97 protein-coding genes and 1 pseudogene (1 of these 98 running past the window's edge) are annotated in these 115,343 nt (G+C 70.1%); 37 read left to right on the top strand and 61 right to left on the bottom strand.

The window, feature by feature from the left end:
* Together ACWDOP_RS03935 and metX are read left to right on the top strand one after the other, a co-directional pair.
* A partial coding sequence (locus ACWDOP_RS03935) for a bifunctional o-acetylhomoserine/o-acetylserine sulfhydrylase (protein ID WP_456343838.1) occupies positions 1 to 1,154 on the top strand: 1,154 nt, incomplete at its 5' end.
* Positions 1,155 to 1,156: 2 nt separating this feature from the next.
* Positions 1,157 to 2,305 (top strand): homoserine O-acetyltransferase MetX, encoded by a 1,149-nt coding sequence (metX, locus tag ACWDOP_RS03940; protein WP_456343839.1) that lies wholly within the window; start codon positions 1,157 to 1,159, stop codon positions 2,303 to 2,305.
* A gap of 70 nt (positions 2,306 to 2,375) precedes the next feature.
* Here metX and ACWDOP_RS03945 read toward each other — a convergent pair whose 3' ends face one another.
* Positions 2,376 to 2,537 carry a hypothetical protein gene (locus ACWDOP_RS03945; RefSeq protein ID WP_454202409.1) on the bottom strand — a complete coding sequence of 54 codons (162 nt, stop codon included), beginning with the start codon at positions 2,535 to 2,537 and terminating at the stop codon, positions 2,376 to 2,378.
* A gap of 134 nt (positions 2,538 to 2,671) precedes the next feature.
* Positions 2,672 to 2,917 (bottom strand): DUF3017 domain-containing protein, encoded by a 246-nt coding sequence (locus ACWDOP_RS03950; protein ID WP_454202569.1) that lies wholly within the window; start codon positions 2,915 to 2,917, stop codon positions 2,672 to 2,674.
* A gap of 175 nt (positions 2,918 to 3,092) precedes the next feature.
* On the opposite strand from ACWDOP_RS03950, the gene ACWDOP_RS03955 reads away from it, so the two are divergent.
* From ACWDOP_RS03955 to ACWDOP_RS03965, 3 genes are all read left to right on the top strand, one after another.
* Entirely contained in the window at positions 3,093 to 3,557 is a 465-nt protein-coding gene (locus tag ACWDOP_RS03955; RefSeq protein ID WP_456343840.1) for a tRNA (cytidine(34)-2'-O)-methyltransferase, read from the top strand.
* A 23-nt stretch (positions 3,558 to 3,580) separates the two neighbouring features.
* Positions 3,581 to 4,231, top strand: a complete 651-nt coding sequence (locus tag ACWDOP_RS03960) for a Uma2 family endonuclease (protein WP_456343841.1) — start codon at positions 3,581 to 3,583, stop codon at positions 4,229 to 4,231.
* A gap of 133 nt (positions 4,232 to 4,364) precedes the next feature.
* Complete coding sequence (locus ACWDOP_RS03965; RefSeq protein WP_456343842.1) at positions 4,365 to 5,321, top strand: SDR family oxidoreductase; 957 nt, start codon at positions 4,365 to 4,367, stop codon at positions 5,319 to 5,321.
* A gap of 45 nt (positions 5,322 to 5,366) precedes the next feature.
* On the opposite strand, the gene ACWDOP_RS03970 is transcribed toward ACWDOP_RS03965, so the two are convergent.
* From ACWDOP_RS03970 to ACWDOP_RS03980, 3 genes are all read right to left on the bottom strand, one after another.
* Positions 5,367 to 5,597, bottom strand: coding sequence for a DUF167 domain-containing protein (locus ACWDOP_RS03970; RefSeq protein WP_456343843.1), 231 nt, complete (start codon positions 5,595 to 5,597; stop codon positions 5,367 to 5,369).
* A 73-nt stretch (positions 5,598 to 5,670) separates the two neighbouring features.
* Positions 5,671 to 6,066, bottom strand: coding sequence for a RidA family protein (locus tag ACWDOP_RS03975; protein ID WP_456343844.1), 396 nt, complete (start codon positions 6,064 to 6,066; stop codon positions 5,671 to 5,673).
* 81 nt (positions 6,067 to 6,147) lie between these two features.
* On the bottom strand, positions 6,148 to 9,504 hold the full coding sequence (locus ACWDOP_RS03980; RefSeq protein WP_456343845.1) for an error-prone DNA polymerase: 3,357 nt from the start codon (positions 9,502 to 9,504) through the stop codon (positions 6,148 to 6,150).
* Positions 9,505 to 9,716: 212 nt separating this feature from the next.
* Between ACWDOP_RS03980 and ACWDOP_RS03985 the strand changes: the two genes are divergently transcribed.
* On the top strand, positions 9,717 to 10,703 hold the full coding sequence (locus tag ACWDOP_RS03985) for an SDR family NAD(P)-dependent oxidoreductase (protein WP_456343846.1): 987 nt from the start codon (positions 9,717 to 9,719) through the stop codon (positions 10,701 to 10,703).
* Between the two features lie 205 nt (positions 10,704 to 10,908).
* Here the strand turns inward: ACWDOP_RS03985 and ACWDOP_RS03990 are convergent, their stop codons facing one another.
* Positions 10,909 to 13,593, bottom strand: coding sequence for an AAA family ATPase (locus ACWDOP_RS03990; protein ID WP_456343847.1), 2,685 nt, complete (start codon positions 13,591 to 13,593; stop codon positions 10,909 to 10,911).
* Between the two features lie 200 nt (positions 13,594 to 13,793).
* Between ACWDOP_RS03990 and ACWDOP_RS03995 the strand changes: the two genes are divergently transcribed.
* Together ACWDOP_RS03995 and ACWDOP_RS04000 are read left to right on the top strand one after the other, a co-directional pair.
* Positions 13,794 to 14,150: a nuclear transport factor 2 family protein gene (locus tag ACWDOP_RS03995; protein WP_456343848.1), complete on the top strand. Its 357-nt coding sequence runs from the start codon at positions 13,794 to 13,796 to the stop codon at positions 14,148 to 14,150.
* A 47-nt stretch (positions 14,151 to 14,197) separates the two neighbouring features.
* A complete protein-coding gene (locus tag ACWDOP_RS04000) occupies positions 14,198 to 14,620 on the top strand; it encodes a hypothetical protein (protein ID WP_456343849.1) in 423 nt (140 codons plus the stop codon).
* Positions 14,621 to 14,730: 110 nt separating this feature from the next.
* On the opposite strand, the gene ACWDOP_RS04005 is transcribed toward ACWDOP_RS04000, so the two are convergent.
* The 6 genes from ACWDOP_RS04005 to ACWDOP_RS04030 form a co-directional block, all read right to left on the bottom strand.
* The gene (locus tag ACWDOP_RS04005; protein WP_456343850.1) at positions 14,731 to 16,569 is read right to left on the bottom strand and encodes a hypothetical protein; all 1,839 of its coding nucleotides are present in this window, start codon (positions 16,567 to 16,569) and stop codon (positions 14,731 to 14,733) included.
* Between the two features lie 41 nt (positions 16,570 to 16,610).
* Positions 16,611 to 18,410, bottom strand: a complete 1,800-nt coding sequence (locus tag ACWDOP_RS04010; RefSeq protein WP_456343851.1) for a hypothetical protein — start codon at positions 18,408 to 18,410, stop codon at positions 16,611 to 16,613.
* Positions 18,411 to 18,805: 395 nt separating this feature from the next.
* Complete coding sequence (locus ACWDOP_RS04015; protein ID WP_456343852.1) at positions 18,806 to 19,870, bottom strand: sucrase ferredoxin; 1,065 nt, start codon at positions 19,868 to 19,870, stop codon at positions 18,806 to 18,808.
* Positions 19,867 to 20,436, bottom strand: a complete 570-nt coding sequence (locus tag ACWDOP_RS04020; RefSeq protein ID WP_456343853.1) for a YdeI/OmpD-associated family protein — start codon at positions 20,434 to 20,436, stop codon at positions 19,867 to 19,869. Before ACWDOP_RS04020 ends, ACWDOP_RS04015 begins: the two co-directional genes overlap by 4 nt.
* A gap of 106 nt (positions 20,437 to 20,542) precedes the next feature.
* Positions 20,543 to 21,295 (bottom strand): alpha/beta fold hydrolase, encoded by a 753-nt coding sequence (locus ACWDOP_RS04025; protein WP_456343854.1) that lies wholly within the window; start codon positions 21,293 to 21,295, stop codon positions 20,543 to 20,545.
* Between the two features lie 318 nt (positions 21,296 to 21,613).
* Positions 21,614 to 22,558 carry an NADP-dependent oxidoreductase gene (locus ACWDOP_RS04030; RefSeq protein WP_456343855.1) on the bottom strand — a complete coding sequence of 315 codons (945 nt, stop codon included), beginning with the start codon at positions 22,556 to 22,558 and terminating at the stop codon, positions 21,614 to 21,616.
* Between the two features lie 78 nt (positions 22,559 to 22,636).
* Between ACWDOP_RS04030 and ACWDOP_RS04035 the strand changes: the two genes are divergently transcribed.
* On the top strand, positions 22,637 to 23,044 hold the full coding sequence (locus ACWDOP_RS04035; protein WP_456343856.1) for a winged helix-turn-helix transcriptional regulator: 408 nt from the start codon (positions 22,637 to 22,639) through the stop codon (positions 23,042 to 23,044).
* A gap of 28 nt (positions 23,045 to 23,072) precedes the next feature.
* Here the strand turns inward: ACWDOP_RS04035 and ACWDOP_RS04040 are convergent, their stop codons facing one another.
* Positions 23,073 to 24,701, bottom strand: a complete 1,629-nt coding sequence (locus ACWDOP_RS04040) for a DNA polymerase Y family protein (RefSeq protein WP_456343857.1) — start codon at positions 24,699 to 24,701, stop codon at positions 23,073 to 23,075.
* A gap of 130 nt (positions 24,702 to 24,831) precedes the next feature.
* Positions 24,832 to 25,719 (bottom strand): hypothetical protein, encoded by an 888-nt coding sequence (locus ACWDOP_RS04045; RefSeq protein WP_456343858.1) that lies wholly within the window; start codon positions 25,717 to 25,719, stop codon positions 24,832 to 24,834.
* Positions 25,720 to 25,965: 246 nt separating this feature from the next.
* Between ACWDOP_RS04045 and ACWDOP_RS04050 the strand changes: the two genes are divergently transcribed.
* Positions 25,966 to 27,120, top strand: a complete 1,155-nt coding sequence (locus ACWDOP_RS04050) for a serine/threonine-protein kinase (RefSeq protein ID WP_454202391.1) — start codon at positions 25,966 to 25,968, stop codon at positions 27,118 to 27,120.
* A gap of 6 nt (positions 27,121 to 27,126) precedes the next feature.
* Here ACWDOP_RS04050 and ACWDOP_RS04055 read toward each other — a convergent pair whose 3' ends face one another.
* The 3 genes from ACWDOP_RS04055 to ACWDOP_RS04065 all read right to left on the bottom strand — a co-directional run bounded on the left by ACWDOP_RS04055 (position 27,127) and on the right by ACWDOP_RS04065 (position 30,012).
* Complete coding sequence (locus ACWDOP_RS04055; RefSeq protein WP_454202390.1) at positions 27,127 to 27,774, bottom strand: response regulator; 648 nt, start codon at positions 27,772 to 27,774, stop codon at positions 27,127 to 27,129.
* Between the two features lie 51 nt (positions 27,775 to 27,825).
* On the bottom strand, positions 27,826 to 29,118 hold the full coding sequence (locus ACWDOP_RS04060) for an ATP-binding protein (RefSeq protein WP_456344048.1): 1,293 nt from the start codon (positions 29,116 to 29,118) through the stop codon (positions 27,826 to 27,828).
* 141 nt (positions 29,119 to 29,259) lie between these two features.
* Positions 29,260 to 30,012: a DJ-1/PfpI family protein gene (locus tag ACWDOP_RS04065; protein WP_456343859.1), complete on the bottom strand. Its 753-nt coding sequence runs from the start codon at positions 30,010 to 30,012 to the stop codon at positions 29,260 to 29,262.
* 180 nt (positions 30,013 to 30,192) lie between these two features.
* On the opposite strand from ACWDOP_RS04065, the gene ACWDOP_RS04070 reads away from it, so the two are divergent.
* From ACWDOP_RS04070 to ACWDOP_RS04090, 5 genes are all read left to right on the top strand, one after another.
* Positions 30,193 to 31,197 carry a GlxA family transcriptional regulator gene (locus ACWDOP_RS04070; RefSeq protein WP_454202388.1) on the top strand — a complete coding sequence of 335 codons (1,005 nt, stop codon included), beginning with the start codon at positions 30,193 to 30,195 and terminating at the stop codon, positions 31,195 to 31,197.
* Between the two features lie 363 nt (positions 31,198 to 31,560).
* The gene (locus tag ACWDOP_RS04075; RefSeq protein ID WP_456343860.1) at positions 31,561 to 32,202 is read left to right on the top strand and encodes an MspA family porin; all 642 of its coding nucleotides are present in this window, start codon (positions 31,561 to 31,563) and stop codon (positions 32,200 to 32,202) included.
* 56 nt (positions 32,203 to 32,258) lie between these two features.
* Positions 32,259 to 36,227: a WD40 repeat domain-containing protein gene (locus ACWDOP_RS04080; RefSeq protein ID WP_456343861.1), complete on the top strand. Its 3,969-nt coding sequence runs from the start codon at positions 32,259 to 32,261 to the stop codon at positions 36,225 to 36,227.
* 153 nt (positions 36,228 to 36,380) lie between these two features.
* Entirely contained in the window at positions 36,381 to 38,225 is a 1,845-nt protein-coding gene (locus ACWDOP_RS04085) for a PspC domain-containing protein (RefSeq protein ID WP_456343862.1), read from the top strand.
* Entirely contained in the window at positions 38,218 to 38,421 is a 204-nt protein-coding gene (locus ACWDOP_RS04090; RefSeq protein WP_454202383.1) for a hypothetical protein, read from the top strand. The genes ACWDOP_RS04085 and ACWDOP_RS04090 overlap by 8 nt, the downstream gene beginning before the upstream one ends.
* Positions 38,422 to 38,486: 65 nt before the next feature.
* On the opposite strand, the gene guaA is transcribed toward ACWDOP_RS04090, so the two are convergent.
* Positions 38,487 to 40,046 carry a glutamine-hydrolyzing GMP synthase gene (gene guaA, locus ACWDOP_RS04095; protein ID WP_454202382.1) on the bottom strand — a complete coding sequence of 520 codons (1,560 nt, stop codon included), beginning with the start codon at positions 40,044 to 40,046 and terminating at the stop codon, positions 38,487 to 38,489.
* Positions 40,047 to 40,214: 168 nt separating this feature from the next.
* On the opposite strand from guaA, the gene ACWDOP_RS04100 reads away from it, so the two are divergent.
* Positions 40,215 to 41,054: an alpha/beta fold hydrolase gene (locus ACWDOP_RS04100; RefSeq protein WP_456343863.1), complete on the top strand. Its 840-nt coding sequence runs from the start codon at positions 40,215 to 40,217 to the stop codon at positions 41,052 to 41,054.
* A gap of 176 nt (positions 41,055 to 41,230) precedes the next feature.
* Here ACWDOP_RS04100 and ACWDOP_RS04105 read toward each other — a convergent pair whose 3' ends face one another.
* Entirely contained in the window at positions 41,231 to 42,364 is a 1,134-nt protein-coding gene (locus ACWDOP_RS04105) for a GuaB3 family IMP dehydrogenase-related protein (protein ID WP_454202380.1), read from the bottom strand.
* A gap of 235 nt (positions 42,365 to 42,599) precedes the next feature.
* A complete protein-coding gene (guaB, locus tag ACWDOP_RS04110; protein WP_454202379.1) occupies positions 42,600 to 44,144 on the bottom strand; it encodes an IMP dehydrogenase in 1,545 nt (514 codons plus the stop codon).
* 385 nt (positions 44,145 to 44,529) lie between these two features.
* Between guaB and ACWDOP_RS04115 the strand changes: the two genes are divergently transcribed.
* Positions 44,530 to 44,943: a DUF5319 domain-containing protein gene (locus ACWDOP_RS04115; protein ID WP_029923780.1), complete on the top strand. Its 414-nt coding sequence runs from the start codon at positions 44,530 to 44,532 to the stop codon at positions 44,941 to 44,943.
* A 175-nt stretch (positions 44,944 to 45,118) separates the two neighbouring features.
* On the opposite strand, the gene ACWDOP_RS04120 is transcribed toward ACWDOP_RS04115, so the two are convergent.
* From ACWDOP_RS04120 to ACWDOP_RS04130, 3 genes are all read right to left on the bottom strand, one after another.
* Complete coding sequence (locus tag ACWDOP_RS04120; protein WP_456343864.1) at positions 45,119 to 46,258, bottom strand: anti-sigma-D factor RsdA; 1,140 nt, start codon at positions 46,256 to 46,258, stop codon at positions 45,119 to 45,121.
* The gene (locus tag ACWDOP_RS04125; RefSeq protein WP_354990162.1) at positions 46,251 to 46,832 is read right to left on the bottom strand and encodes a sigma-70 family RNA polymerase sigma factor; all 582 of its coding nucleotides are present in this window, start codon (positions 46,830 to 46,832) and stop codon (positions 46,251 to 46,253) included. Before ACWDOP_RS04125 ends, ACWDOP_RS04120 begins: the two co-directional genes overlap by 8 nt.
* A gap of 156 nt (positions 46,833 to 46,988) precedes the next feature.
* Positions 46,989 to 47,936, bottom strand: coding sequence for a hypothetical protein (locus ACWDOP_RS04130; protein WP_456343865.1), 948 nt, complete (start codon positions 47,934 to 47,936; stop codon positions 46,989 to 46,991).
* Positions 47,937 to 48,545: 609 nt separating this feature from the next.
* On the opposite strand from ACWDOP_RS04130, the gene ACWDOP_RS04135 reads away from it, so the two are divergent.
* The 3 genes from ACWDOP_RS04135 (at position 48,546) to ACWDOP_RS04145 (ending at position 50,173) form a co-directional block, all read left to right on the top strand.
* The gene (locus ACWDOP_RS04135; protein WP_153805677.1) at positions 48,546 to 48,839 is read left to right on the top strand and encodes a WhiB family transcriptional regulator; all 294 of its coding nucleotides are present in this window, start codon (positions 48,546 to 48,548) and stop codon (positions 48,837 to 48,839) included.
* Between the two features lie 457 nt (positions 48,840 to 49,296).
* Positions 49,297 to 49,860: a sigma-70 family RNA polymerase sigma factor gene (locus tag ACWDOP_RS04140; protein ID WP_454202565.1), complete on the top strand. Its 564-nt coding sequence runs from the start codon at positions 49,297 to 49,299 to the stop codon at positions 49,858 to 49,860.
* A gap of 1 nt (position 49,861) precedes the next feature.
* Complete coding sequence (locus ACWDOP_RS04145; protein WP_454202376.1) at positions 49,862 to 50,173, top strand: RskA family anti-sigma factor; 312 nt, start codon at positions 49,862 to 49,864, stop codon at positions 50,171 to 50,173.
* Between the two features lie 356 nt (positions 50,174 to 50,529).
* Here ACWDOP_RS04145 and groL read toward each other — a convergent pair whose 3' ends face one another.
* Both groL and groES read right to left on the bottom strand, forming a co-directional pair.
* Complete coding sequence (gene groL, locus ACWDOP_RS04150) at positions 50,530 to 52,137, bottom strand: chaperonin GroEL (protein WP_454202375.1); 1,608 nt, start codon at positions 52,135 to 52,137, stop codon at positions 50,530 to 50,532.
* A 208-nt stretch (positions 52,138 to 52,345) separates the two neighbouring features.
* Positions 52,346 to 52,648, bottom strand: a complete 303-nt coding sequence (gene groES / locus ACWDOP_RS04155) for a co-chaperone GroES (protein ID WP_354990166.1) — start codon at positions 52,646 to 52,648, stop codon at positions 52,346 to 52,348.
* A 616-nt stretch (positions 52,649 to 53,264) separates the two neighbouring features.
* Between groES and ACWDOP_RS04160 the strand changes: the two genes are divergently transcribed.
* Entirely contained in the window at positions 53,265 to 54,731 is a 1,467-nt protein-coding gene (locus ACWDOP_RS04160; RefSeq protein ID WP_456343866.1) for an Hsp70 family protein, read from the top strand.
* Positions 54,732 to 55,270: 539 nt separating this feature from the next.
* Positions 55,271 to 55,441: a hypothetical protein gene (locus tag ACWDOP_RS04165; RefSeq protein WP_454202373.1), complete on the top strand. Its 171-nt coding sequence runs from the start codon at positions 55,271 to 55,273 to the stop codon at positions 55,439 to 55,441.
* A gap of 24 nt (positions 55,442 to 55,465) precedes the next feature.
* Here ACWDOP_RS04165 and tsaD read toward each other — a convergent pair whose 3' ends face one another.
* From tsaD to ACWDOP_RS04195, 6 genes are all read right to left on the bottom strand, one after another.
* A complete protein-coding gene (gene tsaD / locus ACWDOP_RS04170; RefSeq protein WP_454202372.1) occupies positions 55,466 to 56,497 on the bottom strand; it encodes a tRNA (adenosine(37)-N6)-threonylcarbamoyltransferase complex transferase subunit TsaD in 1,032 nt (343 codons plus the stop codon).
* Positions 56,494 to 57,042: a ribosomal protein S18-alanine N-acetyltransferase gene (gene rimI / locus ACWDOP_RS04175; protein WP_454202371.1), complete on the bottom strand. Its 549-nt coding sequence runs from the start codon at positions 57,040 to 57,042 to the stop codon at positions 56,494 to 56,496. Before rimI ends, tsaD begins: the two co-directional genes overlap by 4 nt.
* A complete protein-coding gene (gene tsaB, locus ACWDOP_RS04180) occupies positions 57,039 to 57,731 on the bottom strand; it encodes a tRNA (adenosine(37)-N6)-threonylcarbamoyltransferase complex dimerization subunit type 1 TsaB (protein WP_456343867.1) in 693 nt (230 codons plus the stop codon). Before tsaB ends, rimI begins: the two co-directional genes overlap by 4 nt.
* A gap of 211 nt (positions 57,732 to 57,942) precedes the next feature.
* Complete coding sequence (tsaE, locus tag ACWDOP_RS04185) at positions 57,943 to 58,398, bottom strand: tRNA (adenosine(37)-N6)-threonylcarbamoyltransferase complex ATPase subunit type 1 TsaE (RefSeq protein ID WP_454202369.1); 456 nt, start codon at positions 58,396 to 58,398, stop codon at positions 57,943 to 57,945.
* Entirely contained in the window at positions 58,395 to 59,531 is a 1,137-nt protein-coding gene (alr, locus tag ACWDOP_RS04190; RefSeq protein ID WP_454202368.1) for an alanine racemase, read from the bottom strand. Before alr ends, tsaE begins: the two co-directional genes overlap by 4 nt.
* Positions 59,532 to 59,665: 134 nt before the next feature.
* Complete coding sequence (locus ACWDOP_RS04195) at positions 59,666 to 61,111, bottom strand: NAD(P)H-hydrate dehydratase (protein ID WP_456343868.1); 1,446 nt, start codon at positions 61,109 to 61,111, stop codon at positions 59,666 to 59,668.
* Between the two features lie 427 nt (positions 61,112 to 61,538).
* On the opposite strand from ACWDOP_RS04195, the gene ACWDOP_RS04200 reads away from it, so the two are divergent.
* A complete protein-coding gene (locus ACWDOP_RS04200) occupies positions 61,539 to 61,964 on the top strand; it encodes a cupredoxin domain-containing protein (protein WP_454202366.1) in 426 nt (141 codons plus the stop codon).
* 80 nt (positions 61,965 to 62,044) lie between these two features.
* Here the strand turns inward: ACWDOP_RS04200 and glmS are convergent, their stop codons facing one another.
* The gene (gene glmS, locus ACWDOP_RS04205) at positions 62,045 to 63,913 is read right to left on the bottom strand and encodes a glutamine--fructose-6-phosphate transaminase (isomerizing) (protein WP_456343869.1); all 1,869 of its coding nucleotides are present in this window, start codon (positions 63,911 to 63,913) and stop codon (positions 62,045 to 62,047) included.
* Positions 63,914 to 64,014: 101 nt separating this feature from the next.
* On the opposite strand from glmS, the gene ACWDOP_RS04210 reads away from it, so the two are divergent.
* Entirely contained in the window at positions 64,015 to 64,881 is an 867-nt protein-coding gene (locus ACWDOP_RS04210) for a dienelactone hydrolase family protein (protein WP_456343870.1), read from the top strand.
* 420 nt (positions 64,882 to 65,301) lie between these two features.
* Here ACWDOP_RS04210 and ACWDOP_RS04215 read toward each other — a convergent pair whose 3' ends face one another.
* The 4 genes from ACWDOP_RS04215 to ACWDOP_RS04230 all read right to left on the bottom strand — a co-directional run bounded on the left by ACWDOP_RS04215 (position 65,302) and on the right by ACWDOP_RS04230 (position 68,478).
* Positions 65,302 to 67,338, bottom strand: a complete 2,037-nt coding sequence (locus tag ACWDOP_RS04215) for a hypothetical protein (RefSeq protein WP_456343871.1) — start codon at positions 67,336 to 67,338, stop codon at positions 65,302 to 65,304.
* Positions 67,335 to 67,655: a hypothetical protein gene (locus tag ACWDOP_RS04220; RefSeq protein WP_456343872.1), complete on the bottom strand. Its 321-nt coding sequence runs from the start codon at positions 67,653 to 67,655 to the stop codon at positions 67,335 to 67,337. The genes ACWDOP_RS04215 and ACWDOP_RS04220 overlap by 4 nt, the downstream gene beginning before the upstream one ends.
* A 209-nt stretch (positions 67,656 to 67,864) precedes the next feature.
* On the bottom strand, positions 67,865 to 68,176 hold the full coding sequence (locus ACWDOP_RS04225; RefSeq protein WP_454202361.1) for a DUF6802 family protein: 312 nt from the start codon (positions 68,174 to 68,176) through the stop codon (positions 67,865 to 67,867).
* Between the two features lie 101 nt (positions 68,177 to 68,277).
* Positions 68,278 to 68,478, bottom strand: a complete 201-nt coding sequence (locus ACWDOP_RS04230) for a PspC domain-containing protein (protein ID WP_454202360.1) — start codon at positions 68,476 to 68,478, stop codon at positions 68,278 to 68,280.
* Between the two features lie 116 nt (positions 68,479 to 68,594).
* On the opposite strand from ACWDOP_RS04230, the gene ACWDOP_RS04235 reads away from it, so the two are divergent.
* A complete protein-coding gene (locus tag ACWDOP_RS04235; protein WP_456343873.1) occupies positions 68,595 to 70,238 on the top strand; it encodes an ABC-F family ATP-binding cassette domain-containing protein in 1,644 nt (547 codons plus the stop codon).
* Positions 70,239 to 70,314: 76 nt separating this feature from the next.
* On the opposite strand, the gene glmM is transcribed toward ACWDOP_RS04235, so the two are convergent.
* From glmM to ACWDOP_RS04260, 5 genes are all read right to left on the bottom strand, one after another.
* Positions 70,315 to 71,682 carry a phosphoglucosamine mutase gene (gene glmM / locus ACWDOP_RS04240; protein ID WP_456343874.1) on the bottom strand — a complete coding sequence of 456 codons (1,368 nt, stop codon included), beginning with the start codon at positions 71,680 to 71,682 and terminating at the stop codon, positions 70,315 to 70,317.
* 271 nt (positions 71,683 to 71,953) lie between these two features.
* Positions 71,954 to 72,466, bottom strand: a complete 513-nt coding sequence (rpsI, locus tag ACWDOP_RS04245) for a 30S ribosomal protein S9 (RefSeq protein ID WP_454202357.1) — start codon at positions 72,464 to 72,466, stop codon at positions 71,954 to 71,956.
* The gene (rplM, locus tag ACWDOP_RS04250) at positions 72,463 to 72,906 is read right to left on the bottom strand and encodes a 50S ribosomal protein L13 (protein WP_354990186.1); all 444 of its coding nucleotides are present in this window, start codon (positions 72,904 to 72,906) and stop codon (positions 72,463 to 72,465) included. The genes rpsI and rplM overlap by 4 nt, the downstream gene beginning before the upstream one ends.
* 313 nt (positions 72,907 to 73,219) lie before the next feature.
* On the bottom strand, positions 73,220 to 75,457 hold the full coding sequence (locus ACWDOP_RS04255; protein ID WP_456343875.1) for a hypothetical protein: 2,238 nt from the start codon (positions 75,455 to 75,457) through the stop codon (positions 73,220 to 73,222).
* 55 nt (positions 75,458 to 75,512) lie between these two features.
* Positions 75,513 to 78,113, bottom strand: a complete 2,601-nt coding sequence (locus tag ACWDOP_RS04260) for an FHA domain-containing protein (protein WP_454202355.1) — start codon at positions 78,111 to 78,113, stop codon at positions 75,513 to 75,515.
* Positions 78,114 to 78,369: 256 nt separating this feature from the next.
* On the opposite strand from ACWDOP_RS04260, the gene ACWDOP_RS04265 reads away from it, so the two are divergent.
* Positions 78,370 to 79,809 carry a metallopeptidase gene (locus ACWDOP_RS04265; protein WP_456344049.1) on the top strand — a complete coding sequence of 480 codons (1,440 nt, stop codon included), beginning with the start codon at positions 78,370 to 78,372 and terminating at the stop codon, positions 79,807 to 79,809.
* A 6-nt stretch (positions 79,810 to 79,815) separates the two neighbouring features.
* Here ACWDOP_RS04265 and ACWDOP_RS04270 read toward each other — a convergent pair whose 3' ends face one another.
* Complete coding sequence (locus ACWDOP_RS04270) at positions 79,816 to 81,243, bottom strand: FHA domain-containing protein (protein ID WP_456343876.1); 1,428 nt, start codon at positions 81,241 to 81,243, stop codon at positions 79,816 to 79,818.
* 195 nt (positions 81,244 to 81,438) lie between these two features.
* Between ACWDOP_RS04270 and ACWDOP_RS04275 the strand changes: the two genes are divergently transcribed.
* The 6 genes from ACWDOP_RS04275 (at position 81,439) to ACWDOP_RS04300 (ending at position 87,869) form a co-directional block, all read left to right on the top strand.
* The gene (locus tag ACWDOP_RS04275) at positions 81,439 to 82,650 is read left to right on the top strand and encodes a DUF7373 family lipoprotein (protein WP_456343877.1); all 1,212 of its coding nucleotides are present in this window, start codon (positions 81,439 to 81,441) and stop codon (positions 82,648 to 82,650) included.
* A 63-nt stretch (positions 82,651 to 82,713) separates the two neighbouring features.
* Positions 82,714 to 84,525: a protein kinase domain-containing protein gene (locus tag ACWDOP_RS04280; RefSeq protein ID WP_456343878.1), complete on the top strand. Its 1,812-nt coding sequence runs from the start codon at positions 82,714 to 82,716 to the stop codon at positions 84,523 to 84,525.
* 53 nt (positions 84,526 to 84,578) lie between these two features.
* Positions 84,579 to 85,778: a DUF7373 family lipoprotein gene (locus ACWDOP_RS04285; protein ID WP_456343879.1), complete on the top strand. Its 1,200-nt coding sequence runs from the start codon at positions 84,579 to 84,581 to the stop codon at positions 85,776 to 85,778.
* 21 nt (positions 85,779 to 85,799) lie between these two features.
* On the top strand, positions 85,800 to 87,011 hold the full coding sequence (locus tag ACWDOP_RS04290) for a DUF7373 family lipoprotein (protein ID WP_456343880.1): 1,212 nt from the start codon (positions 85,800 to 85,802) through the stop codon (positions 87,009 to 87,011).
* Positions 87,012 to 87,191: 180 nt separating this feature from the next.
* A complete protein-coding gene (locus ACWDOP_RS04295) occupies positions 87,192 to 87,521 on the top strand; it encodes a WXG100 family type VII secretion target (protein ID WP_454202349.1) in 330 nt (109 codons plus the stop codon).
* Positions 87,522 to 87,563: 42 nt separating this feature from the next.
* On the top strand, positions 87,564 to 87,869 hold the full coding sequence (locus ACWDOP_RS04300; RefSeq protein WP_454202348.1) for a WXG100 family type VII secretion target: 306 nt from the start codon (positions 87,564 to 87,566) through the stop codon (positions 87,867 to 87,869).
* Positions 87,870 to 88,077: 208 nt separating this feature from the next.
* On the opposite strand, the gene eccCa is transcribed toward ACWDOP_RS04300, so the two are convergent.
* Positions 88,078 to 92,067 (bottom strand): type VII secretion protein EccCa, encoded by a 3,990-nt coding sequence (eccCa, locus tag ACWDOP_RS04305; protein ID WP_456343881.1) that lies wholly within the window; start codon positions 92,065 to 92,067, stop codon positions 88,078 to 88,080.
* A gap of 259 nt (positions 92,068 to 92,326) precedes the next feature.
* On the opposite strand from eccCa, the gene eccD reads away from it, so the two are divergent.
* The gene (gene eccD, locus ACWDOP_RS04310; protein ID WP_456343882.1) at positions 92,327 to 93,787 is read left to right on the top strand and encodes a type VII secretion integral membrane protein EccD; all 1,461 of its coding nucleotides are present in this window, start codon (positions 92,327 to 92,329) and stop codon (positions 93,785 to 93,787) included.
* 7 nt (positions 93,788 to 93,794) lie between these two features.
* Positions 93,795 to 95,222 carry a type VII secretion-associated serine protease mycosin gene (gene mycP / locus ACWDOP_RS04315; protein WP_456343883.1) on the top strand — a complete coding sequence of 476 codons (1,428 nt, stop codon included), beginning with the start codon at positions 93,795 to 93,797 and terminating at the stop codon, positions 95,220 to 95,222.
* Positions 95,223 to 95,264: 42 nt separating this feature from the next.
* Here mycP and eccB read toward each other — a convergent pair whose 3' ends face one another.
* The gene (gene eccB / locus ACWDOP_RS04320) at positions 95,265 to 96,743 is read right to left on the bottom strand and encodes a type VII secretion protein EccB (RefSeq protein WP_456343884.1); all 1,479 of its coding nucleotides are present in this window, start codon (positions 96,741 to 96,743) and stop codon (positions 95,265 to 95,267) included.
* A 132-nt stretch (positions 96,744 to 96,875) separates the two neighbouring features.
* On the opposite strand from eccB, the gene eccE reads away from it, so the two are divergent.
* Complete coding sequence (eccE, locus tag ACWDOP_RS04325) at positions 96,876 to 98,468, top strand: type VII secretion protein EccE (RefSeq protein ID WP_456344050.1); 1,593 nt, start codon at positions 96,876 to 96,878, stop codon at positions 98,466 to 98,468.
* A gap of 244 nt (positions 98,469 to 98,712) precedes the next feature.
* Here the strand turns inward: eccE and ACWDOP_RS04330 are convergent, their stop codons facing one another.
* From ACWDOP_RS04330 to ACWDOP_RS04345, 4 genes and pseudogenes are all read right to left on the bottom strand, one after another.
* Positions 98,713 to 99,273 carry an NADPH-dependent FMN reductase gene (locus ACWDOP_RS04330; RefSeq protein WP_456343885.1) on the bottom strand — a complete coding sequence of 187 codons (561 nt, stop codon included), beginning with the start codon at positions 99,271 to 99,273 and terminating at the stop codon, positions 98,713 to 98,715.
* A gap of 9 nt (positions 99,274 to 99,282) precedes the next feature.
* Positions 99,283 to 100,167: an NAD-dependent epimerase/dehydratase family protein gene (locus ACWDOP_RS04335; protein WP_456343886.1), complete on the bottom strand. Its 885-nt coding sequence runs from the start codon at positions 100,165 to 100,167 to the stop codon at positions 99,283 to 99,285.
* A 455-nt stretch (positions 100,168 to 100,622) separates the two neighbouring features.
* Positions 100,623 to 100,883 (bottom strand): annotated as a pseudogene (locus ACWDOP_RS04340) (NAD-dependent epimerase/dehydratase family protein); the annotation flags it as partial.
* A 56-nt stretch (positions 100,884 to 100,939) separates the two neighbouring features.
* On the bottom strand, positions 100,940 to 101,755 hold the full coding sequence (locus ACWDOP_RS04345) for an S-methyl-5'-thioadenosine phosphorylase (protein WP_454202342.1): 816 nt from the start codon (positions 101,753 to 101,755) through the stop codon (positions 100,940 to 100,942).
* Positions 101,756 to 101,901: 146 nt separating this feature from the next.
* On the opposite strand from ACWDOP_RS04345, the gene ACWDOP_RS04350 reads away from it, so the two are divergent.
* Positions 101,902 to 102,240 carry a metal-sensitive transcriptional regulator gene (locus tag ACWDOP_RS04350; protein ID WP_456344051.1) on the top strand — a complete coding sequence of 113 codons (339 nt, stop codon included), beginning with the start codon at positions 101,902 to 101,904 and terminating at the stop codon, positions 102,238 to 102,240.
* Between the two features lie 3 nt (positions 102,241 to 102,243).
* On the opposite strand, the gene ACWDOP_RS04355 is transcribed toward ACWDOP_RS04350, so the two are convergent.
* The 13 genes from ACWDOP_RS04355 to ACWDOP_RS04415 form a co-directional block, all read right to left on the bottom strand.
* The gene (locus ACWDOP_RS04355; RefSeq protein WP_456343887.1) at positions 102,244 to 103,203 is read right to left on the bottom strand and encodes a nitrilase-related carbon-nitrogen hydrolase; all 960 of its coding nucleotides are present in this window, start codon (positions 103,201 to 103,203) and stop codon (positions 102,244 to 102,246) included.
* Positions 103,204 to 103,316: 113 nt separating this feature from the next.
* Entirely contained in the window at positions 103,317 to 104,198 is an 882-nt protein-coding gene (locus ACWDOP_RS04360) for an AraC-like ligand-binding domain-containing protein (RefSeq protein WP_456343888.1), read from the bottom strand.
* A gap of 184 nt (positions 104,199 to 104,382) precedes the next feature.
* Complete coding sequence (locus tag ACWDOP_RS04365; RefSeq protein ID WP_454202339.1) at positions 104,383 to 105,258, bottom strand: nitrilase-related carbon-nitrogen hydrolase; 876 nt, start codon at positions 105,256 to 105,258, stop codon at positions 104,383 to 104,385.
* Positions 105,259 to 105,723: 465 nt separating this feature from the next.
* On the bottom strand, positions 105,724 to 106,689 hold the full coding sequence (locus ACWDOP_RS04370; protein ID WP_456343889.1) for a helix-turn-helix domain-containing protein: 966 nt from the start codon (positions 106,687 to 106,689) through the stop codon (positions 105,724 to 105,726).
* A 362-nt stretch (positions 106,690 to 107,051) separates the two neighbouring features.
* Positions 107,052 to 107,993 carry a tRNA pseudouridine(38-40) synthase TruA gene (truA, locus tag ACWDOP_RS04375; protein ID WP_456343890.1) on the bottom strand — a complete coding sequence of 314 codons (942 nt, stop codon included), beginning with the start codon at positions 107,991 to 107,993 and terminating at the stop codon, positions 107,052 to 107,054.
* Positions 107,994 to 108,009: 16 nt separating this feature from the next.
* On the bottom strand, positions 108,010 to 108,519 hold the full coding sequence (gene rplQ / locus ACWDOP_RS04380; RefSeq protein WP_456343891.1) for a 50S ribosomal protein L17: 510 nt from the start codon (positions 108,517 to 108,519) through the stop codon (positions 108,010 to 108,012).
* 48 nt (positions 108,520 to 108,567) lie between these two features.
* Positions 108,568 to 109,626: a DNA-directed RNA polymerase subunit alpha gene (locus ACWDOP_RS04385; protein WP_354986070.1), complete on the bottom strand. Its 1,059-nt coding sequence runs from the start codon at positions 109,624 to 109,626 to the stop codon at positions 108,568 to 108,570.
* Positions 109,627 to 109,731: 105 nt separating this feature from the next.
* Positions 109,732 to 110,337, bottom strand: coding sequence for a 30S ribosomal protein S4 (gene rpsD, locus ACWDOP_RS04390; protein ID WP_375963197.1), 606 nt, complete (start codon positions 110,335 to 110,337; stop codon positions 109,732 to 109,734).
* A 24-nt stretch (positions 110,338 to 110,361) separates the two neighbouring features.
* The gene (rpsK, locus tag ACWDOP_RS04395) at positions 110,362 to 110,775 is read right to left on the bottom strand and encodes a 30S ribosomal protein S11 (protein ID WP_454202335.1); all 414 of its coding nucleotides are present in this window, start codon (positions 110,773 to 110,775) and stop codon (positions 110,362 to 110,364) included.
* 9 nt (positions 110,776 to 110,784) lie between these two features.
* The gene (rpsM, locus tag ACWDOP_RS04400) at positions 110,785 to 111,156 is read right to left on the bottom strand and encodes a 30S ribosomal protein S13 (RefSeq protein WP_454202334.1); all 372 of its coding nucleotides are present in this window, start codon (positions 111,154 to 111,156) and stop codon (positions 110,785 to 110,787) included.
* A gap of 222 nt (positions 111,157 to 111,378) precedes the next feature.
* Positions 111,379 to 111,492, bottom strand: coding sequence for a 50S ribosomal protein L36 (gene rpmJ, locus ACWDOP_RS04405; protein WP_067561702.1), 114 nt, complete (start codon positions 111,490 to 111,492; stop codon positions 111,379 to 111,381).
* A gap of 121 nt (positions 111,493 to 111,613) precedes the next feature.
* On the bottom strand, positions 111,614 to 111,835 hold the full coding sequence (gene infA, locus ACWDOP_RS04410) for a translation initiation factor IF-1 (protein ID WP_040804562.1): 222 nt from the start codon (positions 111,833 to 111,835) through the stop codon (positions 111,614 to 111,616).
* A gap of 744 nt (positions 111,836 to 112,579) precedes the next feature.
* On the bottom strand, positions 112,580 to 112,879 hold the full coding sequence (locus ACWDOP_RS04415; RefSeq protein WP_456343892.1) for a hypothetical protein: 300 nt from the start codon (positions 112,877 to 112,879) through the stop codon (positions 112,580 to 112,582).
* Between the two features lie 2,247 nt (positions 112,880 to 115,126).
* Between ACWDOP_RS04415 and ACWDOP_RS04420 the strand changes: the two genes are divergently transcribed.
* Positions 115,127 to 115,343, top strand: the beginning of a protein-coding gene (locus ACWDOP_RS04420; protein ID WP_456344052.1) for a nucleotide-binding protein. 1,217 nt of this gene lie beyond the right edge of the window; 217 of the gene's 1,434 nt are visible here — the first part of the coding sequence; its start codon is at positions 115,127 to 115,129; the stop codon falls past the right edge of the window.

Consider the following 115,343-nt stretch of genomic DNA (forward strand, 5'->3'; position numbering starts at 1 on the left):
CCGAGCCGGGCAACATCTACACCCGCATCATGAACCCCACCCAGGACGCGGTGGAGCAGCGCGTGGCCGCCCTCGAGGGCGGCGTGGCGGCGCTGCTGGTGTCGTCGGGCCAGGCCGCGGAGACCTACGCGATCCTGAACGTCGCCGAGGCCGGCGACCACATCGTGTCCAGCCCGCACCTGTACGGCGGCACGTACAACCTCTTCCACTACTCGCTGCCCAAGCTCGGCATCGAGGTCAGCTTCGTCGAGGATCCGGACGATCTGGCCCAGTGGGAAGCGGCCGTCCGCCCCAACACCAAGGCTTTCTACGGTGAGACCGTCGCCAACCCGAGCAGCTCGATCTTCGACATCGAGGGCATCGCGGGCGTGGCGCACGCGGCCGGCGTTCCGCTGATCGTGGACAACACCGTCGCCACCCCATACCTGATCCAGCCGCTGAAGCACGGCGCGGACATCGTCGTGCACTCGGCGACCAAGTACCTGGGCGGGCACGGCTCCGCGGTCGCGGGCGTGATCGTGGACGGCGGCACCTTCGACTGGACCGTGACCGACGCCAACGGCAAGCCGCGGTTCCCGGGCTTCACCACCGCGGACCCCAGCTACCACGGCGTGGTCTTCGCCGACCTGGGCGCACCGGCGTACGCGCTCAAGGCGCGCGTGCAGCTGCTGCGCGACCTCGGCGCGGCGGTATCGCCGTTCAACGCCTTCCTGATCAGCCAGGGCATCGAGACGCTGAGCCTGCGGGTGGAGCGGCACGTGGCCAACGCCCAGGCGGTCGCGGAATTCCTGAGTGGGCAGGACGCGGTGGAGTCGGTGTACTACGCCGGTCTGCCCAACTCCCCCTGGTTCGAGCGTGGCAAACAGCTGGCACCGAAGGGCGTCGGCGCGATCGTCTCGTTCGAGCTGGCCGGTGGTGTCGATGCGGGCAAGAAGTTCGTGGACGCGCTGGTGCTGCACAGCCATGTCGCTAACATCGGGGATGTGCGCTCGCTCGTGATTCATCCGGCTTCGACCACCCACTCCCAGCTGACTCCCGAGGAGCAGCTCGCGTCCGGCGTCACCCCTGGTCTGGTGCGTTTGGCCGTGGGTATCGAAGGTATCGACGACATCCTGGCGGATTTGCGCGCGGGACTGATTGCGGCAGCGAGCTGATAGTGAGCATTGAATCGAGCACCTCTCGTCCAGCGGCGGATCTCTTGCTGCCGCCGCCCGACGGGACGCTCTGCACCATTGCGATCGGGGAGGTCCGGCTCGAGAACGGCGCCGTCATCCCCGACGTGAGCCTGGCGGTGCAGCGGTGGGGCGAACTCTCGGCGAACGCGGATAACGTCATCCTCGTCGAGCACGCCCTCACCGGCGATTCACATGTGGTCGGCCCCGCCGACGTGCAGCACGCCCAGCCCGGCTGGTGGGACGGCATCGTCGGCGAGGGCGCGGCGGTGGACACCCGCGAATGGTGTGTCATCGCCACCAACGTCCTGGGCGGCTGCAAGGGCAGCACCGGCCCGGCGTCCCTCGCCGCGGACGGAAAGCCGTGGGGCGCACGCTTTCCCGAGATCAGCATTCGCGATCAGGTGACCGCGGAGGCGCAGCTGCTCGATCTGCTCGGCATCTACCGGCTGGCGTCGGTGGTCGGCGGGTCGATGGGCGGCATGCGCGTGCTGGAGTGGATGGCCGGCTATCCCGAGCGGGTCGGGTCGGCCCTGGTGCTGGCGGTGGGCGCGCGTGCCACCGCCGATCAGATCGGCACCCAGACCACCCAGATCGCGGCCATCCGGTCCGATCCGAACTGGCAGGGCGGGGCGTATCACGGCACCGGGACCGCGCCGATGTCCGGCATGGGCATCGCGCGCCGGATCGCGCACCTGACCTACCGGACCGAGGCCGAGCTCGACCACCGCTTCGAGAACCATGCCCAGGGCGACGAGAACCCCTGGGACGGTGGGCGTTACGCGGTGCAGAGCTACCTGGAGTACCAGGCGGACAAGCTCATCTCGCGGTTCGATCCCGCCACCTACGTCCTGCTGACCGAGGCCATGAACCGGCACGACATCGGCCGTGGCCGCGGCGGCATCGAGGCGGCGCTGGGCGCGATCACGGTGCCGTGCGTGGTCGGCGGCGTGGACTCGGATCGGTTGTATCCGTTGCGGACCCAGCAGGAACTGGCGGATCTCCTACCCGGCTGCAAGGGGCTGGAGATCGTGCGTTCCCGGGACGGGCACGACGGATTCCTCACCGAGACCGAAGCGGTGGGCAAACTCATGGTGCAGACCATGGAGCTGGCCCGGGCCGCACGCCGTTAGTTGCGGTACCGAAGCTCAAAACAAATGATCCCCCGGGAGCGCTGCTGCCGGGGGATTGCTGTGTCGAGGCTCAGACCTCGGTGAGGCGGCGGCCGAGTTCTCGGCGCAGTACTTCTTGGGCGGGCAAACGGTGCAGGACGCGGAGTACCGCGGGACGTAGTTCGCGCTGTTCCTCGAGCGAGAGCAGGCCGACCAGATCCCGCAGATCCATGTCATCGAAGGTCGCTGTCATGCCTATACATTACGTGGACGACGCGACTTCGTCCCGTAATTGGCACCGGGGTTACGGAGCCGTCACCCTAACGAAACCGACAGTGCGTCAGGATAATTCGTACGAAACAGACATGACTCGTGGTACCCGCAAGGCTAGGTGACACCGAGGCTGTTGATGGTCGCCGCCAGCACGATGATGGCGCAGCCGAGCACCGCCAGCCACGTCACGTCGAAAGGTTTGCTGCGCACCGCCAGCAGCCCCACGCGCTCGGTCGGCAGCAGTAGCCGGAAGGCCGCCGCGAGCAGTGTCGCGCCGCCGAAGAAGAAGGTTCCGCGGCGCCACCGGTCCCAGGCCAGGAAGACCACGGCCACCACCAGCACCAGTGCGATCAGCACCATGGGCAGGTTGTCCCGCAGCGCCTGTCCGATACGGCTGCTGCGGCTCTCCGGGGCGGCATGGGCTGCACTCACGCCCGGAAGCTTAACCGGACCGCTCGCATCGGGCTCCCCCGCCGCCACGCGCACGCACCGGCCGCGAACAGTACGGTTCTCTTGCTCTGCGATGCTGGTGGGCGTGTTCCATCTTGTGTTCTTCTCCCCGCGCATCCCGCCCAACACCGGCAACGCCATCCGGCTCGCCGCCGGGACGGGCTGCCAGTTGCACCTGATCGAACCCCTGGGCTTCGACCTATCCGAGCCCAAGCTACGCCGGGCGGGCCTGGACTACCACGACCTCGCCTCGGTGACCGTGCACCAGAACCTGGCCGCCGCATGGGATTCCATAGCCCCCGCCCGCGTCTTCGCCTTCACGGCCGCCGCCACGACCCGCAACACCGACATCACCTACGCCGACGGCGACGCCCTCCTGTTCGGCCCCGAGCCGACCGGCCTCCCCCCGGAGGTCCTGTCCGACCCCCGGGTGACCGACCGACTCCGGATCCCGATGCTCCCCGGCCGCCGCTCGATGAACCTCTCGAACGCCGCCGCCGTCGCGGTGTACGAGGCCTGGCGCCAACAGGGCTTCCCGGGCGCGGTGTAGCGGCGCCGACCTACCCTGGTGACGTGCCCATCCCGCGTACGCACCCGGAACTGTCCGAATACATGACCTGGGAAGAACTCGCGCGGCTCCCGAAGGAGATCGCCGGGGAGATCGAACTGTGGGAGGGTCGTGTGGTCTGGCTACCGCGCGAACCGCCGGAGCATCAGACGTTCACGAGTCTGTTCTTCACCGGAATGGACAGGTGCCTACGGGAATTCATGCCCGTGGGCTCGACGCGACTGCGCCGCGCGGCGATCGAATCCACCGTTTTTCTGGGCGAGAGCGGGAGGTCCGACTTCCTGACACCGGACTTCCTGGTTCATCGTCGTCTCGAAGCTCCCTACCAAGACATTCGCGCCGCCGATGTGTTCCTGGTCGGCGAGGTGCTGTCGCCCTTCGGTTCCAGGTCGACGGTGGAGTCCAAGAAGTATCGCTACGCGAGCGCGGGAATCCCCTGGTACTGGGAAGTCCAGCTGGCCACGGAGGCCAGCGCCGTCGCGAGGGTCCGTGCCTTCGGCCTGCAGACCGCGCCGGCGGTACTCCCGGAGGGCGTGCGCCCCCTGCACACGAGCAACTACATCCTCGCCGCCGAATGGTTCCCCGCCGACACCGACGGCATCGACTTCGACTTCCCCTTCCCGATCCACATCCCCTGGTCCGAACTGGAGTACTAGCTCCGGCGCCCGCACTTCGGTTCCGCTCGGGGCATCGCCGTGGAACGCGGTGGCGCGGTAGGGTGGCGGGAGTTCGGATCCGCAACCTCGTCGCAGGCGCAAGATCTCCGTTGATGTAGCCGGAGGAATTGTCGTGCGCGGAATTACATTGGTAACCGTCGGAGCCGGGGACAAGAGCGCGGGGTGCAGCCCCACCGGGATCGTGGGGCGGTGGCTGGCCCGGGAGCTGCTCGACGCCGGGGTGCGGGTGCGGGTCGTGGCCGAGGCGGGGCAGCTCGGGGAGTGGCCGGACGCGGTGGAAGTGGTCGAGGGGTCGATCACGCGGCCGGAGCCGGCGCCGGGGATATTCGACGGGGTCGACGCCGTTTTTCTCGCCGGGGCGCGGGCCGCGACCGTGGGGCGGGTGCTCGCCGGGGCGCGGGAGGCGGGGGTCGGGCGAATCGTGCTGCTGTCCTCGCACGGGGCCGAGCACGAGGCGGCGTATCCGCCCGAGACGTGGTTCTGGCTCGCCATCGAGCGGGCGGTCGAGGCGTCGGGCATGGCGTGGACCCACATCCGGCCGTCGGCGGTGATGGGGTCGGTGCTCGAAGGAACCTATCCGGCAACGGGTTCGGACTGGGCGGAGACCATCGCGGCCGAGAACACCGTGCGGGAAGCGTTTCTCGGGACGGGGCACTACCCCTTCATCCACGAACGGGATCTGGCGGCGGTGGCGGCTGCGGCGCTGTGCCGCGACGGGTACGCGGGAATGCTGTTGGAGGCGGTGGGATTTCCGGTGAGTACACGATCCCGGGTGCGGGACATCGCCGAGGTGCTCGGGCGGGAAATCACCGCCGTGGAGCTGACCCCGCGGGAGAGCCGCGCCGCCTGGCGCGCACGCGGGTGGCCGGACGACGGTATCGACGTGACCCTGTTCGCACTCCAGGAGTACGGCGTTCACTTCGACGAGCTCACCCGCTGGACCGCCGAGCAGCGCCCCACGGTCCCGGAGCTGATCGGCCGGCCGATGCGCACCTACCGGGACTGGGTCGCCGAGCACGCCGCGCTGTTCGACCCGGTTCCGGATCGAGCGCGGCGCCACCGTGCGTAGGCGGCGCCGCACATCGAAGTCCCGCTCGTGCGCCGAGTTCGCCGCTCAGTCGTCGACTTCGAACCGTTTGAAGCGGGAGGTGGCCCCGGCAGCCAGGCGGACGGCGGTCTTGGGGACGCCGTAGTGGGCGGCCAGCAGCTCGATGGCCGCCCTGTTCGCCTTGCCCTCGACGGCGGGGGCCCGGACGTAGAGCCGGAGCGTCCCGGCGGGGAGGGCTTCGACCAGGGGACCCTTCTTGCTGTTGGGTTTGATGACGGCCCGGACCACGGTGGGCATGGCGGCGCTCCTTTGCGGGATCCGAGGGAACCGCTCGATTCTCGCGGGTGGTCCGGGGCGGCGGGCGCGCGGGTCAGGAACGGACGGCGGTGGCGTCCACCTCGAACTTCATCCCCGGCAGGGCCAGGGCGGCCACGCCCGCGAGGGTCTGCGCGGGCGGGCGGTCACCCCAGATCTCGGCGATCTTCTTCCCGAGTACGGTCAGCTTGTCCAGGTCGTGGTCGACGATGAAGGTGCGCAGTTGCGCCACGTCGGCGTAGTCGAGACCTACCGCGCGCAAAGCCTTTCCGAGATTGGCGAAGGCATTGCTCACCTGGGTGGCGAAATCGGCGTCGCCGGTGTGCCCCTGCGCGTCGGAGTCGTACTGACCCGCGATGAACACCAATTCACCACTCACGCGGGCGATATGGCTGTAGCCGAAGCCGGTCGGGTCGTGCAGTTCGGCGGGGTTGACGAATTCGATGCTCACGATGTGCTCCTCGATGCGGTGGTACGGATGCCAACACCGGGATGACGACGAGCCCATCCGCACCGTGACACGCGTTCGCTGTCAGCGGAAGTCGCGCGAGCGCGCCTCGATGCGCAGATCCATCCGCTGCACGTGATCGGCCACCACCGTGACCGCGCCCTCGGCGTTCTGCACCCGCCCCCGCACGAGCAGCGCGGGCGCGGTCTGCACGAGCCGGCGATAGCGCGCCCACAACCCCACCGAGCAGACCACGTTCACCATCCCGGTCTCGTCCTCCAGATTCAGGAAGGTGACACCGGCCGCGGTGGCGGGCCGCTGCCGGTGCGTGACCGCGCCGCCGACCAGCACCCGGGTGCCGTCCCGCACCCCGAGCAGCTGATCGGCGGGCACCACCCCGAGCGCGTCGAGCCGCTCGCGCAGGAACTCGGTGGGATAGCTGCCGGGCGAGACCCCGGTGGCCCACACATCGGCCGCCGCCAGTTCCAGCGCGCTCATCCCGGGCAGCGCGGGCGCGTCCACCGCCGCGCCCATGCCCGGCAGCCGATCGGGCCGCTCCCCCGCCGCCGCGCCCGCCGCCCACAGCGCCGCGCGCCGGGTGCCGCCGAGACTGCCGAGCGCCCCCGCCGTGGCGAGCGCCTCGGCCTGCGGAACGGTCAATTCCACTCGCCCGGTGAGGTTTCGGAACGAGGTGTACGGCCCGAGCTCGCGAGCGGCCACGATCTGCTCGGCGAGTTCGGTCCCGATCGTGCGCACCGCGCCCAGCCCGAGCCGCACCTGCGTACCGCCCGCCGCCAGGGTCGCCTCGGCGAGCGAGTGATTGATATCGGGCCCGTGCACCACCACCCCGTGCCGGCGCGCGTCGGCCACCAGCGACTGCGGCGAGTAGAACCCCATGGGCTGCGCCCGCAGCAGTCCCGCGCAGAACGCCGCCGGATGATGCAGCTTGAACCACGAGGAATAGAACACCAGCGAGGCGAAACTCTGCGAATGACTCTCCGGGAAGCCGAAATTCGCGAACGCGTACACCTTCTCGTAGATGCGGTCCGCGATCTCCCCGGTGATCCCGTGCAGTTCGCGCATCCCCGTGTAGAAACGCTCGCGCAGCCGTTCCATCTTCTCCGGGGACCGTTTGGACCCCATGGCCCGGCGCAACTGATCGGCTTCGGCCGCGGTGAATCCGGCGATGTCGACGGCCATCTGCATGAGCTGCTCCTGGAACAGCGGAATGCCGAGCGTGCGCTCGAGCGAATTCTCCAGTGCCGGATGGTCGTAGACGACCTTCTCCCTGCCGTTGCGCCGCCGGATGTAGGGATGCACCGAACCGCCCTGGATCGGCCCGGGCCGGATCAGCGCCACCTCCACCACCAGGTCGTAGAAGTTGCGCGGCTTCAAACGCGGCAGGGTCGCCATCTGCGCCCGCGATTCCACCTGGAAGACCCCGACCGAGTCGGCGCGGCACAGCATGTCGTAGACGGCGGCTTCGGTGAGATCGAGTTGATGCAGCTCCACCGTCTCGCCCTTGTGCTCGCGCACCAGGTCGATCATGTAGTGCAGCGCGGAGAGCATGCCGAGCCCGAGCAGATCGAATTTCACCAAACCCGCTGCCGCGCAATCGTCCTTGTCCCACTGCAGCACGCTGCGCCCCGGCATACGCGCCCATTCGGTCGGGCACACGTCGGCGATGGGCCGATCACAGATCACCATGCCGCCGGAGTGAATACCCAGATGCCGTGGCAAACCCTCCAATTCACCGGCCAGCCCGAGCACGTCCGCCGGAATATCGGTGTGCTCTTCCTTTGCCACCCCGGTCCACCGGCTCACCTGTTTGCTCCAGGCGTCCTGCTGTCCGGGCGAGAACCCCAGCGCGCGTGCGGCATCGCGCACCGCCGACCGCCCGCGATAGGTGATCACATTGGCCACCTGCGCGGCGTACTCGCGCCCGTATTTGGTGTAGACGTGCTGAATCGCCTCTTCCCGGCGATCGGATTCGATGTCGACGTCGATATCGGGCGGCCCGTCGCGCTCGGGCGCGAGGAAGCGTTCGAAGAGCAGTTTGTTGGCGACCGGATCGACATTGGTGATACCGATGGCGTAGCAGACCGCGGAATTGGCCGCCGAACCCCGGCCCTGACACAGGATGTCATTGGTGTGGCAGAAGTCCACGATGTCGTGCACCACCAGGAAGTACCCCGGGAACTTCAGGTCGGCGATCACCCGGAGTTCGTGTTCGAGCTGGTCGTACGCCTGCGGATTGCCCGCGCGCGGACCGTAGCGCCGGGCCGCGCCCATCATGGTGAGCTCGCGCAGCCACGAGTCCTCGTCGTGCCCGGGCGGTACGTCGAACGGCGGCAGCTGCGGCGCGATCAGTCTCAGGTCGAAGGTGCATTCCCGCGCCAGCGCAACGGCATTGGCGACCGCGCGCGGGCATTCGGCGAACAGCCGCGTCATCTCCGTGCCCGAGCGCAGGTGCGCGCCGCCGGTGGGCGCGAGCCAGCCCGCCATCTCGTCCAGGCTGGACCGCGCGCGAATGGCGGCCAGCGCCATGGCCCGGCGGCGATGCGGCGGTGCGGCGAAATGCGCTCCGGTGGTGGCGAGTACGGGCAGCCCGAGCAGATCGGCGAGGGCGATCAGCCGGGCATTGCGTTCGTCGTCCTCGGGAATGCCGTGGTGGGTGAGCTCCACGCTGACGTGCTCGTGACCGAATCGTTCGACCAGTTCCCGCAATTCGGCCTCGGCGGCGGCATCGCTCTGCTGCAGCGCCTGGCGCACCGTGCCTTTGCGGCAGCCGGTGAGAATGTGCCAGTGCCCGCCCGCCGCGGCGGTGAGCCGGTCCAGGTCGTAGCGCAGGATGCCCTTCTCCCCCGCCGCCATGTGCGCGGCCGCCATCTCCCGGGACAGCCGGCGGTAGCCCTCCTGCCCGCGCGCCAGCACCAGCAGGTGCGGTCCGGCCGGATCGGGCGCGCCGGTGCGCGGCGCGGAGTCCCCGGTCTCCTCGCCGGCGCGGTCCCGGCCGCGGCGGCCACCGCGCGGGGCGAGGTGCGCGCCCGCGCGGGCGGCGGTGCCCAGGGACAGTTCCGCGCCGAAGACGGTCGGCATCCCCCATTCGCGGGCGGCCTCGGCGAAACGCACCACCCCGTAGAACCCGTCGTGATCGGTGAGCGCGAGCGCTTCCAGGCCCAGGCGCACCGCCTCCTCGACCAGTTCCTCGGGCTGGCTGGCCCCGTCCAGGAAGCTGTAGGCGGAGTGGGTGTGCAGTTCGGCGTACGGCACACCGGGCCCGGCCGCGCGGGCCAGTGCGCCCGCTTCGTACTTCTCGCGTTTGCGGGACCAGGCCGGGCTGTCGCCGCCGTCGCCCTCGATCTCGCGGGCGGGTGCGGGCCTGCCGGAGAGCACGCGTTCGAGTTCCGACCAGGTCGGCGGACCGTTGTGCCAGCCCACGGTCTCTCCTCTGTCTCGATCGTGCTCGAGTGTCGAACATACATTCGATCTTCCGAAGCATTACAGGAGACCCAACCGAACGGTCTGTAAATGCCGAATCCGGCGTGTCCGCCACCCGTCCCGGACAGTTGCGAATCTCCTGCCCCGCCACCCTGGTCACGGAACTTACTTTGGAGTAAGTTCTAGGCAAATCGAATCCCGAGGGAGCAGCGATGAGCGATACCTCCGCCGCCAACGGCAACGGCTACCTGTCCCGCCGGCGCGCCGGTCGCGATCTGACCGGCAAGCACGTCGTGATCACCGGCGCCTCGTCCGGCATCGGGCGCTCGGCCGCCCTCGCGGTCGCCGAGAAGGGCGCGGTGGTGCTGCTGCTGGCCCGCCGCGAGGACGAACTGGACGCCGTGGTCGCGGAGATCCGCGCGGCGGGCGGGCAGGCGCACGGCTACCAGTGCGATGTCACCGATCCGGAATCGGTGGACCGGGCCGTCACCTTGCTGCTGGCCGCGCACGATCACGTGGACATGCTGGTCAACAACGCCGGGCGCTCGATTCGCCGCGCGGTGCACCGCTCCACCGATCGCATGCACGATTTCGAGCGAACCATGGCGGTGAACTACTTCGGCGCGGTCCGCATGACCCTGGCCCTGCTGCCGCAGATGCGCGAACGCAAGTTCGGGCACATCGTGAACATCTCCAGCGCGGGCGTGCAGGTCGCGTCCCCGCGCTTCGCCGCCTACCTGGCCAGCAAGGCCGCCCTGGACAAGTTCGCCGAGGTGACGGCGATCGAAATGCTCTCGGACAACGTCACTTTCACCACCATCCACATGCCCCTGGTGCGCACCCCCATGATCGCGCCGAGCGGCGACCAGGGCTCACCCGTCCAGTCCCCCGAGTGGGCCGCCGCCCTCATCGTGCGCGCCCTGAGCGAGCGCCCGCGCCGCATCGACGTCCCCCTGGGCACCCTGGCCGAGTACGGCCAGATGTTCGCCCCGGGCATCAAGGAGCGCGTCCTGCACCGCTACTACCGCTCGATCGGCGACTCCCCCGCCGCCAAGGGCGAGGCGGTGCCCGACGCCGAGACCGAGGACGCGAACATCGAAGAGCCGCAACGGCATCGCCGCACCACCCCGACGGTCGTCCGAGTCACCGGCACCGCCCTGCGCAAGGCCGCGCGGCTGGTGCCCGGCACCTACTGGTGAACCGTGTACCCCCGTACTGCCTCCGACATATTCTCGCCACCCGCTGACCCGGCGCGCTCCGGCCGGGATCCACGCCGCACACGGTGGATTTCGCCCCGGGGCGTGCGACGGGACGGCTGCGGTGGCTCAGTCTTGTTCCAGCGCGAGCGATTTCAGCTCACCGCGAGATCCGACCCGAGGTGCGCGACGGGACGGCTGGCGTGGCTCAGTCCTGTTCCAGTGCCAGCGATTTCAGCTCACCGCGGGAGACGACGCCGAGTTTCGGGTACGCCTTGTACAGGTGATGGCCGACCGTACGCGGGCTCAGGAACAGCTGGGCGGCGATGTCGCGGTTGCTCATGCCCTGGGCGGCGAGCCGCACGATCTGGAGTTCCTGCGGGGTGAGGGCGGCGAGCACCCCGGTCGCGGCGCGGGTGGCGGCGCCGACGCCGAGTGCGCCGAGTTCGGTGCTCGCCCGGGCCGCCCACGGTGCGGCGCCGAGGCGTTCGAAGGTCTCGAGTGCCGCGGCCAGCGGCGTTCTGGCGTCGGCCTTGCGGCGGTTGCGGCGCAACCACTCCCCGTAGAGCAGGTGGGTGCGGGCCTGCTCGAACGGGCGCCCACCCAGCTCCAGGGCGGTCCGGTAGTACCGCTCGGCCTCCGCGTCCGGGCTCAGCAGCGCGTGCGCGCGGGCGGCGAGCGCGGCCACCCACGGCTGCCCCGACAGCTCGGCCCACCGGTCCAGACGTTCGAGCGCGTCACCCGCGCGGCCCGGATCACCCAGTCGCACCGCCGATTCGATGAGATCGGGCAGCGAGCGCAGGCCGATCACCATGTGCCGGGCGGGTTCCCGGGTCAGGATCTCGAATCTGGCCAGCGCGCTGTCCACCCGGCCGTACCCGAGGTCGAGCAGCGCCAGCGCGGCGTGGGCCCAGCTCGCGCCGGGAGCGTCCGCGCCGCCGAAGCGCTCGGACACCGATTCCGCGGCGGCCGAACGGCATTCGTCCTCGCGACCGGCGAGCGCGGCCAGGTAGGCGAGCATGGCCGTGTGCTGGCCGACCCAGTGCTCCTGCCCGATGTCGCGGGCGATCCGGGCGCCTTCGGTCGCGATGACCAGGGCCTCGCGCGGCCGGCCGAGGAACGTTTCGGCCTCGGACCGGAAGAACAGGAGGGTGGGCAGCGGGCCGATCCGGCCCTCGTCACGGCAGGCGGTGATCAGTTCGCCGACCAGATCGGCCACCTGGTCGTCCTGCCCGACCACCAGGCCGACACCGGACAGCTGCACCAGGTCGCTCACCTCGGCCCCGGTGGCGCGAGCCCGGTCGGCGGTCTCGCGCAGCGGTGCGCTGTACCGGCCGTGCACCCCGGCCAGGACGTAGGCGGTGCTGTGGGCCAGCGAGTTGTCCACGGGCAGTGCCAGTGCCGAGAGCCGGTCGGTGACCTCGCGAAGTTCCGCCGCGCCCAGATACCAGGCCGTGTGCACCGCGACCAGCAGGATTCGGGCCGCGAGCAGCGGTTCCGCCCGTGCCGCGTCGGCCGCCGCGACCAGTCGCCGGTGCGCCGGAAGCTGTTTGCCCGCACCGAATTCCGCGCGTCCGCGAATCAGGTCGAGGCGGGCGGCCAGGGCGGGCTCGGCGGTCTGGGCCGCGGCGCGCCCGGCCAGCCGGTCCGCCACGTCGTACAGGCCCGCCTCACCGGCGGTTTCGGCGGCGCGCACCAGCCGGTGCACCTTCGCCGCGTGGTCCACGCTGAGCGCGGCCGCGCGTTCGTACGCGGCGACCGCACCGTGAAAACCGTTGCGGGCCCGGGCCCGATCGGCGGTGGCGGCCAGCTCGGCGGCGATGTCCTCGTCCGGTCCGGTGGCCGCCGACGCCCGGTGCCAGGCCCGCAGATCCGCGTCCTCGGGCCGGTCCAGGGCGGCGGCCAGGGCGTCGTGCGCGGCGAGCCGCTGGGCCAGCGGGGCGCCCCGGTAGACCGCCGAGCGCAGCAGCGGATGCCGGAAGGCGAGCGTCCGGCCGTCGGTGTGCACGAGACCGTCCTCCTCGGCCGGTTGCAGATCACCGATCCCCGCGCCGAGGGTCGTCGCGGCGCGCAACAGCGGATCGAGCTCGCTCGCCCCGGCCGCGGCCGCGACCAGCAGCAGGGTGCGGGTGGGCGCGGGCAGTCGGCTGACGCGCCCGTGAAAGGCGACCTGCAGCCGCTGACTCAGCGGCAGCGGATTCGGCCCCGCGTCGGCCGGTTCCACGGCCAGCACCGCGGGCAGTTCCCGCAGCGCGAGCGGATTGCCGCCCGCCTCGGACAGCAGCCGATAGCGCAGCGCCGGGGTCAGATCCGGGGTGGCGGCATCGACCATGGCGGCCGCGGCGTCCTGCCGCAGCGCCGGCACCTCGAGTTCGGGCAGCCCCGGAGCCGGGAAATCGGCTGCCCCGGTACGGGTCGCGAAGATCAGCACGATACCCTCGGCCTCGACGCGGCGGGCGACGAAGAGCAGGGTGTCCGCGGTCGCACGGTCCAGCCAGTGCGCGTCGTCGATCAGGACCAGTAGCGGCCCGTCGGCGGCCTGTTCGGCGAGCAGCGAGAGCACCGCCAGGCCGATCAGCAGTTGATCGCCGGCATGGTGCTCGCCGAGACCGAACGCACCGAGCAGGGCCGCGCGCTGCCGCTCGGGCAGCGCGTCCACCAGCGGCAGCGCCGAGCGCAGCAGCAGATGCAGTCCGGCGAAAGGCAATTCGGCCTCGGATTCGACGCCCGCGCCGCGCACGCACGGAACACCCCGCGCGGCGGCGTGGTCGAGCAGCGCGGTCTTGCCGATGCCGGCTTCGCCACGCAGCACCAGGGCCCCGCTGCGCCCGGCCCGCGCCGCGTCGAGCAGTGCGTCGATGCGGAGCTGTTCTGCCTGGCGTCCGTAGAGCATTCGCCCACCGTATCCGGGCCCCGCGCACCGCCCCGGAAAGGCCGGACCGATCGGACATCCGGGGGTACCGGCGGAGCCCGGATCGACCTACGTCATCGGTCGCGAAAAGTACTTATGGATGACTGATTCGGGCACCCCCGCCCCCGTCATAACTTTGTTCCAGAGCGCGACACAGCGCCGAGAAAACAAGGGAGACGGCAATGAACGACCTGGTCGCGCAGTACCTGGAGATCTGGAACACCACCGACGCCGCCGCCCGCGCGGCCGCCATCGACGGACTGTTCACCGACGAGGTGCGCTACGTCGATCCGCTCATGGACGTCACCGGCCGCCGCGCCCTGGACGCCGGAATCGCCGCCGTGCAGGCCCAGTTCCCCGGCATGGTGTTCCGCCTGGCGGGCCCGGTGGACGGCCACCACGAGCAGGTGCGCTTCACCTGGGAGCTCGGCCCGGCCGAGGGACCCGCCCTGGTCGTCGGCTTCGATGTCGCCACCCTCGAGCACGGCCGGATCGCCGGTGTGTACGGCTTCCTCGACAAGGTTCCCGCCGCCGTCTAGCTCCACCCACCCCTTTCCAAAACCCGGATTCAGAAGGAAGTTTCGCCATGACCACCACCACCGCCCCCACCTACCTGTCCACCCTGCTCGCTCGCGGCGACAAGCTGCTGCGCACCTCGCTCCGCCTGGACGCCGTGGTCACCGGCGCCAACGGCCTGGCCTACCTGGCCCTGGCGGTGCCGCTGGAATCGCTGCTGGGCCTGGACCGCACGTACGGCCTCGCCATCGGCGCCTTCCTCACCCTGTTCGCCCTCGCGGTCACCGCGACCGGCGCGACGAAGTCCATCAATATGGCCGCCGCCCGCACCGTCATGGCCCTGAACGCGATCTGGGTCGTGGTCAGCGTCGCCACCGCCGTCGAGGGCACCCTGGATCTCAATGTCGCGGGCACCGTCTGGACCCTCATGCAGGCCGTGACGGTCGGCGCCTTCGCCGCCCTGCAGTACCTGGGTCTGCGCAAAGCCCGGTGATCGGACGCCACGGAGCCCGGCAGCGCGGAGATCCGAAACTCCTTGCACGACAACGAGAACGGTCCCGGCCCAGTGGGCCGGGACCGTTCGGTCGTTCCCGAACCGGACGGCTACGGATTGATCATGAAGTTGACGATGAGCGAACTCACCATCTCCGGCATGCCGTTGTTCTGTCGCTCCGCCGCGGTCACCACGTCGTAGTGCCGATAACCGGGCACGATCTTCGTGTTGGCCGGGAGGATGCCGCCGTACCCCGCGTTCTGCAACGGCGAATCACCGGCCAGGACGGTGAGATTGCGCGAACGCGCGGGTGTGCTCTGCCAGCGATCCCCGTGCAGCAGGAAGTTCAGGATGCCGCCCGTACGGTTCTGCAGCTGCTCCAGCTCGCCGCTGCGCCCCACGCCGAGCGCAAAGACCATATCGGTGATCAGGCGCAGCGGGGTGTACAGCTCGAACGAATCCGCTGGCTGCCAGCCAGGATTCATCGCGTGCGCCATCTCGCGGATGTCGGTGACCTCGTGATCGCGATCGGTGAAGTTGCCGCGCACCGGATCGAGGCCGTCGATGGTCGACGCGCCCACCTGGTCGTAGTTCTTCCACCCGCACAGCTGATTCCGGTCCGCCGGGGTGTAGTTCTGACCGAAGCCCAGGCGCAGCGGGATGATGAACAGGTTCGGTCCCAGAATCGGCACCGAGGCCAGCCCGTTGGGCGCCGGATAGGTCTTGCCCGTCGTCGCGCAGTCGTAGAACCCGACTCCGGCCTGCAGCACCCACTGCGAGGAGTTCTGGTCGAAGAGCATGCCGAAGGCCGTGGTGTTGGTGGTCCGGAAGTCACGCGGCAGGTTCGCGCCGGTGAACAGATCCAGGTAGTCCTTGGCGTAGAAGATGCGCATCCACGGCTCGGTGCGCAGATCCGTCGGCGCGAGCGTCCGCAGATCGCTTTCCTCATCGGGCCTCTGGTCCGCGGCCATCGCCGCCAGCTGATAGGTGTTCAGCACCTCGCTGGCCGCGATCACCGGCAGCTGCCCGACGCCGAGACCGTTCTTGGCCAGCAAATCGATGCCGGTCTTGAGCACACCGCCGACCGTGGACAACAGCGCGTCCAGCGGCGGCACGCCCGATATTCCCGCCGGGTCGCTCATGGCGAACCCGTCCAGCGACACCCCGCCGCCGCCGCACAGGCTGTAGCCGGCGTCCTGCACGGTGGCGGGATTCTTGTCGAAGTCCCAGGCCAGCATCGGACCGACCAGGAACGCGCCGAGCGAATGCCCGCCGCAGTGGCTCTTACCGCGCGAAGCCGGGTCGGGCAGCAGGAATTCGATCGCCACCCGCCAGTCGTCCATGGTCAGTGCCAGGCCGTACTCGCCGATGTAGTCGAGCGCCAGGGAATCCTGATAGCGGTAGGTCTTCCCGCCGATCGCCTTGCCGCCGAAGTAGTAGTCCGCCGCGACCCGGTAGTCCCCGGCTTTGTCCGCCGCCTCCCAGCCGGTGCGGTCCTCGGCGCAGTTGGAGCGCCGGTCCAGCGAGATGTACTCGACGAACTTCCCGGCCGCGGCCGCCTTGCGAACGACCTGCGGGCCTTGCGAATTCAGGTTGCCCGCGCCGGAGAACAGGCCGGGCTGCATGCTCAGCACGGCATCTGCGTCGACGGTGTGCTCCGGGCCCTGCTTGGACCGGTACCGCACGAACGAGATCCAGTCGCACGCCTCGGGATGCGCCATGGTGGAGTACGGGCTCGGGTAGTGCAACCGGACATAGGTCGCCTCGACATCGTCGCCGAGGTAGGGATCTCCGGTGATGGGCGTGACCGTCGAGGAATCCGCGCCACCCGGAACCACCGGGTCGGCAACCGATTTCGGAATGGTCAGGCCGGTAACTATCAGTACCGCACTGACCGCCAAGGGAATTCCCATGGACAGCCCGAGTCTGATCCGCCTGGTGAGCGACATCGCCCCCCGCTTTCGGTTCGCAGTGATGGTGGGTTCGCCCGTCATCGCAGGCTCTTCACGAATTCGGCCAGGGTCTGCGCGCTGGCGTCGGGCCTACCGTCGTTCTGCACGCGGGCCGCGCCGATGGTGTCCACGTGGCTGTAGCCGGGCAGGGTGACCACCTGGGCGGTGGGCGGCGGCGGGACCACCATGCCGGCGCCCTGCTGCACGAAACCGTCACCGGCGTAGGCGATGTACATGGGCTTGGTGCGCGCCATGTTCGCGTAACGCAGGCCGGTCATGTCGCCGCTGCGCGCGCCGCCGTAACCCGCGCCGATATCGATGAAGATCCGGGACGGGAAGTAGGTCTCCCAGTACGCGTAGGGTCCGCCGGTGCCGAGTTGCCGTGCCGCGTCCCGGATATCGGAGGACTCGTGGTTCGGGGCCGTGTAGGGGATCCCGCGCACGTCGTCGTAGTTCCGCCAGGTGTAGAGCGCGGTGCGATCGGTCGGCCGCACCCTCGTCTGCGGGCCGGCGACCGCGCGCAGGAAGCCGCCCATGAGCGGAATCTGGGTGACCGAACCCGGAATCGGGAAGACCTTCTCGGTGACCGGCCCACCGCCGAACGCGCCGACACCCTGGTGGAAGAGCGCGAAATTGCCCGAGTTGTTGTCGATGAACAGCCCGAGCAGGGCCTCGTTGGTGAATCGGAAGTCGCGAATGTTCCCCGAGCCGTCCGCGCCGTTGGTGGCGAAGCCCGCCACCGATCCGGAGAACATGTAGTCGAGGCTGATTTCGAGGTCCAGATCGCGCGGAAGGTGCGCCAGCAGTTGGCTTTCCGCCGTCGGATCCAGGTGCGCGGCCAGCCCGGCCAGGCGGTAGATCATGAAGGTGCGCGCGCCGATGACCGGCACCGAGGTCAGCGAACGCGGCAGCACCCCGACGTTGGCGACGGCCTTCACCACGTCGTTCGTCGGTCCGACAATGGCATTGGTGACATCGCTGAAGAACGGGGTGTTCTGGATGGCCACCGGATCGGAGGTGATCATCGTGTCCTGCGCGGCGAAGGCGGCGCACTGGTTGTAGCCCGCGTCGGCGGTGGTCGCCGGATTGCCGTCGAAATCCCAGTCCGAGAAGAATCCGGTGACCAGGCCGCCCAGCGAGATTCCCGTGCACACGTACTTCTGCTGTCGCACAGCCTGATCCGGGATCTCGAACAGCATCATCTCGTACTGGTCGCGGATGATGCGTTCCATGCCCATGGCGTCGAGCACCGCGAGATCGTGCGACTCCTCGAAGCCGCCGAACACCTGACCGTCGAGCGGCTTGCGATTGAAGTAGTAGTCGACCGCGTCCAGGTAGTTCCCGCTGCGCAGGGCGTAGTCGAAGCCGAAGGTCTCGTCGAGGCAGGAACTGCGCCGCGCCAGCGCCCAGAACTCGACGTGCTGCCCCAGCGCTCGCGCGGCGGCCACGGTATTGGCCGCGACGCTGTCGTTGTTGACCGCGCCGCCGATGGCGCCCGGCTGCTGGACGATCACGTTGTCGGCGTCGCGAGAGTCGGCGGGCCCGTCCACCGCGCGGTAGCGCAGATACCCGGCGCGATCGCAGGCCGCCGGGTGCGGGGCGGCGTTCGCGGGCAGCGGCAGCGCGTAGGTGACCTGGGAGACGACGACCCCGTCGCGGGTTTCGAGCACGCGCTCCTGGCGGTCGGCGGCACCGCTGACCGGGATCGGCTCCTGCGCCGTGGCGACGAACGCGGGCGACACCGCGCTCACCACCGCCGCGGCGACGGCCAGCACGGCCGCGCGCCGCGCGTTCCCCCGGGCCGGGCGACCCCGGCGGGTACTGACAACCGATGCCACGACCGGCCTCCTTCACATGTGTCCCAGATGGAATGACCGAGGCGCGGTGTGACCGCTGACCTCGACGTCCGGCCCAGCACACCACCCGCGTTACCGAAGTCACCATTGGCATATGCGAGAAATTTTCGATTGGTAGCAGTGCAAGTGCTCAACCGTCTGAGACATGACCTGGTCAGACCGTTGATCCGGTTGCCGGGGGCACCTCACCCGTCCCCCATCCGGGCTCGAAACGGAAGCACCCGCCGGCCGGAGGTTCGCCGCGAAGCCGCGCCCGGTTTCGAACGCGCCCGGCGGTGGCGATCACACTCGACGGCAGCAATAGATCACTCGATGCGCATATTTTCATTTGGCAGATTGTCGGATTTGCCCGAAAATCCCACGGCCGCAACCCGAAATCAGTCGAGTGCGCGGATCTCGTTCACGACCAGCGCCGTCACCGGCTTGGGTGCGGCGCCGCAGCTGGCCTGACGCGGGGCGTAGCTCACCGACCGCGTGGTGACGAGCCAGGTGCGGTCGCCGGGGTGGCGCACCAGGGCCGCGCCGGCGAAAGTGGCCGGGTCGGCGGCGATATCGGCGTACTCGGGCGCCGGGGTGACCGTCAGCTCGACGCCGCTCACACTCGGCACGGGATCGATGCTCGCGGGATCGGCATGCGGCGCAACGGGATCGGCGCGCAGTTCGGCGGACGGCGTACCGGAGGCGGTTCCGCCGCGGCCTTCCGCGGCGAGATACCGGCGGACGGCGACTTCCGCGATCTGCTCGACCGGCGAATAGCAACTGCGGCCGCGCAGCCCGGTCAGCGAGATCTCGCCCCGGTCGGCGGCGTCGAGCATGGCGCGGGCCGACGCCTCGTCCAGGCGGCCGTAGGTCAGGCCGGTGGGGAGCAACACCACGGCGGGCGCGAAGCGATGGCCGCCGGTGTGCGAGCACTCCCAGACCCGGCCGGGATGCGCCGCGGCCAGCCCGGCGGCGATGGGGCGGCCCAGGCGCGCACAGCACTGATCGCGTTTTCCGTGCGCGCAGACCAGAACCAGCGGATCGGTCACGGCCGCACCGATTCCCGGCGGCGGACCGTTCACCAGACTCAGATCCAGGTCGAAGAGCTGGGTCAGGTCGGTGATCTCGAGCCGCTCGCACCAGGAGCCCTCGGGCCGGGAACTCGCGAGCAGAACCGTTCGCGCACCGGTGAATTCGTTGCGGCCCGGCCGCCGGATGAGCGTCGGCCGCACCCGCGCGGCCTTGGTGCGCACGGCGAGTTCGGCGGTGATCTCCGGGCCGAGCACCTCGTCGCCGATGACATCGCGGCCCCACGCCCCGGGTTGTTCGACGCACAGCCAGCCGGTGACGCGGGTGGCGCTGCCCGGCAACGGAACCTCCAGGGCCGCGGTCGAGCACGGCAGCCCCTCGAACGACACCGGCCCGACACCGGGCGGACTCGATAGGTCCCCGGGTGAGCTCATAGCGGTTGCCCGGCGGCGAGTTTGCCGATGAGCTGCTCGAGCCGGCGGGCGCGGGTCTCCGGGCGCACGGCGCTGCCGAGGTGATAGCCGACGGTGACGCGAGCCTGGGCGGGCAGGGTGTCGAAGAAGGCCGCGGCCTCGGGGTTGGCGTCCAGGGCGGCCTGGAAGTCCTCCGGCAGATCGCGGTCGCGGCCGTAGGCGGTGTCCCAGCGCCCGTCCTCCTTGGCGCGGTCGATCTCGGCCTGCCCGGCGGGGTGCATGAGACCCTGCTCGATCAGTTCCCCGGCAATGCCCACGTTGCGCTGTGACCAGGGACTGCGCCGGCGGCGCGGGGTGAAGCCGCGCAGGTGGAAGTCCGCGTCGTCGGCGCGCCGGGCCTGCCCGTCGATCCAGCCGAAACACAGGGCCTGCCGCAGGGCGCCGTCGTAGTCGAGGGAGAGGTGACCCGTCCCCTTCTTGGCGAATTTCACCCAGATGCCGTCGACCGCGGCGTGGTTGGCCGTCAGCCACTCCCGGAACGACTGCTCATCGGCAAAGAACAGCGTAGGGCGCTCGAGTGCGGACACCGGTTCACTGTAGATACCGGTCGGCGCGGTCCGTCGGGTACCCGACGGTACGACCGGCGCGGACGGGGCCGGGCGGGGGCGAGAACGGGGAGAACGCTCGGTTTCCTCAGTGCCCGAGGAACGGCAGCACCGCCGACTCGAATTCGTGGTACCGATCGCGATGGATGCTGTGCCCGCAGGCCACGGCCCGCACCGTGAACTCGGGCACCGCGGCCCGCATGAGCTCGAGTTTCGCCGGATCGACCATGCCGCCGGGCCCGCCCCGCAGGAACAGGGTCGGCGCGCTGATCTCCGCCAGGCCCTCCCACCACTCCGGATAGGGCTTGCGGAACTGTTCCAGGGCGGTGCCCGTCATCGACCGGTCGAAGGCCAGCACCGCGCGCGGATGCCGAATCGCGCTGCTGGTGGCGTGCCACAGCTCCGGCAGCGAGGGCAGCCTGCGCGTGAACGTCACCTGCTCGTCGCCCGACCGCAGGGGCAACGGCTGTTCCTCGATCACCAACCGCCGCACCAACTCCGGCCGTTCCATGGCGACCCACGACGCCGCGTACCCGCCCAGCGAATGCCCCACCAGATCGACCCGCTCCACCCCCAGCCGCTCGCACAGCCGCAGGACGTCCGCGCCGAACTCCGGAAACAGATACGACCCCGCGTGCGCGCTGCGCCCGTGCCCGCGCAGGTCCGGGATGATCACCCGCCGCCCGAGCTTCCCGAGCCGCCCCGCGAACCGGTCCCAGGTGTGCCCGTCCCCGCCCATCCCGTGCACCAGCACGACCGGCACGGCGTCGTCCCCCGCGGCCCCCGAATCCCGATAGGCGATCGACACGTCACCCACGATGACCCTGCTGACCGTATCCACGAGGATCCAGCGTACGGACCGCCCGACCCCCGCGCCGCCGCTTGTGTGCCGAATTACCTGGTTGGGTGGATTCGGTTAGGCACCGCCCGCTCACCACCGCACCGTGGCCCTGACGATGTCCCGGTCGATACCGGAGTCCCGGCGTCGCCCCTCCCCACCAGGTCGCAACCCGCGCCGGGGATGCGCCGACGCTCGCGTCGAGACGGCACCGCGCTCCCCTGCGGCGATGGCGAAAGGGCGTAGCCGATCCCCAGGTCGCGCGCTCCCCTCGCCACCGGTTGTGGCGGGAATCCCCCTGGTCGCCGGAGACGCCGATGGTTACGGCGTAAGCACGAGGCGACCGCGCAGTCCACCCGCGGCCAGGCGGTGGTGCGCTTCGGCCGCGCGGTCCAGCGGAAGGGTTCCGGCCACCCGGAGGGTGAGGTTCGCGGCGGCGAGGGTCGCGAGGGCGGGGCCATCCGCGCTGATCCACTGCCGATGAACAGTGATGCCGCGCAAGGGGATCGGGGGCGGTCCACCCATCACGGTGACGAAAGAACCGCGGGTGCGGACCGCGGCGAGGGCGTGGACGCCCGCGCCCGCGGTGTCCAGCGCGGCGTCGACGCCGCCGGGGATCAGGCGCCGGATACAGGCGGGCAGATCGGGAGTGGTGCGGTCGATGATCCATTCGGCGCCCAGGTCGCGCAGGAACGGTGCGTCGGCGGCGCCGGCGGTCGCGGCGACGCGCAGGCCGCGGCGGACCGCGAGTTCCACGGCGAAGCCGCCGACCGCGCCCGCACCGCCGGTGACCAGCAGCGTGCTACCGGGAACCGGGTCGAGCAGGGTCAGCGCCTGCGCGGCGGTCAGGCCGTTCAGCGGGAGGGTGGCCGCCGCGGTGGCCGGGACGCCGGGCGGGGCCGCGGTCACCGCGCTCGCGTCCAGGACGAGGTAGTCGGCGTACGCGCCGGAGGAGGAGTCGAGCAGATCGCGCAGGCCGATCACCGATCCGCCCGGTGCGAACCCGCGCACCCCGGGACCGAGACGCTCGATGACCCCGGCGACATCCCAGCCGAGGCCGGTGACCGGGCGGGGCGCCATCAGCCCGGCGTCGGTCAGGGCGCCCGAGCGGGTGGCCAGGTCGACGGGATTGACCGTGGCCGCCTCGACGCGAATCAGGACCTGCCCCGGACCCGGCTCGGGAACCGGAACCTCGATCGTCTCGAGCACCTCGGCGCCCCCGTAACCGCGCGCGACCACCGCGCGCATCATCGTGTTCGTCGTCATGCGCACCAGTTTCAGAGTGCTACTCTCCGAAAGGAAGTGGGCACTTTCGGGTGCGTAGGGAACCTCGAGGAGTGGCCTGTGCCGACTCGCACCGCCGAGCAGCAGCGCGCCGCGGCCGGGGCCGCCTACGACGCGTATCTCGCCGAATGCCCGGCCCGCCACCTGCTGGATCGCATCGCCGACAAATGGGTGAGCCTGGCCGTCACCGCGCTCGCCGACGGCCCGCAGCGCTACGGCGAGCTGCGGCGCCGCCTGGCCAGCGTCAGTCAGAAGATGCTCACCCAGACCCTGCGCAACCTCGAACGCGACGGCCTGGTCACCCGCACGGTCACCCCGTCGGTGCCGGTGCGCGTCGACTACGAACTGACCACCCTCGGCCACTCGCTGCTGCCGGTCATGCGGACCATCAAGGCCTGGGCCGAAGACCACATGGACGAGGTCCACGCCGCGCGCACCCGGTACGACGCGGACGACCGGAGACCTTGACCGGCAACGGCACCGGCGGCGCGCCCGTTCACTCGTACAGACCCTCCACATGCCAGATCCCGTCGTAGCCCAGCAGGAGCAGGGCGCGTTCGTCCTCGTCCAGGAGCACCTGGGCGCGGGCCGCGGGCGGGTGCTCGGGGTGGTGAACCCACCAGCGGTCGTCCAGGGGCCACGGCCCGGCCCAGCCGATGAGGGCCCAGGTGCGCGAGCCCCAGTGCAGGACTGCGGGATCGGCGGTGAACAGGCCGCGGTCGGTCACCCAGACGGGCTCGCCGCCGGCGGTTTCCAGGCGGACCTCGGGGCGGGTGGCCCAGACCACGGTCGGAGCCGGTTCCGGGAGGCGACCGGGCCAGGGCTGCGCCGGGTCGGCGGCGGGCACGGGCTCGTCCCCCAGGTTGACCATGGTGATGCGCTCGCCGGGGCCGCGACCGCCGCTGAGCACGCCCAGGCGAACGGCGTCCCCGCCGAGCAGACCCTGCACGCGCACCAGGGCGCGGCGGGCCCGCTCCTCGTCCTCGCCGACCCCGCCCCACAGCCCGAGCTGCAACGCTCCGGCGGCGACCACCTCGATGGGCTCCAGGCGCAGCAGCACGATGGGATCGGGTGTCTCATCCCAGATCTCGTCTTCCGGTACATCCTGCCGCTCGGCGCGCAGCCGCCGGGCGCGATCCAGGGTGCGGCGGGTGAGCCAGCCGTCCAGCTGCCAGCGCACGCGGTCGGCCGTGCTGTCGGGGGTGAGGGGTTCGGCGCAGCGCCAGATGCGGGAAAGCTGTTCGCCGGACTCGGTTTCCGCGTAGATGGACAGGCGGGTGCAGGCCGAGGAGGCCGCGGCCAGCGCCTCGTGCAGGCGGGTCGCGAGCAGGCGGCCCGCGAAGGCGGCGGCGTCGACGCGTTCGATCGGCGGTTCGCAGCGGTGCTCCACGGTGAGATCCGGGGCGGGGGTCTGCGCCGACGGCGGGCGCTCGGGTTCCGCACGCGCGCAACGATGCGCCGTGATGGCGTCGCGCCCGAAGCGGGAGGACACCTCCACCGGGGTGAGCGCGGCGAAGTCGCCGATCCGTCGTAAACCCAAGCGGTGCAGCAGATCCACCAGCTCCGCCCGCTCCGGCGCGGCCAGCGCCGGTTCCACCGACAGTTCCGAGACCGAGAGCGGCGCAAGGAATTCCGCACCGCGGTCCACGGGCACGATGACGCCCCGGCGCGCGGCGAGCACCGCCGTGGAGAGCTCGTCGGCGATGCCGATCTGACACTCCACACCGGCCGCCGCCACCGCGTCCACCAGCCGCTCGGCCGCCGCCTCCTCCGAGCCGAAGAACCGCGCCGCGCCGCGCGCCGCCAGGATCAGCAGTCCGGGCCGCAGCACCTCCACGCCCGGCACCGTCGCGTCGACCGCCGCCACCACCGCCTCGAACAGCCGCGCGTCCCGATCCGGATCGTCCTGTGCCACCAGCAGATCCGGGCACCGTCCCTGCGCCTCCCGCCGGCGCAGCCCGCGCCGGATGCCCTCCGACCGCGCCACCGCCGAACACGCGACAACCCTGTTCGCGGAGAACACCGCCACCGCCCGCGTCACCGGCGCACCGGCCTCGGCCGCCGCCGCGACGGCGGGCCAGTCCTGGCACCACACCGCCAGCACCCGTGATCGCCGCGCCGTCACGGCCGGCTCCGCTCGGGCGAGACGGATCCGCCGCCGAACCGAAAAGCCGCGCGCCGCAGCACGATCGGGACCGACCGGTCCGGCCGGGCCGCGTCGAGGCCGCTATACCGCGGCACGACCCACGCCACCGTCAGGAAACGGCATGCCGGACCACGCTCGGGATCGCGGCGTCCGGCGCGCCGGACGCCGTATCGCTCACCGGATTCGTATCCACCCACTCCACGCGGCCGTTGCTCGGGCACAGGGCCAGATACCCCTGCCTGGCCTGCGCCGACCGCCCGTGCACCGAGACGTTCAGCCGCACCGTGCGCAGCCGCCCGCACCCGCGCCCCAACCCGCTGTATCCGGCGACATGGGTGTCGATCCGCAGCACCGGCCCCGCCCACGAACCACCCGTCACCACCAGCGTCGACCCCTTGCTGCGCGCCCGCGCGGTGAGCACCCGGGTGCGCGACATCGGCACCGAAGCGCCGTTCAACCCGAGTACCACCAAATCGAGGCCATCCAGCAAAACAGAGGCAACCTCCAGCGGGTCGGATCCGGGGTCGGTGACGACGGCCAATCGATCCAGCCGCGCGCCCATTTCGGCCGCCGCGAGCAAGCCCAGCCGCGGCAACCCGACCACCGCGGCATGACCGCCGGCCCCGGTGACAGCGGCCAGCAAACCGGAAAGCAGCGAACTCGCGCCCGTATAGGCGACCACCGAGCCCTTGGCCAAACCGCCTTCGGGCAAAAGACTTTCGAGCGCGGACGGCACCGGCAACGCCTCCCGCCGCACCTGTTCGGCGAGCCGTCGCGCGCCCTCGCTCCCGCCGCTCGCGGGCGTCGCCCCCGGCGCCGCCATCGCCGCGACCGTGCGGCCGTTGCCCACCGCCGCCGAGAAACCCACCGCCACCTGCGGCGCGTCACCCCGCATCGGCATCCGCGCGGCCGCACCCGCACCGCGCGCCGGAACAGCCGCCATCCGCCGTCGCAGCTCCGCCAGCTGCGCCTGCTTCGCGTCCTCCGCCGAATCCATCTAACGACCACCTCTCCCAACGCTGGGGGACCCACAACTCCCGGGAGCTCGCACGAAACCGCGCCCCCGAACCACCACGGGCCCGAGCCGGATAGTCAGCACCGATTCAGCAACCAAGAATACTCGAACATACGTTCTATTCATGCACAGTAGAACTCGAGCCCCGACGCGCGTCAAGAGGACAGTGGCGCAAACCTCGAGCGCGAGGGTGCCGCAAACCACGAGTTTCGAACCAGGCCAGTCAGGATGGTTTTCCGCTACCCTGCACCCGTGACCGAACGCCCCCGTCCCATCGTCGGCCCCGACTACCTGGTCGCCGGCCGCTACCGTCTCCAGTCGAAGCTCGGCGGCGGTGGTATGGGCGCCGTGTGGCTGGCGACCGACCGCCTGCTGCACCGCGATGTGGCCATCAAACAGGTGCTGACGACCTCCGGCCTCGACGAGGAAGAGGCCCGCGAGGTACGCCAGCGCATCATGCACGAGGGCCGGGTGGCCGCCAAGCTCTCGCACGAGCACGCCATCGCGGTGTACGACGTGGTCCTCGAGGCCGGTGAACCCTGGCTGATCATGGAATACCTGCCCTCGCGCAGCGTGGCCAAGGCGCTCTCGCTCGCGGACACCCTCTCCCCCATAGAGGTCGCGCAGATCGGCGCGCAGGTCGCCGACGCACTGGCCGCCGCACACGCCGCGGGCATCGTGCACCGCGACATCAAGCCGGGCAACATCCTGGTCGCCGATCGCGGCGACGAGGTCGGCATGGTCAAGCTCAGCGACTTCGGCATCTCCAGCGGCGCGGGCGACGCCGACGACGTGAGTGACGTCATCACCGGCACCCCCGCCTACCTGCCGCCGGAGGTGGCGCGCGGCATCCAGCCCAGCGCCGCCAGCGACGTATTCTCGCTCGGCGCAACGCTGTACACCGCGATCGAGGGTCAGCCGCCCTACGGATTCGACGACGACAGCGGCGTGATCGTGGAGCGCGCGGCCATGGCGCAGATCATTCCGCCCACCCGCAGCGGCCCGCTCACCAACGTCCTGCTGCACATGATGGAGCCCGCGCCGCAGCGCCGCCCCACCATGACCGAGGCCCGCAACGAAATCCTCACCGCCGCATTCGGTCCCGGCACCGCGCCCTACATCCTCGGCGCGCCCGTACGCACCGAGGACGGCACCATTCCGGCCTGGGCCGCCCGCAACTCCGCCGCCGGCCTGCGCAGCCCGAACTCCACCCCGCTGCCGCGCCCGCAACGCCAGCAGGCGGCGGCGCCCGCCGCCGCTCCGCAGCAGCAGTCGACGGGCTTCGACCTGGCCAAGTTCGGCCCGAACGCGGGCCCGCTCGCGGTGGCGGTCGGCCTGCTGATCGGCCTGCTGATCATCATCGTGATCCTGGTGGCGCTGTAGTAGCGATCAATCGATGCGGCGGCGGTGTGCCCAGCGGGTCAGGGCATTCCGGTTGGACTGCTGGGTCTTTCGCAGCACGTTCGAGGCGTGGGTCTCCACCGTCTTCACCGAGATGAACAACGACTCGGCGATCTCGCGGTAGGTGTAGCCGCGCGCGAGCAGGCGCAGCACCTCGAGCTCGCGCGGGGTCAGCGAATCGAGCTCGGGATCCAGCGGGGGTTCGGGCACCGGGGACTTACCGGTGAACGAATCCAGGACGAACCCGGCCAGGCGCGGGCTGAACACCGCGTCCCCGCCCGCCACCCTTCGAATGCCGTCGGCCAGCTCCGGCCCCGAAATCGTCTTGGTGACATAGCCGCGCGCGCCCGCGCGGATCACCGCGATCACATCCTCGGCCGCGTCGGAAACGCTGAGCGCCAAGCACACCGGGCCCGCCTCGACACCCTGCAGCACCGCGACGCCACCACCGTCGGGCATGTGCACGTCGAGCAGCACCACATCGGGCGTGGTCGCCTTGATCCCGGTGATGGCCTCGGCCACCCCGCCGGCCTCGCCGACCACCTCCATATCGGATTCCCGGCTCAGCTCGGCCCGCACCCCGGACCGGAACACGGCGTGATCATCGACCAAGAAAACCCGGACACTCACCGACATCTCCTCTGTAATTTCTGCCTCCGCTGCGCCGCGGTTACATCCTTCACCAGATCACGCACTTCCAGCGGATCCATCATCATTTTCTCCGGCCGGACTCTCGGCCGGTTGCACCACCACGATCCGATCGTCCGCACCGTCCTTGCGCGGCATGATGATTCGCACCTCGGTCCCGCGCCCCGGCGCGGACACGATCTCCACATGCCCACCGCGCCTTTCGATCCGGGCACGAATGGAGCGGGTCAGCCCGTGCCGATCGGACTCGACCGCGTCCACGTCGAACCCCCTACCGCGATCGCGCACGAACACGCTCACCTGGTGCGGCTCGGCCTCGGCGAACAGGTCGATGGCCGGCACCTCGGCGTGCTTGGCGGCGTTCACCAGCGCTTCGCGCGCGGCGCCGAGCACGGCGGTGAAGTTCTCCTTGGGCAGGCCGACCCCGCTGTCGTCCACGTCCATGGACACATCGCCGACGGTCACCGGCGTGACCTTCACCCCGTGCTGATCCTCCACCTCGCCCGCGATGGTGCGCAGCGCCGCGGCCAGACTCGACTGCGCCGGGCCGGTGTCGTCGAACAGCCACTTGCGCAGTTCGCGTTCCTGGCTGCGCGCCAGCCGCACCACCTCCTGCGGATCCCCGGCCTGCCGCTGGATCAGGGCCAGGGTCTGCAGTACCGAATCGTGCAGGTGCGAGGCGATCTCCTCGCGCTCCTCGTTGCGAATGCGTGCCGCGCGTTCATCATTGAGCGCCCGCACCATGCGCAGCCACAGCGGCACCGTGAGCAGTCCGGCCCCGATCAGGGTGACCGCCACCGCCAGCAACGCCGACCCCAGCGAACTCAGATCGATGCGGGCCAGCACCACCACGCCGAGCCCGACCACGATGAGCGTCGCACCGCCCACGATGCGCGCCCAGGTCACCACCGTCGGCGACGCGGGCAGGCCGATGACCGACCGCGGGCCCTCGGCGTCGAATTCGCGCCACACCAGCGCAGCGCCGATGGCCACCGCCAGAATCGGGCCGATCACCTGGGCTGCGGTGCCGTTGAGCACCCAGGCCATGGCCACCGCGAGCGAGAGTCCCAGCAGCGCGAGCCCGACAGCCTGCCGCCGCTCCGCGGGCGAGGGCGGCGTCTCGTCCTCGCCGCCCGGGGTGAAGATCCACAGCAGCCCGTAGACGACCACCCCGGCCCCGGCCAGCGCGGACAGCAGCACGAATGCCATCCGCACCTTGAACACGTCGACCCCGAGATGATCGGCGAGCCCGCCCGCCACCCCGCCGATGACCCGCCCCCCGGACCGCCGCAGCAGCCGCGGCGCGTACACCCCCGGACGCGGCGGCTCCATCACCCCGCGGGCAGGGTCGAACAGAGGTGCGGACGGATACATGCTTCGATCCTGGCACGGCGCGCCGACGCCCGGCATCGGGAAACACCCCGATTCCATCCCTGAGGATGATCATCCGCGGGTCGGAGCGAGGTCACGGGCCTACACCCCCGCGGTGGCGCGCCCCCGCATCCCCTTGCCCGCGCGCACGCGCCGAAGAGTGTTGCGCCAGGCCACCTTCGTCGCGGCGACCGCCTCCGAGCCGATGTCCCGGGGCGCGAGCATGCGCTGGCCGACCGTGGCGACCCGCGCCTTGGTCTTGCCGGAAGCCTTCTCGAAGTGCCCCGAGTCGAAGGGCGGCTGCGGGTCGTACTCGATGGCGAGCTGAATCGCCTCGGCGGTCTCGCGGCCGTCGATCTCCGCGGCCAGCCACAGCGCGAAGTCGATGCCCGCCGACACACCCGCGGCGGTGACGACCTTGCCCTCCCGCACGATCCGATCGCTGCCGCGCGGGGTGACGCCCAGGGTGCGCAGCATCGGCAGCACCGACCAGTGGCTGGTCGCGGACAGGCCGTCCAGCACCCCGGCGGCGGCCAGGATCACCGAGCCGCTGCACACCGAGGTGGTCCAGGTGCTGGTGGCGTGCACCTGCCGGAGCCAGGCCAGCAGCTTCTCGTCGGCGGCGGTGTTCATGGTGGCCGCGGCCGAGCCGCCGATCAGCACCACGTCGGGCGCGGGCGTCTCCTCGAACGAGTGCGTCGCGCCCAGCACCAGCACGCCGCTGTCGGTGACGATCGGTCCGGGTTCGTGCCAGACGAACCGAATCTCGGTGTCGCTCAACGCACGCAGGATTTCGTACGGCCCGACCACATCCAGGGCGGTCATCCCCGGGTAGAGCACGATGGCGATCTGCACGGTGCTTCCTCACTCTCTCTCGCCGACGTCTTCATCGTGTGCCGACCGGGGAGTTGGCGTCCAGGACACGACCATTGCGAATCCGGCCATCGGCGCGCCGGGAGCGGCCTCGTCGGCATGGCTGGATCTGCAATGTCCGTGTCATTGACGCCACAGCGCGGCACGGGAACGATGAACCCCATGCCCGCCGAACCGCGACTCGTCCAGTTGGCGGTGTTCGACGGCTTCCAGCTGCTCGACCTCGCCGGACCCGCCGACGTCTTCCACGCCGCCGCCCTGCTCGGCGGCGGCGAACCGCGCTACCGCGTCGAAGTGGTGTCCGCCGCGCCCGGCCCGGTGCGCGCGTTCAACGGCATCGACGTGCAGGCCGTCCGCGCGATCGGCGACGGTCCCGAACCGGTGGACACCCTGCTCGTCGCGGGCGGCCTGACCTTCGGCGAGGCCGGCCGGAACCAGGACCTGATCGAAGGCATCCGACAGGCCGCGCCCCGAGCCCGCCGCATCGGAGCCATCTGCACCGGCGCGTTCCTGCTCGCCGAAGCGGGCCTGCTGCGTGGGCGGACGGTGACCACCCACTGGTCGAGCAGCATCGGCCTGATCGAGCGCTACCCCGAGATCCGGGTCGACCCGGACCGGATCTATGTACGCGACGGCAAGATCTGGACCTCGGCCGGGGTGACCGCGGGCATCGACCTGGCCATCGCCCTGGTCGCCGAGGACTACGGCCCCGATCTCGCCCGCGAGGTCTCCCGCTGGCTGGTGGTCTATCTGCACCGCCCGGGCGGGCAGAGCCAGTTCAGCGCCCCGGTCGCCGCCGGACCGCCGCGCCTGCAACCGCTGCGCGCACTGCAGGGCTGGATCGAGGAGAACCTGGCCGCGGATCTGTCCCTGGAAGCCCTTGCCCGCCAGACCGATATGAGCACCCGTAACTTCTCCCGGGTCTTCGCCGCCGAGTTCGGCACCACACCCGCCCGCTACGTGGAGACCGCCCGGGTGACCGCGGCCCGGCGACTGCTGGAAACCAGCGACCAACCCCTCGACCGGGTCGCGCTCGCGGTCGGGCTGCGCCGGCCCGAGACCCTCTACCGCAGCTTCCAGCGCGTGCTCGGGGTGGCGCCGGGCGAGTACCGCGAACGCTTCGCCCGCCCGCGCCCGGCGACGGTCCCGGCGCTCGGCCCCGTCTGATCGCGGCTGCCGCACAGCGAGATTCGAGCCGCCGTACCGCACGCCCGATCGCCGTCCCCTGGACCGCATTCTGTCCGGTCCGGACAGCCGAACCACCCCGCCGATCCGATCCCCTGCCCGGACCGGATAACCGGTTCCACCCCTCCTGAACTGCGGTTTCCTTTATCCCGCAACGCTATCCGGCTCGTCCGGACACCTCCCCGCTCCCTACCTTGAGAACAGGACACGAGCTAGACGGGATCCACTCCCGGAGAGCCGCAGTCCCGCACCGGGTCCGGTCCGAAGGGGGGTCCGGACCCGGTGCGCAGCACCACACCGCGACCGTCAATCCGACGGCGCGACAGGTTCGGGGAGGAACCAGACATGATCATCAAGACCACTGCCGCCGCCGTCGCCGCGATCGGACTCGCCCTCGGGGGGCCGGAAGCCGCCATCGCCAACGCCGGCGCGATGGCCTCGCACGAGAAGGTGCTCGAATCGCCGGGGGGGATGGTCACCACCGTCGGCTACATGAACACCGCCTTCCGGCCGGTGGCGCCGATGAACGGGATGCCGACCGATCGGGAGGTGTACCTGGACAACACCGCCTACGGCAGCATCGCGGGCGGCACCGGCAAGATCAGCACGGGGTTCTTCGTCGGCTGCGCGGTCGACCTGGATGTGCAGTTCACGATCGGCGCGGACGTCGGCATCGACGTGACCGCTTCGGCGGGAGTGAGCGTCGGCTCGCTCGGGGTCACCCCCTCGGCCGGGGTCGACATCACCCCGAGTATCGGCGGGCAGTTCGGCTTCGATCTCGGCATCACCGCGGGCAAGATCCAGAAGATCGACACCGGCACGAAGGACCTGTCCGGCGCCACCGGCTACATCGTCAACCGGGACTACCGGCTGGCGGTCACCGGCTGCGGCGGGCAGCTGACGATCAAGCCGTTCACCGTCATCGAGGCGAAGTCGCCGGCCACCGACGCGGCCGACTGGGTTATCGGCGATCCGATCATCCTGTGAGGCGGGTAAATTGGCGGCATGCTCGGGGGAACGCATCGACTACCGGATCGACAGTGGTGACGGGGGAACCGGTCATCGAGGAACAGATCCGTTCCCCGCGAGCGCTTTTCGCTCGCCGATTCACCGAACTGTATGAAGCTGCGGGCAATCCGACGCTGCGCCGGGTCGCCGCCGCCGCGGAGACCCGGATGCGCGCCGCCGCGGGCGCCCGCCCCGGCGGCGCGTCCGCCCAGCGCATCAGCGATTGGAAAGCGGGCCGCAACGTCCCGGCCCGCTTCGAATCGCTGCTCCCGGTGGTGCTCACCCTCACCGATCTGGCCCGCAAGGCCGGCGCTCCACTCACCCGTGAACTCGCCGAACCCCGCGAATGGCAACGACTCTGGCAGTCCGCCACCACCTGGAATCCGGAAGCCGACACCGAGGCCGCCTGCCCGTACCCGGGCCTGACGTCCTACGGGCGCGACAACAGCGCCCTGTTCTTCGGCCGCACCCGCGCCACCGCCGAACTCGCGGACCTGGTGCGGACGGCCACCGGCCTCGTGGCCGTCGTCGGCGCCTCCGGTGCGGGCAAGTCCTCGCTACTGGCCGCCGGGCTCGCCCCGGCTCTAGGCGACTGGGCGACAACGATTTTCACGCCGGGCGGGCATCCGATGGCGCAGTTGGCGGATATCGCGCTGACGCCGCGCACCGCCGGCCCGCGCCGGCTGCTGATCGTCGACCAGTTCGAGGAACTCTTCACCACCTGCGCCGACGAGCACGAACGCGAGGACTTCCTGGCGCGCCTGCACGAGTGCGCCACCCGCGCCGACGATCCCATCGCCGTGGTGGTCGCCCTGCGCGCCGACTTCTACGCGCATTGCCTCAACCACCTGATCCTGCAGGACGCCCTCGAACACCGCAGCTACCTGCTGGGCCCCATGCGCCTGGACGAACTCTCCCAGGCGATCTCGGGCCCCGCCCGCGCGGTCGGCCTCGAACTCGAACCCGGCCTCGAAGAGCTGGTGATCACCGAACTCTGCGGCGCGGGCGACCATCACGGCCGCCGCACCTACGACCCCGGCGCCCTGCCGCTGCTGTCCCACGTCATGGCCGCGACGTGGCAGCATCGAGAAGGCAGGCGCCTCACCAGCTCCGGCTATCGCACCGCGGGCGGTGTGGTCGGCTCGGTCACCGAGACCGCCGAACAGGCCTGGACCGAGCTCTCCGACACCCAGCGGAGCGCGGCACACGACATCCTGCTCGGCCTGGTCGCGGTAGGTCAGGATGCCCGCGACACCCGCCGCCCCGCCCAGCGCACCGACCTCCTGCGCCGCGTACCCGACACCGAAGCCGCCACCGCCGCACTGGAACTCCTGTCCCGCACCCGCCTGATCACCCTCGACGCCGAGGCCGTGACCCTGACCCACGAGATAGTCCTGACCGCCTGGCCCCGCCTGCGCGAATGGATCAACGAGGACCGAGTCGGCTACCTGGTCCGCCAGCGCCTGGAGACCGACGCCGCCGAATGGGCTGCGCAGGAAAGAGATCCGTCGCTGCTGTATCGGGGGACGCGGCTGCAGAACGCGGTGGACAATGTGGATCCGCCCCCGGTCGGCCCACTGGCCCGCGAGTTCCTCACCGCCGCGACAGCGGCCCGCGACCACACCCGCCGCCGCTCCACCCGCTCCAAGGCGATTCTCGCGATACTCGGCGTGGCCCTGCTGGTCCTGGGCTTCGCCGCCTACACCCAAACTCGCCTGGTCGACCAGCAGCGCGCGGACAAGAACTTCGCCGACATCCTGGCGGCGGCCGATCGGGTTCGCACGACCGACCCCTCCGTGGCAGCACAACTGGACCTGATCGCCTGGCGAACGCGTCCCGGAGACCAGCGGGTGCTGTCGCGGCTGCTGCAATCCCAGAACATCCCCCTGGTCACCGAGATCGCCGCGCACGAGCTGGGTATCTCGAAAGTTCGCTACAGACAGGGTGGGGGCGTGCTCGCCTCGCTGGCGCTCGAGGGTGTTCTCCGGCTCTGGAACACCACCGATCCGCAGCATCCGAAAGCGCTGAGCCCGCGGTTCGACGCAATCGCCGACATGGAGTTCAGCCCGAACGGTGAACTGCTTGCCACCGTCAGTGAGCTGATCAGCACCGGCACCGGCAGCGCTCCGAAGTTCACCATCACGCTGTGGAACGTGTCGACGCCGGAAGAGCCGCGGCTGCTCACGACCCTGCCGCAGCCGCCCGGATCCGAAAGTCATGTCGCGCATGTGGTGTTCGCTCCGGACGGTCGAACGCTCGTGGTCAACGACACGTCGTCACTGGCGCTGTGGAACATCGGCAACCCGTCGAGCCCGGCATTGCTTTCCACCACCGGATTGCACGATCCCGACACGATCTCGGGACTGGGTGAGATCACAATCAGCCCCGATGGCCGGCTACTGGCCCTCGTCCACAAAGAGATGCGGGCGAATTCCAAAGTCGTACAGCTCTGGAACATCAGCGACCCCGTCGAACCCGCCCTGTTGACGACCACACCCGGTGGCCCCGACGACACGGTGACCGAACTCGAATTCGGTCCCGACAACCGCATACTGGCCATCGGCAAGGGCATCGGCTCGATCAAACCGGTCGGCAACAACAACGCGACCGTAACCCTGTGGGATATAACCGATCCCGGCCACGCCCGCTCGTACGCCGTCATACCGACCGATCTGACCACCCTGTATGCCTTGGACTTCGCTCCGGACGGCCGGATGCTCGCCATCGGAGGCGCCGGAAACACCACGCTGTGGAGCGTTTCCGATCCCGCGAATCCGGTGCGCCTGACGGACTACCCCGCACCGAGCGCGGCGGTCTGCCGCTACGAAGCACAGTCCTTCCCGTGCCAAGGGGGCTCCAGCACAATCGCATTCGCACCCGACGGGCGCACCATGGCCACCGGCACCTGGGGCGGTGCGTTACGTCTGTGGTCACTGCCGCCCGCGGTCCTCACCGGCCACTCCGGCGCAGTAGCGGCCCCCGCCTTCGACGCCACCGGATCACGCATGGTGACCAGCTCCGGTGATGGTCTGATCGTAGTCTGGGATCTTCGAAATCGAGGGGCGCCCAGGCGGATTGGCGAATACCGCCTACCCCCTGACTTCCGGCAGGTCACCATGTCCCCGGATGGCGCCACGGTGCTGGTCACAGCGAGAACACACGACACCGCGCCGCTCGTCCTGGACACGTCCGATCCCGCGCGCATTCGACCCCTGGGCGAATGGCGGCTACCGCTCGAGCGACTCGGCGGCTTGGCCATCAGCGCGGATTGGACAATGCTCGCCACCGCGAACGACGATGACTCCCTGCAGTTGTGGGACCTCTCCGATCGCAGCCGGCCGATCGCCATCGGCACCGGCTGGCCTATCCGGGCCAGCCTCAGCACACTGCGCTTCAGCGCCGACAACAAGACCGTGCTCACTCGGGAGTGGGTCTCCCGATACCCCCTGCCACCCGAGGTCGTCTACACCCTGTGGAACATCGCCGATCCGGCCCACCCGGTCGGAGTCGCGGAGCTCCTCCGGCGAACCGGCACCCCGGAGGAGCTGCATCTCACCCCCGACTGGCAGATCATGGTCGTTTCCAACGACGCGACAATGCAGAGCTGGGACGTCAGCGACCCGACGCGCCCCGTAAAACTCGGTGCCCCGTTCACCCTCGGCAACCTGACGTCCCGGGGCCTCGTGTTCACCGGGAAGAACTCCGAAACCATGCTCGCCACCGGCGACGACGGCACAGCGCAACTGTGGGACTTCTCCGACCCCGCACACCCCGTGCGCGGCGGAACCCTTGCCGAAGCCGGCGCCCACCCGTGGAAAGCCACGGTCCACCCCGATGGGAGTCATATCGCGGCAGGATCCGACGACAGCGGAATTCGCCTCTGGGATCTCGACGAAGAGCACGCCATCGACCGCATCTGCGCCGCGACCGGCGACATGTGGACCGAAGAACTCTGGCAGCGCTACCTGCCCGCCGACCGGCCCTTCGATCCGCCCTGCGACTGACCGCGCGAGCGAATCTGCCGCCGGCCGCCGCGGACACGCCCCGTGCCCACCCACTCGAAATCCCCGTCCGACCGGCCCCCACCCCCATTTCAGGTGCTCTTTCAGGGTCATCCCCGATGCGCCCGCACCGCCCGCGCACCCACCATGGACCCCATGACGAGAACGAGCGACTGGTCCGAAAGCGCCGGGCGTACCGGCCTGGGGGACCAGCTTCACGACATGTGGCGGACCCGGCCGGTGCGGCTGCCGCAGCAGGGACACGTCGCGGGCGTCGCCGCCGGATTCGGGGTGCGATACAACATCGACCCGGTCGTGGTGCGGGTCGCGTTCGTGGTGTCGGCACTGTTCGGCGGAGCCGGCATCGTGCTGTACCTGCTGGCGTGGCTGCTGCTGAGCCAGCGGGGTGACCGCAACTCGGCGGCCGAGTCGCTCTTCGGGAAGGGGCAGAGCTCGCAGGGCTCGTCCAAGACCGTGGTGCTCATGGTGGCCCTGGGCATCGCCATCACCACCGTCGGACCGGTCGGGGTCGGCCTCGGCGGCTCGGGCGCCATCAGCTTCGTGCTCATGCTCGCCGGGTGGTGGCTGCTGCATCAGCGGCAACCGCAACCGCCGACGGGGCTGCTCGAGTACCCCGGATCGGAGCTGCTCGGCGGGTACCCGGGCGCCAATTCCCCGTACTGGACCGGATATCCCGGCACCAACGGCCCGTTCGACACCTACGGTCCGTACACCAAGCTTCCCGACAGCTACGAAGCGGACCCGAATCGCGTACAGCCCCTGGCGAATTCGGCCGCAGCGCCCGCCGCGCAGCAGACCGGCGCGGGCGCGAACCCGGCCGTCGCGCCCGAGGCCCGGAACTCGGAGACCGGCGCGGCTCCGGTCACCGGCTTCCCGCCCGCCGACGCCGGAGCCGAGCAGCCCACCGAAGTACTGCGCAAGCCGGATGTCTCCGCGAACCCGGAGTCCGCGCCCAACCGTGATACCGAGGTTCTCGCCGCGAACCCCGCTACCGCACAGGATGTTCCGGCCCCGGACGTCGATCCGGAGATCACCGCGGAGACCGTCGTCCTACGCAAGCCCGGCACAGAGGACCCGAAACAGTCTGCAAAGAAGGATGATTCGGAGAAGCCCGCGGTGAACAACGAGAGCGACGGCACAACCGACACCGGCGACAGCGCGGATCCTTCGGACAACGGAAGCAACACGCCTCCCGGCACCCCCCAATCCCCCGTTCTGCGGAAAACCCCGGCCCTGCACCCCATCCCGCCGGCGAACGACCGTCCCTACGCCCCGGCCGGCCCGGCCCCCATCTCCCCCGACTTCGGCCCGACCCCGCCCGGCTGGGACCCGCTCGGCGTCGCCCCCCTCGCCTGGGACCTACCCGAACCCGCTCCCGCACACCGGCATCCGGTGCAGGCCCCGCCGCGCGCCCCGCGCTCGCGCCTCACCCCGGTGATCATCGGCCTCAGCCTGCTCGCCGCCGCGGCCGCGGGATCGGCGGCCGCCGCGGGCGTCGACTGGATGACCCCGGGCCGGGTCGGCGCGGCCGCGCTGGCGGTACTGTCACTCGGCCTCATCGTCGGCGCGTTCCTGCGCCGCGGCTTCGGCCTCATGGTGCTGCTCGCCCCGCTGGCCGGCTTCGTCATCCTGGCCTCGCTCATCGGCCCGATCCAGTTCGACCAGGGCGCCATGGGCGACCGCAGCTGGGCCGCCACCAGCGCCGTCGATCTCCAGCCGGAATATCACGTCTCCATGGGCTCGGCGACCTTGGACCTGACCGGCCTGGCCCTCACCGAGGACCGCGCCACCACCGTCTCGGTGCGCATGGGCGACGCCCGCGTGCTGATCCCCGAGAACCTGCGCGTGCACACCACGTGCAACGTGCGCATGGGTGACACCGAGGGCTGCGTGGGCGGCATCTCCGGCCCGGCGACCGGACCGACATTGAACCTGACCATCGACGTACAGATGGGATCCGCGGAGGTGAAGCGTGGCTGACATCAAGAACCGACGCCCGTCGTTCTCACTGCTGGTGGCCGGTGTCCTCGGCCTGGCGGTCAGTATCTGGGCCTTCATCGGCCCCCACTCCTGGCCCATCTCGGGCGGACTGTCCCTCGGCTGGATCGTGGTGATCGTCGCCATCGTGGCCGGCGTGGTCCTGGTCCTGTCCCCGAAGAAACGCGGCGACGAATAACCTTCAGAACGCAAAGGCCCCGCGATCCAGGATCGCGGGGCCTTGCACGTGTCAGAGCGACCTCGTCACTCCCATTCGATGGTGCCCGGCGGCTTGCTCGTCACGTCGAGCACGACGCGGTTCACATCCGGCACCTCGTTGGTGATGCGGGTCGAGATCCGCTCGAGCGCCTCGTACGGCAGGCGGGTCCAGTCCGCGGTCATGGCGTCCTCGGACGAGACCGGGCGCAGCACGATCGGGTGACCGTAGGTCCGCCCGTCGCCCTGCACGCCGACGCTGCGCACATCGGCCAGCAGCACGACCGGGCACTGCCAGATCTGCTTGTCCAGACCGGCGGCGGTCAGCTCCTCGCGCGCGATCGCGTCGGCCTGCCGCAGCAGCTCCAGCCGCTCGAACGTCACCTCGCCGATGATGCGAATCGCCAGACCCGGGCCCGGGAAGGGCTGGCGGGCAACGATTTCCTCGGGCAGCCCGAGTTCACGGCCGACCGCGCGCACCTCGTCCTTGAACAGCAGGCGCAGCGGCTCGACGAGCGAGAACTCCAGATCGTCGGGCAGCCCGCCGACATTGTGGTGGCTCTTGATGTTCGCGGTGCCGGTGCCGCCACCGGACTCGACCACGTCCGGGTACAGCGTGCCCTGCACCAGGTACTCGACCTTGGTCTCACCCTGCTCGCCGACGACCTCGCCGACCGCGTCCTCGAACGACCGGATGAACTCCCGGCCGATGATCTTGCGCTTCTCCTCGGGGTCGGTGACGCCCTTGAGCTCGCTCTGGAACTTCTCCACCGCGTCCACGGTCACCAGGCGCGCGCCGGTCGCGGCGACGAAATCGCGCTGCACCTGCTCCCGCTCCCCCGCGCGCAGCAGCCCGTGATCGACGAACACACAGGTCAGCCGATCGCCGATGGCACGCTGCACCAGCGCGGCCGCGACCGCGGAATCCACGCCGCCGGACAGACCGCAGATGGCGTGCCCGTCCCCGACCTGCTCGCGCACCTGCGCGATGAGGGCCTCGGCGATGTTCGACGCCGTCCACGCCGCCGGAATCCCGGCGATCTCGTGCAGGAACCGGCTCAGCACCTGCTGCCCGTGCGGCGAGTGCAGCACCTCGGGGTGGTACTGCACACCCGCGAGCCTGCGCTCCAGATTCTCGAACGCCGCGACCGGCGCACCCGCGGAGGTACCGGTGACCTCGAACCCGGCCGGGGCATCGGTGACCGCGTCACCGTGGCTCATCCACACCGGCTGGCGCGCGGGCAGTCCGCCGTGCAGCACACCGCCGTCGATGCTCAGCTCGGTGCGCCCGTATTCGCGAGTGCCGGTGTGCGCCACGGTGCCGCCCAGCGCCTGCGCCATGGCCTGGAAGCCGTAGCAGATGCCGAACACCGGAACGTCGAGGTCGAACAGCCGCGGATCGAGCTGCGGCGCGCCCTCGGCGTACACGCTCGACGGTCCGCCGGAGAGAATCACCGCCAGCGGCTTGCGCTCCGCGATCTCCTCGACGGTGGCCGTATGCGGGACCACCTCGGAGTAGACGCTGGCCTCGCGCACCCGGCGCGCGATCAGCTGCGCGTACTGCGCGCCGAAGTCGACAACAAGGACTGGTCGCTGCGTTTCTGCCACCTGAGCAGTCTACGGAGAGACATACACCACAGCGGTTCCGCCTCCCCTTGAACCAAGTGTCGCGTTCGCGTCAATCGTCTGTGTCCTACCTGGCACACCCGATTTGGCGGATGCTGCCGTGCGAGAAAGCATCGCCACTTGTCGGCGGTGCTGGCTATCCTCTACCTCGTGCCATTCGCCCGTGCGATCGATGCAGAGATCCACTACGAGGACAGCGGGGGCGGGGGTCCGGTACTGCTGCTGGGGCACGAATTCCTCATGGACCGAACGATGTTCGCGTCGCAGATCGCGGCGCTGACGCCGGAGTTCCGGCTGGTGTCCTGGGATGCCCGCGGCCACGGTCGAACTCGTGACGAGGGCCTGCCCTTCACCTACTGGACCTGCGCCCGCGACGCGCTCACCGTGCTGGATCACCTCGGCGTGGAAAGAGCCGTGGTGGGCGGCATTTCCCAGGGCGGCATCATCGCGCTGCGCACCGCGCTCCTCGCCCCCGAACGTGTGACGGCCCTGGTACTGCTGACCACCGAGGCGCACGAACCGCTGCCCGCCGAACTCGCCAATGCCCGTAGGTTCCTCGACAAGTGGTACGATGACGGCCCCCGCCCGGCCCTGGCCGAACACCTCGCCCGCTGGCTCATCGGCGATGACGACTGGTACCGCGCCGTCTGGGTCAAACGCTGGCTCACCCGCGACCCCAACGCCACCGAGGTCGCCGCGAGCGCCATGCTCGGCCGCGACGCCGTCCTGGACCGACTAGCCGAGATCGCCTGTCCCACACTGATCGTGCACCCCACGCACAGCGGCGTCCCGCTCGCCCACGCCCGCGAACTCGCCGCCCGCCTGCCCGACGCGCGCTACCTCGAGATCGAGGGCGCCCGCCAGACGGTCAACATGACCCATCCCGTGGCGGTCAACAACGCCATTCGCCAATTCCTGCGCGAGCCCGCGGTTTCCCGCGTCACGAGCCGACCCAGAACGGGTGAGATCCCCCTGCGCCGCGAACCCTGAACGGCGCCCGGGGCTTTCCGCACGAACACCGGGGCCACCGTAATCGAGCGGACACGAGCGTCCCGGCGCTATTGGGCGTATCCGCAAGTCACCGGCTCACGAAACCCGTTGCCGCCATTGCCGACATCGCCCCCGCTCCGCGGATCCGGAACGGGGGCGATGCGAGCGCGCGGAACCTACGCGCGAATGTTCAATCCGACCTTCTGGAATTCCTTCAGATCGCTGTACCCGGTCTTGGCCATCGCACGGCGCAGGCCGCCAACGAGATTCAGCGAACCGTACGGATCGTTGGAGGGCCCGTTGAGCACCTGCTCGAGCGGCACCTGCTCCTCGTCGATGGCGTACGGCAGCACCGCACCGCGCGGCACCGACGGATGCGCGGCCGCCGACGGCCAGTACAGGCCCTTACCCGGGGTCTCCTTCGCGACCGACAGCGGCACGCCCAGCATGACCGCGTCCGCGCCACACGCGATGGCCTTGGCGATATGCCCGGAGGTCAGCGTCTCGCCGTCGGCGATGACGTGCACGTACCGGCCACCGGTCTCGTCCAGGTAATCCCGGCGCGCGGCGGCGGCGTCCGCGATGGCGGTCGCCATCGGAACCCGAATGCCCAGCACCTCATTGGTGGTCGTCGCGCCCTGCTGCGAGCCGTAACCCACGATCACGCCGGCCGCGCCGGTGCGCATCAGGTGCAGCGCGGTGCGGTGATCGCTCACGCCGCCCGCCACCACCGGCACATCCAGCTCGGAGATGAAGGTCTTGAGGTTCAGCGGCTCACCGTCGCCGACGTGCTCGGCGGAGATGATCGTGCCGTGCACGACCAGCAGATCGAGCCCGGCCTTCACCAGGCCCGGGGTCAGCGCCCGCGCGTTCTGCGGGCTGACCCGCACCGCGACCGTGACGCCGGCGGCGCGCACCTCGGCCACCGCGGTGGCCAGCAGCTCGGGCTGCATCGGCGCGGCGTGCAGTTCCTGCAGCAGCGCGATGGCGGCCTCGACGCCTTCCTTCTCCGCGACGTCGGACAGCTGCTGGATCTTGGCCTCGACGTCGGCGTGGCGCGCCCACAGGCCCTCGCCGTTGATGACGCCCAGCCCGCCGGCCTTACCCAGCTCGATCGCGAACTTCGGCGACACCAGCGCATCGGTGGGATGCGCCAGGAACGGGATCTCGAAGCGATAGGCATCGAGCTGCCACGCCACCGAGACCTGCTTGGACGAGCGGGTCCGGCGCGAGGGCACGATGTCCACATCATCCAGCTCGTAAGTGCGACGGGCAGTTCGCCCCATGCCGATCTCAACGAGGTCGCGCACGCCTGTGTGTCCTTTCTGTGGTGATTGCCTGCGCCGGACAGCGGTGCTCGCGACCCGGTGGTCGCGACCTACTCGCCCTCGGCTCGATCACTTCACGGTCCAGAACAAGACGGGCGGACCTTCGAGGTGGGGCAATCGGTTTCGGGTTGTGAAGTTGTCCGGTGACCGGCGCCCCAGCGCGCGGCCCGCCCGGTCCGGAGACCGAACGGGCCGCGCGACAACGGATGCGCCTGTCTCAGCCGCGAGTGGTGTAGTTCGGGGCCTCGACGGTCATCGTGATGTCGTGCGGGTGCGACTCCTTCAGACCCGCCGCCGTGATCTGCACGAACTGCGCGGACTGCAGACCCTCGATGTTCTGCGCGCCGGTGTAGCCCATGGCCGCGCGCACGCCACCCACCAGCTGGTGGATCACCTGGTCCAGCGGACCGCGGAACGGCACTCGGCCCTCGATGCCCTCGGGCACCAGCTTCTTCTCCGAGAGGACGTCGTCCTGGAAGTAGCGGTCCTTGGAGTAGGACTTGGCCTCGCCGCGCGACTGCATCGCACCCAGCGAACCCATGCCGCGGTAGCTCTTGAACTGCTTGCCGCCCACCAGGATCAGCTCACCCGGCGATTCGGCGGTGCCCGCCAGCAGCGAACCCAGCATCACGGTCGAGGCGCCCGCGGCGATCGCCTTGGCGATATCGCCGGAGTACTGCACGCCGCCGTCGGCGATGACCGGAACACCCAGCGGCGCGCACGCCGCGTTGGCCTCGAGGATCGCGGTGATCTGCGGCGCGCCGACACCGGCGACCACGCGGGTGGTGCAGATGGAGCCGGGCCCGACGCCCACCTTCACCGCGTCCACGCCCGCCTCGACCAGCGCCAGGGCGCCCGCGCGGGTGGCGACGTTGCCGCCGATGATCTGCACCCGGTCGCCGACCTCGGCCTTGACCTTGGACACCATCTGCAGCACGCCGGCCTGGTGACCGTGCGCGGTGTCGACCACCAGCACATCGACGCCGACGTCGGCCAGGGTCATGGCCCGCGACCAGGCGTCCTCGCCCACACCCACGGCCGCGCCGACCAGCAGGCGGCCGTCGCGGTCTTTGGTGGCGTTCGGGTACTGCTCGGTCTTGACGAAGTCCTTGACGGTGATCAGACCGCGCAGCTTGCCGTTGCCGTCGACGATCGGCAGCTTCTCGATCTTGTGCCGGCGCAGCAGCCCCAGCGCGGCCTGGGCGGTGACGCCCTCCTGCGCGGTGATCAGCGGCGCCTTGGTCATGATGTCGGCGACCCGGCTGTTCTGATCGACCTCGAAGCGCATATCGCGATTGGTGATGATGCCCACCAGCTGGCCCGCCTCGTCCACCACCGGCAAACCGGAGATGCGGTAGCGCGCGCACATGGCGTCGACCTCGGCGAGGGTGTCGGTCGGGCGACAGGTCACCGGATCGGTCACCATGCCCGCCTCGGACCGCTTCACCGTCTCGGCCTGCGCGGCCTGATCGGCCACCGACAGATTGCGGTGCAGGACGCCCATACCGCCCGCACGCGCCATGGCGATGGCCATGCGCGCCTCGGTGACGGTGTCCATGGCCGAACTCACCAGCGGCGTGCGCAGCGTGATCTCACGAGTCAGACGGCTGGACGTGTCGACCGAGCTGGGAATCAGATCCGAGGCGGCGGGCAACAGCAATACGTCGTCGAAGGTGAGGCCGAGCATGGCGATCTTGTTCGGATCGTCTCCACCCGTATGGGGGCGGCCGGCGTTTCGTTCGCCCGTTACGGGACTGCTCATCGGATCGACCCCTCCTGGAGCTCGGCACAGTCCCCCGAACCGAGATCGGCGCGGGCGACCGGATGAATGACAATGCCGGCGTTTGCTACCCGGCCTTTGGTCAACCATGGTATCCGCCCGCCGAATCGCGTTTGATTCGCCTCCGCTCCGCTTCGGCGGGTTCGGGTCCCCGTTTCCCGCTTCCGGCCTCCCGCTCTGCCCCGCTCCGCGCCCCCGCACGGGCCGCTCCGGAACCGCACGGACGCCGAACCGATAGCTCGAGGTGGCGCAGAACACTCGCATCGGACACGACTCTCCGCGCGACAGTGTCGAGTGACACAGCGAAGTAGGGGCAAATACCCAACAGCGCTGGCGCAGACCCCCTCTGTCTGCGTACCGTGGGACTGTGCGTGACCATCTACCACCTGGCTTGCCGCCGGATCCATTCGCCGGAGACCCCTCCGACCCGTCGGCCGCGCTCGATGCCATCGAGCCGGGGGAACCGCTGGATCCTCACGAGCGCCTAGCGGTCGAAGAGGATCTCGCCGACCTCGCGGTATATGAGGCACTACTGGCCCACCGCGGCATCCGCGGCTTGGTCGTCAGTTGCGAGGACTGCCGGCAGGATCATTACCACGACTGGGACATGTTGCGCGCCAACCTCCTCCAGCTACTGGTGGACGGCACTGTGCGCCCGCACGAACCCGCCTACGATCCCACTCCCGAGGCGTACGTCACCTGGGACTACTGCCGTGGCTATGCCGATGCCTCGATGAACGAGGCATTGCACGGCGACGGTTTCGACGGGTTCGACGTCTAGAACACCGACAGCGGGCCCGCGATCATCGATCGCGGGCCCGCTTCGTCGTGCCCGCACCCGCGGGTCCCGACCCGAAAGAACTGTGCCCGGCCGGGAATCCCCGTACCGGGCACATGAAAAAAGCCGACCGAGGCCGGCTCTCTCATGATCTCGTCACACCGTGCGGCCGATCATGTCACCGCACACCCGGCACCGAAGGAACATTGGGCAGGCCCCCACCGGCGCTCGGCAGCGTCTGCGGCGGCACCACCGGCGCCGGCACCGAAGGCTGCTCGGCCGAGGGCGCCGTCACCGGCCCGCCGGGCGGCAGGGTGCCGCCCGGTTCCGGCAGCGACGCCGGACTCGTGGTCCCGCCGGTGCCCGGAACAGTCGACGGCGGAGGCGAATCCACCGACGGCTGCGTGGGCACCGTGCTCGGACCGGGGGTCTCGGGCAGCGGGGTCACCGGGCCACCCGTGGGCGGAACGGTACCCGGCAAGGTATCGATGCCGCGCGGGTCATCCGTCGTGGTGTCGCCGCCACCGGGGGTACCCGGCAGGGTCGTGCCCAGCACCGTATTGTCCGGGGTCGTGCTGACCGCCGGATTGGTGGTCGGCTTGACCGCGGTGGTGGTCGGCACCGGCGAGAGCGAGCCGGCGATCGTCGGCGCGATCTCCTGCAGCTGCGTGTACAGCTGCTGCCAGCGATCGAGCAGATCGTCCTTCTTACCCGAGTCGTTGACCTGGCCCGCGTTCGCCGACGCGCGCTCCATCACGGCCTTGGCTTCCTCGGGGCGATTCTGGCTGATGAGCAGCTGCGCCTCGGCCAGATCACTGTCCGCCCGCGCCACCACGGTGGTCTGGGCCTGCTCGCTGAACACGACCTCCTTGACCCGCCACAGCGGATCACCGGGCTCGGCGCCGTACGAGAAGGCGGTCAGACCGCCGAACACCAGCGCCAGCGCCGCCGCGGCGCCCAGCAGGGGACGCACGAGCCTTAGTCGCCCGCGTCCCGTCTGTGCGCCGATACGCGCGTCTCGCGCGCCTATCTCCTGATTAACCGCCGCGACAATGGTGTCGAGATCCGGACCGGCCGGCATCGGCTCCTCGAGGATCTCCGCGCGCCAGTTCGCGAGCAACGCCGCGAGCTGGTACTCCTCCGAGGTTCCCGTCTGTACGGGACCGTCGCCGGAGATGGCATCGATCAGCGCGTCATCGCGGCGTACAGCCGCGATGTCCACCGGACCGGAATCACCGGACGTCTCGGCGTAGGGACCGCTGTTCTGCGATCCAAGCCGCTTGCCGTCGCCCCGACCGCGCTCGCCATCCCTAGCCATACATTTCACCTGCCCTCGCCACTTGAGTCTTGAGTTTCGCGAGTGCCCTGTGCTGGGCGACTCGTATAGCACCCGCCGTACTGCCCACGGCGACTGCTGTTTCTTCGGCTGACAAACCCATGACCAGGCGGAGGATCAGAATTTCTCGATGCTTCTCCGGAAGCGTCGCCAGCAGACTGTTCATCTGCCGGCTGGTTTCGGATTCGAGAGCTCGCTGCTCCGGCCCCTGGTCGGTGGATATGACATCCGGTACTTCGGCCATGGCGTCCGCCTTGTTACGGGCGGCGTTGCGATGAGCGTCAGCGACTTTGTGGGAAGCGATGCCATAGACGAAAGCCATGAACGGTCTGCCCTGATCCTGATAACGCGGCAGGGCTGTCATGACGGCCAGACAAACCTCCTGCGCGACGTCGTCCGCGGAGAGTTGACCTCGTTCGGCCGACCCGATGCGCGCACGGCAATACCGCACCACGAGGGGGCGGATGCTCTCCAGTACCTGGGCTAGAGCAGACCGGTCGCCCTGCGCTGCGGCAGCGACGACTGCTGGGTCCAACTCCTCACCCGCGTTGTTCATCGTCAGAGCTGTTCCTGGCGTTACGAGTGGCACCGTGGATGGCGCAGCGGTGCTTCCGCGGAGGGGCGGAACGGTCCAACAATAGCGGCAACCGCATCCGTGCCAGCTGTTACGGGGTCAGTCTCCGGGGCTTCTCAGGGTGGTCCCGGACCTCGTTCAGGGGCGATCGAGAAGGTCGGTGGCCGAACGCAATCGCCCTCCGCGAGCGGCCAGCAAACCGGCGCATTCGGCGGCTTCCGCGGCGCCGCCCGCCGCCGGGTCCACGCCCGAACGCAGCATGGCGCAGGCCCACCGCAGCGGCAGCAGCTCGAATTCGCGCGTCGCCGTGGCTACTTCGGCCGCCAGCCGCCTCGACCGGTCGAGGTCTCCGGACGCGGCGGAGGCGGCGGCGACCAATAGCCGGGACTTGACTCGGTGCCGCACCGAGGGGGCGGCCTCGGCCAGCGCGAGTGCGGCTTCGGCGTGTGCGAGCGCGGGATCGCCGGAACGGTCCGCGGCACCCATGGGACCTGGAACGAAACCGCTCGGTCCGGGCGTGGCGATCAGCCCGGAGCCGGGAGCGCACAGCGCCGTCTCGGCAGCCACCCAGTGCAGTCGGATGCGCTGGCGCCAGTACGGATCGGCCGCACCGGCCGCACCGCCGAGGAAGTGGTGGCAACGATTCAGCAGCCGGGCCGCGAGCGCGGGCCGGGCGGTGCCGAGGGCATCGGCGGCGAGCCCGGTCAACGCATCGCAAATCGCCTGTGCGCGGGCCGAATCCGAATTCTCGGCAATCCGGACACTCCCGGCAGCGGGGGCGGCGGGCAGCACCAGGGCCGCGGCCCGCCCGTCCGCGACGGCGGCGCGGGCGTGCCAGCCGAGCTGGCGCAGCAGTGAGCCCTCGGTGCTGTGCGCGAGCGAGCGCAGCACCGGATCCGCGGTGCCGCGCGCGGCGCGGCGCAGCTCGGTTCTGGCCGCGGCGTAGTGCCCGACCCCGCCGAGTGCGACCGCGCGCAGCCAACTTTCGGTGGCACCGCCGGCGGACGGCAATCCGGCAGCAGCGCGACCCGGGTCGGCGCCGAACGCGACGGCGGCCGGGAGCGAGTTCATTTCGAGCACAGGCACCGCCGCACTGTAACCAGTGCCGTCGGCCGGGCTTGCCCCGACATAGCACAGAAGTTCAGCTACCTCGCAGCATTCGAAGGCGCCTTTGTGTTTCCACTCCGTAAATCTGCGCTCGCTATCGCCTAGCACGCGCACAAGAAATTCGTACGCCGTTTCGCGCTATTAACCTGACGGCCTCGAGGTGGCCATCTCTACCGCACTCACGGCGAGCGACGCAATGGCTGAGATCACGCTGATCACCACTCCCGCATAGCTGGCATTGATCCCATTCGCGCCCGAAAACCGGTCTCCACCAGTGCTTTTAACAAGTCGGATGGGCTATCAGAGAGCCCGCACCCTCCTGGCCAACCGATCAGTATCACCGCAGTCGGCCCCACTTGTAAATAGCAACGATGTTAATTCTCTAATGCGCAGGTATTTGGATCAGCGTGGAACTGTCTATTGACTGGAATTCATTGTCCGACCTAACGTACGACATCGCCGCCGTCGGCGCCGTGTGAAATTGCGGCACCGGCGGAGCGTGATCGCCGGGAGCCGGCGATGCGGCTCACCGTTTGCCACCAGCACTGCTCGACAATGCCGACGAGCTCGCACCAAGAGGAGTTCACCATGCCGATGCCGACCCACCTCCCTGGTCCGAACGCCGATGTCTGGGATTGGCAGATGCGCGGGTCCTGCCGCGGACAGGACTCTTCGGTGTTCTTCCATCCGGATGGCGAGCGCGGCCGGGCACGTGCCCAGCGCGAGATGCGCGCCAAGGAAGTCTGCCGCGCCTGCCCCGTCCTGCTGCAGTGCCGTTCGCACGCCCTGAAGGTCAGCGAGCCCTATGGAATCTGGGGCGGGATGTCCGAGACCGAGCGCGAGATGCACGCGCGCCGCAACCGCCGCCGGGCGGTCGCCTGACACTCCGGGAAGATCGCCCGGGAGCACGTGTGTGACTCCTGTGTATCAGCGATACGAGCGGGGCGAGTGGCTGCGTTGTTGCTGACCACAGCCGGTGTGAGTTCAGAAAGTTTCCCATCCGCGCGGCACGGCGCGCCGAATGTCTAGCAAACAACCGGCCACTGCGGAGCGCAAAATCGGTTGCCGACGGCAGAGCTACGGCGTTTCTCCGGAGCTCCGGCGTGTCACGGCGTGTCTTCTTTTCTGACCGGTTTGGACAAGTCGGGACAAAACGGAAAACCGCTGTACGACAATCGTTTTGCCGATACCCCCACGCGAAAGGAGGTCATAGCGGCACGCTACCCTCGTGGCCGATGACACAGAACGGAGCGTTGTGACAGCGCGGCCGCCGGCCGCAGAGGGCGACTCGTTCCAGAGTTCGGGGAACGAGAAGGTGGAGACACCGACGGACTCTGCGATGACGGCACGCGCAGCCGAAAGCCTCGAACTAGCCGCACTTCTCCAGCGCTGCGGGCAGTCCGACGAGCCGGCATTCGCCGAGCTCTACGACCGCACGAGCGCGCGAGTCTTCGGGCTGGTTCTACGGGTGCTACACGATCCGGGCTATGCGGAGGAGACCACCCAGGAGGTCTACCTCCAGATATGGCGCACCGCAGCCAATTTCGATCCGGCGAAGGGGTCCGCTGTCACCTGGCTCATGACCCTCGCCCACCGGCGCGCGGTCGATCGGGTACGTGCCGAACAAGCCCACGCCCTGCGCGAAGTCGCCTATGGCACCAGCACTCTCGGTAACGAGTTCGACGAAGTCACCGAAGAGGTCGGCCGGCGGCTCGAACAGCAGGCGGTCCTGCAGGGTCTGGCGACCCTCACCGAGACGCAGCGTGAGGCGATCTCACTCGCCTACTTCGGCGGACGCACATATGCGGAGGTAGCGGCATACCTCGGAGTAGGGTTACCTACCGTTAAGTCCCGTATACGGGACGGACTGACACGACTCAAGAAAAGTTTGGGAGTGACGTGAGATGAACGAAAGCCAGATCGATCTCGCGCACACTGTCGCGCTGGGATCGATCGGCGACGAAGATCAGCGCGCGGTGCGGGAACTATTGGATACCGACGATCCGGTACTGCGCGCGAGCTTCACCCAGGAAGTGCAGCACACCCGAGACGCCCTCGCCGCGTACGCGAGCACGGTGGCCACACCACCGCCGCCCGCCCTGCGCGACCGCGTTCTCGCCGCAGTAGCAGCAGACCAGGCGCCGGCCACAGAGTTCCATCACGACCGCTCCACGCTCCATTCCGGAAACGGGCGCAGCCCAGCCGTTCACGACTGAGCCGCTTTCGCTTATCCGCCGATCAGGGCATCCGCCCAGTCCCTTCTGTGCGACCGGGCTCCGGCCCCGTGCACGGGACGCGGACGCCGCTCCCACCCGCGGGGATCACTCGCGCGCACAACGGTTTCCAGGGCCCTTCGCTCCCCCTCGGCGTCAAGTGGCCCTGACCGCAATCCGCGACAGCCCGCACCCCGGGCCGAGTACGGCGGCGGCCCGACAGGCCCGGCGGAGCCCGACGCCCGCTCCGGACAGATCGACCGCGAACCCGCCCCCGAACACGACGAAGCCCCCGGACAGGTCTCCTGTCCGGGGGCTTCGTCGTTCAGCGACTCACGAGCGCCGAGCGGTCCTCACACTCAGTGCGAGTGGCCGTGGTGCGCGTCGGCCGGCTCCTCGGCCGGCTTCTCCACGATGGCGCTCTCGGTGGTGAGCACCATGCGCGCCACCGAGATGGCGTTCTCGACCGCGGAACGGGTCACCTTGACCGGGTCGATGACGCCGTCGGCGACCAGATCGCCGTAGGCCAGGGTGGCGGCGTTGAAGCCGTCCTTGCCCTCGGTGACCTTGGCGACCACGACCGCGCCGTCGACGCCCGCGTTGGTGGCGATCCAGTACAGCGGGGCCAGCAGCGCCTGGCGCACGACCTCGACGCCGACCGCCTCGTCACCCGAGAGCGAGTCCTTCAGCGCGCCCAGGGTCGCGGCGGCCTGCACCAGCGCGGTGCCGCCGCCGGGGACGATGCCCTCGGCGACCGCGGCCTTGGCGGAAGCGACCGCGTCCTCGACGCGGTACTTGCGCTCCTTGAGCTCGGTCTCGGTGGCCGCGCCGACCTTGATGACGGCGACGCCGCCGGCCAGCTTGGCCAGGCGCTCCTCGAGCTTCTCGCGGTCCCAGTCGGAGTCGGTGTTCTCGATCTCCTTGCGCAGCTGGGAAACCCGCGCGTTGATCTCCTCCTGGGTGCCGGCGCCCTCGACGATGGTGGTCTCGTCCTTGGTGACCACCACGCGACGGGCCTTGCCCAGCACGTCCAGGCCGGCCTCGCGCAGCGTGATGCCCAGGTCCGGGTTGATCACGGTGCCGCCGGTGACGATGGCCAGGTCGTCCAGGAACGCCTTGCGGCGGTCACCGAAGAACGGGGCCTTCACGGCAACGGCCTTGAGGGTCTTGCGGATCGCGTTGACCACCAGGGTGGACAGCGCCTCGCCCTCAATGTCCTCGGCGATGAGAACGACCGGCTTGCCGGACTCCGCGATCTTCTCCAGCAGCGGGAGCAGGTCGGGCAGCGAGCTGATCTTCTCGCGGTTCAGCAAGATCCAGGCGTCCTCGAGAACGGCCTGCTGCGTCTCCGGGTCGGTGACGAAGTACGGGGACTGGTAGCCCTTGTCGAACTGCACGCCCTCGGTGATGGCCAGCTCGGTCTGGGTCGAGGAGGACTCCTCGATGGTGACCACGCCGTCCTTGCCGACGGTGGTGAGCGCCTTGCCGACCAGCTCGCCGATCTCCTCGTCGCGCGAGGACACGGTGGCGACCTGGGCGATGGCCTTCTCGCCGTCGACCGGGGTGGCCGCGGCCTGCAGGGCGGCGGTGATCGCGTCGGCGGCCTTGCCCATGCCCTTGCCCAGGGTCATCGGGTTGGCGCCCGCGGCGATGTTCTTCAGGCCGCCCTTGATGAGCGCCTGCGCCAGGACGGTGGCGGTGGTGGTGCCGTCGCCCGCGACGTCGTTGGTCTTGGTGGCGACGCTCTTGACCAGCTGCGCGCCCAGGTTCTCGAACGGATCCTCGAGATCGATGTCGCGGGCGATGGTCACGCCGTCATTGGTGACGGTCGGGCCGCCGAAAGCCTTGGCCAGCACCACGTGCCGGCCGCGCGGGCCCAGGGTGACCTTCACGGCGTCGGCGAGCTTGTCGACGCCGCGCTCCATCGCGCGACGAGCCTTCTCGTCGAATTCGATCTGCTTTGGCATGTGTACCTGCTCCTGAAGTGAGTTGGGGTAGAACGCGAACCGCCCCGGGGCCGGAGCTGTGGACAGCGACGGCACCGGGGCGGAAATCTCGGTGACCCGAACGGGGCGGTGGTGCCCCGTTCACCCTTTTCGGGTGTTTCGAATCGGCGCGCCCACCCACCCAATTTGGGGGGCGGGGCCGAATTCGCGGGTCCGAGTTCGGTCGTTCCTACTTGGTGACGACGGCCAGCAGGTCGCGCGCCGACAGGATCAGGTATTCGCCGCCGCCGTACTTGATCTCGGTGCCGCCGTACTTGCTGTAGATGACGACGTCGCCTTCCTTGACGTCCAGCGGGATGCGCTTCTCGCCTTCGTCGTCCCAGCGGCCGGGACCCACGGCGATGACGGTGCCCTCCTGGGGCTTCTCCTTCGCCGTGTCGGGGATGACCAGGCCGGAGGCGGTCGTCGTCTCGGCCTCGTTGGCCTGGACGAGGATCTTGTCCTCGAGCGGCTTGATGTTCACGCTCGCCACGTTGAGCCCTCCACTTTTCAGGGGTCTTCGCGCCCGGGGCGGTTCCCCGGACTCACGGTTTCGGTCTTTGGCTCTGACCCTGCGCACAAGCCCCGTCGTCGCGGGAGCCGGGACCACTGCCCAGTAGTCAGAAACTGGCGTCCGGGAGCACTGACCGGGAGCCAACTAGCACTCTATACACGTGAGTGCCAGCGCTCAAGGCAGGGTTATCCGCAGCTGAGACGGATAACCCCGACTCGCCGGAGCGAACGGCCGGAAAATCTGAGGGCTTCCAAAGAAAAACGAAAATCTGTAACGTTCGGATAACGGATTGTGACACCATTGACGACGGCCGCGCGGCAGGGCTGTCGACCCTCGATCACCCCCGTCACGCCGCCGCCGAACAGTTACACAGTTGCTTCATCCCACAGTTGCTGAACCCCACTGCGCGGGAGTTTCCGCACAGCGCTGAGACGAGAGCCTTACCGCAAGTGATCGCTGGCTGGTCCCGAAGCCCCATCGGACGGGGGCCCGGCCGGATCCGTAGCTCGGGATCACCCGTCATCCACGGGGCGGTCCCAGAGTCCGTTCGAGATGGTCGTCTACACCCGGACCATCCGCTCGAAGGGAGGTGAACATGCGAACATCCCTCGGCATCTCCGCGGGGAGCGAAGTGGTGTGCTCGGCCACGGTCACCACCGCACCCAACGGCGCCCAGAACTTCGACTACCGGATGGTCACCGCCGACACGGCACATTCGGACCTGGGTGACCTGGTCGCCTCCTCCATCGAGCTGATGACCACCCAGATTCCGCGCGAGACAGTGCATCCGGTCGGCGCGCATCCCGGACCGCGCTCGGCACAGCAGGATTCGGAGTCCGGCGCACCCGGCGACATCGCGGTGGCGTATCGAGACCGGGAACAGGCCCAGATCATCCGGTCAGCTATCGGCCGGCAACGTCGCGAGGTGCGACTGATCCCGGAAACCACGGCGGCCCTGGCCTTCCTGCGCCACACCGGTTTGCTGGACAGATACGAAACCGTCGCGGTGCTCGACATGGGCGCCTCCGGATCCACCGTCACCGTGGCCGACCACGCCGACGACACCGTGCTCCGGTCCGAGCGCACCGCCGCGGTCAGCGGCAACGCGGTCGACGAATTGATCCTGCAGCACCTGATGGACTGCCACCTGGCGCGCCGCGGCACGCGGCCCAATCGCGGCATGCTGCTCAACCGCAGTCGCGCGGCCAAGGAGCATCTGTCCATCGCGCCCGCGGTCACCATCGACCACGTGGCCGGGCAGCCGCTCAAGCTCACCCGGGTGGATTTCGACGAGCTGGTCGCCGACCTACTACGCGAGCTCTCGGGCTTCGCCCGCGGGGTTTTCGCCCGCGCCCCGAAATTCCCGGAGGCGGTCGCGGTCATCGGCGGCGGCGCGAACACCCCCGCCGTGGTGGCCAATCTCGAACGGCAGCTCGATGTTCCGGTGTTCACCGTGCCCGAGCCGGAATCGGCCATTGCCAAAGGCGCGGCGCTCACCGCGGATTCGGCCGCACCCACCGCCTTCCCGGTCATCAGCCGCGGCGCCGACGCGCCGATCGGCACCTTCACCAAGCTCGCGGGCACGCTCGCCGGCGCCATCGTGGTGGTCGGGCTGATCATCGGATACGGCGTGAAGGAGTTGGTCCCCGAACCGCAGGGCACCAACTACTCCCCCACCACCGGTGTGCAGCAGCCGGTTTCGTCCACCGTGCCGAGCACCGGCGCGGGCGTGGGCCCCGACCTCAGCACCACCACGGTCCCGAACCGCGAGACCGCCCGCCGCACCACCCCGCCGCCGGTCACCACCACCGGCCCCGCGGGCGCCACCACGGCCGGCCCGAGCACCACGGTCACCACCATCCAGCAGCCGCCCCTGCGCCCGGATCCCGGTCTGCCGCAGATCCCGTTCCCCTCCGACCTGCCGCGCCTGCTCGGCCCCCTCCTGGGCACCACCCCGCCCAGCGACTCCGCCGACCCGAGCGCCCCCGCCACCACGACCCCGCGCCGCGACTCCGGTTCCGGCGCCGGTTCGACCACGACGTCGGTCCGTCCCACCAACTGACCGATCTCCCCGCGCCCCCACCCCCGGTCGCGGCTCACCGTCGAAAGTCCTTCGGCCCCACGCGAGTGCCGCCGACTCTCCCGACGCCCCCTCCGGTCGAGCACCCTCGAACCCGCCCGCGCAGGCCGTCTCGCGTCCCCCACCACGCTCTTCATATCCAGCCCATCCCCCGCCACTCCCCACCCGTTACCCCCACACGCCGACCTCCCGCGCGCCAATCCCCGACTCGCCGAACCGAAGTCGCACACCCCGGACCAGGCCCTCTCACCCAGGTCCGTGTCGCCCCGCCCGATACGGCACGCGGACAACACGATCCGCCGCGCTACCGCAGCGCCCCGGCCGACGATTCCCTACCGAACGAGCTCCCGACTCGGGCCACGCCTTCAACCCGGTGACCGGGCCTGAACACGGCAACTCGCCGATCCACCACTCCCGCACCGGCCCACGGTTTCCGGGGCGGGGGAAGTTCCGGCTGGGGGCGCGCCGCTTACGTCGTTAGCGTCGCGGGCGGGAATCTTCCCGAGGAGTGAGGTGGCTCTATGCGGATCAGGGACGTCGCGGCCGGGTGCGTGGCTGCGGTGGGATTGGCGTTGTCGGTGTTGTCGACCGCGCCGGCGGTCGAGGGGGCCGGGGAGCACGACGGCGGGATCGTCTGCGCTGTGCTGTCGGTCGCGCACATCGCGACGCCCGCGTGTGCGGACCGGGGGTAGCGGCGGACGGGCGCGGGCCCGGCGTCAGAGCTGGCTGGTGGAGACCGGCAGGCCCGGATCGGTGGCCACGGTCAGCTCGGAGGGCTGGGCGCCGCCCGCGATCACATGCGCGCCGAGGGTGGCGATCATGACGCCGTTGTCGGTGCACAGGCGCGGCTTCGGGACGCGCAGCGTGAGACCGGCGGCGGCGCACCGTTCCTGGGCCATGGAGCGGATGCGGGAGTTCGCGGTCGCGCCGCCGCCGAGCACGATCGTGTCGACGCCGACGTCCTCGGCCGCGCGCACGGCCTTCATCGTCAGCACGTCCGCCACCGCCTCCTGGAACGACGCGGCGATGTCCGGGATCGGCACCTCGCGGCCCTCGCGCTGCGCGGCCTCGACGTAGCGGGCCACGGCGGTCTTGAGCCCGGAGAACGAGAAGTCGTAGCGCGCGTCGCGCGGACCCGTCATGCCGCGCGGGAACGCGATGGCCGCCGGATCACCCTCGGCGGCAATGGCGTCGAGCACGGGGCCGCCGGGGTAGCCGAGTCCGAGCAGCCGGGCCACCTTGTCGAACGCCTCACCGGCGGCGTCGTCGATGGTGCTGCCGAGTTCGACGATCGGCTGCCCGAGGTCGGTGACCTGCAGCAGGTGGGTATGGCCGCCGGACACCAGCAGCGCGACCGCGGGCGGCATGGGCCCGTGTTCGAGGGTGTCCACCGCGACGTGCCCGCCGAGGTGGTTGAGCGCGTAGAACGGGATATCCCAGGCCGCCGCATAGGCTTTCGCCGCCGCGACCCCGACCAGCAGGGCGCCGGCGAGTCCGGGCCCGATGGTGACGGCCAGCGCGTCGGGCCGTTCGATATCGGCCGCCGCGAGCGCCCGGCGCATGGCCGGGACGATGGATTCCAGGTGGGCGCGCGAGGCGATCTCGGGCACCACGCCGCCGAAGCGCGCGTGCTGATCCACGCTGGAGGCGACCTCGTCGGCGAGCAGTTCGCAGGATCCGTCCGGCAGGTGCCGGACGATGCCGACCCCGGTCTCGTCGCAGGAGCTCTCGATACCCATGACGATCATGACGTGACCTCGGTGTCGTGCGGGAGCGCCTCGGCCGCGCCGGTCTTCTCCGCCGCGAAAGCCGCGGCGCCCTGCGGGAATCCGGCCAGGGCGGGGCGGCGCATGGTGTACGCGTCCGCGCCGCTGGGCTGGTAGTAGTTCTTGCGCAGGCCGATGATGTGGAAGCCGTGCTTCTCGTACAGCGCGATGGCGGGCGCGTTGTCGGTGCGCACCTCCAGGAACACCGGCCCGCCGCGCCGGCCGGCCTCGGCGAGCAGTGCGTGGAGCAGCTGGGTGCCGATGCCGCCGCGATGCACGCGCGGATCCACGCCGATGGTGTGGATTTCGGCCTCGGGATGTTCGGGGGTGCCGAGCAGGGCGATGCCGGCGTAGCCGACCATGCGGTTGTCGGCATCGCGGGCGGTGATGTAGCGGTTGTGCGGTCCGGCCAGTTCCGACAGGAACGACACCTCGTGCCAGGGATCGTCCTCGGGGAAGAGCACGGTCTCGAGCTGGGCGCAGCGCGCGGCGTCGCTCGGCCGCATCGGTCCGATGCGGATGGTCATCGGCCCACCTGCGCGTAGCTCTTCTCGACCGCGTCGGGCCGGCGCAGGTACAGCGGCACCAGCGGTTCGGGCGTGACGCCGGCGAGCAGATCGGCGGCGGCGCAGCGCACCAGCCCGGCCGGGGACGGGGTCTCCACCGGCAGCACCGGGAGATCGAAATAGTCCACGTGCGAGGCCGACCCCGCGATGACGGTCGCGGTGCCCGGATCCAGATCGGCGGGCTTGCTCACCTCCGGCCCCTCGATGCGGCCGGTGGTGTCGTAGCGCGCCCAGTACACCTCGCGGCGGCGGGCGTCGGTGACGACCAGCAGTTCGACGGGTTCCGTGCGATCGCGCAGATAGCTTTCGGTGTCGGCGGCGATGGCGTCGAGGCTGCACACCCCGAACACCGGCACGCCCAGCGCGTCACCGAACGCGGCCGCGGTGGCCATGCCGACCCGCAGCCCGGTGAACGGCCCCGGGCCCACGCCCGCGACGACCGCCGCGATATCGGCTCTGGCCCGCCCGGATTCGGCCAGGCAGGCCAGGATCTGCGGGGTCAGCACCTCGTTGTGCGCGCGTGCGTCCACGGTCACCCTGGAGGCGATCGTGGTGATTCGAGGTGCGGAAGCCTCGCCGTCCGCCGGTTCCAGTTCCACCAGTCCCGCCGTAACGGCAGGAGTCGAGGTGTCGACAGCCAATACAAGCATGATTGCCCCCACGATACTGTGCCGTCGGCCTACGCTGCGCTCCGGCGGGTTCGCGGCCCCCGAAGTCTCGTTCTTCCCTCCCTCCGCTCCTCCGCTTCGCTCCCCCGCTCCACTCAGTCCAGAACGAGACGGGCCGCGAACTGCCAGGTGGGAGTACCCGAGATGTTTTTGGCGGTGCGGCGTGACCCTGATCGCACACGAGGGCCGGGGGTCAGTTCGATGACACCCATTCCCAGTCGGCGGTGCGGGTGTCGGAGTCGGGTTCGCGGCGGAGCAGGACGCGGAGGTGGCGGTCGGCCAGGTGCTCGACCACGCCGAGGCCCCACTCGACCACCACGACGGCGTCGTTGAGGTCGGTGTCGAGGTCGAGGGCGTCGAGCTCGTCGAGGTCGCCGCCGAGGCGGTAGGCGTCCACGTGGACCAGGGCTATCGAGCCGGGGTCGGCGGCGGCGCGGTGCTGGCGGGCGATGATGAAAGTCGGTGAGCTGACCCGGCCTTGGACGCCGAGGCCGGCGGCGATGCCGCGGGTGAGGGCGGTCTTGCCCGCGCCGAGCGGGCCGTCGAGGATCACCAGGTCACCGGCTTGCAGCTGGGTGGCGAGCTCGCGGCCGAGGGCTTCGGTGTCCTCCACGGTGGGTAGTTCGCGATGGCCGCCGCGCGCGCTCACCGGTCACCGCCGAGGTGCCGGCGCACGACGCGTCCGCGCGGGGCGCACACCACCTCGTAGTGAATGGTGCCGAGGATGTCGGCCCACTCCTGCGCGTGCGGCTCCCCGGCGTCGCCGCCGAACAGCACCGCGGTGTCCCCCTCGCGGACCCCGGAGGCGTTGTCGCCCAGGTCCACCAGCAGCTGATCCATGCAGACGCGCCCGACATTGGGCCGCCGCGCGCCGCCGACCCACACCTCGAATTTGCCGCCGAGGGTGCGTGGCACGCCGTCGGCGTATCCGGCGGGAATGAGTGCGACGGTCGTCTCGCGTTCGGCGATCCACTCGTGCCCGTAGGACACGCCTTCCCCTGCGGCGACGTGCTTCACGAGGGCGACGCGGGCCCGGAAGGTCATGGCCGGGCGCAGCCCGAAGTCCGAGATCTCCGGGATGGGCGAGAGTCCGTACACCGCGATGCCGGGCCGGACCATGTCGAACGCCAGGTCCGGGCGGGTCAGGGTCGCGGCGGAGTTGGCCAGGTGCACCAGTTCCGGTTCCAGGCCGTGTTCCTTGGCGATGGCGATGTAGTCGAGGAATCGATCCCGCTGCATGTCGATGGTCGGGTGATGCGGCTGATCGGCGTGCGCGAGATGGGAGAACACGGCGCGGAAGCGCACGGTGCCCGCGGCCACCAGTTCCCGCAACAGCTCGAGCACCGCCACGTATTCGGTGGGCGAGACGCCGTTGCGGTTCAGTCCGGTATCGACCTTGAGCGAGACGATCGCGGTCCTGCCGACCTCGCGCGCGGCGGCGGCGACGGCCCGCAGGTGCGCGACCGACGGCGTCGCGATCTCGATGTCGGCGGCGACCGCGCTCACGAAGTCGGCGTCGGAGTTGTTGAGCCAGCACAGAATCGGCGCGGTGATCCCGGCCGCCCGCAGTTGCAGCGCCTCCCCCACGGTGGTCACGCCGAGCTCGCGCGCCCCGGCCGCCAGCGCGGCCCGCGCCACCTCCGCCGCCCCGTGGTTGTATCCGTCCGCCTTCACCACGACCATGACGGCCGCGTCTCCCGCGTGCTCGGCCAGAATTCGCACATTGTGGGCAATGGCGCTCAGATCGACGAGGGTCTCCACCTGCGGGTCGGGCTTGTTCACACCCGAGATCCTGCCATCCCGGCCCCCGCGACACCGATCACACCCGGCCGGGTAGGCGGGCCGATCTCGCTCGCGGCCTGCCGACCGAGCGGAACTCCGCGCCCGGCGCGCGGCGCGATTCGCCGCCGCCCGGCTCAGGCGGCGAGTTCGCGCAGGGTGGCGATGGCCGCGCGAATGTGCGCGAGCAGCGGGGAAGCCGAGACCGGCGCACCGGCGCCGGACGTGTCGTGCGCGGCGAGGTTGGCGGCCAGCGCGTGGACGCGGGCGCCCGCCGCGGCGGCCCAGGCGGGTTCGCGCCCGGCGGCCAGCAGGGCGGCGACGACCCCGGACAGGACATCGCCCGCCCCGGCGGTCGCGGCCCAGGATCCGCCCGCCTCGTTGACCAGCACCGGCTGTCCGGGCGCGGCGACGAGCGTGGCCCGGCCTTTGAGAAGGACTGTGACCCGCCAGGATTCGGCGAGCTCGCGGACCGCCGACACCCGGTCGGGTCCGGGTTCGGCGCCGGTCAGGCGGGCGAACTCACCGGCGTGGGGGGTCAGCACCGTCGGCGCGGCGCGGCCGGCGACCAGGGCGGGGTTCGCGGCCAGCAGGGTGAGACCGTCGGCGTCCACCACCACCGGAAGGTCGGTGGCCAGGATCTCGGCGAGCCGTTCCCCGGCCGCGGCATCGGTGCCCGCGCCGGGGCCGAACACCCAGGACTGGACCCGGCCGGTCGCTGAAACGGAGGGCGCGGCAATGACTTCCGGGAGGTGCGCCAGCACGGACTCGGCCCCGGTACCGGCGTAGCGGACCATGCCCGAGGTCGCGGCGACCGCGCCGCCGGTGCACAGCACGGCCGCGCCCGGATAGGTGGCGCTGCCCGCGCAGACGCCCGTCACGCCCTGGGTGTACTTGTCGTCCGCCGCTCCGGGAACCGGCCAGTGCGCGCCGATCGACACCGGTTCGAGCGCCGCGAGATTCGGCTCGGGCAGCCGTAATCCGATGGGCACCAGATCGATTCGGCCGCAGTACGGGGCCGCCAGCGCGTGCACCGGCTTGTACGCGCCGAACGCGACGGTCACCGCGGCCCGCACGGCGGGACCGTCCACGGCGCCCGTGTCCGGGTCGACGCCACTCGGCAGGTCTGCGGCGATGATCGGAACATCCACTTCGGCAACCAGTTTCGCGGCATCGGGTCGCAACGAACCGCGCCCGGAGATTCCCACGATCCCGTCCACGACGAGGTCCGGCGTACCCAGGTCGGAGCCGACTCGCCCGCCTGCCCGCCGCAGGGCGGCCAAGCCGGCCGCGTGCGCGCGCTCGGGCGCGAGCAGCACGGCAGCCACCGCGACCCCGCGCCGCCGCAGGAACGATCCCGCCCAGAGCGCGTCGCCGCCGTTGTCCCCGGAACCGACCAGCAGCGTCACCGACCGCCCCGCCACGCCCCCGGTGCGCTCGCGCAGTTCCCGCACGACGACCTCCGCCAACCCGAAAGCCGCACGGCGCATGGGCATTCCGTCCGGGACCCGGCCGAACAGCTCGGCTTCCGCCGCACGGATCTCCGCGGCGGTGAAGTATCCGCGCCGGTCGCTCGAGGTCATGCGTCGCCTCCCGCGAGAGCAGGTTCGCGGGGCTCGCGCCCCGCCTGTGCAGAACGTGAGCAGACTACGCCCCGACGGTGCGGTAGGTCGGTTCACACCCCGCCGTGGGTCAGGCACTTCCGGATCTGCACGGGGCAGGCTTCCCGACCAGCAGGCTCCCGGCCGCGTGGGGTCGAGCACAATCCCGAACGTGTCGGCCGGGACGTTCGTGGGTCAAGTACCGGCTCGCCCAGGCCGCCCGAACCGAACCCGATCCGCCGGGGGTGTTCGGCTGCGATCCGGGCAGGCTCCCCGGCCGGGCCGGCTCGCGATCGAGCAGGATCCCGCGGCCGAGCCCCTCGGCCGCGCGGGAGCCGTCGAGCGGGCCGCGAGGGCAGAGCGGAGGTCGAGGCCGAGTGGTGACCCGCGACCGTTTACTCTGGCCCGCATGTCGATCCGCCGCTTCTCCCCCGTGCGTGCCCTGTTCCTGGTGACCGTGCTGAGCGGGGCGTTGGCGCTGGGCGGCTGCGGTTCGGACAAGTCCGATTCCCCGACCACCTCCACCCCGGCGACCTCCACCTCCGGAGCGGCGGACACGTCCGGCCCCCGCCCCGCCGCCAGCGTGACGGTGACGGTCGACGACATGAAGTTCTCCCCCGCCAACCTCACCGTGAAGGCCGGCGACACCGTGCTGTGGAAGTTCGCCGACAAGGCCCCGCACGCGGTGCAGGGCATCGGCGACGTGGCGCTCGGCATCAACAGCCCGATCATCCGCACCGGCGAGTGGAGCTACACCTTCACCAGCCCGGGCACCTACCGCTACCTCTGCCCGCTGCACCCGGACATGAAGGGCACCGTCACCGTCGAGGCGTAGGCCCGCACCCCGCACGGTCCCCACCTGGGCGGCGCCCGCTCGTGCCGCCGGACAGCTCCGGCGGCACGCGATCAGCGGAGCTATTCGACGGTGACGGACTTCGCGAGATTGCGGGGCTTGTCCACGTCGTAGCCGCGGGCCATGGCGACCTCGGCGGCGAAGATCTGGAGCGGAACCGTCGCCAGCAGGGGCTGGTAGAGCGTTGGGGCGGCCGGGATTTCGATGAGATCGTCGGCGAACGGGCGCACCGTGTCGTCGCCTTCCTCGGCGATGACGATGGTGCGGGCGCCGCGCGCCTGGATCTCGCGGATGTTGCTCAGCAGCTTGGAGTGCAGGATCGCGCGGCCCTTGGGCGAGGGCATGACCACGATGACCGGCAGGCCCTCTTCGATGAGTGCGATGGGGCCGTGCTTGAGCTCGCCCGCGGCGAACCCCTCGGCGTGCATGTACGCCAGTTCCTTGAGTTTGAGCGCGCCCTCGAGCGCCACCGGGTAGCCGACGTGCCTGCCCAGGAACAGCACCGTGGGCACGTGGGCGAGCTGCCGGGCGATGGCACGCACCTGTTCGCCCGATTCCAGCACGCGGGAAACGAGTTTCGGCATGGCTTCGAGTTCGGCGAATTCGCGCGCGACCTCGTCCGGGTACTTCACGCCGCGCGCCTGCGCGAGGGCCAGGCCGACCAGATAGTTGGCGGTGATCTGGGCGAGGAACGCCTTGGTGGAGGCGACGCCGATCTCCGGTCCGGTGCGGGTGTAGAGCACGGCGTCGGCCTCGCGCGGGATCTGCGCGCCGTTGGTGTTGCAGATGGCCAGCACGCGCGCCTTCTGCTCCTTGGCGTGCCGGACGGCCTCGAGCGTGTCGGCGGTTTCACCGGACTGGGAGATGGCCACCACGAGCGTGGAGCGATCCAGAACCGGGTCGCGGTAACGGAATTCGCTGGCGAGCTCGACTTCCACGGGCAGCCGGGTCCAGTGCTCGATGGCGTATTTGGCGAGCAGCCCGGCGTGATACGAGCTGCCGCACGCGACGACGAAGACCTTGTCGACCTCGCGCAGTTCCTGATCGTGCAGGCGCTGCTCGTCGAGGACGATCTTGCCGTCGGCGAAGTGCCCGATCAGCGTGTCGGCCACGCCCGCGGGCTGCTCCTCGATCTCCTTGAGCATGAAGTACTCGTGGCCGCCCTTCTCGGCGGCGGCCAGATCCCAGTCGATGGTGAATGGGCGGATGCGCACGCCCTCGGTCGAGCCGTGGAAGTCGGTGACGGCGTAGGTGTTCGCGGTGATGACCACGGCCTGGTCCTGGCCGAGTTCGACGGCTTCGCGGGTGTGCTCGATGAAGGCGGTGACGTCGGAGGCGATGAACATCTCGCCCTGGCCCACGCCGACGACCAGCGGGGTGGAGCGGCGGGCGGCGACGATGGTGTCCGGATGGTCGGCGTGCGTGAAGACCAGGGTGAACGCGCCTTCGAGGCGGCGCACGACCCCGAGCGCGGAGGCGACGAAGTCGCCGGCGGTCTCGCCCTTGGCGTAGGCGCGCGCGACCAGGTGGACCGCGACCTCGGTGTCGGTGTCGCTGCCGAGCTCGACCCCGGCCTCCTCGAGCTCGCGGCGCAGCGGCGCGAAGTTCTCGATGATGCCGTTGTGCACCACCGCGACCCGCCCGGTGTGGTCGCGGTGCGGATGGGCGTTGCGGTCGGTGGGCGCACCGTGGGTGGCCCAGCGGGTGTGGCCCATTCCGGTGGAGCCCGCGAAACGCTCGACACCGGACTCGCCGAGTTCGGCTTCCAGATTGGCGAGGCGGCCCGCTTTTCGTTCGACGGCGAGCCCGCCCGCGCCGTCGGCGATGGCCACGCCCGCGGAGTCGTAGCCGCGATACTCCATGCGGCGCAACGCGTCCACCACCACGGCCAGGGCGTCCCTATACCCCACGTACCCCACGATTCCGCACATGGGTCACCAGCCTACCGAGGTGTGCGGGGCGGGCGAATCCGGATGCGCAGCGGACCGGGCGAAACGCCCCAAGGAAGCGGCGATCCTATAAGTTCAACCTCGTGTCGGCGTCTGTGAAATCGCTCCTGAGCACTTTGACCGCCCGCGGCTCCCATCAGGTGCTGCGGGGAAACCTCGGCATCGCCGGGCAGCCCGGCGTGGTGTACACGCCCGCGAAGGGCCTGAATCTGCCCGCCGTGGCCTTCGGTCACGGGTGGCTGACTGGCGCCTCGAACTACCGTCGCCTCCTGGAGCATCTGGCGTCGTGGGGGTTCGTGGCGGCCGCGCCCGATACCGAGCGCGGCCCGATTCCGTCGCACCTGAATCTGGCGACCGATCTGATCACCACCCTGGACATCTGCACCGGGGTCCGCCTGGGTAACGGCGACATCAGCGTGCACCCCGATCGCCTGGCCTTGGCCGGGCACGGCATGGGCGCGGGCGCGGCGGTGATCGCCGCCTCCCAGCGCGAGGTGGCCGCGGTGGCCGCCCTGTACCCCTCGCCCACCGCCCCCTCCGGCGAGGCCCTGGCCCCCGGCATCGACGCCCCCGCCCTGATCCTGGCGGGCGCCGACGACCTCGACGCGGTGAACTCCAACGCCCTGCCCCTGGCCGCCGCCTGGGCGGGCCCGGCTATCCTGCGCACGGTCGAAAAGGCAACACACAACGGCATAGTCGAGGGCCGCCGCGCCCTCTCGGCGCTCGGCGCGGGCAAGCACGAGCCCAAGACCGAGCGCCTGACCCGTGCTCTGCTGACCGGCTACCTGAACTACACCCTCCTCGGCGACAAGAAGTACAAGCCGTTCGCCGACCCCGAGGCTCTGGTACCCCACACGACCTGGGTGGACCCCCACGCTCCCGAGGAGGAGCCCGCCCCGGAGGCGCAGAAGCTCCCTCTCCTGCAGTTGGTTCAGGCACTGCGCAAGTAGGGCCGGTTCGCGGCCGGCGACTCGCGGCGTGAGTGAAGATCAGCGAGCGGTGGCCGAGACAGACTACGAAGTGCCCAACCCGACAGGCGCAGAGCGTGTTTCGGCAGAGCGGGAGCTCGCGGCATGGTGGGCGCGGAACTGGGGACGTCGGGTCGGGCTCGGATCGTAACCCCGCGCGACAGTTGCATTCGGCAGCCTTGCCGGCGGGGTGGATTCGTCGATCCCGGCCGGACCGTCCGACAGATCCTGGACATGACACCGCGGTCAGCGTCTTTCCGAGTCAGGACAACCACCGCGGGGTTCACCCCAATCATTACTGCGTCCTTCCCCCGGTAGGCCACGCCAACCGCCGCCGAGTCGCCCAGCCAGACCCACCGGAAACCCCTACGCAAACATCTCTACTCCGGTAGGAGACGCCGCCTAAGGCTGGACCGTGTCGGGGATATCTGTTCCTATGTCCGGGATTTCGGACCCTGGGGGACCATCACCGGGCCGTTCGGGAGGCTGCGGAGGTGCGGCTTCGGTAGGTGGGGACGCCGCAGGTGGCGGCTGGCCGTCCGGACCGAGTGGGCGCACATCCAGGTTGGGTTGGGGCGGGGAATCGGGTGGGTCGTTCGGGGCGGCGGCCTTCGGGGGCAATGGGGCCGCTTCGCAACCGGGCTGGGGTGCGGGGACCTCGGGTACCGGGTTCGGGTCGGGGGCGGGCTCGTTCGGCGGCAAGGGCTTCGGCTCACAGGTGGATTGGTTGCCGGGCGGTGTGGGCGGGGGTTCGGGTGGGGCCTTGCCGTCGAGTTGAGGGGCTTGGTCTATCCCGGGCGGGCAGGGGCGTTGGGCCGGGTCGCCGTCGCGAGCGATTGGCGGGGCGGCGGGAGACTCGGCGTCGGGGGCGATCGGGGGCGGTGGGGCCGGGTGGGCGGGATCGGCTGTTGCACCTGCCTTTTCGGGCTGGAGCGGTGGGTTTTCGCAAGAATCGGGTGAGTTGGCGGAGCCGTCCGGTGGTTGATTGCCAGCCGCCGGGGGCTGGGAGTCAGCGGAGTCGGGTGGAGGCTCCGGGAGTGACGGGTTGGGTGCGCCCTTCGACGGCTCGGCGGGGTCGGGAGTGACATCGGCGGGGGTGAGCGGGTTGGGATCCGGATTCGCGGATTCCGGGGTGGATTCGCCAGAAGTCGGCAGGAGATCCGTGAGGGCGGAGAGTGTTTCGGGGATCAGGGTGGTGAAGAGGGAATCGGCGAAGCCGGTGAGGGTCGTCAGGAAGGCGGTGGCAGCTTCGGCGAGTGGCTCGGCGGGCGAGGACCGGTCGGGCTCGGTGGCGGATCCCGGGGGCGATTGAGGGGAATCGGCTTCGGTGTCGCGGTGGGTTGTGGACGGAGTGGTGCGGGTCGAGGGGTGGTCGCAGGTGGCAGGGGCAGTGGATGGGACGCATTGCGGCTGGCTCGGATTCGGCTTGCCGGAGTCGGGGCAGGTGGTCGCCGGAGCCGTGGACGGACCGCCGGATGATCGGTCGCAGTCGTTCGGGAGGCCGGTGGTGGAGCCCGGATCCTGTCCGGCATACGCGGCCGGGATCGACCGCTGGTCCGGGTTCGTATTCGGTGCGGAGCCGGAACCTGAACGCGGGTCGATGGATTCGGGTGATGTCGGCTGTCCACCAGCGTTCGGCGCGCCATCGGGAGTGCAGCAGCCGTCGGTCGGCACATCCCGAGCGGTGCCCGCGGGAACCGGCGCGTGCCCGAACTGCCCCGAATCGGTGCAGCCCGACGGCTGTTCGTTTTCGAGGCCGCCCGGCTGAGGATAAGGCAGGTCGGCAATCCCGTCGAGCGCGGATATCACCGTGGCGTACTGGGATTCGAAAGCGTGATCCGCCGTTCGACAGGCTCGGGTGAAGGCATCGAGGTTGTGCTCCACCTCCGATTTGAAGGTGGTGGCGAGCCAGGGATCATTCGCGTCCAGCGTCGCGATCTCGTCGGGCGTTCTACCCGCGACAGCCACTCGTGGCGCTCCGTCCGGCGCGGATTCCAGAAGTGCGAGCGCCGCCTCCGCCTTGGCCGCTGCAGCCTGGCGCAGCGGGGTGAGTAGATCGCCGAGGGCGGTGGCGGCAGACTGCGCTGCGTCGAGATCCTCTCGGGCACGGCGCAATTGGGCGACCAGTATGGATTGAGCGGCAGCGCCCGTCCCACCCTGCCAGTCCGCGGGCAGCTGGTGCGCCAACCCCCACTGCGCGGACCACTGTGTCTCCGCCGCCGCCAGCGCCACGACCAGCCGGCTTCGAGCATCGTCGAGCCCTGCCAAGTCGGCACCGCGTTGCTCGTCGTAGGCCGCCCGCAAGGTAGACGAAGCACTGTTCGGCAGCGGCGTGAACGCCTCGTCGTAGCGCGGCATCACGAGCTCCCAGTACCGCAGCCCGGCAGCGCCGTAATCCAATATCTCGTCGATCGACTTCCCGGCGGGATCGAAGGTCATGGCCGCACCGCACCCGCTGCCGCCACTCGCTCCCGATCCACGCGCGCGTATTCGCCCGCGGCGTGGTCGAATACGTCGGCGGTGGCCACCGCGGCGCTGCTCCACCGGTGCAGGAAAGCCGCGATGCGCGTGAATCCCGCGTGGATGGCCGCCGCCTGGACGGCGTAGTCGCGCCCCGCGTCGGAGTTCCGCGTGCCGAAGTCGTTCTCGGCCACCGCACGAGAGTGTCGCGCGAGCACATCCGCACAGTCCCGCAGGACAGTGACCCCGGCCCGCACCGCATCCAGATCCACATGCAGCGCACCGGATCCGGGCATGTTCGATCCCCCCACTGATCCCCCTGAGTCTCCGACACGAGTGCGGCAACCGGCCCACCGCCACGATCTCTCAGCCGACAGCAGCCGACCGGTTCACAATCCTGACCCGGCAGACCGAACCATCGCCCGCCAACCACCACCGAGGCCGTTCGGATCAGCCTCGGCGGCAACTCGATTCAGCCGGACGCGAATCCCCGCCCAGCCGCCGATCACCCGCCGAGACGCCCGGCGTCGGTGCGCACCCATTCGGTGGACCCGTCCGGATGATGGTGAAATTCCCAGGCCGCGTACGCCCCGCCGCTGTCCACGACGGTGACGTGATCGACATACCCGTCGTGATCCATATCGGTCCACACGTGCATGGCGCGGTCGCTGTTGGTGGTCACGGTGTCCAGCAGACCGTCTCCATCGATGTCCTGGGTCGGATGCTGTAGCTCCACGGCGCCGAGCGCGCCCAATTCGGAATGCGAGTCGAGATTCGGCAGATCCAAACCCCCGGACAGATCACCCGATGTGACCATGCGAACTCCTCCACTGTGACGTGGATCTCATCCTGTCACCCGCGAGCCCTCCCCGCATTGCCTTCATACCAAATGTGGATAACTCACCACCTGTGGATGAATCAACGCTTCGGAATAACCAGCCACAGCACGAGGTACAGGATGAATTGCGGTCCCGGCAGCAGGCAGGACAGCACGAAGAGCAGTCGGACGATGCCGGGGCTCCAGCCGAAGTACTCGGCGAGGCCGCCGCAGACGCCGGCGATCCACTTGTCCCGGCTCGAACGGGTGAGACGCTTCTGGGTGGTGATCGGTGTTGTCATACCTCCACTCTCCGGTTCCGGACCACCCCGCGCATCGGTCCCGCACCCGATTCCGACCCTGAACTTCGGCGGGGCCGAAGTCAGGGTGAAACCCTGAGCACGGCAGAATCTCGCAGGTGAGCACCACTCTGCATGCGCGCGGCCTGGCCGCCGGACACGGCGAGCGCACCCTGTTCGCCGACCTCGATCTCGTGCTGGCGCCCGGGGATGTGATCGGCCTGGTCGGGGTGAACGGCGCGGGCAAGTCCACCCTGTTGCGCATGCTCGCCGAGGGCGATGCCCCCGAGGGCGAGATCACCCTCAGCCCACCCGATGCCACGGTCGGCTACCTCACCCAGGAACCCGAACGCGTCGAGGGCGAATCGGTGCTGGAGTTCCTGCGCCGCCGCACCGAGGTCGCCGCCGCGCAGCTGGCGATGGACGCCGCCGCCGAACGCCTGGCCGAGGGCGGCGAGGACGAGTTCTCCCCCGCGCTCGAACGCTGGCTGGCCCTGGGCGGCGCGGATCTGGAACAGCGCGCCGAGGAGGTCGCCGCCGAACTGGGGCTCACCGACAGTCTCCCGCACGGCCTGGACACCCCCATGACCGTGCTCTCCGGCGGTCAGGCCGCCCGCGCCGGTCTGGCCTCGGTGCTGCTGTCCCGCTTCGACATTCTGCTGCTGGACGAGCCCACCAACGATCTGGATCTGAACGGCCTGGCCCGCCTGGAACAGTTCGTGACCGGCGTCCGCGAGCCCCTCATGGTCATCAGTCACGATCGAGAGTTTTTGGCGCGCACCGTGAATCGCATCGTCGAACTGGATCTGGCGCAGCAGCAGGTAGGCCAGTACGACGGCGGTTACGAGTCGTACCTGGAGGAGCGCGAGATCGCCCGCCGCCATGTGCGCGAGGCGTACGACGAATACGCCGACACCAAGGCCGGACTCGAAGCCCGCGCCGGCATGCAGCGCAATTGGATGGAGCACGGCGTCCGCAATGCCCGCCGCAAGAGCAAACAGGATTCGGACAAGCTGGGCCGCAAGGCGCGCGCGGAAGCCACCGAGAAGCAGGCGTCCAAGGTGAAGCAGACGATGCGGCGCATCGAACGCCTCGAGGCCGTGGAGGAGCCGCGCAAGGAGTGGGAGTTGCGCATGTCCATCGCCGCCGCGCCGCGCAGCGGTTCGGTGGTGGCGACGCTGAACGGCGCGAGTGTCACCCGAGGCGATTTCACGCTCGGCCCGGTGACGGTGCAGGTGGACTACGGCGATCGCATCGTGCTCACCGGAGCCAACGGTGCCGGCAAGTCGACCCTGCTCGCGCTGCTGCTGGGTAAGACCGACCCCGACAGCGGCACGGCCGCACTGGGTTCCGGCGTCGCGATCGGCGAGGTGGATCAGGCCCGCGGCCTCTTTCGCGGAAACGACACGCTCGCGGACACTTTCAGCGCCCTGATCCCCGACTGGCCCGAGGCCGAGGTTCGCACCCTGCTGGCCAAGTTCGGCCTGCGCGGCCCACATGTGCTGCGCCCCAACGACACCCTCTCCCCGGGCGAACGGACACGCGCCGCCCTGGCCCTGCTCCAGGCGCGCGGCGTCAACCTATTGGTCCTGGACGAGCCCACCAACCACCTGGACCTGGCCGCCATCGAGCAGCTCGAACAGGCCGTCGAATCCTTCACCGGTACGGTCCTGCTGGTGACCCACGACCGCCGCATGCTCGACAACGTCCGCGCCACCCGCCGCTGGCACCTGGACGCGGGCCGGCTCACCGAAGGGCAGTGATCCGGCCCCGCACCAGCGCCCCGCGCATCGAAAAGGCCCGCTGCCAAAATGGCAGCGGGCCTCGATCGAGCTCCGATCAGACCGCGGCGACCAGCTTCGCCAGATCGCCGGCCAGCCGGTTGGCGTGCTCGGGATCGGTCGCCTCGACCATCACCCGCACCAGCTGCTCGGTTCCGCTGGGCCGCAGCAGGATTCGCCCGGTGTCACCCAGCTGACGTTCACCTTCCGCGACCGCCTCCAGCACCTCGGGAGCGACCGCGACGGCGGCCTTGTCCGAAACCGGAACGTTCACCAGCACCTGCGGCACGGTGGTCACCACGGACGCGAGATCGGCCAGGGCGCGGCCGGTTTCGGCCATGCGGGCCATGAGCTTGAGCCCGGTCAGCACCCCGTCCCCGGTGGTGCCGAACGCGGGCAGCACGACGTGCCCGGACTGCTCGCCGCCCAGGGTGTACCCGCTGCGACGCAGTTCCTCGAGCACGTAGCGATCCCCGACCGCGGTGGTGCGCACGACGATTCCGGCGTCGCGCATGGCGATGTGCAATCCGAGATTGCTCATCACGGTGGCCACCAGCGTGTCCTGCGCCAGCTCACCCGCATCGCGCATGGCCAGGGCGATGATCGCCATGATCGCGTCGCCGTCCACCACCGCGCCGGTGGCGTCCACGGCCAGGCAGCGGTCGGCGTCGCCGTCCAGGGCCAGGCCGAGGTCCGCGCCGTGCTCGCGCACCGCGGCCTGGATCTTGTCCAGATGCGTGGAGCCGCACGCGTCGTTGATGTTGAGCCCGTCGGGCTCGGCGTTGATAGCGATGACCGTCGCACCGGCTTCGCGCAGGGCGGCCGGTCCGACCTCGGACGCCGCACCGTGCGCGCAGTCCACCACCACGGTGAGCCCGCCCAGGTCGCGCCCGGTGGCCTCGACCAGGTGCTCCACGTAGCGTTCGTGCGTGCCCTCGAGGCTGTAGGCGGGCTGCCCCTCCTCGAGCTGTCCCGGCTTGCCGAGCACCCGCCCGATGCCCGCGCCGGTGGGCCGGGCGAAGCCGCCGTCGGCCATGAGCGCCTCGATGCGGTCCTCGATGGCGTCGTCGAGTTTGTGCCCGCCCGCCGCGAAGATCTTGATGCCGTTGTCCGGCATGGGATTGTGCGAGGCGGAGATCATGACGCCGAGGCAGGCGTCGTACACCCCGGTCAGATACGCGACGGCGGGGGTCGGCAGCACGCCGACCGAGAGCACGTCCACGCCCGCCGAGGTGAGCCCGGCGATGACCGCCGCCTCCAGCATCTCGCCGCTCGCGCGGGGATCGCGCCCGACCACTGCCAGCGCGCGCTTCTTACCCCTGCTCAGAACCTGTGCCGCCGCGGCCGAGACCCGCAGCGCCAGTTCCGGACTCAACGAGTCGTTGGCGAGCCCGCGGACACCGTCGGTGCCGAACAAACGTCCCATACCTCACCCCTGATCGGTGGAAAACAGAAAAGCAGGCACCCGAACCCACCCGCCGAACGGGATACCCGACACGAAACGTATCGGATAACACCGGACCGCGGGGGTAGCAGCGATTTGGAAAACCGTTGCCGGGAGCCTGCTCTCGGGATCATTCCCGGGCGCGTGGGCGCGATGCGGTCGCACCGCATCGCAGCCACGCGAAACGCCGCCCGAACCGTACCGTGCCCAGCCTCCGCAGAGACCGGGCACGGTATTGCCGTACGGCGTGATATCAGCGCTTCGAGTACTGAGGCGCCTTACGGGCCTTCTTGAGGCCGTACTTCTTACGCTCGGTGGCACGCGGGTCACGGGTCAGGAAGCCGGCACGCTTGAGGGCGGGACGATCCTCCGGGGTGACCTCGATCAGCGCACGCGCGATCGCCAGGCGCAGCGCGCCGGCCTGACCGGACGGGCCGCCGCCGACGAGGCGGGCGTAGATGTCGAACGACTCGGTGCGCTCGACGGTCACCAGCGGCGACTTGACCAGCTGCTGGTGCACCTTGTTCGGGAAGTAGTTCTCGATGGTGCGGCCGTTGAGCACGAAGTTGCCGGTACCCGGCACCATGCGCACGCGAACCACGGCCTCCTTGCGACGGCCGACGGTCTGCACCGGACGGTCGATCACGATGGGGGCGAAGGTCTCCTCGGCGGAGTACTCGGCCTCGTAGCCGTCACCCTCCTCGACGACCTCGACGGTGGTGTCTTCGACAACGTAGTCGTCGGCGAATTCCTCAGGAGCGGTCACTGGGCCACCTGCTTGATCTCGAACGGGATGGGCTGCTGAGCGGCGTGCGGGTGCGTCGGGCCTGCGTAGACCTTGAGCTTGCCGCCGATGGCGTTACCCAGCTTGTTCTTGGGGATCATGCCCTTGACGGCCTTCTCGACCAGACGGTCGGGACGGCTGGCCAGGACCTGGCCCACCGAGCGCGAGGTGAGACCACCCGGGTACCCGGAGTGGGTGTGGATGAACTTGTTCTCACGCTTGTTGCCGGAGATGGCAACCTTGTCGGCGTTGATGATGATGACGAAATCGCCACCGTCGACGTTCGGCGCGTAGGTCGGCTTGTTCTTGCCGCGCAGCAGGCCAGCGGCCTGCACGGCAAGACGGCCGAGCACTACGTCAGTGGCGTCGATGACGTACCACTTACGGGTCACGTCACCCGCCTTGGGGCTGTACGTAGGCACAGTCGTTCCCTGTCTGTCGTATGTGGTGCCAGCCAGGCGTGAGGTCGAGCGATCCCGGCGGCTGGTGGAGACCCGGGACTCGTGCGACGGCCAGGAGTAACCCCGGCTGTACCGCACGCCAACGAAGGACAGTACCTTATGGCCCTCCGCTGCGCTCCGGGCGGGTCCGTGGCCCCCGAAGTCTCGTTCTTCCCTCCCTCCGCTCCTCCGCTTCGCTCCCCCGCTCCACTCAGTCCAGAACGAGACGGGCCACGGACAGCAAGGTGTTCCTCCCACCCGCTGCCCTGCGGTGGATTGGTCGCGGTAGCGACCGCTAGATGTGCAGCGGCGGGCCCGGGTCCTTGCCCCGGACCGGGCCCGGGATCGTGTAGCGCAGGGTGTCGACGCCCTGGGTCAGGCACTGCGGGCGCTCGGGGACCTCGACGCCGGTGACGCCCGGCGTCGGCGGCACGGCGAACGGGGTGAGCGCGCAGGCGTCGTTCATCAGCCGGGTCAGGTCCCACGCGTGGCCGGGGGCGCGCGGCGCGTCCCAGGAGGCCACGAGTTGCGGTGGCGCGGAATCGGAATAGCCGCCCAGGACCGTGAGGGCCGCGGCGCCGACGATGATGGGCGTACCGAACAGGTTGCCCTTCATCTTCTTCCACAGCTTGCCCTTGCGCGGCGCGCGGTCCCCCGCGGCGCCGGACTCCGAATCCGACTGCCCGGCAACATCCTCCGACGACTGCGGATTCTGACGCGACCCACTGGACGGCATCGACCCACCGTACATCGACCCGGCCTGACCAGGAGCGTTTCCGGAACTCCCAGCAAAACTCCCGCGTCCGCCGGCATCGGGGTGATAGCCGCCCTGTTCGGCGCCGGACTGCCCGCCCTGCGAGCCGTATCCCGCGCCGCCCTGGCCGTATCCGCCCTGCTGGGGGTACCCGCCACCGGATTGGCCGTAGCTGCCTTGGCCGCCGTACGCGCCGGAACCCTGCGCACCCTGCTGCGGACCCGAATATCCCGGCGTACCACCGGCATACCCCGGCTGCTGGCCCTGCGCACCGTAGCCCGGATAGCCCTGGCCGCCCGGTTGCCCGCCCTGCTGGGCGGGACCGAACGCGCCGGGCGTTCCGGGCTGCTGCGGATCGCGTCCCATGACGGAGGTCATCTGATCGTCGGCGGGCGTGCCCGGCGGCCGCGTGAAGCGTCCGCCGACCCCCGCCAGCCCGGGCGGCAGGCCACCGCGCGAGGCGATGGGTGTCTGCGCGAGTTCCTCGGGGGTGATGCGGTGCGTCTCCTCGACACCGGCGGCATCGCCCTGCGCCGGACCCTGCTCGACCGGACCGGCGGCCGCGGGCTGCCTGCCGATCGGCCCGGACGGCGGACCCGCGGGTGCGGGCCGGCCGTGCCGCGGCTGTCCGCCGGAGCGGGCCATCTGCCCGGGTCCACCCTCACCGGCCGGGCCGTGTGTGCCCTGCGCGGGCGCGGCGGGCCGGCCGGGAGCATCCTGGGCCGCGGGAGCCTGCGCGGCCGCGGGAGCCTGGGCGGCGGGAGCCGCCGAGCCCGACGATTGCGGTGCGGGAGCCACCGGGGGCTGTCCCGCCGGAGCCACGGGGGGCTGCGCCGGCGGAGCCACCGGGGCCTGCGCCGCCGGAGCGACCGGAGCGACCGGAGCCCGATCCGCGGCCGCGCCCGAGTCCCCTTGCCCGGCACCGGATTCCGCCAGCCCCTCGGCCAGCTCGGTGTCGTTCACCAGCAGATGCGTCGCGCCGAGCACCAGCGCGTGCATCGGATGATCTGCCACCTGGAACCGGTGGCCGAGATGATTCTGGAACGCCAGCCGGATGGCGTCGTTGAAGCACACGTTGCCCGCGAGCAGCACGGTCGAGGTGTCGGCCCCCACCGCCCGCGCGGCCGCCATGACCTCGATGACCACGTTGTCCGCGGCGCGGGCCTGATGCAGCGCCTCGGGGGTGATGCGCACGCTCACCGATTCGGTGGGCTGTTCGTCGTCGCCGTCCACCGCCACGACCAGGCATTCCCGCCCGTCGGAGTAGACGCCGGTCGCCCCGACCGCGGGACCCCGCCCGGGTGCGCGCACCAGACCGAGCGCGCGGACGTAACCGGACATGGCCACCGATTCGGGCAGCGGTTCGGCGACGACGCCGAGCTGCTCGACCAGGCGCATGAACTCCTCGACCTTGGCGTCGGGCCATTCGTCGGGGAACGGCACCGCGATCACGTCGGCCGGGCCGCCGAGATGTTTGACGATCTCGGCCAGCGGATTGTGCAGGCGCGCCCGGAACACCAGGTCCGCGGGCCAGGTCGCCCCGGCCACCACGATCTGCGGGTGACCCAGGATGTCACGGACGTCGGAGATGGCGATGCCGACGTCCGGGCGGCGGTCGACCCCGGCGGTGTGCAGGCGGCCGGAGGCGTCCGCCAGCAGATAGGCGGGCGGGGTGTAGGTGCCCTCGACCTGGATCGGGCGGATCGCCGCGCTGCCGCCGCCGGCGGCCACCGAGACCACGTCCCAGCCGAGATGCACTGCCCCTACTCGAGCTGTCACAGCCATCAGTGTGCCTGCTCGCGCAGCGAAGCGCGCGGCTGCCCGCTCCCAGTGCTCACGCCGCCGTCTTCTTCAAACGCAGCCGAGACCAGGTGAGCAGCGAGAACACGATGGTGAGCACCACCAGCATGGCCACGTCGAGGTACCAGATACCCGGTTCGTGCTTCCACAGCGCGTCGGGCTGCGCACTGGCGAACAGGTCGCGGATGTTGATGGTGGACGCGCCTGAGGCGTAGCCCCAGCGGGCCGGGAAGAGCCACGAAACCTGTTCCAGCACAACGCGCCCCGTCACCGGGATCATGCCGCCGGCCATGACCAGCTGGCACATGATCGTGACGACCAGCAGCGGCATCACCTGTTCGTTGGACTTGGCGAGAGTGGACAGCAGCAGACCGACCACCACACAGGTGACCGCGGTCAGCGCGATGTCCACGTACAGCTCGGCGCTGCCCGCCGAGATGACCACACCCGGTCCGGGCCGCTTCTTGCCCGCCAGCACGATGCCCATCATGACCGCGGCCTGCAGCAGCGCCGCGAGGCTGAACACCACGACCTTGGACATCAGGTACGCGCCCGAGCCCAAGCCGACCGCGCGCTCGCGGTAGTAGATGGCGCGCTCGCCCACCAGATCGCGGACGGTCAGCGTCGAGCCCATGAAGCACGCGCCGAGGATGAGCACCACCAGGAGCTGTTGCGCTTCACTGCCGCCGGTGTTGACGAACGACCCGTCCGGCATCTGGGTGAAGCCGCCCTTCTGGAAGCCGTTCTTGCCCGGCACCACCAGGGACAGCCCGCCCAGGACGAACGGAAGTATCAGCAGGAAGGCGAGATACCCGCGGTCGGCGAAGATGAGTCGTATCTGCCTGCGCGACAGCGTCGAGAACTGTTTGAAGGAACTCGATTTCGGCGGCTTGGCGCGCTGGCCCTGCTGTACCGCGGGCGGCGGGGGCGCGAAGGCTTGGCGGGAACGGTAATTGGCGAAGGCGCGATCGGGATCCTCGGCGACGCGGGCGAAGATCTCGGCCCAGTCGCTGGTGCCGAGGAAATCGCGCACGCTGCCGGGATGCCCGGCGAACGCGGTCTTGCCGCCGGGCGCCAGCAGCAGCACCTGATCGCACATGTCCAGGCAGGCCACCGAATGCGTGACCACGATGACGGTGCGCCCGGCGTCGGCCAGCTCGCGCAGCATGGTCATGACCTGACGGTCCAGCGCCGGGTCCAGGCCCGAGGTGGGCTCGTCCAGGATCAGCAGCGAGGGGCCGGTGAGCAATTCCATGGCGACCGAGGCGCGCTTGCGCTGGCCGCCGGAGAGCCGATCGACGCGGGTGTCCGCGTGCTGGGTGAGCGAAAGCTCGTCCAGCACACCGTCGATGACGCGCTTGCGGTCGGCCTTGGTCGTGTCGGGGGGCAGTCGCAGCTGGGCGGCGAAGCCCAGCGCCTGCTTGACCGTGAGCTGACGGTGCAGCACGTCGTCCTGCGGCACCATGCCGATGCGCGAGCGCAGCGCTTCGTATTCGGCGTGCAGGCCGCGGCCCTCGAAGGTGACCACGCCGGCCGAGGGCTGGGTGTTGCCCGCGATGAGTTTGGACAGCGTCGACTTGCCCGCGCCCGAGGGTCCGATGAGCGCGGTCAGGGTGCCGCGCCCGGCCTGCAGGTTCACGTCGACCAGCAGCTGCTTGTTGCCCTCGACGGTGAAGCTGACCCCGTGCACGTGCAGGCCCTGCTCGGCGACCGGCCGCTGCCGGTGGACGAGCGTGCCCTCCTGGACGACGAAGTCGATGTTGCCGATGGTGACGATGTCGCGTTCGCGCAGCGCGGTGCGCTGTTCGCGGCGGCCGTTGACGAAGGTGCCGTTGGCCGAGCCCAGATCCTCGATGGCCAGATTGCCGCGATCGGAGACCAGGCGGGCGTGCCGGCGCGAGGCCAGCGGATCGTTGACGACGATCTCGTTGTCGCTGGTACGACCGATGTGCAAGCCGTTGGCGGGAATTCGATCGGCGCGCGCGGCCGGGCCGGTGCCGGCGCGGGCGCGCACCGGCGGGGTCGCGGAGATGGTCGCCTTGGCCGTCATGTTGATGTTGGCCGGGGCGTCCGGGTGCAAAGGCAGCGGCGCGGAGGGCATTCCGGCCGAGGGCATCGGGTTGCCCGCTGTCGGCGGCCGCTGCACGGGCTGCTGCGCCGAGTGCGGCGGGCGCTGCACCGGCTGCTGCGGATGCGCGGGTGTGGGCGGGCGGTGCTGTGCGGGCGGTCGGTACTGCGGCTGCTGCGGCGGCCGCTGCTGCGGCTGGCCGTGCGAGGGCGTCGGCGGGCGCTGCGGCGCCGGCGGCCGGTACTGCGGCTGCGCGCCCTGCGGTACCAGGTGCAGCAGCGGCCCGGTGATCGCGTCGCCGAGCCGCACCTGCACGGGCCGGTCGATGGTCAGCGGCTGGCCGATCCGGCGCGCGTCGACGAAAACACCATTGGTACTGCCGTTGTCGGCGAGCACCCACCCGTTCCCCCGCCAGGACAGTGTGGCGTGTACTCGCGAAACCAGCGGGCTGTCCACGAACAGTGTGACCTCGGGCGCCCGCCCCATGGTGATCTGCTGACTTGCGTCGAAGACCCGATCGGTTCCTTCATGACGCACGGTGATCTGCTGCGCCCCCGGTGAAGACATGGCCCGGATACTACCGGCTACCTCGCCCGGAGCCAGATGAGTCTCGAGGCGGTCGAGGGCGGATCACGGTTTGCCTCGCGCGCGGCGGCGCCGGCGTCGAATCACCGCCGGTCCGATGACCGATCGGGCGGCTGGCCCGGGCCGCGGGCCGGGTGCCGGATAATATGCGGTGGGCTCGAATCGCCCTACCGCGCGTGCGCGGGCGTTCGGCCGGTGGGGCGGAACAGGGCAGGACCGTGAGGGAGTGGACGTGGGGATGCGCCGGGCGACGGTGACGCTGATCCTGCTCACCTGTATCGCGGTGGTACTCGGCGGGTGTACCCGCAATGTTCCCGGCCGGGCGGTCTCGATCTACGACGATCCGTTCAAGGTCGCGGGACTGCCCACCACCAGCGGTCCCAGCGGACCGCGCGGCGGGGTGCCCGACAATCCGCTGCGCGCGGTGAACACCGACGACGGCGATATCGACCGGCTCGTCATGAACGCGATCGAGGACCTCGAGTCCTATTGGAGCAGCGAGTTCGGCAAGGACTTCGAGGGCGATTTCGTCCGGGTCACCAACCTGGTGTCCTGGAGCGCGAAAGCCCCACGCTCGCAACAGGTCCAGTTCTGCGAGGAGAGCACGTACCGGCTGGTCAACGCCGCCTACTGCAGTCTCGACCACACCATCGGCTGGGATCGCACCGTGCTGCTGCCCGCGGTGCAGGAGACCTTCGGGAAGATGTCGGTGGTCACCGTGATCGCCCACGAATACGGGCACGCCATCCAGAGCATCGCCAAGATCGTGAGCCGCAAGACCCCGACCATCGTGAAGGAGCAGCAGGCGGACTGCTTCGCGGGCGCGTTCATTCGCCATGTGGCCGAGGGCAAATCGAAGCATTTCACCATCAACACCTCCGACGGGCTCAACGCCGTGCTGGCCGCCACCGTCGCCATTCGCGATGACAATCCCGAGGATCCCGAGAGCGTGCACGGTTCGGCGTTCGAGCGGGTGACCGCGGTGCAGGTCGGTTTCACCGATGGGCCCAAGGCATGCAAGGCGATCGACACCGACGAGATCGAGCGCAGGCGCGGCAATCTGCCGCAGACCTTCGGCAACGACTCCACCATGGGCGAATCCGAGGTGGACCGCGGCAATCTCGACGAGCTGACCAAGGCCATGGCCGCGATCATGCCGATCGACGAGGCGCCCGAGTACACCTACGACGGCGCGACCCTGAAGTGCCGCAACGGCAAGGACACGGTGCCGGTGACCTACTGCCCGGCCACCAACACGATCGGCACCGATCTCTCCGCGCTGCGTGATCGCGGGCAGGCCAATACCGATGAGCAGGACGGTCTTCCGGTCAAGGTGACCGGTGATTTCACCGCGTATGTCGTGTTCATCTCGCGGTACGCGCTGGCGGTGCAGCAGAACGAGGGCCAGAAACTCAAGGGCGCCAAGACCGCACTGCGCGCGGCCTGCCTGGCCGGGGTGATCACCGGAAAACTGGCCGATCCCAACAGATCCAAGGGTGACGGGGACATCAGCCTGTCGCCGGGTGATCTCGACGAGGCGGTGTCCGGGCTGCTCACCGACGGTCTCGCCGCCAGTGACACCGACGGCAACACCGTCCCCAGCGGCTTCTCCCGGGTGGACGCCTTCCGCGCCGGGGTCCTGGGCACCCAGAACACCTGCACGTCCCGCTACAGCTAGCCCCGCTCAGCCGAAGGGCGGGGGCGCGACCGGTTCCAGGCGCAGCATGCGATTACCCAGCATGATCTCCGCGCCGGGGATCAGCGTCATGGGCTGGCCGGGCTGCAGCCGCACCCAGTCCCGGTACCCCGGCAGGCGCACCCGCGTGCCGTTGGTCGAGCCCCGATCCAGCACCGTGACATCCCAGTTCACCAGCCGGATCTCCGCGTGCGCACGGGACATGCCGCCGGAATTGTCGTCGATCTTCAAGGGCACCAGGCCGCCGCGGGCGGCATCGGAGAACTCCGGATCGCGCCCGGCGACGGCGTCGGCCGCCAGCATGTAGGTCATGCCGTCGTCGAGCACCAGCATGCCCAGCGGCGGCCTGATCACCTCGGAAACCTGCTGCGTCTGATCCACCGGCATACCGCACACCGAGCAGAACGCGGCGCGTGGATCGCTGGGATGCGCTCGCGCGCATTTGAATCCGAGCACCTTCGTGGTCAGCGCGGCCGCCTTGGCCGTCGCCTCCAGCCGGCGCTGCAGTCCCGGATCGGGTTTCGGCGCGGGGTTGGTGCCACCGGTCTCGGTGGGCGCGCGATGGGGATCGAATCCCGCGCTCGCACGGGGTGATTCGGCGGTCGGGTCGAATCCCGCGGTGGCGGGCAGCGCGTCGGTGTTCGGTTCGAATCCGGCGGTGGCCGGCGGTTCGCCCAGCTCGGTATCGGATTCGGTGGGAATGCGATTGGAGGTGCGGGTCGGCGCGAGATCGGTGTCCGCGGCCGAATCCGCCGCCCGCGGCGTCGATTCCGGTTCAGGGTCGAAGGAGGCGGTGGGCGGCGGCGGCACGACGGGGCCGCGCGCGCGAGCCGCGCCGGGCGCCACGGCCCACGCGCCGTCGGCGGGCCGCCAGGAGGTGACCGGGGCACCCTCGAACCAGACGACCGCGCCCCCCGCGACCGCCACACCCTCGATGAGCGAACCGATTCCGCGTTCGGGCAGCTCCGGCGCCCGGCGCTTGCCCGCGTCGATGAGCAGCGCCGCGGCCCGCGCGGGATGCGCGGCGACCCGGTCCACGGTGAAGGCGGCGTCGCTCCCGCGGTAGTACTCGAGCTGTTCACCGGCCAGCACGGCGGTCACCGAACCGTGCAGGAAGATCGCCACCCCGTCCGTCTCGGCGGCGGACAGGATGCCGAACTCGATCGGTTCACCCGGTGAGATGCGCTCGGCGTCCTTCATCAGCCAGCGGGTGGCCTGGCGCGCGACCTGCCTGCCCGGCCCGTCCGGGGCCAGGCGGGTGGCCTCGGCCACCAGATCCGACAGCGCGGTCGCGGCCGCGAACGCCCGCGAACGCGCGGTGAGCGCGCCCTGTTCACGGTGCGCGACCAGGATGACCGCACCGGCCACCCGGGCGACGATGTGATTGCCCGCGACAACCTCGACCTGCCGATCCATCAATGGAACCGGCCCCCGATGTTCGCGCGGCACGGGATGTTCAGCACACGCACCAGATTACGTGGCCGGTTTCGTTACGTCCGGGCCGCCGTCGAACGATGAGCGGTAGGAAGCGCGACGATGCGCGACGGCCCACCGGCCGCCGGGTTCGTCCGCTACCTTGATGGCACCGTACGGGAGGAACGAGGACCTGACATGGTTCGCACAGCGCGCACACCACTATTGGCCGCCTGTCTGTCACTGACCGCGCTGTTGCTGACCGCCTGCGGCAGCATCGAGGGCACGCCGGTCGCCGGCGAACTCGATGTCCGCACCCTGGAGGTCGGCTCCTACCCGGTCGACAAGTACGTCTACCCGCGCGACGCCGACGGCCAGGGCGCGCTGCTCGAGGGTTTCCGGATGGCCGACGCCGTGGTGCCGACGGTCGCCATCGACCCGTCGCTGACCTACGGTCGCGGCGGCCGGGCCACGGTGAGCACCGAGGACGCCACCAAGGTCGCCCTCGCGGCGCCCTCGCGCGCGGTGCTGGACCGCAACAAGCTGATCACCGCCTTCGCCGCCAGCGGCTCGGACAAGGTCGACGAGCCGGGCAAGCCGGATCCGGCGGGCGCCACCACCATCACCAACATGGTGCTGCGCTTCGGGGACGAGCGCACCGCCAAGACCGCCGCGAGCGAGCTCGAGGACGCCGACTTCGGTGTCGCGCCCGATCTCAACAAGAAGCTCACGCTCAGCCAGTACCCGAACGCCTTCATCCACTGGCGGCCGGGCGTACCCACGATCGGCGCGTTCCTGCCCTACAAGGATTTCGTGATCTCGCTGTTCATCCAGCGCCCCGCCGCCGACGAGAAGGACCTGCTGGACTGGGTCCGCAAGACCTTCGACGCCCAGGTCCCGGCGCTGGCGAAGTTCGCGCCCACCCCCGAGTCCAATCTCGGTGAGCTCGAGGTGGATCCGGACGACCTGCTGGCCCGGGCCGTGGTCGCCGAACGGGGCGACGGCACACCGGAACCGCGCACCTTCGCCGCCTACGGCGGGACCAAGATCGTGCACAGCGCCAACGACCAGGGCAAGATCCAGCAGGCGGTGAACGCGTCCGGTGCGGACGGGATCGCCACCGTGGACACCGCGTCGGTCATCCGCACCCGCGACGACGCCGGCGCGACGGCGCTGCTGGATGCGCTGGTCGCCGACGAGAGTGATCACTACGACAGCATCGGCGCGCCCAACGACGTCCCCGGCGCCAAGTGCGTACAGCTGAACAGCAAGGGCGACACCGAAACCGAGTACAAGAACCGCTGCTACGTGACCTACAAGCGCTACGTCGGCGTGGTCAGCAGCGACGACGAACCGGACGTGCGGCAGAAGATCGCGGCGCAGTACGCGCTCCTCGCGAACAGCCTGTAATCGGTAGGCTCGCCAGCGCACCACCCGCCGTGCCGCCCGCGAGATGATCCAGGAGCCGAGTCGATGACGCTACGTGCCGGCGCCCTGCTCGGCGGGTACCGGATCGTCAGGGTGCTCGGCTCCGGCGGGATGGGCACGGTCTACCTCGGCAGGCATCCGAGCCTGCCGCGCATGGACGCGCTCAAGGTGCTCTCCGGCGAGCTCTCACACGATCGGGAGTTCCGCGGGCGCTTCCAGCGCGAGGCCGATGTCGTTGCGGGCCTGGATCATCCGAACGTCGTCGCGGTGCACAATCGCGGCGAGGAGGACGGCCACCTCTGGATCGCCATGCAGTACGTCCGGGGCAGCGACGCCGCCGCCGAACTGCGGCGCGACCCGGCGGGGATGACACCCCTTCGCGCACTGACCATTACGTCGCAGGTCGGCCGGGGCTTGGACCACGCGCACCGCGCGGGCCTGCTGCACCGCGACGTCAAACCCGCGAATTTCCTGCTCGCCCAGCACGAGGGCGAGGAGGAACGGGCGCTGCTCGGTGATTTCGGCGTCGCCAAGAGCTCCGCCGACACCGTCGAACTCACCAAGACCGGCAGTTTCGTGGCGACGATCGACTATGCCCCGCCGGAACAGCTGGCGGGCCTGCCGCTGGATCCGCGCTCGGACGTGTACAGCCTCGGCTGCTCGTTCTACAAGCTGCTGACCGGCCAGAATCCCTATCCCGCGGCGCAACCGTCCCTGGTCATGCTCGGGCACCTGCATCAACCGCCGCCCCGGGCCACCGCGGTGCGTCCCGGACTGCCGCCCGCGATCGACGCGGTGTTCGCCCGGGTGCTGGCCAAGAACCCCGCCGCGCGCTACGGCTCCTGCCGGGAGTTCACCGAGGCCGCCGCCGAGGTGCTGATTCCCGGGTACCGCGCTTCCCACATCACGTCGCCGAGCGCACCCTGGTACACCGCTCCCCCGCGCAGACCGGGCGAAAACGGTGCACCGGCAACCACTTCCGCGGCAGCAACGGGTGACCCGCACACGGCCGAGACCGCCGCACACACCACCGCCGGGCACACCGGGCCGGGCACACCGGGTTTCGACGGCCCGCATCGGGTCGGAACCGGCGATCCGGCCGCGTCGACGCACACGCATCCCACCGTCACCGGGAACACGGGGCCGCAGGCGTTGGGACCACAGGCGTTGGGACACAACGGATCGTTACCCGCCGCGCCCGCCGCCACGGACATCGATCCGCCCTGGCAAGCCGCCGCGGACATCGATCCGCACCGGTCGGCCGCCGCACCGCGTGAACGTCGTGTCGGCCTGCGGCTCGGCCTGGGCGCGGCCGCGGTCGCGGTGGCAACCGCCGCGGGGTTCGGCGTTTACGCGATCGGCGGCGCGGGTGACTCCGGTCCGGGGACCGCGCCGGCCACCAGCGCCACCCCGTCGCCCCTGGAGACCGCCCGCGCGGAGAACCCTGCCTTCCACGGCAAGACGATCACCGTCGTCGACTTCGCGCAATACACCGCCGAGGAGAATCGCGACCGGGTCTACCTGGGCGGATCTCCGCAGGCCCGCTTCCTGGAAAGCCTCGGCTTCGTCTACAACCCGGCCTACGCCCCGCGCGACGCCGAGATCTCGCCCCGGACAGAGGATCCGAGCGAATTGCGCACGCCCGCGGACTCGTATGTCCTGGCGCTGCACGGCAATCAGAAGGTGCGCGGCGGGCAGACCACCGTGGTGTCGCCGGCCGAGATCATCGGCGCGCGCGGCAGGGTGATCGACCTCGAGGACCCCACCGCCGTCACGGCCTTCCAGCAGTGGGGACCGCGTACCGAGGAACTGCTGCTCGCCCGATTGATTCCGGTACTGCGCGGCGGCATCGAGTAGGGTGACCCCCGATTACCGGGGAGGGAATTGTGCGTAAGTTCAGGCGGTCCGTCGTGGCCGCCGCAATCGCGTTGACACTCGGATGCACCGCCGCCTGCGGGTCCGGGGACGGTTCGGGGGCGAGCGAACCAGAGGTGGATCTGGCCACGCTCGATGTCGGCAGCCTGCCGACCCAGCCGGTCACCTACGACAGGGTGACCAGCATCGAACAGGCCAAGGCGGTGGAGGCGATGCGACTCGCGAACACGGTGCCGCTGCCGTCCGAGGTCATTCCCGAGGTCACCGTCCCGGCGCAGGCCGCGAGCGTCGTGGTGCGGACGTTCATCGATTTCTCCTCGCGCGCCATCAAATCGCGCACCAACGCCGCGCCCGCCGCGCTGAACGATGCCGCGCCCGGGTTCGTCGTGGGCTTCGTCAGCAGCGGAAAATCCGATGACGAATATCCGGCGCTCTCCTACGAATACGACAACCTCGTCATGCTGTTCGAGGACGACGCCGCCGCGAGTGCCGCCGCACAGGCCCTGGGCCGCCTGGACTTCGAGTCCACCGCCGGCAACGAACGCGTAGAACTGGCGAAGTACCCCGGCGCGATCGTGCACGCCGACAGCAATCCGGCCAAGGGCGTCATCCGATCCTGGTACGCCACCGGCAAATTCGTCATCTTCACCTACGTGTGGGACAACCTCATGGCGGAGGCGAAAACCCGGGACCTGGGCAAGCTCACCACCCGCGTGGAACGCGCCCTGGAGGTGATTCCCCCGGCGCTGAACGCTTTCCAGGCGACGCCGAAGGATCAGCTCATGAATCTGACGATCGACCCCGACCAGATCCTGGGCCGGACGCTGGCCACGACGGCGCTGGATTCGGCGCAGCTCGGCACGCCCGGGGTCTTCGACGCGCACGGCGGACGGCATGTCGTGCAGGGCGCCGACTCCGCCGAACTGCTCGAACGCACCGGCGTGGACCGGGTGGCCTGGAACGGCGGCTACCTCTTCCGCGCCCGCGATGCCGACGCCGCCGCCGAGATCGTCACCGAGTTCAGTTCGACCACCCGGCTCTTCAAACGCGCGGAGAGTCCGGAAAATCTGCCGAACGCACAGTGCCGCAAGTACTCCGGCCCGGGCGCTGGCGACATTCCGTACTACTGCTTCGTCTCGCACGGCCGCTACGCCGCGCAGGTGTCCGCGCTGCAGCTCAAGGACGCGCAACAGCGCGTCGCCGCGCAGTACGCCATTCTGGTCAACGCTCACTGACACGGTGCCGGGGGATTTCTCATGCTTTCACGACGTATTCGCCATGCCGCGGCTGTGACGCTGACCGGGCTCGCGCTCGCGGGCTGCACCGTCGCGGGCTCGGCCACACCGGGCGAAACAGATGTGCGCGCTTTCGATGTCGGCAAATACGCGACGGGACCGCTGGAGGAGCGGTACACCTACACCCCCGATCTGGCCAAGGCTTCGAACCTGGCTCTGATGCGGCTCGCGAACCAGGTGGTGACCGGACCCGAGATCAACGCTCGGTTCAAATACGGCACCGGGCTGGTTCCGTTCCTCACCGCCGACAAGGCCACCAAGGTGCTGGCCGATGTCACCGCGCCCGTACTCACCCGCAACAACATGAAATTCGGTGTGGCGGTGGGCCACAGCGAGCAGGAGCCGATCAAGGGCGCGGCTCCCGAAGGCAGCCCCTTCACCGCGATCACCGTCATGCAGTTTCCGGACGAGGCGTCCGCGGCCCGGGCCGCGACCGAATTGGAAGAGGTCGACTTCGCGGTGGCCGCCGATGCCAATCAGCGGGTATCGCTGGCGAAATATCCCACTGCCCTGGCACATTGGCGGCCCGGGGTGGCGAGTATGGGCGTCAGCATCGCGCGCGGCAGCTACGTGGTCAACATGTACGTCGGTGTGCAGGATCCCGAGGAGAACCAGCTGACCACCCTCGCCGAGCAGGTTCTGGACGCTCAACTCCCGCTGCTGGACGCACTGCGTCCGCTCGATACCGAGGCGCTGCTGCGGCAGCCGTACGACCCGGACGGGCTGATGCGCCAAACCCTCAACATCCAGGGCATCGGGATGCCCGACTTCGGTCAGCAGGCGGTCTTCGAACAGCGCGGCTACCTGCACAGGGTGGCGGACCAAGCGCATTGGCGCCAACTGATGCAGGAGAACGGAGTCGACCGTTTCGCCGCGTCCGGCGCCTCCTACGAGGGCGCCACGGCCATGTTCCGCACTCGCGACGCGGACGCCGCGATCAGGTTCGGCGCGGCCGTCCTGTCGGCGAACCACACCGGGCCCGCCGAGGCGCCCGCCGGCGTTCCCGACACCACGTGCGGCGAGGCCCCGAAGGACACCACCGGCGGGCTGAAGCGCTACCGCTGCGTGGTTGCCTACCGGCAGTACGTGGCCGCCGTTCAGAGCGACCAGATCACCGATGTTCACCAGCGAGCGGCGGCCCAGTACGCCCTCATGGCGAATAGTTCCTGGTAACGGTGTTGTGAGCAGCCTCTCGAGTCGAGCTTCTCACCCCTGACCCATCGGCTCTGGTCAGCTACAGCCCTCCTCGGTTAGGGTGCTGGCGAATTGCTGAACAGGGGTGGAACCGTCGGGCAGTGACCTACGTCCAATCAAGATGTAGAGCTCGTCCGCCCGTCATCGAGAGGAGGCACCGTGGCCGGTGCATTCGAAGCCAGTAATGAGCTCATTCAGGCCAAGGCCCGGGAGTTCAAGCAGACCCACGAGACGCTCATGCATCTCATCGCCGACCTCAAGCGCGACGAGGACGCGATGACCGTGGGCTCGAACTGGCAGGGTGGCGCGCGGAACGCCTTCAACGCGTTCATGGAGCGGTACTACTTCCAGGCCGACAAGCTCAACGACAAGCTGATGGTCACGACCGAGAACCTGATCAAGGTCGGGTCGAACTACGAAGAGCACGACCGCGATTACGAGGCGCAGGTCAAGGCCCAGACCTCGAGCCTCGATCTACCGCCGATCTAGGCCGCCGCTCTCCCACTCGACCCATCAGCAAAGGACACCACCATGGCAGCCGTATCCAACGGTCAGATCATCTCCGCGCAGTTCGAGGGCGTCGCCGACGGCGCGAACTCGGTCATCCGCCGCGCGGAGAACATTCGCGACCAGCTCGAGGCGTTCCACCGCGCCGTCGAGGAGTTCGTCACCAACCACTGGAAGGGTGACGCCAACGAGGCGTTCGCCGACATGCAGCGCATGTGGAACACCCACGTCGGCCAGCTCAACGCCACCCTGAGTGGCGCGGGCACCCTGGTCCGCACGGGCAACGCCGAACTCCAGGCGAAGGACACCGCACTGGCCGGGCTCTTCTGAATCTTCTGCCTCCGCTTCGCTCCGGCGGGTTCGCGGCCGCTGTGCCTATCTGCCCTCCGCTTCGCTCCGGGCGGGTTCGCGGCCCTCTGGGCCCGGTTCTTCCCTCCCTCCGCTCCTCCGCTTCGCTCCCCCGCTCCACTCAGTCCAGAACCGGGCGGGCCGCGAACTTCGGGCGGGGGGAGTTCCGCGTTTGTGACCAGCAGGGCCGTCAGTCCGCGGGCAGCCAGCCGAGCTGGATCAACTCCTCGCCGGACCGGGTCACATAGGTGCCGCGGCCCGGGGGCATGAGGGACGGGCGGGTGTTGCCGAACAGGACGCCCTCGTCCCGGCTGCAGCTCATGATCAGGGCGGCGGAGTTCAGCTCCTTGAGGCGGTTGAGGGTGGCCTCGTACATCGCCCGGCCCGCTCCGCCCGACCGGCGGGCGATGATGAGGTGGAAGCCCAGATCGCGGGCGTGCGCGAGGTGGTCCAGAAGCGCGTGCAGGGGATTGCCGGTCGCGGTGGCCACGAGGTCGTAGTCGTCGACCACCACGTACAGCTCGGGCCCGGTCCACCAGGAGCGGTCGCGCAGCTGCTGCGGGGTGACGTCGGGTCCGGGCATCCGCTGGCTGACGTAGGCGGCCAGATCGGACATCTGCCGGGTGAACTCCGGCGCGGTGGACCCGTAGCCCGCGAGGTAGCCCGCGGGCACGGTGCCGAGCATGGTGCGCCGATAGTCGCCCATGATGACGCGGGCCTGATCGGGGGTATTCGCGGCGCAGATGGACCGCACGATCGACCGCAGCAGGGCGGTCTTGCCGCTCTCGGAATCACCGATGGCCACGAAGTGCGGACCGGCCGCGAAATCCAGGTACACCGGGGCCAATTCGGCCTCGTCGATGCCGAGAGGAAAGCGCATGCTCTTGTGCGCCGGGTCCGCGGCGGCGGGCCAGTCTTCCGCCAGGCGCAGCAGATCCGCGTACGGCAGCCGGTCGGGCAGCATCCGCACCCGGGGCGCGGCGCGACCGGGCGTACGCTGGGATATCTCCAAAACAGCCTGTGCCACAGCCGTTCCCAGTGTCTCCGGCGCGGATTCGCCGTCGACGCGGGGCAGCGCGGTGAGCATGTGCAGCAGATCCGCGGTCATGCCCCGACCTGGACGACCCATGGGCACCAGCGCCGCGAACTTGCGCCCGAGATCGGAATCCATGGGGTCGCCCAGGCGCAGTTCGATCCGGGTGCCGATCTGATCCTTGAGCGCGGGCCGCGCCTCCGGCCAGCGAGCCAGTGAGATCACCACGTGCATGCCGTACGAAAGGCCCTGCACCGCAAGGTTCATGACGGTCTGTTCCAGCGCGTCGAATTCCTGGCGGAAGGTGCCGTACCCGTCGATCACCAGGAAGGCGTCACCGAAGGGATCCTCTTGCGCGCCGGCCGCCGCCCGGGCCGCGGCGCCGTCGGGCGCGGTGTTCTCCCCGGGCGACTCCGGCGCGCGCAGTCGCCGGAACTCGGCCATGGATTCGATGCCGAGCTGCCGGAATCGGGCCTCGCGCCGGCGCACCAGGGCGACCATTTCCGCGATCGTGCGCCGAACCTTGTCCGCTTCCATCCGGGAGGCGACCGCGCCCACGTGCGGCAGGCCCTCGAGCCCGACCAGCGTGCCGCCGCCGAAATCGAGGCAGTAGAACTGGGTCTGTTCGGCGGTGTGGGTGAGCGACATGGCCATGATCAGCGTCCGCAGTGCGGTCGACTTGCCCGACTGCGGGCCGCCCACCACCGCGACGTTGCCCCGCGATCCGGACAGGTCGACGACCAGCGGATCACGGCGCTGATCGTAGGGCCGGTCCACCAGGCCGATGGGCGCGCGCAGGGTCGCGGTCCGGTTCCAATCGCCGGTGAGCACCGAACGCGGCAGCAGTTCATCCAGCGTCGGCGCCGCGTCCAGTGGCGGCAGCCATATCTCGTGCGCCGGGCGACCGTGCCCGCGCACCCGCGAGACCAGCATGCGCAGGTTGGAGATCTCCTCGGCGGGCGGCTGCGGCGTCACCGGCTCCGCCGGCCCGGGCGGCGGAATTCGGTCGGCGGCACGGAAATCCACGTGGGCGGCGGTGAAAGGCCGCGCGGTCACCTCGATGTCCCCGGATCGGGTGGCCGCACCGGGATCGCGGGTCGCGCCGGCGCCGGTGTACGGCCCGGAGACATAGGCGGATTGGAAGCGCACGATCTCCCCGGAATCGGATTTCAGATAGCCGCCGCCCGGGTTGCCGGGCAGGCTGTACGCGTCGGGCACCCCGAGCACCTGGCGGGATTCGTTGGCGGAGAAAGTCTTCAATCCGATCCGATAGGAGAGATGACTTTCCAGCCCCTTGAGCCGCCCTTCCTCCAGGCGCTGCGAGGCCAGCAGCAGATGCATGTGCAGCGAACGTCCCAGGCGCCCGATTCCGGTGAACAGTTCGGCGAAATCGGGGTGCTGGGACAGCAATTCGGAGAACTCGTCGAGCACGACGAACAGCGCGGGCAGGGGATCCAGATCGGCGCCCGCGGCCCGGGCCTTCTCGTATTCGGAGACATTGGCGAAATTGCCCGCCGCACGCAGCACTTCCTGCCTGCGATTCATTTCCCCGTCCAGCGCGTCGCGCATGCGATCGACGAGATCGGCCTCTTCCTCGAGATTGGTGATGATGGCCGCCACGTGCGCGACGCCTTCGAGTCCCAGGAAGGTCGCGCCGCCCTTGAAGTCGACCAGGACGAAATTCAACTGGTCCGGGGAATGCGTCGCGATCAGCGAAAGCACCAGGGTGCGCAGGAATTCCGACTTTCCGGAACCGGTCGCGCCGATGCACAGCCCGTGCGGTCCCATACCGCCCTCGGCGGCCTCCTTGATATCGAGCACCACCGGCAGGCCGTCCGCGCCGACGCCGAACGGCACCCGCAGCCGTTCGCGCCCGTACCGCGGCTGCCAGGCGGTCTCGGGCGTGAACGCGCCGATGTCACCGAGGCCGAGCAGCTGCGACCAGCTCGAAATGACCTCGCCCGCATCGCCCGCCGTATCACCGGTGCGCTGGATCGCGGCCCGGTACGGGGCGAGCCTGCGCGCCGCCTGTTCGGCCTCGCGCACGCCGATGCGGTCGATGCTCGCGAATCGTTCCATTCCTCCGCTCGCCCCGCGGCCCGCGCATTCGCCGTTCTCGACAACCAGCCCGATACCGCGCGCGGCGGCCAGCCGCGGGGCGTATCCGCACAGATCGATCACCGTGACGCCCTCGAAACCACTGTCCCGCAGGGGATCTTCCTCGGACTCCAGCAGCCCGCCGTCCACCACCAGCACGATCTGCACCAGATTCGGATCCGGCGGCTGATTGCGCGAGTACCGAACCCGGTTGAACAGCAGCGGATGCAGTCCCGCGTGCATCTCGCGAATGGATCCGTACACCATGCGCTCGCTGCCGACGCCGTCGATCGAGTCCGGATGCTGGGTGTGCGGTAGCCATTTGGCCCACTCCCACTCGCGGGCCGTGTCGGGACCGCAGACCACGGCGATCAGCACCTGATCCGGGCCCTGGAACATGGCCAGTTGCAGCAGCATCGCCCGGGTCAGCTCGCGGGACTGGGCGCGGTCGCCGGTCAGCGCGATGCTCGCGAAGCCCTTCACCGCGATGGCGGTCGGCAGGTCCGGCACCGTCGAATGCGTCCGGACGAAGCGCCGCAGCGACACCGCGGCTATCGGTTCGAGTTCCTCCACCGGACCGGTCTCCGGCGCCACCAGCCGGGTCGCGAGGCGCTGGCTGCCCAGCCCGATGCGGGCATGACAGAAGTCCTTGTCCCCGGGCCGCCGCTCCCACATGCGGGTGGTGCCCGCGAGCATCCAGACCAGACCGGGCGCGGGATGGCTCCACTCGATGGCGGTCCGCTGCTGCGCGGCGGTCTCGGCCACGTCGCGCCGGACCTGGTCGAGGTAGCGCAGGTAGTCCTTGCGATCCTCGTCCGCCTCGGACGCCTTCTGCCCCCGCCCGCCCTGCCCCGCGTACATGCCCACCATGGAGAACACCATCATCATGGGGAACATCAGGCTCATGGGGTTGGACGCGAACCCGCTGCCCGAGGTGAACATGAGCGCGACCATCCCGAGCATGCCGACCACCATGACCAGCGGCATGAGCTTGGTGAACAGGTTCGCCGGGACGGCGCGCGGGATCTCCGGCGGGGCCTGCAGCGTCACCTCGCCGCCCGGCGAGCGCGGGACCTCGCGCCGCGGCCGCCGCTGAAACCTGATGGTGCTGGGGATTTTTCTGCCCTCCGCTTCGCTCCGGGCGGGTTCGCGGGCGGGGATTGCGGCCCGCAGGGTTTTCGCGGGCTCAGTTTACGTGGGGTTATAGCCATCGCGTACAGTGCGGGCAACATTTCGGCACATGCCCGGCGCGGCGGCGGTGACTCGCGTGCCGGCGCGGACCAGAGGTCAAACCCGAGTTGGGGGCAGCGTGACGCTTGCGCGAAACGACCATATCGACGACGGGCGCGGCACGGTCCGGGCGCCGGACCTCGCGCGGGTGACGATCCTGGCCAAGCACACCCAGGTGGACATGGCCATTCCGGTCGACGTACCGGTCGCGCTGCTCATTCCGAGCGTGGTCGACATGGTCGCGCGGCACAGCCGGGCCAACGAGTTCGACAACGACGGCGAGACCTTCGAACCGCACGAGTGGGTGCTGGCCCGCATCGGCGAACCGCCCCTGTCCAATTCGCTGAGTCTGGCCGAGCAGGGCGTGCGCGACGGCGAACTGCTCATGCTCGAGAACGCCGGGCACACCGCCCCGACCCCGCTGTTCGACGACATCATGTACAACGTCGCCATCGCCGACGCCGACCACTTCCGCGGCTGGAACCCGCGCACGGCGCGCTGGACCGGCTCGATCCTCGCGGTGCTCGCCATGCTGGTCGGCTGCCTCGGCCTGCTGGCCGCGCCCGCTGCCGTCCCCGGCTGGGTGAGCGGGACCATCGCCCTGTTCGTGACCGTGCTGCTGGTGGTCGCCGCCACCGTCCTGGCCCGCATGTACGACGACTCCGCCACCGCGCTGGTCCTGGGCGGCTGCGCGCTCCCGGCGGCGTTCACCGCGGGCATGCTCATCGTCCCGGGCGAGTACGGCTGGGCGAATCTGCTGCTCGGCGCGGTACTCACCGGGGCCGTCGCCGTCCTGGCCCGGCGGGTGAGCGGCGTGGGCCCGGGCCTGTTCGCCGGCGCGGCCACGCTCGCGGTGTTCGCGATTCCCGCCGCCCTGGTCGGGCTCCTCACCGATGTGCCGAACAAGGCCGTCGGCGCGGGCGCGGCCGCCGCCGGACTGCTCGGATCGGCCCTCGCGCCAAGGCTTTCCATTCTGCTGGCCGCGCTGCCCCTGCCGCCGGTGCCCTCGCCCGGCACGCCCATCGACCCGACCGAGGACGATCCCGACGATCATCGCGCGCTGCCCACCCTGGAGGCGCTGCGCGTGAAATCCGAACGCGCACGCGAGTATCTGGCCGGATTGGTCGCCGCGACCACCCTGGCGGTGGTCGCCGGTGCGCTGGCCGCGTGCGATCCGGCTGCCGCACAGCGCTACTGGCCCGGGATCGCGCTCGCGCTGGTGTGCGCGGCGGTCCTGATGTTCCGCAGCCGGACCTATGCCGGGGCGGAGCAGGCCGTCATGCTCATCGCGGGCGGCGCGGGCATCGTGCTGCTGCTGTTGATCGGCACGGCCGTGCGCTATGAGGCGCCGCTGCTGGTTTTCGGTGCGGCCCTGCTGATCCTGGCCACCGCCCTGGTGTTCGGTATCGTGCTCCCGCGCAGGCAGGCCACCCCGCCCGTGCGCCGGGCGGTGGAGCTGCTGGAGTACACGTGCGTCGCCGCCGTCGTGCCGCTCGTGTTCTGGGTGACGGGTCTGTTCGCCCTGGTGCGCGGGCTCTGATTCCGCGATGCCGACCCGCCCGCCGAACCCGCTCCCGCGCGCGAGTGCCGCCGCGGCCGTGCTGGCCGTCGGCCTGTCCTTCGGCCTCGGCGCCGAACCCGTTGCTGCCCATGCCGATCGGCCGCCCGCCGTGGATCCGGGGCTGCTGCCGCCCGGCGGCCCCGCCGCGCCACCCGGCCGGACCGAACATCCCGCCAACTCCCCCTGCCTGAGCACGCAGTCCGGCGGCGACGGCCCGACCATTCCGCCCACGCAGCGGGCACTCGACCTCGAACACGCCTGGCGCTTCTCCCGGGGCGCGGGCCAGCTGGTCGCCGTCATCGACACCGGCGTAGTCCCGCATCCCCGTCTGCCCGGACTCGTTCCCGGCGGCGACTACGTCGCCAATTCCGGTGACGGAACCGAGGATTGCGACGCGCACGGCACCCTGGTGGCCGGGCTCATCGCCGCAACCCGCGTGCCCGGCCAGGGTTTCGCCGGTGTCGCCCCCGAGGCCCGGATCATGACCATCCGCCAGACCAGCGCCATGTACCAGGCCGAGGGCGCGAGCCGGGACAAGGGCCCCGATGACATGCCCGATGGCTACGGCAAGATCTCCGCGCTGGCCTCGGCCGTGCGCCGGGCCGCGGACGCCGGTGCGCGCGTCATCAACATCTCGCTCGTCGCCTGTCCCGCGAGCCGGCCGGAGACCGTGGAGATGGGCAGGCTCGGCGCCGCGGTGCGCTACGCGGCGGTCGAGAAGGACGTCGTGGTGATCGCGTCGGCGGGCAACACCGACACCTGCCGGGCGAGCAATCCCGGACCGGACCAGCTGCACCCGGACGCCGACCTCTGGAATCGCGTCTCCTCCTACGTGGTTCCGGCCTGGTGGGACGAGTATGTGCTCTCGGTCGGCTCGGTCGACGCCTTCGGCAGCCCGTCGGCGTTCACGGTGCCCGGCCCGTGGGTCGGGGTGGCGGCGCCGGGCGAGAACATCGTCTCCCTGGACCCACGAGGCACCGGGCTGACGACCGCCAAGGTGTCCAACCAGGGCCAGGTATCGCGCTACAGCGGAACGAGTTTCGCCGCGCCCTACGTCTCCGGTGTCGCCGCCCTGGTGCGCTCGCGCTTCCCGGACCTGAACGCCCGCGCGGTGATCGACCGCATCCAGGCCACGGCCCACGCCCCCGGAGAGGGCTGGAATCCCTACGTGGGCTACGGCTCGATCGATCCGGTGGCCGCCCTGACCGCCGAGGTGCCGCGCACGCTACCGCCCAAGCGCCCCAACGCAGCTCGCGATCAGCAGCTCCCCCTGCCCGCACCATCCCCGCCCCCGGACAGCACCCCGCGCAACGTGGCCCTGATCGGCACCGGCATAGTCGGCCTCCTGGTCGTGCTGGGCTTCCTCGCCTCGTTCCCCTTGCGCCGCAAGTTCGGCATGGGCGACAAGGACTGACGCCAACGAACTCGACCTGTGCCGTTCGACAGACACCGGCGCTCAGTTCTGTTTCTTGACAGGCTGTTTCGCCGGATCCGGGTCCGGCGCGACCCCGTCGTGGGCGACCATCGCCGCCTCGCGGCTCAGCGTGGGCCCGGGTGCGAGCAGGCCGATGATCTGCCACGGCGCGGGTTCCGGGCGCACCGACTCGGGATCCATGCCCAGCGCCTTCGCGGCCTCCAGGTTCTTGACCCCGTAGCGAACCCCGTAGTCGGACAGGAAGAACAGGCTGTCCCGGCGCTGGCTGTCCGGCTCGATCCCGGTGCTCTGGACGTACGCGCCCGTCCCCGGCGTCAGGTAGAACGCGTCGAGTTCGGGACCGTCGCCGTCGGCCTGCGCCAGCGGAACCAGCCGCGCCCGATCGGGAATGGGCGGCGCGTGCCCGGTCAGCACGGTGAGTTCGGCGTGCCGGCTGCCGTCGGAGGTATCGGCGGAGTCGATGGGCCGCCACGAAAGACAGTCCACGGGTTGGTCTTTGCCGTCCACCAGGGTGGGCGCGGCCGCCGGGTAGTCGCCGACCGGCAGCGCGGCAGAGACCGGCGCGCCGGTGCGATCGGCCTGCGCGATGTCGTCGGCGGTCGCGGTGGAACGGTAGGCGTTGCGAATGATGTCCGCGGTCAGCGGGGGCACCGGCTGCAGACCGTCCGACAGCACCACGTAGTGCTTGTTGTCGGTGCGCACCCGGACCACGTCACCGATGCGATGCGCACCGATCGAATAACCAGGCGCCGCACCGGCATCCGCGATGACCGGGGCGGTCAGCGGCAGCACCTCCGGAATGGCGTTGAGCAGTCCTTCGCTGATCGGCCGGGGCGCGTGCCCGCGGATCTCGAGGGCGTCGACCACCGCGCGGTCGTTCATGTCCAGTCGCGCACGCTGATTGCCGTACACGAGGTAGGTGTGGTCGCGCCCGCGCACCAGCAGGGCCCGGCCCGCGGCCAGCGGCGCGGCCTTGTCGCCGAGATCGGGCGTGCCCGCGATGACCGAGGTGGTCAGGGTGGCGCTGCCGTCGTTGGCGAGCGCGTCGCACACGGTCCAGGCGCGGCCCGACCCGCCGGCGTCGAAGTTCAGCGAGGCGGGCGCGCCGGGAATGCCGATCAGTTGCCCGCGCGGCTTCTTGGCGAGTTCGGATTCCTTGACCGTGCCGGGTTTGGCGGCCTCGCCCGCCGCCAGCCGCGCCGACGCCAGATTCAGCGCCGGGTGCACCACGTTGTCGATGACGACGTACACCGCGCCGGTGTTCTTGCCGAGCAGGATCTTGTTCGAGCCGATCTTGTCCTGCGGACGCAGGAGGGCTAACAACCCGCAACCGGCCAGTGCGACACACGCGAGGATCACCCCGACGGTGAAGGCGCGGGACTGGGCGCGCATGGGGTCGTGCAGCATCCGCACGTCCCTGCGAACCAGGGCGTGTTCCATGCGCCGAACCAGGAAGCGATAGCCACTGACCTGCCACCGCGTCGTAGGTTTTGACGGCATGCGAACTCCCCGACCAGTCATTGCGTTCGCCGAACACAGTACAGTTCCCCCGAATCCGGATGAGCACTCGGCCGCCTCCGGCGGGCCGGGAATCGGCGATCGGGGAGCGATGTGAGGCGCCGCGTGCGACTGATGAACCTGCTGGTCGCGCAGTCGACCGCGGTGGCCGTCCTGCTCGTCACGATGCTCTCCGGCGTGCCACGCTGGCCCGCGCTCGGTGTGTCACTCGCCCTGGGGCTGGCACTCCTCGTGCCGTTGGGCAAACGTTCAGTTGCCGAGTGGATCGCCACCCGCTGCCGCTTTCGCGCCCGCCGTCCGCGCGCCCTCGCCGACCCCGTCGACTTCAGCGCCGCCGACGGTCGTTCCCTCGGGCTGTACGCGGACCGCACGCGCGTGGTCGCCGTCGTGGAGGTACTACCGCCCAGGGGCGGGCTGACCCGCCTGGGCCGTACCACCGTGCGGTCCTCGCACCTGCTGCCCCTGGCCGCCCTGGCCGAGCGGCTCGTCCAGCACGACATCCGGCTGGCGGGCATCGACATCATTTCGCACGGTCATCGCAGCCGGTCCGGAACCCCGGCGGGGGCCAGCTACGAAACCCTGCTCGGCCCGCTGCCCGCCACCGCGCACCGCACGGTGTGGCTGGCCATCGCCTTCGATCCCCTGCTGTGCCCGGACGCGGCGGACCGGCGCGGCGGCGGCCCGGCCGGGGCGTACCGCGCGGTCACCATCGCCACTCGGCGCATCGTGCGCACCCTGGAGGACGCCGGCTGCGCCGCCCGCGTTCTCACCGCGCCCGAGATCACCCAGGCCGCCCTGCAGATCACCGGCGGCGCGGACCCCGGCGATCTCACCCAGCACTGGCGCTACGCCGAACTCGGCAACGGCGTGAACATCGGCGCGGCCCTGGACCCGGGCCGGATCGGCTCCGAGGCGCTGGATCGGCTGTGGGTGCCGCCGTCCCGCGGCACCACGGTCGCGGTGCGACTGCGTCCCGGCGATACCCCGGACACCGTGCGCGTCGGCGCGGCCTGGCGGCTCACCGCCCGCGAGCTGCCCGACGAGCCGGTGCACAGGCGCATGATCTCCATGAACGGCCGCCAGCGCGAGAGCCTGCTCGCCCAATTGCCGCTGGCCGTACCGGGATTGGACGACGCCGTCCCGACCCTCGAACGCCCGCTGGCCGAGCTCGACGAGGTCCGGCTGCCCTCGGCGGGCTGCGGCCAGCTGCTCGGTTCCGACGACGCGGGTAACGGGGTCGCCGTACGCCTTGTCGGCCAGGGCATTTCGACCGTGTACATCTCCGGCGAGCTCTATCTGGCGCAGCAGCTGGTCTTCCGCGCGCTCGCCATCGGCGAACGGGTGCTCATCCGCACCGATCGCGCGGGGTCCTGGGACCACCTGCTCACCACGATCGGCAATCCCGAGCGACTGGCACTGGCCGCCGAAACCCACCAGTCCGACGCGGGATTCACCGCCGTCCTGGTGGACGGCGTGCTCGCGCCCGGCCCGCACGCGGGCGTCACCACCCTGTACCTCACCGGCGATCCCCTGGGCTGGCCCGGCGCCGCCCCCGACCTGTCGATCCGCCAGCCCGGCGCGGCGGGCAATCGAATCACCCTGCGCACCGGCACCACCGAGGTGGAACTGAATCTGGTCTCGATCCCACGCGAGGCCACGTACATCGGCCGGCCCCGCGCCGCCCGGGCACTCGTGGACCAGGCGTAGGCCGGGTCCGGAGAGGCGGCCACGCCGGGGCGATAACCCGCGGCACCCGATCAGTACGGCCACCACACAGCCGGGCGGGCAAGCCTGCGGGGCAGGAGGTATCGGTGATCACGCCGAGCGCGCGGAGCCGGACACGATGCATTCGGCTGGACCACGGCATTCCGGGTACCGGCCGCGCACACGAAGGGCGTGATTCCGCCGGAATTGCCGGGCGGCCGACCCGCAGATCACGTGCGGGCGCGGTCTACCCCGGATACGGGTCGGTCGCCCGCGCCGCACGCAAAGTCCGTCCCCACCAAGCAAGTTGGTCCAACTGCCTGGCCGCGGCATCGATAGCCGCACCGTCCGAGGTCTCCCCCGCCGCGTCGAACTTCCGTTTGGCCTCGTGGAAACTGACCGTCTCGCGAATAGACACCATATGGATCTCGGCGACGACCTGGCGCAACTGCTCGACGGCGCGCAACCCTCCGGAGAGCCCGCCGTAACTCACGAATCCGATGGGCTTGGCCCGCCATTCGCGTTTGGCGGTGTCGAGCGCGGTCTTGACCGACGCCGGGTAGCCGTGGTTGTACTCGGAGGTCACGACCACGAAAGCGTCTGCGGCGGCGATCCTTTCGCAGTAGGCCCGGGACTCGGCGGTGACGCTGAGATCCGTCGGCAACGGAGTCTCGGCCAGGTCGATGACCCGCACGTCGAAGCGCTCGTCGGCGCGGGCCGCGCGCAGGAACCACTCCGCCACCACCGGCGCGAATCGTTCCGGGCGCACACTGGCCACGATGACTTCGAGCCGCAGCGGGTTCTCCATACGCCGAGCCTAGTGCGGCCCGGCCCGTCCGGTCGCGTAGGACACCAGCCCCTCGGCGGGCGCGGTACGCGCGGTGAAGTCGAGCGCCTGACGCGCTCGTTCGGCATGCGCGACCAGGTGCCGGATATCGGTGATCCGGTACTGCCCGGTGACCACCGGCGCGGGCCCGTCCAGCGCCTTGGCCATGGTCGAGGCCACCTCCCACAGCGTGAGCGGCTGTCCCGAACCGATATTCAGCGGCACGAAGCCGGGCAGCCCGCGCTCCACGGCGGCCACCGTCGCACTCGCCACGTCCCGGACCTGCACGAAATCCCGGACCTGCCCGCCGTCCTCGAACACGTGCGGCGCTCGCCCCGCGCTCAGCTCGGCCCGAAACCGTGCCACCACACCGGTTTCCGCCGTCCGCACCGCCCGCGCACCCGCGACCGGCTCACCGTAGACGGGGTTGTACCGCAGCACCGTCGCGGCCGATCCGGTACTGACCGCCCACGCCAGCGCGTAATGCTCCTGCGCGACCTTGCTCGCCGCGTAGGCGCTGCGCGGCCGCAGCGGCGCGTCCTCCCCGAACGGCTCCCAGGTCAGCAACTCCCCCGTGCGCGGCGCCCGATGATCGAACAGTCCCCGATCGAGATCACCCCGCCGCCGCAGTCCCGGAAAGAACGGCCCGCTCCGCACGGCCCGGTACCGCCCCTCCCCGTACACCGCCACCGTCGAGGCGAGCACGAGCCGCCGCACCCCCGCTCTTTCCATGGCGGCCAGCAGAATCGCGGTCCCCGCGTCGTTGTGCGTGGCGTAGGCCGCGGCCGCCTGCATCTGCAACGGCCCCCGCCGCACCGGCGCCGCGCTCCGCCCACCGCCGTCCTCGGCGCCCCGCGCCCCGTCGGGCCCGCGCACGCAGGGCCCGGCACCGTGTCCCGCGTCCTCGCTGCGCCCACCGGCCGCACCTCGGCCGCCGCCCTCGGCCCCGCCGCGCACCGCGCCGTGTCCGGCCGGCTGCTGACGATGAGTGGGAACAGTGCTGCGCCCCGGGCCTTTTCCCGGATCCGGGTCACCATCGCCCCGCCGGCGCCCGCCGCGTCGCCCCGCCCGGCGGACCCATCGGCCCGCCCCGGCGCGCTCGGCCCTCCCGGCTGCCCGGCGGCGAACTTACCCCCGGCCGGGTCGACGGGTTCCGCCACCGGCGCAGCGGAACTCGCGCCCGGCGCGGCTGGGCCACTGGTCTCCGCGTCCCGCACCTGCGCACGCGGCACGGCCTCGGGCTCCGGCATCGGCGGCGGCGGATCCGGCAGCGGTACAGCGGCGGCCAGGTGACACACCACGTCGATCCCCCGCAGAAGTGGTTCCAGCGCTTCGGGATTGCGGATGTCGACCAGCGAAACCCGTTCGGGCGCCGTCGATGCCGGTCCGTGCACCGCGCCGAGCATGGCGTCGATGGCGACGACCTCGTGCCCCGCCTCCAGGAGAGCGCGATGCACGTGGGAACCGATGTAGCCGGCCGCCCCGGTCAGCAGCACTCGCAACCGGCCCGCCACAGGTCTACCCGAGCTCATTCCTCCAGCGTAGGCGACCACGGCGGAGTGTGGACCGAGCGCATCTCGATCCGGGCGCATCAGACAGAACGAAGGCCCGGCCCCCGATGGGGCCGGGCCCTATACGAGCGGAGGGGTCAGGGCAGTTCGAAGGGCAGCTGCACGCCGGTGCCCGAGTGCACGCGGCAGGCGTCGCAGGTGTCGTCGCCCTCGACGGCGGCGACCGCGCGGCGCACCAATCCCTTGAAGGGCACCAGGTTTCGCTCGAACTCGGCGAACACGTCGACCGCGCTCACTCCGTGCCCGGACTCCACGCCGGCGTCCAGGTCGGTGACCAGAGCGATTGCGGAGTAGCACATTTCGAGTTCCCGGGCGAGCACAGCCTCGGGATGACCGGTCATATTGACCAGCTCCCAGCCCAATCCGGCGAACCACTGGCTCTCGGCGCGGGTGGAGAAGCGCGGGCCCTGCACCACGACCATGGTGCCGTGATCCTTCAGCGGCAGTTCGTCGCCCTTGGCCCCGATGGCCGCGGTGCGCAGTTCCGCGCAGTACGGGTCGGCGAAGGAGACGTGCACGCCGCCCGCGTCGAAGAAGGTCTGATCCCGCCCGGACGTGCGGTCCACCAGCTGATCGGGCACGGCCACGGTGCCCGGCCCCCAGTCCGCGCGCAGGCTGCCGACGGCGCAGGGACCGAAGATCCGCCGCACGCCCAGCGAGCGCAGCGCCCACATGTTGGCCCGGTAGGGCACGGTGTGCGGGGAGAACTCGTGTTTGCGGCCGTGCCGGGGCAGGAACGCCACCGACCGGCCCTCCACGGTGCCGATGGTGATGGGCGCACTGGGCGCGCCGTAGGGAGTCTCGACCTCCACCGCGGTCGCGTCGTCACCGAAGAAGTCGTAGAAACCGCTGCCGCCGATAATGGCCAGTGTGGCCCGAGTATCCGAACTCATGCGGCCAATTCTCGCCCATTTGCGCGTGAGTGGTGGTACCAGGGCGGACGCTGTACCCTAGGGGGGTATTGACGCCGGGAGTGAGGAAACCGTCGGTGACCAAGGATCAGATCAGCACGGCCGCAGCGGTGACGGGCACCGCCGATGTGGCGCAGGCCACGACGGCGGCGGATCAGGCCGACAAACCCTGCCACGATCACAGCTCGCACGGCTACATCACCGCCAAGGACGACTACCTCAAGCGGCTGCGCCGGATCGAGGGCCAGAGCCGCGGCCTGCAGCGGATGGTCGAGGAAGAGAAGTACTGCATCGACATCCTCACCCAGGTCTCGGCCATGACCAAGGCCCTGCAGGCGGTCGCCATGGGCCTGCTCGAGGATCACATCAGCCACTGCGTGGTCGACGCGGCCATCGCCGGCGGCCCCGAGGCCGAGGCCAAGATCAAGGAAGCCACCGACGCCATCGCGCGCCTGGTCCGCTCCTGACCGTCAGCAGGCCGCCATGCCGGTTGCCGTCGAGCCGATGGTGAGCGGCATGGCCCAGCGATCCGAACTCGGAATCCGCCCGACCCCCGCCCGCGCGGTGCGCGCGGCCGTCTGCCCGCGCCGCTCGCGGGGGCGATGGGCGATTCCCACGTTCACCGTCCCCGTTCCGCCGCGCAGCTCCAGCTCGGCGTAGAGCAGGCCCTGCGCCCCCTCGGCCAGCGGCGCGATGAGCTCGGTCCCGTCCGGACCGTAGATGCGGGCCCGCCCGGTGGGCCGCTGCCCGCCGTTCTCCCCCGCCCCGACCACCACGCACGGCGCGATCACGTACGCGCCCGCCTCGAGCGCGTACATCCGGCTCACGGTGGGTCCCGAATCCGGTCCCGGCGTATCGCCCGCCATCCCGCCCGGCCAGGCCGCGACGTGGATCTGCTCCCCGTCCGCGCGCAGCGCGCGAGTCAGCAGCGGCCGCTGGTTCTCCTGCCCGGTGAGCGCGCCCAGCGCCCCGAACGGCGTGCGATGCACGGCGGGCAGATTCGGCGCCCCGGAGGCGAACACCTTGCGCTCCACCCCGTTGAGCCCGGCCTTGCGCCGCACCGAGAGCACCTGCCCGGAATCGTCGATCACCGCCTGCGACATATAGATTCGGCGATCCTGGCGTTCCCCGAAACCCAGTACCACGTGGATGCCGTAGCGGCGCGCGGCGGCGGCGACGGTTCGCATTTCGGCGCCGTCGCGCGGCATCGAATTCTCGCGGCAGCGGGCCGAGTATTCGACGTTCCATTGATTGGTTTCCACCCAGCGCCACCAGGGATAGCCGGGAAGAAACGTCTCCGGGAATGCGACCAACTCCGCACCCGAGACGGCCGCGGCGCCGATGAGTTCCACGACCTGCTCGACGCCTTCACGCAGCCGAAGCCATTTCGGCTCGGCCTGGACCGCCGCGACGCGCACCGTTTTTCTCATGGGACAACCCTCATGAGAGGTGATGTTCGCGAATGCCTTCCGATCGCACCATGCCGAAAAGTGCCGTATTCCGGACTCTTCATGCCACCGCGATGTTCATACCAATGAACTGTTCAAAGCAATGTACGGAATGTACCCGGTGTAGTGCCAGTCTCGGTACGGAAGGAACGGTAGAAACTTCGTTCGGTAAGGAATCCCGAAGCACTTGCGACCGCGGACAGCGGAAGCTGTGGCGCACTGCGCAACAACTCGCAGGCCCGTTCGATTCGCATGCGCCGCAACACCGCCCCCGGTCCGCCCTCGAACTCACCGAACACTCGATAGAGCGTACGCCGCGACATTCGGCAACCGGCCGCGATTCGATCAACTCCGAGTTCGGGATCGGTGCAGTTGTCGCGCATGAACACCAGCACGCGTTGACGATTCAGCGCGTCGGCCGAGCGTTCCCGCGCCACCCCGCCGGTGGCCGCGACCACCGCCGCTGCCAGCAGATCCAGCCCGGGCTCGGCGAGCAGCGCCGCTCCTCCGGGATCGGTACCCTGCAATCGCGCGATACCCCGGAAGAATTGCGCCACGATCGCGGGCGCCGAATCTCCCGAAAAAGCCGTAGCCGTAGGAACTTCCGAACCGAGAACGCCGTGCCGCTCGCGCAGCCGGCTCAACGGGACCTGCAGTACCACCTGCTCCCACTCCTGCCCGAATTCCCAGTGGTAGGGCCGGGAGGTGTCGTAGAAGACGATGCCGCCGGGCCCCACTTCGGCGACTCGATCATCCTGATGCAGCCGCGCGGTGCCCGAAAGCGGAATGCTCACCAGCAGGAACTCGTCCTCGGTCCGCGCGATCAACCGGGGCGTACGCCGGATCTGCTGCGGCGTCGACCCGACGACGGTGAGCTCGAGATCCCCGTATCTGCCGTGTTCGATATGACCGCGAAAACTCCCGAAACTCCCGCTGGGCTCGGGCGAAACCGCAAGCGGCACATACGCCGCACTCACCTGCGCTTCCCAGCGCTCGAATGCCTCCACCGCCGGCGATTCCGACCCGGTTCGCACTTCGAACCGATTGATCGCTTCTGACCCTTCCACTCCCCATCCCTCGACAACCATCGACGACCGCCACCCGGCCGAATATCGGGCAGTGTGTCAGATCCGCCCGTGGGCAGCCAGCGACGGCGCAGCCCTACGCCGCGGATTCACAGCTCGTATCGAGTTCCAGATCGGCGTACAGGATGCCTTCTTCGTGCCCTCCCAGCGGGGTCGCCAGTTCCTCCCCGCCCGGCGCGAAGATGCGTGAATGCCCGCCCGGGCCGCGCACCAACTGCTTCGCGGGTTCCGTTCCACCGTGCCGGCTTTCGCTGCCCGCGACGTCCATGATCGAGCACGCCGCGACCACGTTCAGCTGACCCACCACCGCGTACCAGAGCGTCGCCGCGTTGTTCACCCGCACACCCCACTCCACGTCCCGCGCGATGATGAACCCCGGCCACGACACCACGTGCACCTGGGCGCCCGTGCGCTCGAGTTCGCGCCGGGCGGGCAGGTGCAGTTGCTCCGATCCGCCCTGCACCCCGATCCGGCCGATATCGGTCCGGAACACGTAGGGCGCGGTCACCTCACCGCAACGAAAGATCTTGTGCTCCAACGGCGTCAGCTCCGGCTTGCGCCGCACCCCGGCCAGCACGCCGCGATCGTCGATCAGGCACTGGGACATGTACAGCGAGGTGCCGCAGCGTTCGCTGAAACCGAGCAGCACGTGCACGCGATTGCGGCGCGCGGCATCGGCGATGCGGCGGAATTCGGTGCGGCCCACCGTCATCGAGTTCGTGCGGTAGCGCGCGAAGAAGCCCTGCCCCCAGCTCACCGAATCCAGCCACAGCCACCACGGGTAGCCGGGCAGGAAGGTCTCGGGGAAGGCCACCAGCTGCGCGCCGCCCGCCGCCGCGGTCTCGATGAGTTCGATCGCCTGCTGGACGCCCGCCCGCAGGTCCAGCCATCGTGGTTCGGCCTGGACCGCCGCCACCCGCACCTTCGTCCGCACCTGGGCTCCCTTCGACACGCTCGGGAAGATCTGTGCAATCACCCTTCGCCGAACGGCCGCGAGGTGCAGCGACATACCGTGCCGAGCTACCGACCGGACGTGCCTGCGTCCATTTTTGGCGGAATTCGCCTCGATGGGCGGTCCGTGCCGCGCACGAGCGCGGGACCGGCAACACGCAACCCGGTCGTCGGCGGCTCGACGACGACCGGGCGGCGTCTCCTCCTCGCATGACCCGGCCGGTCGGCAACGTCGACGACTGCGCCTGACGTGCAAGCGGCGCTTCGCCCGAGGCACACGATCGGGACGCGAAGACCGGCGGTGCACGGGGTCAGCGATTTGGTTGGAGAAGATCAGCGGTGTGATCCGGATGCCCCCACAAGTATTCACATCGGGCACGATGCTGTGACTGTCCGGCCGTGCCAGATCACTGACCATTCACGTCATCGGGTTTACGGGCGACCCGTGCGCGGAATCCGATACGGCTCAGGCGTACTCGGTCCGGAATTCGCCGGGCGTCATTCCCATCTCACGCCGGAAGGCGCGATAGAACTGCCGCTCGGAGACGAATCCCGAAGCGCGCGCGATGGAAAGCAGCGGCCGCGTCTGGTCGGTCCGGATCAGCGCCAGCGCCCGTTCGATCCGCAGCCGGCGCAGCACCGCCGCGACCCCGTCGTCGCCCTCCTCGAAGAGGCGATAGAGCGTGCGACGCGAGACCGAGCACGCGGCCGCGACATCGTCGACGGTGAGTCCCGGGTCGGCGAAATGCCGCTGGATATAGGACAGCGCGTGCTGCCTGGCCAGGGCCTGACCCGCCTCCTCGTGCGGGGTCTGCCCCGCCGCCAGCTGCACCACCGAGGCCAGCAGCCCGGTCCCGTGCCTGGCCAGCTCGGCGGCCTGTTCCGGCGCTGTCTGCTGCAATTGCGCCAGCCCGCAGAAGAATCGGCCGACGATGCCCGCCGCGCCCTCGGGCGGGAAGCGCACCGCGGTCGGGATGCGGTCGGAGGCGACCCCCGAGGCGCGCACCACCCGCGACAGCGGCACCTGCACCGCCACCAGGCCCCAGTTCTGCTCGAAATGCGCGGTGAAGGGCCGTGAGCTCACGTAGAGCATGAGCCCGCGATTCGCCATCTCCCCCACCCGGCCGTCCTGTTCGAGCCAGCCCCGCCCCTGCGTGGTGATGCTGGCGAACAGGTACGGCTCGTCGGGTTCGTGAATCAGCCGCGGCAGGCGCGAGATGTGCTGGCTCGTCGCGGTCACCGTCGACACATCCATCTCGTCGAACCGCGACTGCACTATGCGAGCCCGGAACTCGCCCGGGCGGACCGGGGTGACGACCAGCGGTACATACGCCTGCGCGACCGCAGCCTCCCACTGCTCGAATGCCTGCTGTTCGGAAACCTCGGGAGTTGATCTGACATCGACCACCGCGGGATCGGAGCCGCCGCTCATGGGGCGATTGTCGCACCATTGGTGTTCCAGAAAGCCGAAATCCCTTCACATCTTCCAACTTTCGGAAGACGCGCCCGAAATAGGTAAGTTGTCCGAAGAAACCGAGACCGGTCGGCGAGTACGAACCGAACCGCACGCCCCGCCGCGAATCCATGCGGCGGAGTTGAGCTTTCACTCGGCAGTGTCCACGCCCGACCGCGACACACTGTCACCGGCGGAGAAAACGAAAACAATTCTCTCGAATTCTCGAACGGCATTCGGCCCTAAGACAATTCACTCCACCCGCCGATCGACGGGGGCGGACGCGAGCGGGGCGGCGATCCGCTCGGATCACCGCCCCGCCCTGTCGTTCTCGCCGCGACTCAGTCGCCGCAGCACCCCTGCCCCGCGCCCGCGGGCCCCGGCACCGAACGCACCTCGCGGGTCTCCGCGTTCCGCGCCGCCAGCTCCGCGTCCGGCGGATAGTCCACCGCGACCAGACTCAACCCGTGCGCGGGCGCGACAGTGACCGCACTGGCCCGCTCGCGTTCGTCCAGCAAACCACCGATCCACTCCGGCGTACGGCGACCCTCGCCGACCGCGAGCACCCCGCCGACCAGACTGCGGACCATCGACCAGCAGAACGCGTCGGCGCTGACGTACGCGGTCAGCAACTCGCCCTCGAGCTCCCAGTCGAAGCGCTGCAGCTCGCGAATGGTGGTCGCGCCCTCGCGCCGCCGGCAGAAGGCCGCGAAATCGTGCAGGCCCAGCAGCTTTCGGGACGCCGCGCGCATGGCCTCGAGATCCACGCCGGGACGGCACGGCACGATATGGCGGGCCTGCAGCGGCTCGGCGCCGAACGGCGCGGTGGTCAGGCGATACGCGTAGTGCCGCCGGATCGCCGAGAACCTGGCGTCGAACTCCGGCGGTACGAGCCGAACGTCCTTGACGCGCACGTCTTTCGGCAGGAAGCGCGCCAGCCGGTGCACCAGCCGCGGACCGTCCACCGCGGTGCGGGTGTCGAAGTGCGCCACCTGCCCCTGCGCGTGCACGCCGGCGTCGGTGCGCCCGGCGACGGTGAGCTGGATCGGCTCGCGCAGCACCTTGCTCAGCGACTCCTCCAGCACGCCCTGCACCGTGCGCAGCCCGGGCTGGCGGGCCCAGCCGGTGAAGTCGGTGCCGTCGTAGCTGATGTCGAGCCGAACCCGCGCGGGGTCCGATTCCGGCGCCGGCGACGCGGCCGCCTGATCGTCCACGGTCACAGCGATCTCCTGGTTAACATGAAAGAAGCCCGCCGACCCGGAGGGGACGGCGGGCTTCCTCATGGAATGAGCGGGAAGACTAGTCTTCCTTCTTCTCCAGGTCAGCGGCCTCGGCGGGAGCCTCGGCAGCAACCTCGGCGGCCTCGTCGGCCTTGGTCTCCGCGGCCGGAGCCTCGGTGGCCTTCTGCGAAGCCGCGACGCGACGGGCACGATCGGCCTCGTTGGTCACGGTCTTCTCGCGAACCAGCTCGATGATCGCCATCGGAGCGTTGTCGCCCTTGCGCGGGATCGTCTTGATGATCCGGGTGTAGCCACCCTCGCGACCCTCGAACGACGGTCCGATGTTCGCGAAAAGCTCGTGCACGACGTCCTTGGAGCGGATCACCTTCATCACCTCGCGACGGTCGGCAAGGGTGCCGGCCTTCGCCTTGGTGACAAGCTTCTCGGCGTAGGGACGCAGCGCCTTGGCCTTGGACTCGGTGGTCGTGATGCGACCGTGCTCGAAGAGCGCCGTGGCCAGGTTGGCGAAGATCGCCTTCTGGTGCGACGCCGACCCGCCGAAGCGGGCACCCTTCTTGGGCTTGGGCATTGGAATCTCCTGTGTCTAAGACCGTCGGGGCGCCCGCCCCGTGACGGCCTAAAGCTGTTCGGTCTCGGCGTAGTCCTGCTCGCCGCTGTCGGTGTCGCTGAACGAACCGCTGTCGCTCCAGGTGCCGCTCGCCGCGTCGTAACCGACGACGGAGGACGGATCGAAGGAGGCCGGGGAGTCCTTGAGGGACAGACCAAGCGAATGCAGCTTGACCTTGACCTCGTCGATGGACTTCTGGCCGAAGTTGCGGATATCCAGCAGATCGGACTCGGTGCGGGCAACCAGCTCGCCGACGGTGTGCACACCCTCGCGCTTGAGGCAGTTGTAGGACCGCACGGTCAGGTCCAGGTCCTCGATCGGCAGACCGAACGAAGCGATGTGATCCGCCTCGGCCGGGCTGGGGCCGATCTCGATGCCCTCGGCCTCGACGTTCAGCTCGCGAGCGAGACCGAACAGTTCGACCAGAGTCTTACCCGCCGACGCCAGCGCATCCCGAGCGGAGATCGAGTTCTTGGTCTCGACATCCAGGATGAGCCGGTCGAAGTCGGTGCGCTGCTCGACACGAGTCGCCTCGACCTTGTAGGTCACCTTGAGAACCGGCGAGTAGATCGAATCCACCGGGATCCGGCCGATTTCCGCACCCGACGCCTTGTTCTGGACGGCAGGAACGTAGCCGCGACCGCGCTCGACGACGAGCTCGATCTCCAGCTTGCCCTTGTCGTTCAGGGTCGCGATGTGCATGTCCGGGTTGTGCACGGTGACACCGGCCGGCGGAACGATGTCCCCACCGGTGACGGCCCCCGGGCCCTGCTTACGGACGTACATGGTGACCGGCTCGTCCTCTTCGGACGACACAACCAGGCCCTTGAGGTTCAGGATGATGTCGGTGACATCTTCCTTCACGCCCGGAACCGTGGTGAACTCGTGCAGCACGCCGTCGATGCGGATGCTCGTGACAGCGGCACCCGGGATGCTCGAGAGCAGCGTGCGGCGCAGCGAGTTGCCGAGGGTGTAACCGAAGCCCGGCTCGAGCGGTTCGATGGTGAACCGCGACCGGTTCTCGGACACAACCTCTTCGGTCAGTGTCGGTCGCTGTGAAATCAGCATGGATTTCTCCTCCTTCGAGCGTCCGCTATTTGACGCTCACGATGGGAACTGTTCCCGCCCCGAACAATTCGAGGCGGCAACCAGCGGCGCGCGTCAGCGCACCTATTACTTCGAGTAGAACTCGACGATCAGCTGTTCCTGCAGCGGAACATCGATCTGCGCACGCTCGGGGAGCTGGTGCACCAGAATGCGAAGACGGCCGGGAACGACCTGGAGCCAGCCCGGAACGGGACGGTCACCAACGGTTTCGCGCGCAACCTGGAAAGGCAGGGTGCCCAGCGACTTCTCCTTGACATCGATGATGTCGTACTGAGAAACCTGGAAGCTGGGGACGTCGACCTTCACGCCGTTGACCACGAGGTGGCCGTGGCTGACGAGCTGACGAGCCTGACGACGGGTACGGGCCAGACCGGCGCGGTACACGACGTTGTCCAGACGGGTCTCGAGCAGACGCAGCAGGTTGTCGCCGGTCTTGCCCTTCTGGCGGTTCGCCTCTTCGTAGTAGCGGCGGAACTGCTTCTCCATGACGCCGTACGAGAAGCGAGCCTTCTGCTTCTCCTGCAGCTGCATGAGGTACTCGGATTCCTTGATCCGCGCGCGGCCGTGCTGGCCCGGCGGGTAAGGACGACGCTCGAACGCCTGGTCGCCTCCAACGAGGTCAACACGAAGACGACGCGACTTGCGGGTGATGGGGCCTGTGTAACGAGCCATGATTCTCTACCTTTTCCTTCCCGCTTAGACGCGACGCCGCTTGGGCGGACGGCAGCCGTTGTGCGGCTGCGGGGTGACATCGGAGATCGTGCCGACCTCGAGGCCGGCGGCCTGGAGGGAACGGATCGCGGTCTCGCGGCCCGAACCCGGGCCCTTCACGAACACGTCGACCTTCTTGACACCGTGCTCCTGCGCCTTGCGGGCAGCGTTCTCGGCGGCAAGCTGCGCGGCGAACGGGGTCGACTTACGCGAACCCTTGAAGCCGACGTGGCCCGAGGACGCCCACGAGATGACGTTGCCGGACGGGTCGGTGATCGACACGATGGTGTTGTTGAACGTGCTCTTGATGTGCGCGTGGCCGTGCGGGACGTTCTTCTTATCCCGGCGACGCGACTTCTGAGTCTTCTTCGGGCCCGAGGCCCGGCTCTTCGGAGGCATGCGCTATCCCTACTTCTTCTTGCCGGCGACGGTCTTCTTCGGACCCTTGCGCGTGCGGGCGTTGGTCTTGGTCCGCTGGCCGCGCACGGGGAGGCCACGACGGTGGCGCAGACCCTGGTAGCAGCCGATCTCGATCTTGCGACGGATGTCGGCCTGAACCTCGCGGCGCAGGTCGCCTTCCACCTTCATCGCCGAGCGCTCGATGTAGTCACGAAGAGTCGTGACCTGCTCATCGGTGAGGTCCTTGGAACGGATGTCACCGCTGACGCCGGTGGCCTCCAGGATCTCCTTCGCGCGGGTCCGGCCGATGCCGAAGATGTAGGTCAGCGCGATCTCCATGCGCTTTTCGCGCGGGAGATCGACGCCCATCAGACGTGCCATGTGGCATTTCCTTAATGGTTGCGGAGGTCTGCTCCCTGACCGTCCCCTCGTGTGGGGCCCCGGCCTCCGTACCGGGGGAAGGCCGCCATCCGCCCACTTGCTGGGCTCGACAACGGCGACTGGCGCTGGGAGTTACTTCTGTGTGTCTGCCAATCCGAATCGCGTTCGGTGCTTGGCTGGTGAACGACCGGAGTTTCCTCCGGCGATCCGGCTAGGCCGAGATCAGCCCTGACGCTGCTTGTGGCGCAGGTTCTCGCAGATCACCATGACCCGACCGTGACGGCGGATCACCTTGCACTTCTCGCAGATCGGCTTGACGCTGGGGTTGACCTTCACGTCAGTTCCAATCTGGTTCCGTGTGCCCACTGGCCGTGAACACAGTTTTTCCCCGGCCGGAAATGGCCGGGGAAGACCGGGGCTCAGGGCCCCGGAAACTCGGTTGTCCCCCTGCGGGGACTCACTTGTAGCGGTAGACGATGCGACCGCGGGTCAAGTCGTACGGCGAAAGCTCCACGACGACGCGATCCTCGGGCAGAATACGGATGTAGTGCTGCCGCATCTTGCCGCTGATGTGCGCGAGAACCTTGTGACCGTTCTCCAGCTCAATCCGGAACATCGCATTGGGCAGCGGCTCGATAACCCGGCCCTCGACCTCGATGGCCCCTTCTTTTTTCGCCATATCCTCCGCGATCCCGGTTGGGCTGAACCTGGTTGGTTGCAGCTCATTACGGCTCCACCCGGCACGCATGCGGGAACATCGCTGTCCTGCACGAGAGCCGAGGCGGTGCGATACTTCGCTGGAGGTAAGTATGCGGACATGCCACAACCAGCGTGTAGATGCACCGCCGACTAACTTTACCCGGTCGCGTAGATCCGGCCAAACCAGGGTCGTCCGGGGTGTGCGGGAACACTCGCCGCACCCACCCAAGGAGTGCGAGGTTCCAGCGGCCTGAGCACGCCGGCCGGGGCGATCGCTAAACTACGGCCTGTCCTTGCAAGATCGTCCAGCACATCGGGGGTTGATGTGAGCCGCAACAACGACGGTCTCCCCATGCTTCCGCCATGGCTCTCCGAGAGCGACGTCTCCGAATCCGGCTACGAAGCGCCCGTCGAGAACCTCCCCCAGGACGACTTCATCCCCGAGGAGAAGGCCTCGCGCCGCCTCTTCGGCCGCCGCAAACCCCGCAAGGACACCGACGCCGCGCCCCAGCCGGACTCCCCGCCCGCCGCGCCCGCCCGCCGTCCGCAGCAGCCGCCCGCGGCCGCCGCTCCCGGCCCGGGCCCCGGCGTAAGCTCTCCCCTCGAGTTCACCCCCGACCCGCCGCGCCCCGCGACCCCGCCGCCGACCGGCCAGGGCCCGAACGCCGGCGGCCCGAGCCGGACGGCCTCGTCCGGCACCGGCCGGTCCCCCGAGTTCCAGCAGTCACCGGCCCCCCGGACGAACGGCCTCCCAGCCGGCGAGGTCCCCCGGCACCCGGGCGCCGACGGCCGCCCGCAACACCCCATCGATCCGCGCACCCCGGCGAACGGCCACCGCCCGCCAGGCGGCGGCGAGCACGGGAACGGCCCCGAACTCGACCACCCCGGCGACGCTCACCCGCAGCCCCAGGGTCCGTCCGCGAACGGCCGCCCCCGCCCCCAGATCCCCCCACAGCCCGCCCCCGGTGACGCGCACGGCGCCCAGCGCCATCCCCAGCCGCAGGGCCCGAGCGCCCGCGATCAATCACCCGCGCCGGCCGACGCGACGACCCGATTCCCCACCACCCCACCGCAATCCACCGGCCCGCACCCGGACCTCCCGCCGCCCCCGCCCGGCCCCCACACCGCACCCCCGGCCCCCACCCGGAACCAGGTCGCTCCCCCACGCCTGCCCCCACTAGACGCGCCGTCCCCCGGCCCCCTGGATTTCCCCGCCACGCCCCCTGTGCGCCCCGAGAACACGACGGGCCCGGCCCCCGGCCCCTTCGACGTCCCCCCTCCGGCCCGCCCGCCGCTGCCCGAGTCCCCCACACACGGCGGTGCACCTCAGGGTTCCGCCCGCCCCCCGCTGCCGGAAGCCCCGTCCCATACGCCGGATTCTTCTGCGGAACAGCCGAACTCGACCGTCCCGCCGTCGCAGCGCCCTTTGCTCCCCGAGAGCCCCGCACGCCCACCCCTCCCGGACGCACCGAACCAGGCAGCATCCGCACCAAGCTCGGCCGACCCCTCGGCACAGCGGCCCCCGCTCCCCGAGAGCCCTGCACGTCCGTCCCTCCCGGACGCGCCGACCGTCCCTCCACAGTCCGGCCGCCCACCCCTGCCCCCGGCTCCCGATGCCGCACGCCCCGCGCCGCCGGGCCTGCCACCGCTCCCCGACGCGCCTCCCACCTCCGCAACGGCCTCGAAACCCCCTGCGCCGAGCGATGATTCGCGCCCACCCCTGCCGCCGGCCCCGGAGGCGCGCCAGGGCGTCCCGCCGCTCCCCCCGGCACCGGACGCCCCTACCCGTTCGACCAGCCCTCTCACCGGCTCGACACCCGCGGCCCCGGGCCTCCCGCCGCTGCCCCCGGCACCGGACCTTCCGGCGCCCGGCGCGAGCGCCGCATCGCCCGGACGTCCGCCCCTGCCCCCGGCACCGACAACCCCGGCCGTGGAGACGAATCGACCGGCACCTGAACCGAATTCCATTCCTCCGGTGCCCCCGGCTCCGGCAGGTCAGGGCTACACGGAAGAGCGCACCCCGGATTCCGCCGCGGGCGATTCGCCTGCCGACTCCGGCGCAACGGTCCCGCCCGCGGCCGAGGTCACGGGTGACGCCGAGTCCGCGGCAGAAGGTGCAGCGGCCGAATCATCCGGTGCGGCACAACTTCCCGGAGTCGACAGCTCGGCCGCCGCGGTTGCACAACTTCCCGGCCGGCCCGCGACGGCAGCGGATTCGACCGCGGCTTCCGTTCACGACGTGTCGGCCGACCCGTCCGACGCGACCCGGCACCACGACGCGGTATCGGGCACCTCCGAGTCACCCGACGCCGGAACGCCGGGCCACACCGACTCGTCGACCGCGGCCGGTGCTCCCGGCACCGCGGTAGGCCAGTCTCCGCTCGATCCGCTTGCGGCCGACGACGCATCGGGATCATCAGGGGATTCGGGCCGGGCCCCTGAGTCGGATCTTCCAGCCGACGCCTCCGAGACCTCGCGGCCGGCGTCCGCCACCGCCGGGTCGCCCGAGGCCGGGCGTGTGGCGGCGGAGAACTGGGCCACCGGCGGGAACGCGTCGACCAGCACCGGCAGGCATCGGGCCGTGCACGGGCCGGGGGGTGCGGAGTCGCACCGGGCGCCGGGGCGGGACGATTCGTGGTCCGAGTCCGGCGACGGGACGCAGGGCGGGAACGGGGCTTGGGCGAATCCCGCAGGGGGTTCCGCGGGACAGGTGAGCTCGCCTGCCGCGCAGCAATCTTCCGTTATGCCGGGACAGCAGTCGTCGGCCGATGGCCAGGGTGGATTCCCCGGTGCACCGCAACAGGGGCCGACGGGTGGTGCGCCTTATGGCCCGCACGGCGGATTCCCGGGTGGGGCCTACAGCCCCGACGGCGGCCAGTGGGGCGAAATCCCCGGGCAGGCACCGGGTCCCGACGGCGGGCCGCAGGGCGGCGCTTCGGGCGCACCGTACGGTCCGCAGGGCGGATTCCCGGGTGCGCCGCAGCAGCCTTGGCCCGGCGACCCCGCGACGGGGTACGGGCCGGCGGCGACCGGAGGACCGGGCCAGGGCCCGGGTTTCGGTGGCCCGCAGCAGGGTTCGTGGCAGCAGCCCCACGGCGCGCCGCAGCAGGGCTGGGCGCAGCAGGGCGGCGCGCCCGCTCCGCACGGCGGTCCGTCGACCGGCGGGTGGGCGCAGGGTCCGAATCCAGCCGCGCAGCAGATGCCTCCCACCGGCGAACAGGGCGGCGCGTACGGTCCGGTGCCCGGCGACGGTCAGCAGGGGCAGCACCAGATGCCGGCCACCGGCGGGCAGGGTGCGCCCCAGCATCAGGGCTGGGCGCAGCCCAACGGCCCGGTGACCGGAGCCGCGCCACAGCAGCCGGGACCCGATTCGGCACAGGCCAATTGGGGCGTTCCGGGCCAGCAGGCGGCACAGGACGCATCCGGCGCGCCGGTGGGCTACGGGCCGGGCCCGTCGGCCGATCCGGCCACCGGGCAGACAGCCGGCG

This window comes from Nocardia sp. NPDC003693, assembly GCF_053981095.1.

What these genes read in the sequence shown, in the direction of transcription:
- ACWDOP_RS03945 (WP_454202409.1), bottom strand. Translation starts at nt 2,537, where the DNA reads ATGACAGCGACCTTCGATGACATGGATCTGCGGGATCTGGTCGGCCTG.
- ACWDOP_RS03950 (WP_454202569.1), bottom strand. Translation starts at nt 2,917, where the DNA reads ATGGTGCTGATCGCACTGGTGCTGGTGGTGGCCGTGGTCTTCCTGGCC.
- ACWDOP_RS03970 (WP_456343843.1), bottom strand. Translation starts at nt 5,597, where the DNA reads ATGCCCACCGTGGTCCGGGCCGTCATCAAACCCAACAGCAAGAAGGGT.
- ACWDOP_RS03985 (WP_456343846.1), top strand. Translation starts at nt 9,717, where the DNA reads ATGAGCGATACCTCCGCCGCCAACGGCAACGGCTACCTGTCCCGCCGG.
- ACWDOP_RS03990 (WP_456343847.1), bottom strand. Translation starts at nt 13,593, where the DNA reads ATGCTCTACGGACGCCAGGCAGAACAGCTCCGCATCGACGCACTGCTC.
- ACWDOP_RS03995 (WP_456343848.1), top strand. Translation starts at nt 13,794, where the DNA reads ATGAACGACCTGGTCGCGCAGTACCTGGAGATCTGGAACACCACCGAC.
- ACWDOP_RS04000 (WP_456343849.1), top strand. Translation starts at nt 14,198, where the DNA reads ATGACCACCACCACCGCCCCCACCTACCTGTCCACCCTGCTCGCTCGC.
- ACWDOP_RS04005 (WP_456343850.1), bottom strand. Translation starts at nt 16,569, where the DNA reads ATGTCGCTCACCAGGCGGATCAGACTCGGGCTGTCCATGGGAATTCCC.
- ACWDOP_RS04015 (WP_456343852.1), bottom strand. Translation starts at nt 19,870, where the DNA reads ATGAGCTCACCCGGGGACCTATCGAGTCCGCCCGGTGTCGGGCCGGTG.
- ACWDOP_RS04030 (WP_456343855.1), bottom strand. Translation starts at nt 22,558, where the DNA reads ATGACGACGAACACGATGATGCGCGCGGTGGTCGCGCGCGGTTACGGG.
- ACWDOP_RS04045 (WP_456343858.1), bottom strand. Translation starts at nt 25,719, where the DNA reads ATGGATTCGGCGGAGGACGCGAAGCAGGCGCAGCTGGCGGAGCTGCGA.
- ACWDOP_RS04050 (WP_454202391.1), top strand. Translation starts at nt 25,966, where the DNA reads ATGGTTTTCCGCTACCCTGCACCCGTGACCGAACGCCCCCGTCCCATC.
- ACWDOP_RS04055 (WP_454202390.1), bottom strand. Translation starts at nt 27,774, where the DNA reads ATGTCGGTGAGTGTCCGGGTTTTCTTGGTCGATGATCACGCCGTGTTC.
- ACWDOP_RS04060 (WP_456344048.1), bottom strand. Translation starts at nt 29,118, where the DNA reads ATGGAGCCGCCGCGTCCGGGGGTGTACGCGCCGCGGCTGCTGCGGCGG.
- ACWDOP_RS04070 (WP_454202388.1), top strand. Translation starts at nt 30,193, where the DNA reads ATGCCCGCCGAACCGCGACTCGTCCAGTTGGCGGTGTTCGACGGCTTC.
- ACWDOP_RS04075 (WP_456343860.1), top strand. Translation starts at nt 31,561, where the DNA reads ATGATCATCAAGACCACTGCCGCCGCCGTCGCCGCGATCGGACTCGCC.
- ACWDOP_RS04085 (WP_456343862.1), top strand. Translation starts at nt 36,381, where the DNA reads ATGACGAGAACGAGCGACTGGTCCGAAAGCGCCGGGCGTACCGGCCTG.
- guaB (WP_454202379.1), bottom strand. Translation starts at nt 44,144, where the DNA reads ATGAGCAGTCCCGTAACGGGCGAACGAAACGCCGGCCGCCCCCATACG.
- ACWDOP_RS04120 (WP_456343864.1), bottom strand. Translation starts at nt 46,258, where the DNA reads ATGGCTAGGGATGGCGAGCGCGGTCGGGGCGACGGCAAGCGGCTTGGA.
- ACWDOP_RS04125 (WP_354990162.1), bottom strand. Translation starts at nt 46,832, where the DNA reads ATGAACAACGCGGGTGAGGAGTTGGACCCAGCAGTCGTCGCTGCCGCA.
- ACWDOP_RS04135 (WP_153805677.1), top strand. Translation starts at nt 48,546, where the DNA reads ATGCCGATGCCGACCCACCTCCCTGGTCCGAACGCCGATGTCTGGGAT.
- ACWDOP_RS04140 (WP_454202565.1), top strand. Translation starts at nt 49,297, where the DNA reads ATGACGGCACGCGCAGCCGAAAGCCTCGAACTAGCCGCACTTCTCCAG.
- ACWDOP_RS04145 (WP_454202376.1), top strand. Translation starts at nt 49,862, where the DNA reads ATGAACGAAAGCCAGATCGATCTCGCGCACACTGTCGCGCTGGGATCG.
- groL (WP_454202375.1), bottom strand. Translation starts at nt 52,137, where the DNA reads ATGCCAAAGCAGATCGAATTCGACGAGAAGGCTCGTCGCGCGATGGAG.
- ACWDOP_RS04160 (WP_456343866.1), top strand. Translation starts at nt 53,265, where the DNA reads ATGCGAACATCCCTCGGCATCTCCGCGGGGAGCGAAGTGGTGTGCTCG.
- ACWDOP_RS04165 (WP_454202373.1), top strand. Translation starts at nt 55,271, where the DNA reads ATGCGGATCAGGGACGTCGCGGCCGGGTGCGTGGCTGCGGTGGGATTG.
- tsaD (WP_454202372.1), bottom strand. Translation starts at nt 56,497, where the DNA reads ATGATCGTCATGGGTATCGAGAGCTCCTGCGACGAGACCGGGGTCGGC.
- rimI (WP_454202371.1), bottom strand. Translation starts at nt 57,042, where the DNA reads ATGACCATCCGCATCGGACCGATGCGGCCGAGCGACGCCGCGCGCTGC.
- tsaB (WP_456343867.1), bottom strand. Translation starts at nt 57,731, where the DNA reads ATGCTTGTATTGGCTGTCGACACCTCGACTCCTGCCGTTACGGCGGGA.
- ACWDOP_RS04195 (WP_456343868.1), bottom strand. Translation starts at nt 61,111, where the DNA reads ATGACCTCGAGCGACCGGCGCGGATACTTCACCGCCGCGGAGATCCGT.
- ACWDOP_RS04200 (WP_454202366.1), top strand. Translation starts at nt 61,539, where the DNA reads ATGTCGATCCGCCGCTTCTCCCCCGTGCGTGCCCTGTTCCTGGTGACC.
- glmS (WP_456343869.1), bottom strand. Translation starts at nt 63,913, where the DNA reads ATGTGCGGAATCGTGGGGTACGTGGGGTATAGGGACGCCCTGGCCGTG.
- ACWDOP_RS04215 (WP_456343871.1), bottom strand. Translation starts at nt 67,338, where the DNA reads ATGACCTTCGATCCCGCCGGGAAGTCGATCGACGAGATATTGGATTAC.
- ACWDOP_RS04220 (WP_456343872.1), bottom strand. Translation starts at nt 67,655, where the DNA reads ATGCCCGGATCCGGTGCGCTGCATGTGGATCTGGATGCGGTGCGGGCC.
- ACWDOP_RS04225 (WP_454202361.1), bottom strand. Translation starts at nt 68,176, where the DNA reads ATGGTCACATCGGGTGATCTGTCCGGGGGTTTGGATCTGCCGAATCTC.
- ACWDOP_RS04230 (WP_454202360.1), bottom strand. Translation starts at nt 68,478, where the DNA reads ATGACAACACCGATCACCACCCAGAAGCGTCTCACCCGTTCGAGCCGG.
- glmM (WP_456343874.1), bottom strand. Translation starts at nt 71,682, where the DNA reads ATGGGACGTTTGTTCGGCACCGACGGTGTCCGCGGGCTCGCCAACGAC.
- ACWDOP_RS04260 (WP_454202355.1), bottom strand. Translation starts at nt 78,113, where the DNA reads ATGTCTTCACCGGGGGCGCAGCAGATCACCGTGCGTCATGAAGGAACC.
- ACWDOP_RS04265 (WP_456344049.1), top strand. Translation starts at nt 78,370, where the DNA reads ATGCGCCGGGCGACGGTGACGCTGATCCTGCTCACCTGTATCGCGGTG.
- ACWDOP_RS04270 (WP_456343876.1), bottom strand. Translation starts at nt 81,243, where the DNA reads ATGGATCGGCAGGTCGAGGTTGTCGCGGGCAATCACATCGTCGCCCGG.
- ACWDOP_RS04275 (WP_456343877.1), top strand. Translation starts at nt 81,439, where the DNA reads ATGGTTCGCACAGCGCGCACACCACTATTGGCCGCCTGTCTGTCACTG.
- ACWDOP_RS04280 (WP_456343878.1), top strand. Translation starts at nt 82,714, where the DNA reads ATGACGCTACGTGCCGGCGCCCTGCTCGGCGGGTACCGGATCGTCAGG.
- ACWDOP_RS04290 (WP_456343880.1), top strand. Translation starts at nt 85,800, where the DNA reads ATGCTTTCACGACGTATTCGCCATGCCGCGGCTGTGACGCTGACCGGG.
- ACWDOP_RS04300 (WP_454202348.1), top strand. Translation starts at nt 87,564, where the DNA reads ATGGCAGCCGTATCCAACGGTCAGATCATCTCCGCGCAGTTCGAGGGC.
- mycP (WP_456343883.1), top strand. Translation starts at nt 93,795, where the DNA reads ATGCCGACCCGCCCGCCGAACCCGCTCCCGCGCGCGAGTGCCGCCGCG.
- eccB (WP_456343884.1), bottom strand. Translation starts at nt 96,743, where the DNA reads ATGCCGTCAAAACCTACGACGCGGTGGCAGGTCAGTGGCTATCGCTTC.
- eccE (WP_456344050.1), top strand. Translation starts at nt 96,876, where the DNA reads ATGAACCTGCTGGTCGCGCAGTCGACCGCGGTGGCCGTCCTGCTCGTC.
- ACWDOP_RS04330 (WP_456343885.1), bottom strand. Translation starts at nt 99,273, where the DNA reads ATGGAGAACCCGCTGCGGCTCGAAGTCATCGTGGCCAGTGTGCGCCCG.
- ACWDOP_RS04345 (WP_454202342.1), bottom strand. Translation starts at nt 101,755, where the DNA reads ATGAGTTCGGATACTCGGGCCACACTGGCCATTATCGGCGGCAGCGGT.
- ACWDOP_RS04355 (WP_456343887.1), bottom strand. Translation starts at nt 103,203, where the DNA reads ATGAGAAAAACGGTGCGCGTCGCGGCGGTCCAGGCCGAGCCGAAATGG.
- ACWDOP_RS04370 (WP_456343889.1), bottom strand. Translation starts at nt 106,689, where the DNA reads ATGAGCGGCGGCTCCGATCCCGCGGTGGTCGATGTCAGATCAACTCCC.
- truA (WP_456343890.1), bottom strand. Translation starts at nt 107,993, where the DNA reads ATGAGGAAGCCCGCCGTCCCCTCCGGGTCGGCGGGCTTCTTTCATGTT.
- rplQ (WP_456343891.1), bottom strand. Translation starts at nt 108,519, where the DNA reads ATGCCCAAGCCCAAGAAGGGTGCCCGCTTCGGCGGGTCGGCGTCGCAC.
- ACWDOP_RS04385 (WP_354986070.1), bottom strand. Translation starts at nt 109,626, where the DNA reads ATGCTGATTTCACAGCGACCGACACTGACCGAAGAGGTTGTGTCCGAG.
- rpsD (WP_375963197.1), bottom strand. Translation starts at nt 110,337, where the DNA reads ATGGCTCGTTACACAGGCCCCATCACCCGCAAGTCGCGTCGTCTTCGT.
- rpsK (WP_454202335.1), bottom strand. Translation starts at nt 110,775, where the DNA reads ATGCCTCCGAAGAGCCGGGCCTCGGGCCCGAAGAAGACTCAGAAGTCG.
- rpsM (WP_454202334.1), bottom strand. Translation starts at nt 111,156, where the DNA reads ATGGCACGTCTGATGGGCGTCGATCTCCCGCGCGAAAAGCGCATGGAG.
- infA (WP_040804562.1), bottom strand. Translation starts at nt 111,835, where the DNA reads ATGGCGAAAAAAGAAGGGGCCATCGAGGTCGAGGGCCGGGTTATCGAG.